The following is an 87,729-nucleotide window of genomic DNA, read 5'->3' as shown; positions in this document are numbered from 1 at the left end:
TTCTCCGCAAGGCGGAGGAGGAAGCGATACCGGCGGTATCGCGCCCGACGTCGTCGCCGCGAAGCCGGCGCCCCCCCCGTCTGGAGAGGGCTGATCGTGCGTCGCGGCGTTCTCCGCAAGGCGGAGGAGGAAGCGATACCGGCGGTATCGCGCCCGACGTCGTCGCCGCGAAGTCGGCGCCCCGCTCCCGTTCAGAGAGGGCTGATCGTGCGTCGCGGCGTTCTCCGCAAGGCGGAGGAGGAAGCGATACCGGCGGTATCGCGCCCGACGACAACGCCGCGGAGAGCGCCGCGACGTGCGATCAGTGGCCGGACCAGGTCTCGACGTTGGCGACGCGGACCTCGATCTCCCGCCCGTTGGGGGCCGTGAAGCGGGCGGTGTCGCCGACGTTCAGGCCCATGATCGCCGATCCGAGGGGGCTCTGGGGGCTGTAGACGTCGAGGTCGCTCTCGCCCGCCATCTCGCGGTTGCCGAGGAGGAAGCGGGACTCGTCGCCGGCGATCTCGGCGGTGATGATCGTGCCGGCCTCGACGACTCCGTGGCTCTCGGGGGGCGTGCCGATCTCGGCTTCGCGGAGGAGGGAGGTCAGCTGGCGGATGCGGGCCTCGATCTTGCCCTGCTCGTCCTTCGCGGCGTGGTAGCCGCCGTTCTCCTTCAGGTCGCCCTCCTCGCGGGCGACCTCGATGCGCTTGGCGATCTCCTCGCGTCCGTTGGTGGACAGCTCGGTGAGCTCCGCCTCGAGGCGGTCGTACGACTCCTGGGTCATCCAGGTCACCTGTGACTGGTCGGCCATGGTGGGCTCCTGCTCTGCGGGCCGCGCTCGCGGCGCCCGGCAGCACCGTGCGGAGGTGTCCGCGTCCGGCGGTGGGGACTGCCGGCGTCAGGCGGCGGTGGGAATGGCGAGGCCCCGACGAGTCCGTCAGGGCTTCGGGCAAGCCTACGGGAGCCAGCAGGAGGAGATCAAACCTGTGTTCGCGAGCTCGGTGGTGCGGACGGTCTCCGTGTAGGAGCGGAAGCGCTCCGTCGTGGCGGGGTACTCCACGACCAGCCAGCCGACCACGGCGGACTGCTCGTTGAGGGCCTGGACCGCGCAGGCGACCTCGCGGCCGACGGGCGCGGTGAGGTCGAAGGAGACGGTGACGGTGCGGTCGTCGACGACCTGGTGCGCGGTGTCCTGGACGTCCACTCCTCCGCGTGCTCCGTCGAGTCCGGCCCAGACGACCCAGGCGGCGAAGACGGCGACGAAGGCGAGCGCGACGCCGCCGAAGAGCCAGCGGTTGCCGCGGCGGGTGCGCGTCGTGCGGCCGTAGCGGGTGGCGAGGGGTCCGGCGGCGCGGACGGCGTCCGGATCGAGCGCGGGCGCGGCGGCTCCCTCGACGCTCTCGGACGTGCGGGCGGCCACGGAACTCCCTGGGTGATGCGTCTACTCTGAAGGGGTGGCGCGCGTCCTTCGCGGACGGGAGCGCCGATCCCATTAAACCCCGAGGAATCGAGCGATCGTGTCCCAGGCCGTCGAGGTCTCCGTCGATTCGGAGGTGCGGGACACTCCGCGCCTCCTCGCCGTGCACGCCCATCCTGACGACGAGTCGAGCAAGGGCGCGGCGACGCTGGCCGCCTACGCCTCGCGGGGCGCCGAGGTCATGGTGGTCTCCTGCACCGGAGGCGAGGCCGGCTCCGTGCTGAACGAGGGCCTCGAGGCCCGCGCGCACGCCGAGCGCGACATCGGCGGCCTCCGCCGGTACGAGATGGCGGCCGCTCGCGAGGCGCTCGGCGTCGAGCACGCCTGGCTCGGCTTCGTCGACTCCGGCATGCCCGAGGACGGGAAGGTCGACGCCGCGTCGTTCGCGGGTCTGCCGCTCGCCACGGCCGCCGCTCCGCTCGTGCGCCTGGTCCGCCGGTTCCGGCCGCACGTGATCATCAGCTACGACGAGAACGGCGGCTACCCGCACCCCGACCACATCCGCGCCCACCAGGTCGCCGTCGAGGCGTACCGCGCGGCGGGCCTCGCCGAGGAGTACCGGGGCACGGGCGCTCCGTGGTCGATCTCGAAGCTGTACTACGACCGCGTCTTCAGCGGCCAGAAGCTGCGGGCGATCGCCGAGCACCTGCGCTCGATCGACCCGGAGGACCCGCGCCTGTCGGTCTTCGAGGAGATGAAGCGCTGGAACGAGGACACCCCGTATCTCGCGACCACGCGGGTCGTGATCTCCGGCTTCCACGATCGGCGCGATGCGGCCCTGCTGGCCCACGCCAGCCAGGTCGCTCCGGACAACACCTTCTTCTTCCTCCCGCACGAGGCGATCGACGCCGCCTGGCCGACCGACGACTTCCAGCTCGTCGAGAGCCGGGTCGACGCGCCGACGCCCGAGACGGATCTCTTCGCCGGTCTCGACCTGGCCGAGCTCGCCCCGGGCCCGACCGCGGTCGTCCCGCCGATCGCTCCCGACCCCGAGCCCTCGGGGGACGCCCCGGTGTCCCCGGAGCCCGACGGCTCCGGCGTCGTCGTCGCCGACGAGGTGCGCGCGTGATCGCCGCGCTGCTCGAGGGCGCCCAGCGCGCCGTCGTCCTCGCCTCCACGACGGTGCCGACCCCCGGCCCCGAGTTCAACGAGGACACGGTCACGCCGGGCCTCTTCGGATTCATCACGATGCTCGTGATCGCTCTGGCCGCCGTCCTCCTCGCGCTCGACATGGTCCGGCGCGTGCGGCGGACCACCTACACCGCCCAGGTGAAGGAGCGGCTCGACGCCGAGGAGGCGGAGCGCAGCGAGGGCTGAGCCCGGCCCGCAGCGGTGGGCCCCGGCCCCGCTAGGCGTTGTACGCGGGGTGGAGCGAGACGATCAGCGCCGCCGTCCAGTGGCAGAGGAACGCTACGGCAGTGAGCGCGTGGAAGATCTCGTGGAAGCCGAAGACGCCCGGGACCGGGTTGGGCTTCTTGATCCCGTAGATGACGGCGCCCGCGGAGTAGCAGAGCCCGCCGACGAGGACGAGCACCATCATCGTCGCGCTGGCCTCGAAGAGCGGACCGAGGTACATCACGGCCGCCCAGCCCAGCAGCAGGTAGAGCGGCACGTAGAGCCAGCGCGGCGCGCCGATCCAGAAGACGCGGAAGCCGATCCCGAGCAGCGCCCCCGCCCAGACCAGGACCAGCAGGAGCGTGCCCTGCGCGGGCGGCAGGGCGAGCACGGCCAGCGGCGTGTAGGTGCCGGCGATCAGCAGGAAGATGTTGGCGTGGTCGATCCGCTTGAGGATCATCTTCGTCCGCGGCTTCCAGTCGAAGCGGTGGTACAGAGCGGAGTTGCCGAAGAGCAGGAGCGACGTGGTCGCGAACACCGCGGCCGCCCACTTCGCCGCGGTCCCCTCCGCGACCACGATCAGCACCACTCCGGCGACGATCGCGAGCGGGAAGAGGCCGGCGTGGATCCAGCCGCGCCAGGTCGGCCGGACCTCCGCCGAGGAGTCGTGCTCGATCGCGTCCTCGACGAGGGGGAGGGCGGGCAGGTCCGGGCGGTCCGCTCCGACGGCGTCTCCGCCGCGGTCGGTGCGGGCGCGGGGATCGGACGGGGGAGGCGTCGGCCGCTGGCTCATGCCGGACAGACTACGACGCCGTCCCGGGCCGACGCCGAGCGCCGCCGGGCTTCGAGGAGCGCCCCGGGTCGACTACCGTGTCACTGTGCCGAAGCCGAGACTGCCTGTGGGAAGGGACCTCCTCTACGGCGTCTACAAGAAGCGCCTCCGCTCGAGCCTTCCCCCCGACTCCTTGCCGAACCACGTCGCGATGATCATCGACGGCAACCGGCGCTGGGCGCGGCAGCGGGCCCTCGAGACCGCCGCGCACGGCCACCGGGCCGGAGCCGCCAAGGTGCACGAGTTCCTGCAGTGGTGCGACGAGCTCGGTGTGCGCCACGTCACCCTCTACCTGCTCTCGCAGGACAACCTCGTCGGCCGCGACAGCAGCGAGCTGACCGAGCTGATCGCGATCATCGCCGACCTCGCCGAGGAGGTCTCCCAGCAGCCCGACTGGCGCGTGCAGCACGTCGGCTCCGACGAGGGCCTCCCGCCCTCGCTCGTGGCCGCGCTCGACACGGCGGAGGCGCGCACCGCCTCCCACACGGGCCTGCACGTCAACCTCGCGGTCGGCTACGGCGGGCGGCACGAGATCGCCCAGGCCGTGCGGAGCATCCTGGAGGAGCACGGCAAGCGCGGCTCCTCCATCGAGGACGTCGCGGGCCTGCTGACCCCGGAGCTCATCGGCGAGCACCTGTACACCAGCGGGCAGCCCGACCCCGATCTGGTCATCCGCACCTCGGGGGAGCAGCGCCTCTCCGACTTCATGCTCTGGCAGAGCGCGCACAGCGAGTTCTACTTCATGGAGGCGCTCGGCCCCGACATCCGCGAGGTCGACTTCCTCCGCGCGCTCCGCGACTACGCCGGACGGCACCGCCGCTTCGGCAGCTGACCTCGCGGCTCCTGCCGCACCACCGACCGGAAGGGCCGGCATGAGCTCGAACGAGGCCACCTCCACCACGACCGAGGACTACCTCGCCGGCTTCGGCGAGGAGACCGGGTACCTCGACTTCGGCCGGGTGGGCCCGCTCTCGGCGACCGTCGCCGCCGAGCAGGAGGCGGCCGTCGAGCTGCTGGTGCGCGCGCGCAGCGGCACCCTCGACGAGCTGTTCCGGCAGGACGAGCGCGTCCGGGAGGCGGCGGCGGCGCTCGTGCGCGTCCCCAGCGACCGCGTCGTCTTCCAGCCCAACACCTCGACCGGCCTCCTGCACGCGCTGTTCGGCGCCTCGGGCGCGGTGCTGCTGTCGGCCGCGGAGTTCCCGAGCCTGCCGTTCGCGGCGGTGCGCTCGGCGCAGGCTCTCGGCTCGGTGGAGCCCCGCTGGCTGCGGACCGAGCAGGGACGGGTGACGCCGGAGGCGGTCCGCGAGCAGCTCACGGACGACGTGACGACCGTCGCGGTGAGCCTGGTCGACTCCCGCACCGGCTACCTCGCGGACGTCGCGGCGATCCGCGACGTGATCGGCGACCGGATGCTCGTCCTCGACGCGATCCAGGGCTTCGGCGTCGTCGACGCGCCCTACGAGCTGGCGGACGTGGTCGTCACCGGCGGCCAGAAGTGGCTCCGCGCCGGCTGGGGGACGGGCTTCCTCGCGCTCAGCGAGCGGGCGCTGTCGCGGCTGACCCCGGTGCTCTCGGGCTGGACGGGATCGGAGCAGGCGGAGCCGTGGGACGAGGTGGCTCCGCCGCGCGGCGACGCCCGCGCCTTCAGCATCAGCAACCCGGACCCGATCGCCCAGGCCCGGCTCGCGTCGGCGCTGGAGGAGGTCGCCGCGGTCGGGCAGTCGACGATCGCCGCGCTCGTGGCGGAGCGGGTCAGCGCGATCGTCGACCTCGCGGACGAGTTCGGACTGGCGGTCGTGGGTTCCCGCGGCGAGCACGAGCGCGCCGGCATCGTGGTCGTCGAGCCGGAGCCGGAGGAGCTGGCCCCGCTGGCAGCCTCCCTCGCCGCGCACGGCGTCACCGCGCGCCTGCGTCCGAGCACCGTCCGCTTCAGCGCGCACGCCGGCACCACCGACGCGACCCTCGCGCTGCTCCGCGCCGCCCTGATCTCGTCGGCCACGAGCATCGACTACTAGGCCGGATTCCGCGCGTTCACACACTGGTTACACATTCGTAGCGGTGAGAAGCACACGGATGTCATTCGCCGGGTTAGGTTCGAGTCATCAGGTACAGCGCCTGGTCGAGACGGCCACAGAAGTACGGCTCGACATCGCGCAGACGCCGAAGGGACACTGCGCGGTGCACGACACGCACCGATGAGGCCGGCTCGAGGACATGAGCCGGGGGCTCCGGCCCCCGGAGTGTGGAGAGTCGTCGTGACAGTTCCCCAGGGCATGGATCCGCAGACCGGGACGCAGGGCGGCGTCCACCGCCGTGTCCAGCACGGCTCCTCGGATCCGGCCGATCAGCTCCTCCGCACCTACGTCCTGGACACCTCGGTACTGCTGTCGGATCCGTCCTCGATGTTCCGGTTCGCGGAGCACGCCGTCGTGCTGCCGATCGTCGTCATCAGCGAGCTCGAGGGGAAGCGCAACGATCCCGAGATCGGCTACTTCGCCCGGCAGGCCCTGCGCCGCCTCGACGAGCTGCGCGTGCAGCACGAGCGCCTCGACTTCCCCATCGCCGTCGGCCGGGGCGGCACGCTCCGCGTCGAGCTCAACCACTCGAACATGTCGGTGCTGCCGAGCGGGCTCCAGATGGGCGACAACGACGCGAGGATCCTCGCCGTCGCGCTCAACCTGCAGAGCGAGGGCGCCGCGGTGACCGTCGTGTCCAAGGACATGCCGATGCGCGTGAAGGCCGCCTCCATCGGCCTCGCCGCGGAGGAGTACCTGGCCGAGCAGGCCCCCGAGTCCGGTTGGACCGGCATGGACGACGTGACGCTCGGCGGCGACGCGATGAGCGAGCTCTACGACCGCGAGCGGCTCTTCACGGACGTCGTGGCCGACATCCCGGTCAACACCGGACTCGTCGTCCACTCCGACCGCGGCTCCGCTCTCGCGAGGGTCACCGGCAAGCGGCAGATCACGCTGGTCCGCGGCGACAAGGACGTGTTCGGCCTGCACGGGCGGTCGGCGGAGCAGCGGCTCGCGATCGACCTGCTGCTCGACCCGGAGGTCGGCATCGTCTCGCTCGGCGGCAGGGCCGGCACCGGCAAGTCGGCGCTGGCGCTCTGCGCGGGCCTGGAGGCGGTGCTGGAGAAGCGCCAGCACAAGAAGATCATGGTCTTCCGGCCGCTCTACGCGGTGGGCGGCCAGGACCTCGGCTTCCTGCCCGGCGACGCGGCCGAGAAGATGAACCCCTGGGCGCAGGCGGTCTTCGACACGCTCGGGGCGCTGGTGTCGCAGAACGTGCTCGACGAGGTGATCGAGCGCGGGATGCTCGAGGTGCTGCCGCTCACGCACATCCGCGGGCGCTCGCTGCACGACGCGTTCGTGATCGTCGACGAGGCGCAGTCGCTGGAGCGGAACGTCCTGCTCACGGTGCTCTCGCGGGTCGGGCAGAACTCCCGGGTGGTGCTGACCCACGACGTGGCGCAGCGCGACAACCTCCGGGTCGGCCGGCACGACGGGGTCGCCTCCGTGATCGAGACGCTGAAAGGCCACCCGCTGTTCGCGCACGTCACGCTGACCCGCTCCGAGCGCTCGGCGATCGCCGCTCTGGTCACCGAGATGCTGGAGTCGAACGAGCTCGCCTGACGGGCTCGCCGTGCGTCCGGCCCGTGGGATCCGAGGATCCCCTGGCCGGGCGCGTCCCTGCAGGGCACCGGGGCGTAGCGTGGACGGGTGAGCATCCTCGACGATGCGCTCCTCGAGCGCTTCCGCACCCGCGCGGCCGACTACGACGAGCGCAACGCGTTCTGCGCGGACGACCTGGAGGAGCTGCGCTCGATCGGGTACCTGGCGCTGCTCGTCCCCGAGGAGCTCGGCGGTGCCGGCCTCGGCCTGGAGCAGGCGGCCGCCGAGCAGACGCGCCTCGCGACCGCCGCGCCCGCGACCGCGCTCGCCGTCAACATGCACCTGGTCTGGACCGGGATCGCGCGACTCCTGCTCGAGCGGGGCGACGACTCCCTCCGCTCGGTCCTCGTCGACGCCGCGGCGGGTCACGTCTTCGCCTTCGGCAACAGCGAGGCGGGCAACGACCTGGTGCTCTCGGACTCGCTGACGCGGGCGGAGCCGCTCGGGGACGGCGGCTACCGCTTCACCGGCACGAAGGTCTTCACCTCCCTCGCGCCCGCTTGGACGCGGCTCGGCGTGTTCGGCCGCGACGACAGCGGGTCGGAGCCGCGGCTCGTGCACGGCTTCGTGCACCGTGAGCGCCCGGACTCGCCGGTCGCCGGGCTCGAGGTCCGCGACGACTGGGACACGCTCGGCATGCGGGCGACCCAGAGCCGCACGACGGTGCTCGACGGCGTCGTCGTCCCGGCCGAGCGGATGATCCGCTCGCTGCCCGTCGGACCGACCGCCGACCCCTTCGTCTTCGCCGTCTTCGCGGCCTTCGAGCTGCTGATCTCCTCGGTCTACCTCGGTGTCGCGCAGCGCGCGCTCGAGCTCGCCGTCGCCTCCGTCCGCCGACGGGCCTCCCTCCGGGCGGGAGGGCGGCCACTGGCGGAGGACCCCGAGGTGCGGCACCGGGTGGCTGAGACCGGGATGCTGCTCGACGGGCTCGAGGCGCCCCTGCGCTCGGCGGCGGCCGACGTGGACGCGCTCGTCGACCGCGGCGCGCGCTGGTTCCCCTCGCTGGTCGGGGTGAAGATCCGCACCACGGAAGGAGCGCTCCGCGTGGTCGAGAGCGCCGTCCGGATCGCGGGCGGCGCGGCGTACCAGCGCCGGTCGGAGCTCGGTCGCCTCTACCGAGACGTGCTCGCCGGGCAGTTCCACCCCTCCGACGACGCGTCGGCTCACGGCGCCTGGGCGTCGCTCCTGCTGGGACCGCTGCCTCCGCGCGACTGAGGCCGGGGAGGGACCCGCCGCCGCCCGAGCACACCTGCGGGCCGCCCTGTGGAGAACTCCGACGCCCCGAGGGCGGTGCCCCCTAGTCTCGGCGGATGCTCCGCGGATCTCTACTCGACCGGGCCGCCCTGCTCCTCGGCGCCCTGGTGCTCCTCCTGATCGGGGCCCCGCACCTGGGTCGGGCGCCCGGCCTCGTCCCGGTGGCGCTCGCGAGCGTGCCGTTGGTGCTGGCGGACGTGCGCGGGCACCGGCTCCCGAACGCGGTCACGCTCCCGCTGCTGGTGGTCGGAGCCGTCCTCGCGCCCACGGCGGGGACGCTTCTCGCCGTCCTCGCGACGGTGCTGTGCCTGGGCGTGCTGCATGCGGCGGGCGGGCTGGGCCTCGGCGACGTGAAGCTCCAGGCGGCCCTCTCACCGCCGCTCGCGGCTCTCGGACCCGAGCAGGTCGTCGCCGCGCCCGCTGTCGGCTTCGCGGTGGCGGGGCTGTGGGTGCTCGTGCTGCGCGTCCGCGGACGGGTCGCGTTCGGACCGTTCCTGCTCGCGGGGTTCTGGCTGGTGCTCTGACGGCCCGCCTCCGCGCCGAGCGCAGGGACGGGCCGTCGGAGGGCCGGGCTCAGCCGGGGTGGGTCATCGACATGACGTCGAGGGCGCTGTCGAGCTGCTCCTCCGTCACCTCGCCGCGCTCGACGAAGCCGAGGTCGACGACCGACTCTCGGACGGTGATCCCCTTGGCGACCGAGTTCTTCGCGACCTTGGCGGCGGCCTCGTAGCCGATCACCTTGTTGAGCGGCGTGACGATCGAGGGGGAGGACTCGGCGAGGGCGCGGGCGTGCTCGACGTCGGCCTCGAGGCCGTCGACGGTCTTGTCGGCGAGCAGCACGGCGGAGTTCGCGAGCAGGCGGATCGACTCCAGCAGCGCCGTCCCCATGACGGGGATCGCGACGTTGAGCTCGAAGGCGCCCGAGGCGCCCGCCCAGGCGATGGTGGCGTCGTTGCCGATCACGCGCGCGCAGACCATGAGGACGGCCTCCGGGATCACCGGGTTCACCTTGCCGGGCATGATCGAGGATCCGGGCTGGAGGTCGGGGATCCGCAGCTCTCCGAGGCCGGTGTTGGGGCCGGAGCCCATCCAGCGGAGGTCGTTGTTGATCTTGGTCAGGCTCACCGCGAGCACGCGCAGCGCTCCGGAGGCCTCGACCAGCGAGTCCCGCGCGCCCTGGGCCTCGAAGTGGTTGCGGGCCTCGGTGACGGGCAGGCCCGTCTCCTCCGCGAGGCGCGCGATGACCTTCTGCGGGAATCCGGCGGGGGTGTTGATCCCGGTGCCGACCGCGGTGCCGCCGAGCGGGACCTCGGCGACGCGGGGGAGCGCCGACTGCACGCGCTCGATGCCGAGGCGGATCTGCGCGGCGTAGCCGCCGAACTCCTGGCCGAGCGTGACCGGGGTGGCGTCCATCAGGTGGGTGCGGCCGGCCTTGACGACCTCGGCCCACTGCTCCGCCTTGACCTCGAGCGACTCGGCGAGCTGCTCGAGCGAGGGGATCAGCGACTCGATGAGCGCGCCGGTGACGGCGACGTGGACCGAGGTGGGGAACACGTCGTTGGAGGACTGCGAGGCGTTGACGTGGTCGTTCGGGTGCACGGTGCGGCCGAGGGCCGTGGTCGCCAGCGAGCCCAGCACCTCGTTCATGTTCATGTTCGAGGACGTGCCCGAGCCGGTCTGGTAGACGTCGATCGGGAAGTGCGCGTCGTAGCCGCCCTCGACGACGAGGTCGGCCGCGTCGGCGATCGCCCTGGCGATGTCGGCGTCGAGCACGCCCAGCTCGGCGTTGGCCAGCGCCGCCGCCTTCTTGATGCGGGCGAGGGCCGCGATCTGGGCAGGCTCGAGGCCCGCACCGGAGATCGGGAAGTTCTCGACCGCCCGCTGGGTCTGCGCGGCGTAGAGGGCGTCGCGGGGGACCCGCACCTCGCCCATCGTGTCGTGCTCGATGCGGAAGTCGCCTGAGTCGTCGGTCGGGGAGTGATCCACCACGCTGTGTTCGTCCTTGTCTGATCGGTTGGTGCTGTGCTGTCCGGAGCCGCTCACGCGGGATCCGATCCCACCGCGCTCGGAGCGGCGGCGGAGGAGGCCGAGCCGGAGTCGCGCTCCAGCTCGGAGACGTAGGGGCTGAGCTCGAGCGGATCGATGCCGAGCACGACATCGGACATCACGGTGCCGTCCGAGAGCCGGTAGTTGGCGCCGACGAGGGCGAGCCGCCCGGTCGCGACAGCGTCGGCGATCAGCGGGGAGCGCTGGAGCAGCTCGGCGACCGTGTCGCGCAGGTGCTCGCGGCCGACGGCCAGCGCGTCGGTCGCCGACGGGTCGACGAGCACGCGGCCGTCCGGCTGAGCACCCACGAGGCGGCGCACCGCGGGGATGATCGGCTCGATCAGGTGCTCGATGTGCGGGGGGAGCCGCTCGGCGCCGGGCGCCTGCGACTGGATCGCTGCCCGGACCGCTCCGCACTCGTCGTGGCCGAGCACGAGCAGCACCTTCACGCCGAGAACGGCGACGCCGTACTCCAGCGAGCCGATGATGGAGTCGGCGATCACCTGGCCGGCGTTGCGGACGACGAAGAGGTCGCCGAGCCCCAGGTCGAAGATGATCTCGGCCGCGAGGCGGGAGTCGCTGCAGCCGAAGAGCGCGGCGAGCGGGGCCTGAGCGGCGGCGAGCTCGGCGCGGCGCTCGACGTCCTGGCGGGGATGGCGGGGCTCGCCGGCGACGAAGCGCTGGTTGCCGCGGAGCATCTCCTTCCAGACCCACGCCGGCGGGCGGGACTCGCGGGGGACGGTGCTGCTGGTTCCGAGGCTCATCGGGACTCCTCCTGGCCGATCTGCGGGGTGATGGCGTCCACGACCAGGCGGATCTCGTCCGTCGGGGCCGTGCCGTAGACGAGGTAGGTGCTGGAGCCCTCCGTCGTCTCGAGTGCGTAGGGCGTGTTGCCGGTGTCGTCGCCGGAGTCGCGGTGGTCGTAGACGGTCCAGTCGCGGCCGTCGATCGTCTCGACGCCGGTCGCCGCCCGGCGGTCGAGCTGCGTCGCGACCCAGGCCGCGTCCGCGTCGAGCCCCTGGCTCAGGCCGATGTAGCCCGCCTTCGGGGTGATCAGGCCGACGTACCAGTAGTCGGTGCCGTTCTCGCGGCGGAGCTCGGCCGCGTTGGCCTTCCAGCCGTCGGGCAGGGAGGGCACGGCGAGCGTCTGCTCCTCGCCCAGCTGGACCTGTGCGGCGACGCGGGGGACGTCGACCGAGGAGAGCTCCACGGTGTCGCCGCGGGGGACGAGCAGGACGATGAGCGCTACGGCGCCGACGGTCGCGAGCAGCGAGAAGACGAGGTTGTTGACCGTCTTGCGCTGACGGTAGAGCCGGGAGTTCTCGGCCTTGCGTGCGGCCGTTTCGGCCGCCGTCTCCGGGCGCCCGAGCTCGGCGACGACCCGCGCGGGCTTCGCGCGGCTCATCCGGCGGCCGCCCCTCCGGAGCGGGCCGCGTCCAGCCGGGCGCGTGCTCCGATCAGCCACTCCTCGCAGCGGGCGGCGAGGGCCTCGCCGCGCTCCCACAGGGCGAGCGAGCGCTCGAGGGTGGAGCTGCCCTGCTCGAGCTCGGACACGACGCGGACGAGCTCGTCGCGCGCCTGCTCGTAGGAGAATCCCGAGACGTCGGAGTCGGTCGCCGGGGCGTCGGGGGAGTCGGGCATGGGTCTGATCCTATCGATCGGGGCTGAGGGGGACGGGTGGCGCGGCGGGCTCAGGACCGGCCGGCGGGATCGCCGGTAGGCCCCTCGGAGCGGGCGCCGACGGCCCCCTCCGCGAGCGTGAGGACGAGTGCGCCGCCGGCCGGCGCGTCACCGGGCGCCCGGACGACGTGCCCGGCCGCGTTCTGGACGATCGCGTAGCCGCGGTCGAGGGTGTGCTGGGGGGAGAGGGCGCGCAGGTGGCCGTGCAGGCGCTCGACCTCGAGGTGCGCGCGCTCGAGGCGGCGGTCCACCAGCTCGGCGCCGCGCGCGACCCAGCGGGTCAGCTCCTCGGAGTGCCGGTCGACCAGCACGTGCGGCTGGGCGAGCACCGGCCGCGAGCGCAGCTGCGAGAGCCGGTCGATCTCGTGCGAGACGAGCCCGCTCACGCGGCCGGTCATCCGCAGCCGGGCCTGCTGCACGCGCAGCAGCTCGTCGGAGACGTCGGGCACGACCCTCTTCGCGGCGTCGGTGGGAGTGGAGGCGCGCAGGTCGGCGACGTCGTCGAGCAGCGGGCGGTCGGCCTCGTGGCCGATCGCGCTGACGACCGGAGTGGAGCAGGCGGCGACGGCGCGCACGAGCGCCTCGTCGCTGAAGCCGAGCAGGTTCTGGAAGTCGCCGCCTCCGCGGGCGATCACGATCACGTCGATGCTGTCGTCGGCCTCGAGGGTCCGCAGGGCCGAGAGCACCTCCGGGACCGTCCGGTCGCCCTGCACGGCCGAGTGGACCACCCGGAAGCGCACCGCCGGCCAGCGCAGCTGCGCGTTCCGCAGCACGTCCTTCTCGGCGTCCGAGTCCTTGCCGGTGATGAGGCCCACGCCGTGCGGGAGGAACGGCAGCGGCTTCTTGCGGGAGGCGTCGAACAGCCCCTCCGACGCGAGCTGCCGGCGGAGCCGCTCGAGCTTCTCCAGCAGATCGCCCAGGCCGACGTGGCGCATCTCGAAGACCTGCATCGAGAGCGTGCCGCCCTTGACCCAGTAGTTGGGCTTCACCAGCGCGATGACCCGATCGCCCTGCTTGAGGTCGGCCGGGAGGCGGCTCCGCACCGACGACCAGACGGTGAAGCCGACCGTCGCGTCTCCGGACAGGTCCTTCAGCTTCCCGTAGACGTTGCCGCCGGACGCGCCCCACTGGGTGATCTCGCCCTCGACCCACGCGGTCCCGAGGCGCTCGATCCAGCCCTTGATCTTGCTGGCGAGCAGGCCGACCGGCCAGGGTGCGTCGGCGGTGGGTGGGGCGTCGGTCATCGCTGCCTCTGCTCGGAGGGACGGGGGGAGCGGGAGTGCCCTCCCGCGACGACAACGGTACGGGACGGGTCCGACACCGGGACGGCCCGGGCACAGGATGCACCACGTAGAATCAGGGGGTGAGCCAAGTCCCGATCAGCCTGCCCATGCCGCGCATGCCCCGCGCCACAGGGCGTCTGCGCGACGTCCCCGTCGAGGGCCGCAAGCGCGTCCTCCTCGCCGCGCCCCGCGGCTACTGCGCCGGAGTCGACCGCGCGGTCGTCGCCGTCGAGAAGGCCATCGAGCACTACGGTGCCCCGGTCTACGTGCGCAAGCAGATCGTGCACAACGTGCACGTCGTCTCCACGCTCGAGAGCCAGGGCGCCATCTTCGTCGACGAGGTCGACGAGGTGCCCGAGGGATCGCACATCGTCTTCAGCGCGCACGGCGTCTCACCGGCGGTCGTCCAGGGCGCGGCCGACCGCAGTCTCCAGGCGATCGACGCGACCTGCCCCCTGGTGACGAAGGTGCACCGCGAGGCCGTCCGTTTCGCGCGCGACGACTTCGAGATCCTCCTCATCGGCCACGAGGGCCACGAAGAGGTCGAGGGCACCGCGGGCGAGGCTCCCGATCACGTCACCCTCGTCGGCAGCCCCGACGACGTGCCGAACATCGTCGTGAAGGACCCGGACAAGGTCGTCTGGCTCTCGCAGACGACGCTCTCGGTCGACGAGACGATGGAGACGGTGCGCCGTCTCCGCGAGCGCTTCCCCAACCTGCAGGACCCGCCGAGCGACGACATCTGCTACGCCACGCAGAACCGCCAGGTCGCGATCAAGAAGGTCGCCGCGGGCGCCGAGCTGGTCATCGTCGTCGGCTCCGCGAACTCCTCCAACTCCGTGCGCCTCGTCGAGGTCGCCCTCGAGTACGGCGCGAAGGCCGCCTACCGGGTCGACTACGCGAGCGAGATCAAGCAGGAGTGGCTCGAGGGCATCCGCACCGTCGGCGTCACCAGCGGCGCCTCGGTGCCCGAGGTGCTCGTCCAGGAGGTCCTCGACGACCTCGCCGCCGCCGGGTACGGCGACGTCGAGGAGGTCAAGACGGCGGAGGAGGACCTGATGTTCTCGCTCCCCAAGGAGCTTCGCAAGGACGTCGCCGGCAAGCGCGACGCCCGTGGCGTCGGTGGACGCATCAGCGCGGGAGCGGGCGCCTAGAGCGTTCCGGCCCAGACACGGAAGAGGCCGCCCTCCCTCGGGAGCGGCGGCCTCTTCCGTGTGCGGTGGAACGGGGATCGACGCTAGACGTCGGTGCCCGCGCCGCCCTGCGAGCCCGACATGCGCGTGACGTACTCCGCGAACGTCGGGTCGCCCAGGATGGCGATCGCCGCGACGATCAGGGAGAGCAGCACGGTCGCCGCGATCCCGAGGATCGGGACGAGCACGGCGCGCTTGCCGGCGCGGAGCCGCCGGATCGAGATCCACACCGCGAAGGCGACGATCAGCGACTGCGCGAGCGCCACCACGACGCCGAGGATCCGTGCGAGCTCCGGAGACGCGTAGGTGCCGATGCCCTGGGAGCGGTAGAGCTCCTGGAGGGTCGTCGCGAAGCTCGAGGGATCGAGCAGCGTCGGCACGGCGAAGAACACGCCGAGCGCGAGCAGCACGATCGTGAGCAGGCGGTCGACGGGATGCGCGACCGGCTTCGCGGCCGGAGCGGTCGCGGGCCTCGGATCGGTCTCCGACCCCCGCGGGTCGGGGACGACCACGGCGTCCTCCGGCGGCTGCCACGACCAGCCGGGCGGCGCGTACTCGCCGTACTGCGGCTCCGGACGCCTGTCGCCCGGCTGATCGTGTGCGTTCGTCACGGAGCGGTGCCCTACTTCCCGGAGTTCCCGGCCGAGCCGAGCTGACGGGTCGCCTCGGCGACGCGCGCGGCCATCGCGGTCTCGGCGATCTTGCCCCACGAGCGCGGGTCGTAGACCTTCTTGTTGCCGACCTCGCCGTCGACCTTGAGGAAGCCGTCGTAGTTCTTCAGCACGGTGTCCGCGACGGAGCGGCTGAACGCGTACTGCGTGTCGGTGTCGATGTTCATCTTGACGACGCCGTTGCGGACCGCCTCGGCGATCTCCTCGTCGGTCGAGCCCGAGCCGCCGTGGAAGACGAGATCGAGGGGGAGCGCGCCGGTGCCGTACTTCGCCTGCAGGCCGTCCTGGATCTCGCGGAGCAGCTCCGGGCGCAGTCGGACGTTGCCCGGCTTGTAGACGCCGTGGACGTTGCCGAAGGTGAGGGCGGCCATGTAGCGGCCCTGCTCGCCGAAGCCGAGGGCCTCGACGGTCGCGATCGCGTCGTCGAGCGTGGTGTAGAGGTGCTCGTTGATGTCGTGCGAGACGCCGTCCTCCTCGCCGCCGACGACGCCGATCTCGACCTCGAGGATGGCGTTGATGTTCTTGACGCGCGGGAGGATCTCCTTCGCGATGGCGAGGTTCTCGTCGAGCGGGATCGCGGAGCCGTCCCACATGTGCGACTGGAAGAGCGGCTCGCGACCGGCCTTGACCTCCTCCTCGGAGGCGGCGATCAGCGGGTAGACGAAGCCCTCGAGCGCGTTCTGCGGGCAGTGGTCGGTGTGGAGCGCGACCGTGACCGGGTAGTTCTTGGCGACCTCGGTCGCGAACCTCGCGAAGGCGATCGCGCCTGCCGCGCGGTTCTTCACGGTGTGGCCGGCGAAGTAGTCCGCGCCTCCGGTGGTGACCTGGATGATGCCGTCCGAGCCCGCCTCGGTGAGGCCCTGGAGGACCGCGTTGATCGTCTGCGACGACGAGACGTTGAACGCCGGGTAGGCGAAGCCGCCCGCCTTCGCCTTGTCGAGCATCTCTGCGTACTGGTCCGGGGTAGCGACGGGCATGGCATCTCCTTTGACGGATGAACGAAGGGGGGTCGGGCGAGGCCCGCGTCGCGAACGAGTCTAGCGAGGCGCCCCTCCGCGGTCCCTCCGCCCGTGGAGGGCCCTGGACTAGGCTTCGGGCAGGGATGGGGATCCGCTCCGCGGGTCCTGCGACGACGTGCACGAACTCGACGACGAAGGACTCCGCTCTGTGATCGACAACGACTCGCTCTACCTCCACCCCGACCGCAACCTCGGCATGGAGCTCGTCCGCGCCACCGAGGCCGCCGCGATCCGCGCCGTGCCCTTCATCGGCAAGGGCGACAAGAACGCCGCCGACGGCGCAGCGGTCGACGCCATGCGCACCTTCCTCGGGACCGTGAACTTCGACGGAGTCGTCGTGATCGGCGAGGGCGAGAAGGACAACGCGCCCATGCTCTTCAACGGCGAGCACGTCGGCAACGGCTCGGGGCCCGCCGCCGACATCGCCGTCGACCCGATCGACGGCACCTCGCTGACCGCGGCCGGGCGCCAGAACGCGCTCTCGATGATCGCCGTCGCCGACCGCGGCGCGATGTTCGACCCCTCCGCCGTGTTCTACATGGAGAAGATCGTCACCGGGCCCGAGGGCGTCGGGATCATCGACATCCAGCGCCCGATCGGCGAGAACATCCGCGCCCTGGCCCGCGCCAAGCGCAAGCCCGTCGAGGAGATGCGCATCGCGGTGCTCGACCGCCCGCGCCACGCTCAGCTGATCGAGGACATCCGTGCGGCCGGAGCCGGCACGCGCCTCCTGCTCGACGGCGACGTCGCGGGCGGCATCAACGCCGCTCGCCACGACTCCCGACTCGACATGTGCGTCGGCACCGGAGGCACGCCCGAGGGCATCATCACCGCCTGCGCCATCCGCGCGCTCGGGGGAGTGATCCAGGGCATCCTCCGCCCGAAGGACGACGACGAGCGCCAGCGCGCCATCGACGCCGGGCACGACCTCGATCGCGTCCTCCACGCCAACGACCTCGTCCGCAGCGACAACACCTACTTCGTCGCGACCGGAGTGACGAACGGCGGGCTCGTGAAGGGCGTGCGCAAGGAGGGCCACGTCATCACGACGGAGTCCATCGTGCTGCGCTCCCGCTCGGGCACCATCCGCCGCGTGACCGCCCAGCACCTCGCGGAGAAGTGGGTATAGGCCGTCACCGTCTGTCCGAGACGCCGCCCCGCCGCTGAGGCGCCGCCCCGCTGACGGCGCCTCGGCGAGAGCGGTGGCGTCTCGGCGTGTGATGCGCGATAGAACGTCGGCCTCGATCATCACCAGGTGAGCGGGCGGAGCCGCGGCGGGTCTCGATGCGCGTCGCGGGCGCTCCTCCGGCGAGCCGCGGAGGCGGAGTGCCGTCGTGAGCTGCGGTCGTCCGGGTGTCGAGCCGGATGGACGGCGCCGCTCGCGCCCGGCCTGCACGCCCGGTGCTCGCTCAGCGAGAACCCGGGACCCTACGCGCTCCGCTCGGACTCGTCGTCCGCGGCGAGCAGCTCGACGGCGGTGAGGCGGCGCGGCGAGGAGGCGACTCCTCCGACCGGGGCGATGACGCGCGACTCGTCGAGGGAGTCGAACTGGCGCGCGGTGACCAGCACGCGGCTCTCGAGCGAGCCGGCGAAGGCGTTGTAGGAGTCGACCGTCTTCTCGAGCGAGCGGCGCAGGCCCTCGGCGTGGTCGGCGAGGGTGCCGAGACGGGCGTAGAGCGTCTTGCCGAGGTCGAGCAGGCGCTTGGCGTCGTCGGTGAGCACGTCCTGCTGCCAGGTGTAGGCGACGGTCTTCAGCACCGACCACAGGGTCACGGGCGAGGCGAGGGCGACGCGCTTGCGGAACGCGTACTCGAGCAGGCTCGGGTCGGCGTCGAGCGCGCTCGCGAGCAGCGGCTCGCTCGGCACGAACGCGATGACGAACTCGGGGCTCGCCGGGAGACCGGTCCAGTAGGAGCGGGCGGCCAGCGCGTCCACATGGCCGCGGAGGGCGCGGACGTGCGCGCGCAGGAGCCCCGCGCGCCGCGCCTCCTCCTCTCCGCCGGCGCCCGCGGGGATCGCGCTCGCCTCCAGGTACGCGTCGAACGGCACCTTGGCGTCCACCGCGATCGCCTTGCCGCCGGGCAGGCGGACCACCATGTCGGCGCGGCCGCGGCCCGCCTCGCCCTCGAGCCCGAACTGCACGTCGAAGTCGACCCGCTGGGTGAGCCCGGCGGCCTCGACGACGTTCCGCAGCTGCGTCTCGCCCCAGGCGCCGCGGCTCGTGGTGGAGCGGAGCGCGGACGCGAGGGTCTCGGTCGTCGAGCGCAGCTGCTCGCCCGCCGCCCGCTGTCCCTCGAGCTGCTCGGTGATCGCCCCGAACTGGGCGGCGCGCTCGCGCTCGAGCCGGCCGACCGCCTCCTGCATGCCGCGCAGGCTCTCGGCGACGGGGGAGAGGGTCTGCAGGATGCGCGCGTCGTGCCGCTCGCGCTCGGCGACGACGCGCAGCTGCTCCTGGAGCTCGCGGATCTGGTCGCGGGCGGAGCCGAGGTGCTCGCGGTGCTGCTCGACGACGGCCTCGTGGCGCTCCTCCAGGCCCTCCGCGCGTGCGCGGGCCGTCGCGAGGTCGAGGGCGAGGGCGGCGTCGGGCGTGCGGGAGCGGGCGAGGAGGACGGCGACGACTCCCGCGAGGAGCGCGCCGACCACCAGGCCGAGGACGAAGGAGAGATCCATGCCGCCGATGACACCACGCACCTCCGACATCGAGCGATCGACGCGCCACGCCCACCGAACGAGGGCCAGGACGCCCTGCGACCGCCTCGTAGACTTCGCGATCATGGGGAATCACCACCGCTCATCGCGCCTGCTCACGGCCGCGCTCGCTCTCGCCGTCGGGCTCGGCACCGCCCTCGTCCCGATCACCTCCGCCTCCGCCGCCGATGACGCGCCGTCGACCGTCTCGGTCGAGACCGGCGCTCTCGACGCGTCCCTCGACCGCGCCGACCTCGGCGTCCCGGACCAGTCGACGCAGTACAGCGCCGAGGAGACGAAGAGCTTCCGCGCCGGCTTCATCGTCAGCGACGCCCAGTTCTTCGACGGGGACGCGCTGAGCACCGGTCAGGTGCAGTCGCTCCTGAACGAGAAGGGCAGCCCGTGCTCCACCGCAGGCACCGCCCCCTGCCTCAAGAACTTCTCGCAGGCGACGCCGTCCAAGGCGGCGGACGCGATGTGCAGCGCCTACCAGGGCTCCGGCAGCGAGTCGTCGGCCTCGATCTTCACGCGCGTCGGCCTGGCCTGCGGCATCAACCCGCTCGCCCTGGTCGTGCTCGTGCAGAAGGAGCGGAGCCTCGTCACCGACGCGACGCCCAGCCCCGAGGACTACGCCAAGGCGACCGGCTACAACTGCCCGGACACCGCGGCGTGCGACCCCGGCTCGGCGGGCTTCTTCACGCAGGTCTACAGCGCGGCCCGCCAGTTCAAGCGCTACGCCAACCCGCCCGGCTCCGGCTCGAACTTCACCACCTACGCTCCGGGCACGACGCCGAACGTCGCCTACTACCCGAGCACCGCGTGCGGCTCCTCGCCGGTCACCATCCGCAACCAGGCCACGGCCGACCTCTACTACTACACGCCGTACCAGCCCAACGACTACGCGCTCACCGGCTCCGGCAACGCGGCCTGCGCGACCTACGGCAACATCAACTTCTGGTACCTTTTCAGCGACTGGAACCCGAACGGCACCCTGGCCAACGCCGGGATCGCCCCCGCGGGACGCGTCGACGCCCCGCGCATCTCGGGCAGCACCCTGAGCGTGTCCGGCTGGGCCGTCGATCCGACGACGCAGCAGGCCGCGCTGACCACGACGGTCACGGTGACCGGCCCCGACGGCACCCGCACGGTCCGCACGCAGACCGCGAACGGCGACCGCGGTGACATCCCGGGCGAGTACTCCGTCGCCGGCCGCGCCCACGGCTTCGGCGCCACCACGCCCGTCTCGGCACCCGGCACCTACCAGGTCTGCGTCTCCGCCGACTCCGTCGACTGGAACCGCTGGGTCGGCACGGGCGACTCCCGGGGCCCCGGCCGGAAGGATCTCGGCTGCTCGTCCGTGAGCACGTCGGCCGGGATCGACGTCTCGCGCCTGGCCGGCACGGACCGCCAGGGCACCGCCGTCGCGATCTCGAAGGCCGTCTTCCGCACGAACGTCCCGGTCGTCTACATCGCGACCGGCGCCAACTTCCCCGACGCCCTGAGCGCCGCCCCTGCCGCGGCCAAGCAGGGCGGTCCGCTGCTCCTGGTCGACCGGGACTCGATGTCGCAGCCCGTTCGCGACGAGCTCAGCCGGCTCAAGCCGGCGAGGATCGTCGTGGTCGGCTCCGCACTGAGCGTCGGCGACGGCCTGCTGAACCAGCTGAGGTCCTACTCGCCGACGGTGGACCGCATCGGAGGGAAGGACCGCTACGACACGTCCAGGCTCATCATCCAGAGCGCGTTCTCGGGCGGCTCGACGCGGGCCTGGCTCGCCACGGGCGAGAAGTTCCCCGACGCGCTCGGCGCGAGCGCCGCGGCCGGCTCCGTCGACGCGCCCGTCGTCCTCGTGAACGGCACCGGCAGCACGGCCGACGCCGTGACGAAGGGCATCCTCTCGAAGCTCAAGGTGCAGAACCTCACCATCGCGGGCAGCCCCCTGTCGGTGAGCGAGGGGATCAAGAACTCGCTTCCGGTGCCGACGATCACCCGCATCGGCGGAGTCGACCGCTACGACACCTCGGAGCAGCTGAACCGGGCAGCCTTCTCGAGGGCCGAGACCGTGTTCCTGGCGACGGGCGAGAATTTCCCCGACGCCCTCGCCGGAGCCACGGCGGCGGGCTACTCGAACAGCCCGCTGTTCGCCGTGCCGACGAACTGCGTGCCCCGCGCCGTCCTGACCGACATCGCGAAGTCGGGAGCTCAGCGGGTCGTCCTCCTCGGCGGTCCCACCACCCTCTCGGAGGACGTCGCGCGGCTCACCCCCTGCGGCTGATCGCCCGCGACCCCGCCACTAGCGTGGAGGGATGACCCCGACCGCACCGTCCCCGACCGGCCTCCGACGCCGGCGGGGCGGTGCGGTCGTCGTCGTCGCGGCGCTGGTGGCACTCCTGCTGGGAGACTCCGTCGACGGCACGCGCCTCGCAGCGGTGCCGTCCGAGCCGCAGACCGTCCGGCTGTGGACCTTCCTCCAGCCGGGCCCCGTCGCGGCCGACTTCGACCCGGGCGACCTGATCTCCGACGAGGTCTTCTTCGCCGGCGACGCGCTCGGACCGCTCACGGTGCAGGCGTTCCTCGACGCCCGCGTCCCCGACTGCGCGGGCGGGCCGGTGCCGTGCCTGCGCGACTACGCCGAGGACACCGCGGCGATCACGGCCGACGAGCAGTGCGATGCGCTGCCCGCCGGACGCGACGTCCCGGCAGCGGAGATCATCACCTCGGTCGCCGGCGCGTGCGGCGTGAATCCGGCCGTCCTCCTGGTGCTGCTGCAGAAGGAGCAGTCGCTCGTGACCGATCCGGAGCCGAGCGAGCGGCAGTTCCGCAGCGCCACGGGCTACGGCTGCCCGGACACCGCCGACTGCGACACGGACTCCTACGGCTTCGCGGCGCAGGTGTACGGAGCGGCGTGGCAGTTCCAGCGCTACCGGAATCCGGACTCGAGCTTCGACTGGTACCCGGTCGGCGCGGCCAGCGACGTCCGCTACTCCCCGGACGAGTCCTGCGGCACCGCCCCGGTGACGATCGCCAACGCGGCCACGGCGGGTCTCTACTACTACACGCCGTACCAGCCGAATGCGGCGGCGCTCGCGAACCTCTACGGCGAGGGCGACGACTGCTCGGCCTACGGGAACCGGAACTTCTGGCGCATCTTCAGCACCTGGTTCGGCGACCCCCGCGGCTGAGCCGATCGTCTCGAGCCGGCTCGGCATGACGGACGTCAGGCGGCGACGGGGGCCTTCGGGCGCAGGCGCTTCACGGAGACGCCGGCCAGCTCGCCGAGCTCGGCCATGCTCGCGGCGCCGTGCCGCCGGGCCGCGTGCACGACGATCGCGGCGCACGCCTCGGCGTCGGCCGACGCGTCGTGGTGGCGGAAGTCCTCGAAGCCCGCGGCCATGGCGACGACGGGGAGGCGGTAGGAGTCGAGCTCGTACGTCTTGCGGGCGAGCTGCAGCGAGCAGAGGTAGTCGTACTCGGGGTGCTCGAGGGAGGTCGCCGCGCAGGCTGCGCGGATGACGCCCATGTCGAAGCCGGCGTTGTGCGCGACGAACACGTCCTCGCCGGCGAAGGCCGCCAGGTCGGCGAACTGGTCGACCCAGGAGGCGGCGGCGTGCACGTCGTGCTTGCGGATGCCGTGGATCCGCGTGTTCCACTCGAGGAAGTCGTCGTACCCCAGCGGCGGGCGGATGAGCCAGCCGGCGCGGTCGACGACGCGGCCGTCGCGGACCTTGACGAGCCCGACGGAGCAGGCGGAGGCCCCGTGCGAGTTGGCGGTCTCGAAGTCGATGGCGGTGAAGTCGATGGGCACGCTCCAGCCTCTCACGCACCTCCGACGCCGCCGGGAGCGTCGCGCGCGCGTCGCCACGAGCGGGCGGGAGCACCCGCCGGCCGCGGGCGGGCGCCTCCCGTTCCTCCGCGCCCCGCCCGCCCGGCCCTTCCGCCGCCACGCCGTAGGATGGATGCCCGTGGCTCTCACTATCGCAATCGTCGGTCTCCCCAACGTCGGCAAGTCGACGCTCTTCAACGCACTGACCAAGAACACGGTGCTCGCGGCGAACTACCCGTTCGCGACGATCGAGCCGAACGTGGGTGTGGTGAACCTGCCCGACTCCCGCCTCGAGGTGCTCGCCGGGATCTTCGGCTCCGAGCGCATCCTCCCGGCGCCCGTCTCCTTCGTCGACATCGCCGGCATCGTGCGCGGCGCGTCCGAGGGCGAGGGCCTGGGCAACAAGTTCCTCGCGAACATCCGCGAGGCCGACGCCATCGCGCAGGTCATCCGCGGCTTCGAGGACTCCGACGTCGTCCACGTCGACGGCAAGGTCGACGCCGCCAGCGACATGGAGACGATCAACACCGAGCTGGTCCTCGCCGATCTCCAGACCCTCGAGAAGGCCGAGGCCCGCTACGAGAAGGAGCTCAAGGGCAGGAAGATCGAGCCGATCGTGGTCGAGACCGCGAAGAAGGCGCGCGAGTTCCTCGACCAGGGCAAGCCGCTGTCGGCCTCCTCGATCGACCTGGAGCCGATCCGCGAGCTGGGCCTGCTGACCGCCAAGCCCTTCATCTACGTCTTCAACGTCGACGAGGCCGTGCTGACCGATGACGCCCGGAAGGCCGAGCTCGCGGCCCTGGTCGCGCCGGCGAAGGCGATCTTCCTCGACGCGAAGATCGAGTCCGAGCTGATCGACCTCGACGAGGCCGACGCCGCCGAGATGCTCGAGTCGACCGGCCAGACGGAGTCGGGCCTCAACCAGCTCGCGACCATCGGCTTCGACACCCTGGGCCTCCAGACGTACCTCACGGCAGGCCCGAAGGAGACGCGCGCCTGGACCATCGGGAAGGGCTGGACCGCGCCCCAGGCCGCCGGTGTCATCCACACCGACTTCCAGAAGGGCTTCATCAAGGCCGAGATCATCTCGTTCGACGACCTCGTCGAGACCGGCTCGATCGGCGAGGCCCGCGCGAAGGGCAAGGCCCGCATCGAGGGCAAGGACTACGTCATGCAGGACGGCGACGTCGTGGAATTCCGCTTCAACGTGTAGGAAGACCGCGCTCGGCTCGAGGCGCCCGGTTCGCTCGGATCCCCGGATCCGCGAGCCGGGCGCTTCTGCACGGAGGTGCGGGATCGCCGACCCCGGGAGTCCGACACGAGGCCGGTCACGTCCCCGGACGTCCGCTCCGCCCGTCAGTTCAGCACGTCGCCGATCAGCCAGCTCGACAGCCCGACGAGGGTGCAGACGCCGACGACTACCCAGGCGACGGTCCGGCGGACCGAGCGGGAGACCGCCTCCGAGCTGCGGGGAGTGGGACGCAGCGGCGGCGTGTACGCGGGCGGTACGGAGTAGGTCCGAGCCGGCGGGAGGAGTCGGGGGAGGGTGACCGGACGGCCGTCGACCCACTCGGCGGGCAGCTCAGCGGCCTTCGCTGCCTGCAGCGTGAGCTCGACCTTCAGCGGGGATCCGCGGAGGGAGGCGTAGGCGGCGGCGGTGAGGCCGAGGCTCGCGAGGTGGCGGAGGGTCGGGGCAAAATCCGCCGAGAGGGTCGGGGAGAGCTCGCCCACCCGCTCGCCGTCGAGACGGAGCTCGACGAGGTCGCCCGCCGGGTGCAGGGTCACCAGCAGCAGGCCGCGGCCGCTCGCCGGAACGACCGACGAGAGGCGGGCGAAGTGCTCGTCCTCGCGCAGGACCGGCAGGCCCCGCGACCAGGGGAGGATCGAGTGGCGCTCGACGGGCGGCTCGTTGAGCGGCACGAGCAGCTCGGGGGCGACGAGGGCGACGCGGAGGACGGCCCGCAGGCCCTCCTCGCCGCGCTCGACCCGGAGGCGCGCGGTCGTGACCGGGACGGCTCCGCTCGCCACGACCCGGTCGAGAGCGGCCCGGTGGGCGGAGGCGTTCGGCAGGTAGCCGAGGACGCGGCCGCCGACCCGGACCGAGACGGCGTCGAGGCCGGTGGGGTGGTCGGCCTCGGGGATCAGGTCGACCTCGAGGGTCCGCTCGTCGATCTCGCCCTGCTCGAGCGTGCGGCCGATCAGATCGGCGATCTCCTCGATCCGCTCGGCCTCGGCGAGGGCGTCGACGCTCGGGGCGCCGTCGGCGTTCGGGAGGCGGTAGACGACGCGCTCCGTGACGGGGGTGACGGGTGCGTCCCGCACCACCGCGTCACTGTCCTGCGCGGAGCGGCGCGCCCCGGTGAACCGCCTGCCGTCCCACCAGCGCATCTCGGCCGCATCGGCCTCGTCGCGGTACCAGCCCGCCGGCGCACCCTCGTCCATCGACCCCCCGTTCCTCCGGCGAACGAGTCTACGAGGAGGGCGGGAGCGTCAGAGACCCGGGTCCGTGGCGGCGGGATCCTCGGGGGCGAGCGCGGCCGCGGGCTCTCCCGAAGCGGGGCCGCTCCACGCACCGGACTCGTGCGCTCGAGGGCCGGCGATCCACTCCAGAGCCTCGCGGACGAGCATCCGGACGTGACGCGCGTGGCCGATGGTGACGGGGGCGGGATCCTCGAGAACCTCGAGCAGGCGGTGCAGCACGGCACGGCTCTGCAGTCGTGTCATGGGCCTCACGGTAGGGGCCCGGTCGCTCGTACGGTAGTGCCGATCCGCGACAGCGCACCCGTCTAGGCTCGCCACATGACTCGTCTCGACGGTGCCGTCGTCCTCGTCCTCGGAGCCTCGGGCGGCCTCGGCCGCCTCCTGGCCGATTCGCTGGAGGCGCGCGGTGCCGTCGCGGTGCGCTCGGGGCGCGACTCCGCGGCGCTCGGCGAGGCACCCCTGGTCGCCGACCTGCGCGGGGAGGACGAGCCCCGGCGCGTGGTCGCCGAGGTGCTCGAGCGGCACGGGCGCCTCGACGGCGTCGTCGTGGCCGCGGGCGTCGTGGCCTTCGGGCCGTCCGCCGAGCTCGATCCGGCCGTTCTGGAGGAGCTCGTCGAGGTGAACGCGCTGGCGCCGATCCGGGTGCTGACCGCCGCGCTGCCGTCGCTCGTCGCGTCGGCGGGCGAGGGGCGCGAGCCGTTCGCGCTGACCATCAGCGGCGTGGTGGCGGAGGCTCCGACCGCGGGCCTCGCCGCGTACTCCGCCTCGAAGGCGGCACTGCACTCCTTCGTGAAGGCCTCGGCCCGCGAGTACAAGCGGGCGGGCGTCCTCCTGCTCGACGCGCGCCCCGGCCACACCGAGACCGAGCTGTCCCGGCACCCTCTCGCGGGAGACGCGCCCCGCTTCGGCGCGGGTCTGGCGCCGCAGGACGTGGTCGACCGGCTGCTCGACGCGGTCGAGGGCGGCGAGACCGACCTGCCTCCTGCGGCGTTCACCGGCTGACGCCGTCCCGAGACGAGGCGGAGCCGGTCGATCCTCGCGGGAACGCACCGGATCGAACACTGCAGCCTCGGTCGCGTACAGCCGTCGTGGTCAGCCTGCGCGTCCGGCGGCCGGGTCCGCGATCGGCGCGGCAGCCTGTCCGACCGTCCTCCCCGCAGACGCGGGGATACCCGCCGTTCACCGGAGCGTCGCACGGGCGCACTAGCGTCCCTCCGTGCCCGACAACGCCGATGACGCCCTCCGTCCCACTCCCGAGCTGCTCCGCACGCTCACGCCCGCCGACGCGCGGGACCTCGTCGTGCTGGACGAGGACGACGACGATCCGGTGCTCCTGCGCCGCGACGGCACGCAGGTCGACACCTGGCGCGAGGGCTACCCCTACGACGAGCGGATGTCGCGCGAGGAGTACGAGGCGGGCAAGCGCCTCCTCCAGATCGAGCTGCTGAAGCTGCAGAACTGGATCAAGAAGCACGGGCGCCGACTCGTGGTCGTGTTCGAGGGGCGCGACGCCGCGGGCAAGGGCGGCACCATCAAGCGCTTCACCGAGCACCTCAACCCGCGCGGAGCCCGCGTGGTCGCGCTCGAGAAGCCGACCGAGCGCGAGGCCGGTCAGTGGTACTTCCAGCGCTACGTCTCGCACCTGCCGGCCGCCGGCGAGATCGTCCTCTTCGACCGCTCCTGGTACAACCGGGCCGGCGTGGAGCGCGTGATGGGCTTCTGCACGCCGGCGCAGTACGACGAGTTCATCCGCCAGACGCCGCTGTTCGAGCGGATGCTCGTCGGCGACGGCATCGACCTGGTGAAGCTGTGGTTCTCGGTCTCGGCGGAGGAGCAGCGCACCCGGTTCACGATCCGCATGATCGACCCCGTGCGCCAGTGGAAGCTCTCGCCGATGGACCTCGCCTCGCTCGACAAGTGGGGCGACTACACCGCGGCCAAGGAGGCGATGATGGCGGCGACCGACACCGCCGACGCTCCCTGGACCATCGTGAAGAGCAACGACAAGAAGCGCGCCCGGCTCGAGGCCATGCGCTACGTCCTGAGCCTCTACGACTACGACGGACGCGACGAGGAGGTCGTGGGCCCGCTGGGTCCGGACCCGCTGATCGTCGGATCGGCCGCGGACGTGTACGAGCGCGGCGAGCACGCCGCGACGAGCTGACCGGGGGGACGGACATGGGGGAGTCGGGGATCGGCGCGGAGCTGCCGGGGGTGCACCTGCGCTGGCTGGCGCTCGACGAGCAGACGCTGGACGCCGAGCGGCTGCTGCCGCTGCTGAGCGACGAGGAGCGCGAGCGCTACGCCGGCACGGTCGCCGCGTCGGCGGCCGAGCGCTTCGTCTACGGGCGGGTGCTCCTGCGGATGCTCGCGGCCGAGCTCACGGGGACGCGCGCGTCGGAGGTCCGGGTCGTCGCGTGCTGCCCGCGCTGCGGGGGCGCGCACGGCCGGCCGCGGCTGGAGGGACGCGGGATCGCGCTCGAGCTGCTGTCGGTGAGCATCGCGCACTGCGCGGGCGCCGTCGTGGTCGCGGCGAGCAGCGCCGGTGCGGTCGGCGTCGATGTGGAGCCGACGCTGGGCACGCCCGAGCGCGGGGAGCGGATCACGCGCATCGCCGGGGCGCCCTTCGCCACGGGCGGGATGCGCCCCGCCGACCCCGTCCTGCACTGGACCCGGATCGAGGCCGCACTGAAGGCGGACGGTCGCGGGCTCGAGCTCGACCCGCGCCGGGTGCACGTGCACGAGTCGCACCACGCGGCGGAGGCGCGGATCGACGGCGTCCGCTTCCGGCTGGCCGAGCCGCAGCTGGACCCCGCGCTGCGGGTCAGCGTCGCCCTCGGGCCGATGTGGGACGCGGGCGCCGGGCCCATCATCGGCTGGCGGCGCGAGCACGGCGACGCGCTCGCGGACTCGCTGGTGTCAGCGCCGGGACGGTAGCGGCGGCAGCTCCTCGTCGAGGAGCCAGGCGTCGAGCAGGTCGTCCACGCCCTCGCCGAGGACCTCGGTGCAGAGCTCGCGGAACTCCTCGTCGGTGACGGCGGCGGAGGCGTAGCGGGACGTCCACTCCCGCAGCAGCCGGAGGAAGGGCCCGTCGCCGACGGTGAGCCGCAGCGCGTGCAGGGTGAGCGCGCCGCGCTTGTAGACGCGGTCGTCGAAGAGCGCGACCGGCCCCGGATCGGCGAGCACGAGATCCTGCGCCGCAGCCCGCAGCACCGCGTGGTGGCGGCGGGCGCAGGCGTCGGCGGTGGCGCGGCTCGACTCCTCCGACCACAGCCACTCCGCGTAGCAGGCGAACCCCTCGTTGAGCCAGATGTGGCGCCACCGGGCGATGCCCACGCTGTTGCCGAACCACTGGTGCGCGAGCTCGTGCGCGATGAGGCGCTCCGAGCCGCCGCGGCCGTCGGCGTGGTTGGCGCCGAACACCGCCATCGCCTGCGCCTCGAGCGGGATCTCCAGCTCGTCCGCCGTGACGACGACGCAGTAGCGGGCGAAGGGGTAGGGGCCGAACAGCCGCGTGAACAGGGCGAGCATGCGCTCGAGCGGAGCGAAGTCGTGCGCGACCCGAGCGGCCAGGGCGGCGGGGCGGGCGAGGGTCACCGCGACGCCGGCGAGCACGCGCTCCTCGATCGCGTAGCGGCCGATCTGCACCGAGGCGAGGTACGCGGCGCTGGGCTCGCGCTGCTCGTAGAGCCAGGTGCGGCGGCCGGAGCGGGCGCTCGAGTCGATGAGCACCCCGTTCGCGAGCACGGCGTAGCCCTCCTCGGCGGTGACGCGCAGGCGGTAGGGAGCCTTCTCGGCGACGTCGTCGTTGCAGGGGAACCAGGTGGAGGAGCCGGAGGGCTGCGAGGCGACGAGCACCCCGTCCTCCAGCTCCTCCCAGCCGAGCTCGCCCCAGTGGCTGGCGCGGGGGGCGGGGTGGCCGCTGTACTCGATCTCGACGTCGACGCTCTCGCCGGCGGCCAGCGGCTCGGCGGGGGACACCCGCAGCTTGTGCGGCGCCTGCTCGTGGCGGGCGCGGCGTCCGTCGATCCGGACGCGGGCCACGCGGAGCCGGGAGAGGTCGAGGGAGAACCGCCGGAGCGGCTGCAGCGCGACGATCCGCAGCACGGCCCGGCCGGCCAGGCGGTTCGAGGCGACGCGGTAGTCGAGGTCGAGGTCGTAGGACTCGACGCGGTAGCCGGTGTTCCCGATGCCGGGGACGTAGGGGTCGCCGGCGGTCTCGAGCCCGGTCAGCGCGGGGCTCACGCGACGGGCGCGTGGTAGTCGGCGACGCGCACCTCGCGCCACGGGCCGATCGGGTTGCCGCTCCAGCGGCTGCCCGCGGGCACGAGCTCCCCCCGCATGACGAGCGAGGCCGGGCCGACCGTGCCGTGCTCGGCGATCCGCGCGGCGGGGAGGATCACGCTGTGCGGGCCCAGGGTGGCGCCGGCGTCGAGGCTCACGAGATCCATGCTCATGATTCGATCATGGAACAGGTGCGTCTGCACGACGCAGCCCCGGTTCACGGTCGCTCCGTCGCCGAGCGAGATCAGATCGGCCTCGGGGAGCCAGTAGCTCTCGCACCAGACGCCGCGTCCGATCCGGGCGCCGAGGCTCCGCAGCCACCAGACCAGCGCCGGAGTGCCCGCGGCGGCGTGGGCGAACCAGGGCGCGGCGACCATCTCGGTGAAGGCGTCGGCCAGCTCGCTCCGCCAGACGAACGAGGACCACAGCGGCTGCTCGCTCGGCTCGACCCGCTGGATCAGGATCCACTTCGCGGCGGTGGAGACGGCCGCGGCGACCGCTCCGGCGGCCAGCAGCACGACGCCTCCCACGAGCGCGGCGAGCACCGCCCCGAGCGTCTGGATCAGCGCGAGCAGTCCGGCTACCACGCCGAGGCCGATCGCGACCGAGACGACCACCGGGACGAAGCGGCCGAGCTCCCACGCGATGCGGGCCGCGCGGAGTCGGCGGGCCGGGCGGAAGGTGCGCGCCGACTCCGCCTCGACGACGGTGCGCCGCAGCCGCACGGGCGGTGAGCCCAGCCACGACGAGCCCGCCTTCGACTTGCGGGGCGCGGAGGAGAGGACGGCGACGAGTCCGCCGGCGGGCACGGTGTGGCCGGGCGCGGCCATGCCGGAGTTGCCGAGGAACGCGCGCTCGCCGATCTCGGCGCGGGCGAGCCGCATCCAGCCGCCGCCGAGCGCGTAGGAGGCGACGAGCGTGTCGTCGGCGAGGAACGCGCCGTCGCGGATGGTCGTCATCGCGGGCAGGAGCAGCACCGTCGAGGCCTCGACGTCGCGTCCGACCTTCGCGCCGAGGAGCCGCAGCCAGACCGGGGTGAACAGGCCCGAGTAGAGCGGGAAGAGCAGGACCCGCGCGGAGTCGAGCAGCCGCTCCGTCGACCAGACCTGCCAGCCGATCCGACCGCGCACAGGGTGGGTGCCCGGCTCGACGCCCCGGCCGAGCAGGCGCACCAGGACGACGACGAGGGCGGCGAGGACGACTCCGGAGACGGCGACGGCGGGCACGAGGGCGGCGAGAGCGGGCCCGAGCGCGGCGCCGAGGCCGGCCGAGCCGCGCACGGCGGCGGCCACGACGGCGAGCCCGGCCGCGAGGGCGAGGACCGGGACCGCTGCGAGGCCGACCGCGGACGCTCCGTACGCCCAGACCCAGCCCGGGCGGCGCGCCGGGCGCTCCGAGGGGAACCCGGCGTTCGCCCTGCCGAGCCGCTGGGCGGGGGATCCTCCCCAGCGCTGCCCGGCCGGCACCCGCCCGAAGACGGCCGATCCCGGCTCGATCTGCGCGTGCTTGCCGATCCGGGCGCCGGGGAGGAGCGTGCTGCGCGCGCCCACCGTGCTGCCGGCGCCGACCCGGACGGCACCGACGCGCAGGACGTCGCCGTCGATCCAGTAGCCGGAGAGGTCGACCTCGGGCTCGATCGCGGCGCCGCGCCCGAGCGTGAGCATCCCGGTCAGCGGAGGGAGGGAGTGCAGGTCGACGTCGTCGGCGATGCGGGCGCCGAGCGCGCGGGCGTAGTAGGCGACCCAGGGCGCGCCCGCCAGGCTCACGGCCTTGAGCTGGAACGCGATCTGCTCCGCCAGCCAGAGCCGGAGGTGCACGCTCCCGCCGCGCGGGTGGTCTCCGGCTCGGATCCCGCGCAGCAGGGTGCGCGCGGCGAGGACGGTGAGCCCCATCCGCCCGAACGGCGTGAGGAAGAGCGCGAACGCGGGGATCAGCGCGGCGAGCGGAGCGGTGGGCAGCCAGCCGAACCCCGGCACCAGGTCGAGCACCGCGGTGACGCTGAGGATCGCAGTGATCCAGCGGGCGCTGCCGAGCACGAGCAGTGGTGCGCCGAGGAGGGTCTGCAGCACGCGCATCCTGAGGGGGACCGGCGCGATGCGGTGAGCGGACACCTCCGCAGTGCCGGTCGAGCGGCTCTGGATCTCGGCGGCCATCGCCGCGAGACGCGGGTGGGCGTAGACGTCGGCGACCGTGAACTCGGGGTCGCGCTCGCGGATCCGCGCGACCAGCTGGGCGGCGGCGAGGGAGCCGCCGCCGAGGTCGAAGAAGTTCGCCCGCTCGTCGACCGGCACGCCGAGCACGTCGCGCCAGAGGGCGGCGAGCCACGCCTCCTCGGGGTCGAGGGAGGCGTCCTCGGTCGTGCCCACGGCGAGCGGCCAGGGGAGTGCGGCGCGGTCGACCTTGCCGGAGACGCGGGTCGGCAGCTCCTCGACCACGGCCAGCAGCGGCACGAGGGATGCGGGCAGCTCCTCGCGCAGGCGGGCGAGCGCCGCGTCGCGGTCGAGCTCCCGGCCGCCGGCGAGGGCCAGGTAGCCGACGAGGACCTGGTTGCCGGCCGCCGTGGTGCGGACCGCGGCCGCCGCCCCCGAGACTCCGGGGAGCGCCTGCAGCGCCGCCTCGACCTCGCCGAGCTCGATCCGCCGACCGCCGAGCTTCACCTGGTCGTCCGCGCGCCCCTGGAAGACCAGGCCGGCGCTCTCGAAGCGCACCAGGTCGCCGGAGCGGTAGGCCCGCTCCCAGCCCAGGAGCGGTGCCGGCGCGTACTTCTCGGCGTCCTTGACCGGGTCGAGGTAGCGCGCGAGCCCGACCCCGCCGATGACCAGCTCGCCGACGTCGCCCTCGCCGACCCGCTGCCCGTCCGCATCCACGACGGCGAGCCGCCAGCCGTCCAGCGGCAGCCCGATGCGCACCGGGGGAGGCCCGCCGAGGGGCGCGGCGCAGGCGACGACGGTGGCCTCGGTCGGCCCGTAGGTGTTCCAGACCTCGCGGCCCTCGACGGCCAGGCGCTCGCCGAGCTCCGGCGGGCACGCCTCGCCGCCGAAGATCAGCAGGCGGACGTTCTCGAGCGACTCCGCGGGCCAGAGCGCCGCGAGGGTCGGCACGGTCGAGACCACGGTGATGCCGTGCGTGGTCAGCCAGGGGCCGAGGTCCATGCCGCTGCGGACCAGCGAGCGGGGAGCGGGGACGAGGCAGGCGCCGTGCCGCCAGGCGAGCCACATCTCCTCGCAGGACGCGTCGAACGCGACGGAGAGACCGGCCAGCACGCGGTCCCCGGGGCCGAGCGGCTCCGCCTGGAGGAACAGGCGCGCCTCGGCGTCGACGAAGGCGGCGGCGGAGCGGTGGCTGACCGCCACTCCCTTGGGGGTTCCGGTGGAGCCGGAGGTGAAGATGATCCAGGCGTCGTCCTCGAGCGAGGGCGGCTGCAGCAGCGGGATCGACGCCGTGCTCGGGTGCGGCGCGCTCGCGGTGAACAGGCGCGCGGCCGGCTCGTCGGCGCCGGTGCGCTCGAAGCGGCCGGAGCCGGTGATCACGCCGCGGACGGCGGCCTCGCCGAAGACGAGGCGCGCCCGCTCCTCGGGGTCGTCCGCGTCCACCGGGACGTACGCGGCTCCCGCGGCGAGGACGGCCAGGATCGCGAGGTAGAGCTCGCGGGAGCCGCTGGGCATGCGGATCCCGACGCGGTCGCCGCGTCGGACCCCGGCGGCGGTGAGCTCGCCCGCGAGCTGCACCGTACGGGCCAGCAGCTCCCGGTAGCTGAGCGCTCCGGCCGGGTCCTCCAGCGCGGAGGCGTCCGGGTGGCGCTCCGCGGTGTCGCGGAGGACGTCGACCAGCGTGCGGGGAGGAGGGGTGGCCGCTCCGGCGTCGAGCACGTCCTGGGGGCCGGCCGTCTCGGTCACGTCTCGTCTCCGTCCCGGCCGCGCGATCGGGAGCGCGGCGGCCGGGGCGACACCGTAGGGAGGCGGGGTGACGCGGAGGTGAACAGGCGGGGTCGGCCCGCCCGGCTCAGTGCGCCATCGGGAGCGGCGCGTCCGACTCCGCCGGGCGGCGGACGAAGAACGCGGCCACGATCGCGACCGTCGCGATCGACGCGCCCCACAGGAACGCGGAGTGGATGCCGCCGGCGTAGGAGGCGGCCTGGTCGGCTCCGCCCTGCGCGAGCTCCGCCGACCGGATCGAGAGGACGGTGACGAACAGCGCCGTGCCCGACGCGCCGCCCAGCTGCTGCACGGTGCCGATGATCGCGCTGCCGTGCGAGTAGAGCGAGGGGCGCACCGAGCCGAGGCCGGCGGTGAACAGCGGCGTGAAGACGAAGGCGAGGCCCAGGCTGAGGGTCACGTGCAGCGAGAGGACGAACCAGGGCGACGAGTCCGCCGCGAGCAGGGTGTACCCCCACAGTGCGCCGGCGACGACGATCGAGCCGGGCACGAGCAGCACGCGCGGGCCGAAGCGGTCATAGCCGCGGCCGACGAACGGCGCGAGCAGGCCCATCAGCAGGCCGCCGGGGAGCAGGAGCAACCCGGTCTCCAGCGGAGTGAGGCCCAGCACGTTCTGCGTGTAGAGGGGCAGCAGGATCAGCGTGCCGAAGAGCGCCGACATGCTGACCGCCATCATCGCGATGACGATGGTGAAGTTCGCGGAGGAGAAGGTCCGGAGGTCCAGCAGGGCCCGGTCGGTGCGCTGCAGCAGGAGCTGGCGCGCGATGAAGCCCGCGAGGCCGAGGCCCGCGACGACGAACGGGATCCACGGCGCGACGACCGCGGCTCCGCCCTCGCCGAGGCTCGACAGGCCGTAGACGAGGCCGCCGAAGCCGAAGACCGAGAGGACGACCGAGAGCGAGTCGATCGGGATGGAGCGGGGCTCGGTGACGTTCTCGACCTTGCGCAGGCCCAGGAGCAGCGCGCCGATCGCGATCGGCAGCACGATCCAGAACATCCAGCGCCAGCCGAGGAAGTTGAGGATGACGCCCGAGATCGTCGGTCCGACGGCCGGAGCCACCGAGATGACGATCGAGATGTTGCCCATCATCCGGCCGCGGATCGCCGGGGGCACCAGCGTCATCACGGTCGTCATCAGCAGCGGCATCATGATGGCCGTGCCGCCGGCCTGCACCACGCGGGCCGCCAGGAGGACCGCGAAGGTCGGGGCGAGCGCGGCGGTGAGCGTGCCGAGGCTGAAGAGGATCATCGCGGCGGCGAAGAGCATGCGGGTGTGCAGCCGCTGGATCAGGTAGCCCGTGATCGGGATGACGACGGCCATCGTGAGCATGAAGGCGGTCGAGAGCCACTGGCCCACGTGCGCCTCGACGTCGAAGTCGCGCATGAGGTCGGGCAACGCCACGCTCATGATCGTCTCGTTGAGGATCACGACGAACGCCGACACCAGCAGAAGGCTGATGACCAGGCGGCTGCGCGGCTCGAGGGTCGTGGCGGCGGCGGGTGCGGCGGGCCGCGCGGCGGGAAGGGTGCTGCGCTCGGTCACAGGTGTTCTCCGGTCGTGAGGGGGATCGGTGTGAGGGGCGCACCGACGGCTCGACTCGCGGGCGCGGATGCGGGGTACGGAGGGAGAACAGCGGCGGACGCCCCGGACATTCCCGATCGACGGGGATCCGCTGCGAGAGGTCTCAGGTGAGGACCGCGCAGAGCGCGGAGGACGCGGCCTCGGCCTCCTCGAGCGTGGCGCCCTCGCCGAAGCTGAACCGCACGGCGGTCCGGGCGACGTCGGGGTCGAGGCCGAGGGCCAGCAGCGCGGGCGAGGGCTCGTCGCGCCCGGCGGCGCACGCCGAGCCGCTCGAGACGACGACGCCGCGCTCCTCCAGCTCGAGGAGCGTCGACTCGCCGCTGCGCCCGGGGACGGCGTACGCGGCGATCGAGGGGAGCCGGTGCGCCGCGGAGCCCAGCGGCACGGCCCGGGGCGCCAGGGCCGCGACCCGCTCGGCGAACGCGTCCCGGACCGCTCCGACCCGCGCCGCGCGGTCCGGATCGAGCAGGCGCACCGCGGTGCCGAGCGCGACCGCGAAGGCCACGTTCTCGGTGCCCGAGCGCCGCTCCCGCTCCTGGCCGCCGCCGTGCAGCAGGGGCTCGAACGGGAGCCGGCTGCGCAGCAGCAGCGCCCCCACGCCCTTCGGGGCCCCGAGCTTGTGCCCGGAGACCGAGACCGCGTCGGCGCCCCAGCCCGCGACGTCCAGCCAGCCGGCGGCCTGGACGGCGTCCACGTGCAGCGGCACGCCCCGCGATCGGCAGAGCGCCGCGATCGCCGGCACGTCCTGCACCGTCCCGATCTCGTTGCTCGCCGCGAGCACCGAGACCAGCGCGGTGTCCGGCCGGACCAGCGCGGCGAGCGCGTCGAGGTCGAGCAGGCCGGTCGCGTCGACGGGGGCCGTCGACACCTCGAAGCCGTGCAGGCGCCGGAGGTGGTCGGCCGACTCGACGGTCGCCTCGTGCTCGAGCGCCGAGATCACCAGGTGCCGTCCGCGCGGCGACCCCAGCGCGAGGCCCTTGATCGCCGTGTTGATCGACTCCGTGCCGCCGGAGGTGAAGAGCGTCTCAGAGGTGCGGCCGCCGAGGAAGCGGGCCACGTGAGCGCGCGCCGCCTCGAGCGCGCGCGCCGCGGCGTCGCCGAGCGAGTGGCTGCTCGACGGGTTGCCGTACTCCGCGGTGAGGAACGGCCACATGGCCTCCAGCACCTCGCGGCGCACGGGCGAGGTCGCGGCGTGGTCGAGGTAGATCACTCGACCGCGATGTCCAGGCCGAGGTCGAGCGAGCGGACGCTGTGGGTGAGCGCGCCGACGGAGATCACGTCGACCCCCGCCTCCGCGATCGCGCGCACGGTCGTGAGGTCGACGCCGCCGCTCGCCTCGACCACGGCCCGCCCGCCGATGAGGGCGACGCCCCGGCGGAGCAGCTCGGGGGTGAAGTTGTCGAGCATGATCGTGTCCGCGCCTCCCGCCAGCGCGGGCTCGATCTGGTCGAGCCGGTCGACCTCGACCTCGAGGTGCGCCGTGTGCGGGATCGAGGCGCGCGCCGCCCGCAGGGCCGCGGTCAGGTCGATCCCGCGCGCGGCGAGCACCGCGAGGTGGTTGTCCTTCGCCAGCACCGCGTCCGAGAGCGAGAAGCGGTGGTTGCGGCCGCCGCCGCTGCGGACGGCGTGCCTCTCGAGCGCGCGCAGGCCCGGCGTGGTCTTGCGGGTGTCGACGATGCGGGCGCGCGTCCCCTCCACCGCGGCGACGTACTGCGCCGTCAGGGTGGCGATGCCGCTCATCCGCTGCACGAGGTTGAGCGCGACGCGCTCGCCGCGGAGCACGCCGCCCGCGGGGCCCTCGATCCGGGCGAGGGTCTGCCCGGCCTCGAAGACCGCGCCGTCCTCCACGAGCACCGAGCAGCGGATCCGGGAGTCGACCTGCCGCATCGTGCCGACGAGGACGGCGCCGCCGCTGAAGACGCCGGGCTCGCGGGCCACGAGGGCGGCGCTCGCGGTGGCGTCCGCGGGGAGGAGAGTGTCGGAGGTCAGGTCGCCCCAGGGCGCGTCCTCCTCGAGGGCGAGGGTGACGACGCGGTCGATGCTCTGGCGGGTCAGCACGGAAGGGCCGCCTCTCTGGTGGGGGCGGCGGCGCTCGCCGTCGCGGGGTCGGGGGAGTCGGTGCGGTGGTGGGCGCCCACGGAGTGCGTGCGCGCGAGCGCGGCGTCGATCAGAGCGAGGGCGCAGGTCAGCAGGTTCGCGTCCTCGAGCGTCCTCAGTCCGAGCGGAGCGGGCGAGGCGGAGGCGACGAGCGCGTCGCGCGCCGCCGTGAGCCCCGCCGCGTCCCGGGAGAGGCCGGCTCCCGCCCACATCGCGTCCTGGAGAGCGGTGCGGTCGAGCGTCATCGGGACGACGGCGCGGGGAGGGGCGACCGGGCCGCCGCTCCAGGAGAGGGAGTCGAGGGCGAGCGCCGCGCGGCGCGCGAACACGACGCCCTCGAGCAGGCTGTTGGAGGCGAGGCGGTTCGCGCCGTGGACGCCGGTGCGGGCGACCTCGCCCACTGCGAGCAGCCCGGGGAGGCTGGTGCGCCCGTCCAGGTCGGTCGCGATCCCGCCCATCCAGTAGTGCGCGGCCGGAGTCACGGGCAGCAGGTCGTCGGCGAGCGAGAGCCCGTTCTCGCGGCAGGCCGCCGAGATCGTCGGGAACCTCTTCGCCAGCACCTCGGGGTCGATCGCCCGGGCGTCCAGGTGCACGGGCAGTCCGCCCTGCATCCGCATCCGCTCCGCGATCGCGCGCGCCACGACGTCGCGCGGCGCCAGCTCGGCCTCGGGGTGCACCCCGGCCAGGAACCGCTCGCCGGCGGCGTCGCGCAGCACCGCGCCCTCGCCGCGCACCGCCTCCGAGACGAGGAAGCCGCCCGGCAGCGCGAGCGTGGTCGGGTGGAACTGGTAGAACTCCAGGTCCGCCGTCTCCGCTCCTGCCCGCAGGGCCGCGGCGAGCCCGTCCCCGGTCGCGACGGACGGATTGGTGGTGTGCCGGTAGAGCTGCCCGGCGCCTCCGGTGGCCAGCACGACCGCGTCGGCCGTCAGGCGCTCGAGCACGCCGTCGTGCAGGACGTCGGCGCCCGTGACCGAGCCGCCCTCCCGCACCACGTCGACCAGGGCGGCGTGCTCGCGCACCTCGACGGACGAGGCCCGCACCGCCGCCACGAGAGCGGCCTCGATCGCGGCGCCCGTCGCGTCGCCGCCGGCGTGCAGGATCCGCGGACGCGAGTGGGCGCCCTCGAGTCCCCGCGCCAGCTCGCCGCCCTCGCGGTCGAAGCCGACGCCCCACTCCTGCAGCACCGCGACCGCCTCCGGCCCCTCAGCGCAGAGCACCTCGACCGCCGAGCGCACGGCGAGGCCCGCACCGGCGGTGAGCGTGTCCTCCACGTGCAGCGCCACGGAGTCGCCCGGCGCCGTGACCGCGGCGATCCCGCCCTGCGCGGCGCGCGTCGACGACTCCGCCAGCGTGCCCTTGGTGACGAGCAGCACCTCGTGGCGGTGCTGCGCCGTCAGCGCGGCGACCAGCCCGGCGATGCCGCTGCCGACGACGACGACCCGCGCCATGTCAGACCGCCGCCGGCCCGGCGGGCGGAACGGTCGCGAGCATCCGCTCGAGGGCGATGCGCGCCTCGGCCTGCACCGATTCCGCGACCTCGATGCGGTTGAGCACCGTCCCCGCGACCAGTCCCTCGAGCACCCAGGCGAGGTAGCCGGGGTGGATGCGGTACATGGTCGAGCAGGGGCAGACCACGTCGTCGAGGCAGAAGATCGTGTGCTGCGGGTACTGGACGGCGAGGCGCTGCACCAGGTTGATCTCGGTGCCGATCGCGAAGGTCGATCCCGCGGGTGCCGCCTGGATCGCCTTCACGATGTAGTCGGTCGAGCCGTACTCGTCGGCCGCATCGACGACCGCCATCGGGCACTCCGGGTGCACGATCACGCGCACGCCCGGGTGCTCGGCGCGCGCCTTCGCGATCTGGGCCGTCGTGAAGCGCTTGTGCACCGAGCAGAAGCCGTGCCAGAGGATCACCTGCGCGTCCAGGAGCGTCGCGGTGTCGGAGCCGCCCTGCGGCTTCCGCGGGTTCCACATCGGCATCCGCTCCAGCGGCACGCCCATCGCCTTGGCGGTGTTGCGGCCGAGGTGCTGGTCGGGGAAGAACAGCACCCGCTGCCCGCGCGCGAACGCGTCCTCGAGCACGGTCGCCGCGTTCGAGGAGGTGCAGACCACGCCTCCGTTTCGGCCGCAGAACGCCTTCAGCGCGGCGGAGGAGTTCATGTACGTGACCGGGACGAGCGGCACGCGGCCGTCGGCGTCCGGCTCGGTGCCGTAGAGCTCGGTGAGCTCGGCCCAGGCGTCCTCGACGGAGTCGATGTCGGCCATGTCCGCCATCGAGCAGCCGGCCGCCAGGTTCGGGAGGATCACGGCCTGTTCCGGTCCGGAGAGGATGTCGGCCGTCTCCGCCATGAAGTGCACGCCGCAGAAGACGATGGCCTCGGCGTCGGGCCGGCTCGTCGCCGCCTTCGCCAGCTGGAACGAGTCGCCCACGTAGTCGGCGTACTGCACCACCTCGTCCCGCTGGTAGAAGTGCCCGAGCACGACGACCCGCTCGCCGAGCGTCTCCTTCGCCGCGAGGATGCGGTGGTGCAGCTCGTCGGCGCTCGCCGTCGTGTACTCCTCCGGCAGACGTCCCTGGACCGGGGCGTCGGCCGGGATCGGGTCGGCCTGGGAGGCGCCGGGCCCGTAGGCGGGCAGGCCGAGGTCGAACGACCAGGGGGCCTCCGCGAGCTCGGGCGCGCAGGTGGCGCCGGGCGCGGAGCCGCCCTCGATGAGCCGGATGGTGCTGTCGACGGATGTCACGGTGTTCTCCTCGTGAGGCGGGTGGGGGAGTCGGGCGGCGCGCTCAGACGGGCAGCGGGCCGTTGTCGACGAGCGCCGCCGACTCGTCGTAGCGGTAGAGGCGCGGGGGACGGTGGCGGGTGCCCGTCAGGCGCTCCCCGGTGGGCACCACGGTGCCGGAGCTCTCGATCGTCCGGCGGAAGTTGGCCGGGTCGAGGGGCTTCTGCAGGACGGCCTCGTGGACCTCCCGCAGCTGGGACAGGGTGAAGGCGCCGCCGAGGAAGGCCTGCGCGATGCGGGAGTACTCCATCTTGTTGCGCAGGCGCCAGAGGGCGTAGTCGACGATCAGTCCGTGGTCGAAGGCGAGCTCGAGCGGCAGATCGGTGCAGAGCCAGGCGACGTTCTCTCCCACGATGGCCTCGTCGGCCTCGGCGGAGCGCACGAGCGCCCAGTAGACGATCGACACGACGCGGTCCTCACCGGGGGAGCGGTCGGTGCCGCCGACGGCGTAGAGCTGCTCGAGGTAGCGCGGAGCCAGGCCCGTGGTCTCGCGGAGAGTGCGGCGGGCCGACTCGGCGAGGTCCTCGTCCGGATGCAGCGGTCCGCCGGGCAGTGCCCAGAGTCCCTCGAACGGCTCGCGGATGCGCCGGACGACGGGGATCCAGACGGTGCTCGCTCCGGTCTCCGGGTGCGGCCGCAGGGCGAAGATCACCGTCGACACGGCGAGCTGCACGTCCGGCATCCGATGCCCCCTACTAAGAGTCGCACCGACTGTAAGTGCTGGGATCACCTTAGTGTCACCAACACCTGAACACCTAGCGGGAGAAGCGACACGCCGCTACGGGCCCGCCCCGCCCGCTAGGCTGACCGCACAACCGAATACCGGGCCGCAATACGCGACGCGGGAGAGCCGACTCCGGTCGGCACCGAAGGAGCAAGCCTCCCCGCCAATCTCTCAGGTCTTGTACCGCGTCGAACTGGCCACTCTGGAAAGCGATCCGCTCGGATCCGCCCATGGTGAAAGCGCTCGACCCCTCGGGGCGGCGCGAATCTCTCAGGCTCCACGACAGAGGGGGAGTTCCCACGGCACTGCTGTGCTCTGCCGCGAACGCGGCGCGAGTCCAGCACTGCGACGAAATGGAGAACTCATGTCCGAGACCCCGACGACCAGCCCCGAAGCCCGCTACTCGCCCCTGCACGAGGTGCACGTCGCCGCCGGCGCGTCCTTCACCGACTTCGCCGGATGGCAGATGCCGGTCCGCTACTCCGGCGACCTCGCCGAGCACCACGCCGTGCGCACCGCCGCCGGCCTCTTCGATCTCTCGCACATGGCCGAGATCCTCGTCGTCGGCCCTGAGGCGGTCGACGCCCTCGACTACGCGCTGGCGAGCGACATCTCGGCCGTCGCCGCCGGCCGCGCGAAGTACACCCTCCTCCTGGAGCGCACGGGCGGCGTGATCGACGACCTCGTCGTCTACCGCACCGGCGAGGACCGCTTCATGGTCGTCGCGAACGCGGCCAACCGGCACATCGTCGTCGAGACGCTCCGCGACCGCACCGCGATGTTCGAGTGCGAGCTGTTCGACGAGAGCGACGACGTCGCCCTCATCGCGCTGCAGGGACCGCACTCGCTCGAGATCCTGCAGAACGTCCAGGGCCTCGCCGTCGAGACCGAGCGGGGAGCGGAGTCCGTGCTCGACACGGACGACGCCGCCCGCCTCCTCGCGGAGCTGCGCTACTACCGCGCCGTGCCCGCGACCTTCGAGGCGCACCCGATCCTGATCGCGCGCACCGGGTACACAGGCGAGGACGGCTTCGAGATCTACGTCTCGCCCGACTCCGCTCCCACGCTCTGGCAGGCTCTCGCCGAGACCGGCGCCGGAGCGGGCCTCGTCCCCGCCGGCCTCGCCGCCCGCGACACCCTCCGCCTCGAGGCGGGCATGCCGCTCTACGGCCACGAACTCTCCCGCGACGTCTTCCCCGCACAGGCCGGCCTCGGCCGCGTCGTCGCCTTCGGGAAGCCGATCGACTTCGTCGGCCGCGCGGCCAGCGAGGAGGGTCCCTCCGGAGACGCTCCCGTGCTCGTCGGGCTCGTCGGCGAGGGCCGCCGCGCCGCCCGCGCCGACTACACCGTCCTCTCCGGCGACGACGAGGTCGGAGTGGTCACCAGCGGAGTCCTCTCGCCGACCCTGGGCGTCCCGATCGCGATGGCCTACGTCGCCCCCGCCTCCGCGCAGCCCGGGACGGCGCTCGCCGTCGACATCCGCGGCACGCGCCTCCCGATGACCGTCACCGAGCTCCCCTTCTACTCGAGAAAGAAGAACTGACATGGCCGTGCCCACCGAGCTGCAGTACACCTCCGACCACGAGTGGATCCGGGTCGACGGAGAGGTCGCGACCGTCGGCATCACCGCCTACGCCGCGGACAAGCTGGGCGACGTCGTCTTCGTCGAGCTCCCCGAGGCGGGAGCCCGCGTCGAGGGCGGCAGCGTCGTCGGCGAGATCGAGTCGACCAAGTCGGTGGGCGAGCTGTTCGCCCCCGTCGACGGCGAGGTCCTCGAGGCCAACACGGCCGTCGTCGACAGCCCCGAGCTCGTCAACTCCGACCCGTTCGGCGAGGGGTGGCTGATCCGGGTCCGCTTCGACGCCCTGCCCGACGGCCTCCTCGACTCCGCCGCCTACATCGAGCTGGTCGGCGAGTAGATGGCGGCCACCAGGACCCCCGGCGCCTTCGAGTCCCGCCACATCGGGACCGACGCCGACGCGCAGCGCACCATGCTCGCGGCTCTCGGCTACGACTCCGTGGAGGAGCTCGTCACCGCCGCCGTCCCCGAGTCGATCCAGGTCCGCGACCTCCCGCGGGTGCTGCCCGCTCCGGCCACCGAGACGGAGGCGCTCGCCGAGCTGCGCGCACTCGCCGCGAAGAACACGGTGCGTCGGCCGATGATCGGCCTCGGCTACTACGGCACGCACACCCCCGCCGTGATCAAGCGCAACGTGCTCGAGAACCCCAGCTGGTACACGGCCTACACGCCGTACCAGCCCGAGATCTCGCAGGGGCGCCTGGAGGCGCTGATCAACTTCCAGACGATGGTCTCCGACCTCACCGGCCTCGACACGGCCGGTGCGTCGATGCTCGACGAGGGCACCGCCGTCGTCGAGGCGATGCTGCTCGCGCGCCGTGCCTCGAAGGCGCGCACCGACGTCTTCGTCGTCGACTCCGACGCTCTCCCGCAGACCCTCGCGCTGCTGCGCGGCCGCGCGGAGGCCGTCGGCATCCGCATCGTCGAGCTCCCGCTCTCGCGCACCGCCGCGGCGGAGGTGCCGGAGTGCTTCGGCGCCCTCGTGCAGTACCCCGGCGCGTCCGGGCACCTCTGGGACCCGTCGGCGGTGCTCGCCGCGGCGAAGGCCCACGGAGGCCTGGCGGTCGTCGCCGCCGACCTGCTCGCGCTGACCCTGGTGCGCTCGCCGGGCGAGCTCGGCGCGGACGTCGCCGTCGGCACCACGCAGCGCTTCGGCGTCCCGCTGGGCTTCGGAGGACCGCACGCCGGCTACCTCGCCGTCCGCAAGGGACTCGAGCGCCAGCTGCCCGGCCGCCTCGTCGGCGTCAGCCAGGATGCGGACGGCCACCCCGCCTACCGCCTGTCCCTCCAGGCCCGCGAGCAGCACATCCGCCGCGAGAAGGCCACCTCGAACATCTGCACCGCGCAGGTCCTCCTGGCGGTCATGGCCGCGATGTACGCGGTCTACCACGGGCCGGACGGGCTCGCCGCGATCGCCGAGCGCGTGCACGGCCGGGCCGCGCTCCTCGCGCGCCTCCTCCTCGACCGGGGCCACTCCCTCCGGCACGCCGACTTCTTCGACACCGTCTCGGTCGTCGTGCCCGGCGGTGCGGAGGCGGCGGTCGCCCGCGCCCGCGAGGCCGGCTTCGACGTGCGCCTGGTCGACGCCGACACGGTCTCGGTGTCGATCGACGAGACGGTCACCGACCTCGAGGTGATCGCCGTCGCGACCGCCGTCGGGCAGCTGGACTCGTCGTTCGGCTTCCTCGGCGGCTCCGCGCGGAGCATCCCCGCCGAGCTCGACCGCCGCACGCCCTTCCTCGTGCACCCGGTCTTCAGCAGCCACCACAGCGAGACCTCGATGATGCGCTACCTCAAGCGCCTCGCCGACTCGGACTACGCGCTGGACCGCGGAATGATCCCGCTCGGCTCCTGCACCATGAAGCTCAACGCCGCCACCGAGATGGAGGCGGTCAGCTGGCCCGAGTTCGCGGACCTGCACCCGTTCGCCCCCGAGGCGGACGTGCAGGGCTCCCTGGCGCTGATCGACCAGCTGGAGGGGTGGCTCGCCCACCTCACCGGCTACGACTCCGTGTCGCTCCAGCCCAACGCCGGCTCGCAGGGCGAGCTCGCGGGCCTGCTGGCTATCCGCGGCTGGCACCGGTCGAACGGCGACGAGGACCGCACGGTCTGCCTGATCCCCTCGAGCGCTCACGGCACCAACGCCGCGAGCGCGGTCCTCGCCGGCATGCGCGTCGTCGTCGTGGCCTGCGACGAGCTCGGCAACGTCGACCTGGACGACCTCCGGGCGAAGATCGCCGAGCACGCGGGCTCCCTCGCCGCGCTGATGATCACCTACCCGTCGACCCACGGCGTCTACGAGCACGAGGTCGCCGAGATCTGCCGCCTCGTCCACGAGACCGGCGGACAGGTGTACGTGGACGGCGCGAACCTCAACGCGCTCCTGGGCTTCGCCCGCTTCGGAGACTTCGGCGGCGACGTCTCGCACCTCAACCTGCACAAGACGTTCTGCATCCCGCACGGCGGAGGCGGTCCCGGCGTCGGTCCCGTCGCCGCGAAGGCGCACCTCGCGCCGTTCCTGCCCGGCCACCCGCTCGCGCAGCGGCTCGAGCACGGCGTGGGCACGCAGGGCGAGCGGATCGTCCACGGCGGCGCACCGGTGTCGGCAGCGCCCTACGGCAGCCCCGGCATCCTGCCGATCTCGTGGGCGTACGCCCGGATGATGGGCGAGGAGGGCCTGCGGGCCGCGACCGGGGCGGCCGTCCTCTCGGCCAACTACGTCGCCGCGCGCCTCCGCGAGCACTACCCGGTGCTCTACACGGGGGACAACGGGCTCGTCGCCCACGAGTGCATCCTCGACATCCGTCCGCTGACGGCGGCGACCGGAGTGACCGTGGACGACGTCGCCAAGCGCCTCGTCGACTACGGCTTCCACGCCCCGACCATGAGCTTCCCCGTCGCCGGGACCCTGATGGTCGAGCCGACGGAGAGCGAGGACCTCGCCGAGATCGACCGCTTCATCGACGCGATGATCGGGATCCGGGCGGAGGCCGACCGCGTCGGCGCGGGGGAGTGGCCGGTGGACGACAACCCGCTGCGCGGCGCCCCGCACACCGCCGAGTGCCTGACGGCCGAGGAGTGGACGCACCCGTACAGCCGCGAGGAGGCCGTCTACCCGGTCCGCTCGCTGGTGCGCGGCAAGTACTGGCCGCCGGTCCGCCGGATCGACCAGGCCTACGGCGACCGCAACCTCGTCTGCGCCTGCCCGCCCATCGAGGCCTTCGCCTGATCCGCCCGCACGCGCTCGTCCGCAACCGAGGGTGAGAGAGCAGGAACGGAGCCCCGAGCCCGTCCTCGGCTCTTCGACCCTCGGTTGCAGACACGGTCGGTCCCTCACAGGCGCGGAGTGGGTCGCAGTCCTCCCGATCCGGGGGGAACGGCGCACGGCGACCCCGATGCACGAGGGAGCCCGACCGTGGGGAACGCGTGGTGGAGGTGCCGGCAGGGCTCGACGGAGTAGCGACGAGCGAGCAGCTCCACCGTGCGGGCGTCACGCCGCGGCAGTGGAGAGCCGCGGCGCGGTCCTGCGGCTCCTCGGATGCGATCGGTCCGACGTCACGTCCGCGGAGCCGGCGGCGCGAACAGCTCGGGCCAGAGGGCGACGGCCAACGGGTACCCGACGAACGAGACGATGTCGATGATCGAGTGGGCGATCACCAGGGGCAGGGTGCGGCCGAAGCGCTGGTAGAACAGTCCGAACACCAGGCCCATGACCACGTTCCCGATGAAGGGCCCGATGCCCTGGTACAGGTGGTAGCTGCCCCGGAGCAGCGCACTGGTCACCAGGATCCGCCACCGCCCCCAGCCCAGATCGCCCAGGCGGGCGAAGAGGTACCCGATCACGACGACCTCCTCCTGCACTCCCGCCCGGATCGCGGAGAGCACGAGCACCGGCACCGTCCACCAGTACGCGTCCAGCGGCGAGGCCACCACCGCCACGGTGATGCCCAGCGCGCGTCCGACGGCGTACAGCGCGATGCCCGGCGCGCCGATCGCCACCGCGAGGACGGTCCCGGTCCCCAGGTCCGCGAACGGCCGGCGCAGGTCGAGCCCCAGGCGCCCGAGCGGACGGCCCGAGCTCTGCCAGAGCAGGAACGCGCAGAGGGCCACCGGCACCAGGTCGAAGAAGAGCGCGAGCAGCTGGTAGACGAGGTCGAAGCCCGGGCGGTCGCTGAGGGCGCCGTTGATCGTCGCGGTCTGGTCGGCCAGTGCGGTCGAGCGGGTGAGCCGGTTGGCGATGGAGACCACCGAGTAGACCGCGGAGGCGCCCAGCGAGAGCCCGAGGACCAGCAGGATCTCGATGCGGATCCGGCGCCGTCCGGGCGCGGATCCTGACAGGTCGGTGGACACTCCGTGCGTCTCCTCTGAAGTCGATGTGTTGCGCGACGGCCGCCCGGTACGCACGTTTCGTGCAGAACAGCGCAAGGATTCCACCTCCCGGTTACCGCTGTGTAACGGTTGCCACATGCTTTTGTGCAGATAGCGGGCGAATACATAGTCTCGTTGAAGGCATCCGCGCGACGGCCACCAGTCTCGTGCGCCGCCGCCGTCGCCACGCGCACGGCACTCCACGCGTCAGGGAAACCACTTCTCGCGCGCCCCCACATCACTGGAGGAATAGTGAACATCAGACGTTACGGATTCGGGGCTCTGGCGCTCGTCGCCGCGAGCACGCTGGTCCTGGCCGGCTGCAGCAGCTCGAACGACTCGGGCGGAGGTGCATCGGGAGGCGACGCCGCCGCGATCATCTCCACGAACGGCTCCGAGCCGCAGAACCCGCTGATCCCGACGAACACCAACGAGGTGGGCGGCGGCAAGATCCTCGACGAGATCTTCGCGGGCCTGGTCTACTACGACGCCAAGGGCGCCCCCGAGAACGACGTCGCCGAGTCCATCGAGTCGGACGACGCGCAGAACTACACGATCAAGATCAAGTCGGGCCTGACCTTCACGAACGGCGACCCGGTCACCTCCAGCTCGTTCATCGACGCCTGGAACTACGGCGCCAAGCTGTCGAACAACCAGCTCAGCGCGTCGTTCTTCTCGAACTTCGAGGGCTTCAGCGACACCGAGGACAGCGAGCTCACCGGCCTCAAGGCCGTGGACGACACCACCTTCACCGTCGCGCTCAAGTCCCCGCAGTCGGACTTCCCGATCAGCCTCGGCTACTCGGCGTACTACCCGCTGCCCGCCGCCGCGTTCGACGACATGGCCGCCTTCGGTGAGAACCCGATCGGCAACGGCCCGTACAAGCTCGACGGCGACGACGCGTGGCAGCACGACGTCCAGATCGAGCTCGTCAAGAACGACGAGTACACCGGCCCCCGCGAGGCCCAGAACGGCGGCCTGAAGATCGTCTTCTACGCCACCCAGGACGCCTCCTACGCCGACCTCCTCGGCGGCAACGTCGACGTGATCGACCAGATCCCGGACTCCGCCTTCGGCACCTTCGAGAGCGACCTCGGCGACCGCGCCGTGAACCAGCCCTCGGCCGTGTTCCAGTCCTTCACCATCCCGGGCCGTCTCCCGCACTTCGACGGCGAGGAGGGCCAGCTCCGCCGCCAGGCGATCTCGATGTCCTTCGACCGCAAGGAGATCACCGACGTGATCTTCGAGGGCACCCGCACCCCGGCCTCCGACTTCACCTCCCCGGTGATCGACGGCTACAGCGACGCCCTCTCCGGCGCCGACGTGCTCGAGTACAACCCCGACGAGGCCAAGGCGCTGTGGGCTCAGGCCGACGCGATCAGCCCCTGGGACGGCACCTTCAAGATCGCCTACAACGCCGACGGCGGCCACCAGGGCTGGGTCGACGCGGTGACCAACTCGATCAAGAACACGCTGGGCATCGACGCCGAGGGCGACGCGTACCCGACCTTCGCCGAGGCGCGCACCAAGATCGTCGACCGCTCGATCGAGACCGCGTTCCGGACCGGATGGCAGGCCGACTACCCGAGCCTCTACAACTTCCTCGGACCGCTCTACGTGACCGGCGCCTCGTCCAACGACGGCGACTACTCGAACCCCGAGTTCGACACCCTGCTCCAGCAGGGCCTGTCGGACGCCGACGCCGATGCTGCGAACAAGACGTTCCAGCAGGCCCAGGAGATCCTCCTGAAGGACCTCCCGTCGCTGCCCCTGTGGTACGCGAACGTGACCGGCGGCTACGGCGAGGGCGTGTCGAACGTCGAGTTCGGCTGGAACTCGGTGCCGCTCTACTACGAGATCACCAAGAACTAAGCTCGAACCACTGGGGCGCTTCGCCCGTGCCGTCGGCCACCAGGTCACGGCACGGGCGGAGCGCCCTGTTTCGGTCACAATCGAATGAGGTCCCCATCCATGCGACTCCGGAACCGGCTGGGCTGACATGCTCGCCTACATCGTCCGACGCATCCTGCAAGCCGTCCCCGTGCTCATCGGCACCACGTTCCTCATCTACTTCATGGTCTTCTCCATGCCGGGGAACCCGCTCCTGTCGCTCTTCGGCGACAAGACGCCGAGCCCCGCACTCCTCGCCCGCCTCGAGGAGCAGTACCACCTGAACGAGCCCTTCTTCGTCCAGTACCTGTACTACCTGGGAGGCGTCGTCCGCGGCGACTTCGGCATCTCGTTCTCCGGCCAGTCCGTCAACGAGATCCTCGCCCGCACCTTCCCGGTCACCCTGACGCTCGCCATGATGGCGATCGTCATCGAGATCGTCGTCGCGCTGACCATCGGTCTCATCAGCGGTCTGCGCAAGGGCAGCTTCTTCGACGCGAGCGCGCTGGTCGTCAGCCTCCTGCTCGTGTCGGTGCCGATCTTCGTGCTCTGCTTCATCGCGCAGTCCTTCTTCGCGATCCAGCTGGGATGGTTCCCTCCGACCGTCGGAGCCGACGCGTCGTTCCAGAGGCTGCTGCTGCCCGCGATCGTGCTCGCCCTCTTCGTGGTCGCCTCGGCCATCCGCCTCACGCGCGGCTCGGTCATCGAGACGGCCGGCTCGGACTTCGTCCGCACCGCGTACAGCAAGGGGCTCTCGCGACGCCGCGTCATCCCCGTGCACGTCCTGCGCAACTCGCTCATCCCGGTCACGACGCAGTTCGGAGCCGACTTCGGCCTCCTGATCGTCGGCGCGACCGTGACCGAGGGCATCTTCAACGTTCCCGGAGTCGGGAACACGCTCTATCAGGCGATCATCCGAGGTGAGCGGCCGACCGTCGTCTCCTTCGTCACGGTCATGGTGCTGTTCTACCTCGTGGTGAACATCCTCGTCGACCTGCTCTACGCCGTACTCGACCCGAGGATCCGCTATGCCAAATGAGTCCACCGGCGGCGCGCAGAAGGCCCGCCGCATCGACCACTTCGTGGCCCCGCTCGAGGAGACGCCGATCGCGTCGGTCGACGCCGTCAGCCTCGACGAGAAGCCCAGCAACCTCTGGACCGACGCGTGGCGCGACCTGCGCAAGCGGCCCATGTTCTGGATCTCGGGCGTCCTGATCCTCGTCATCATCGCCGTCGCGCTGTTCCCGGGCCTGTTCACCTCGGTGGACCCCCGCCAGTGCGCGCTCTCGTTCAGCAACCAGGGCCCCGGCGACGGCAGCCTGCTCGGCTACACCAAGCAGGGGTGCGACGTCTTCTCGCGGATCATCCACGGCACGTCCACGTCGCTGACCGTCGGCCTCATCGTGATCGTGATCACGACGGTCTCCGGCGTCATCGGCGGCGCTCTGGCCGGCTTCTTCGGCGGCTGGGTCGACACCGTGATCATGCGCCTCGGCGACATCTTCTTCTCGATCCCCTACATCCTCGCCGCGGTCGTCATCATGTCCGTCTTCTCGGCCTACCGGAACGTGTTCGTCATCGCCCTGGCGATCGGCGCGTTCGCCTGGCCGACGACGGCGCGCGTCCTGCGCTCCGAGGTCCTCCGCGTGAAGCAGGCCGACTTCGTCGGCGCCGCCACCGCGACCGGCCTCTCCCGCATGGCGATCCTGTTCCGGCACGTGCTGCCGAACTCGATCGCTCCCGTCATCGTCGTCACGACGATCTCGCTCGGCGCGGCCATCACCGCGGAGGCGACGCTGTCGTTCCTCGGCGTCGGCCTTCCCGGCTCGGTCATGTCGTGGGGCAACGACATCAGCCAGGCCCAGCGCGATCTGCGCACCAACCCGCAGACGCTGATCTACCCGTCGATCGCCCTGACGGTCACGGTGCTGAGCTTCATCCTCCTCGGCGAATCGCTCCGCGACGCGCTCGACCCGAAGGCGAGGGCCCTCCGATGACCGCCACGACACCGAACGCACCGCACGGCCCGCTGCTCGAGGTCACCGACCTCGAGGTCGGCTTCCAGACCGGCAGCGGACTGGTCCCCGCCCTCCGCGGCGTGAGCCTCACGATCGAGCACGGCCAGACCGTCGCGATCGTGGGGGAGTCGGGCTCCGGCAAGTCGACGACCGCCGCCGCGATCATCGGCCTGCTCCCCGGCACCGGCCAGGTCACCGCCGGCTCCGTGCTGTTCGACGGCAAGGACCTCGCGAAGGCGACGAGGACCGAGCTCGAGGACATCCGCGGCCGCCGGATCGGCTACGTCCCGCAGGACCCGATGTCGAACCTGAACCCCGTGTGGTCGGTCGGCTTCCAGGTCGAGGAGACCATCAAGGCCAACGGCCTCGCGACCGGTCGCAAGGAGGTGCGCGCCAAGGCGATCGAGGTCCTGCAGAACGCGGGCCTCGCCGACGCGGAGAAGCGCCTCAAGCAGTTCCCGCACCAGTTCTCGGGCGGCATGCGCCAGCGCGTGCTGATCGGCATCGGCCTGGCCGCGGCTCCCCAGCTGCTGATCGCCGACGAGCCCACCTCGGCGCTCGATGTCACGGTCCAGCGCCGGATCCTCGACCACCTCGAGACGCTGACGAAGACCGACGGCACCGCGCTGCTCTTCATCACGCACGACCTGGGCCTCGCCGCCGAGCGCGCCGAGAAGCTCATCGTCATGTACAAGGGCCGCATCGTCGAGTCCGGCGCCTCGGTGGAGGTGCTGCAGAACCCGCAGCACCCCTACACGCAGCGCCTGATCGCGGCGGCGCCCAGCCTCGCGTCGCGCCGCATCCAGTCGACGGCCGGCCGTGCCGTGGAGTCGGTCCCCGGCGAGTCGGAGGCCGTCCGCGAGGTCGACCTGGTCGGCGCGGGCGCCGCGCACCACGCCGGCGCGGTCGCCTCGGGCGCCCCGATGATCGAGGTCGACGGCCTCACCAAGGTCTTCAAGATCCGCCGCGGCGGCCTGAAGGCCGAGGACTTCACCGCCGTCGACAACGTGTCGTTCTCGATCCCGAAGGGCACCACCACGGCGCTCGTGGGCGAGTCCGGATCGGGCAAGTCGACGATCGCCCGCCTGGTGCTGGGCCTCGAGACGGCGACGTCCGGAGCGATCTCGATCGCCGGCCGACGGACCGAGAAGCTCAAGGGCCGCGACATGCTGGCGCTCCGGCGCTCCATGCAGCCGGTGTTCCAGGACCCGTACGGCTCGCTCGACCCGCTGCACAACATCGGCAACACCATCTCGGAGCCGCTGCGGGTGCACAAGGTCGGCGACCGGACGTCGCAGCGCGAGCGCGTCCTCGAGCTGCTCGACCAGGTGTCCCTCCCGCGCGTGATCGCGAGCCGGTACCCGAACGAGCTCTCCGGCGGCCAGCGCCAGCGCGTGGCGATCGCCCGCGCGCTCGCGCTGAAGCCGGAGATCGTGGTGCTCGACGAGGCCGTGTCGGCTCTGGACGTCCTCGTCCAGGCGCAGATCCTCCGCCTCCTCGCCGACCTGCAGGCCGAGCTCGGGCTGACCTACCTGTTCATCACGCACGACCTGGCGGTGGTCCGCGTGATCGCCGACGACGTCTGCGTGATGCAGAAGGGCAGGATCGTCGAGCACGCCCCGACGGACACCGTGTTCGACTCGCCGCAGCAGGAGTACACCCGCGAGCTGCTCGACGCCATCCCCGGCGCCGGCATCGAATTCGCGGTCTGACCGACCGTCACCAGGGCCCCGGCCCCGCCTGGAGCGCTCCTCGGAGCCCTCCGGAGCGGGGATCCGGGGCCCTTCGCCGTGCGGACGCCTCGCTGCGGTACGATGGATGGTCCCCCTTTTGCACGAGAACACGAGACGAGTCCGTATCCATGGCAAGTGCCACCCGCTCCGACCTGCGCAACGTCGCGATCGTCGCCCACGTCGACCATGGCAAGACCACGCTGGTCGACGCCATGCTCAAGCAGACGAACTCCTTCGACGCGCACGCCCACGTGGACGAGCGCGCGATGGACTCCAACGAGCTCGAGCGCGAGAAGGGCATCACGATCCTCGCGAAGAACACCGCTGTCTCGTACAGCGGCAAGCACGCGAGCGACGGTCCCATCACCATCAACGTCATCGACACCCCGGGCCACGCCGACTTCGGCGGCGAGGTCGAGCGCGGCCTGTCGATGGTCGACGGCGTCTGCCTCCTCGTCGACGCGTCCGAGGGCCCGCTGCCCCAGACCCGCTTCGTGCTGCGCAAGGCGCTCGAGGCGAAGCTCCCCGTCATCCTCCTGGTCAACAAGACCGACCGCCCCGACGCGCGCATCGACGAGGTCGTCGCCGAGAGCCAGGACCTGCTCCTCGGCCTCGCCTCCGACATGGCCGACGACGTGCCGGACCTCGACCTCGACGCGATCCTCGACGTCCCCGTGGTCTACGCCTCCGGCAAGGCCGGCCGCGCCTCGGCGAACAAGCCCGAGGACGGCACGCTGCCGGACGCCGAGGACCTGGAGCCGCTGTTCGAGGCGATCCTCAAGCACATCCCCGCGCCGACCTACGACGACGACGCGCCCCTCCAGGCCCACGTCACCAACCTCGACGCGTCGCCGTTCCTCGGCCGCCTCGCCCTCCTCCGCGTCTTCAACGGCACGATCAAGAAGGGGCAGACGGTCGCCTGGGTCCACCACGACGGCACCCACACCAACGCGCGCATCACCGAGCTGCTGATCACCAAGGCGCTCGACCGCTACCCGGCCGAGTCCGCGGGCCCCGGCGACATCGTCGCGATCGCGGGCTTCCCCGAGATCACCATCGGCGAGACCATCGCCGACCCCGAGGACATCCGCCCGCTGCCGGCCATCACGGTCGACGACCCGGCGATCTCGATGACGATCGGCACCAACACCTCGCCGCTCGTCGGCAAGGTCAAGGGCCACAAGCTCACGGCGCGCATGGTCAAGGACCGCCTCGACCGCGAGCTCATCGGAAACGTGTCGCTCAAGATCGTCGACATCGGACGTCCCGACTCGTGGGAGGTCCAAGGCCGCGGCGAGCTCGCGCTGGCCATCCTCGTCGAGCAGATGCGCCGCGAGGGCTACGAGCTGACCGTCGGCAAGCCCCAGGTGGTCACCCGCCAGGTCGACGGCAAGACGCACGAGCCCTTCGAGCACCTGACGATCGACGCTCCGGAGGAGTACCTCGGCGCGATCACGCAGCTCCTCGCCGCCCGCAAGGGCCGCATGGACGGCATGTCGAACCACGGCACCGGCTGGGTCCGCATGGAGTTCATCGTCCCGTCGCGCGGCCTGATCGGCTTCCGCACCGAGTTCCTCACCACCACCCGCGGCACCGGCATCGCGAACGCGATCCTGCACGGCTACGAGCCGTGGGCCGGCGCGATCGTCACCCGCAACAACGGGTCGATCGTCGCGGACCGCAACGGCGTCGTGACCCCGTTCGCCATCATCGCGCTCCAGGAGCGGATGACCTTCTTCGTGAACCCCACCGAGGAGGTCTACGAGGGCATGGTGATCGGCGAGAACTCGCGCAACGACGACATGGACGTCAACATCACCAAGGAGAAGAAGCTGACCAACATGCGTCAGTCCACCTCCGACACCTTCGAGTCGATGACGCCGTCGCGTCAGCTGACGCTCGAGGAGTGCCTCGAGTTCGCCCGCGAGGACGAGTGCGTCGAGGTCACCCCCGAGGTCGTCCGCATCCGCAAGGTGGAGCTCGATGCGAACGCCCGCGCGCGCATGACGAGCCGCCTCAAGAAGCAGGGCTGAGCCCCGGGCGCCTCGGCGCCCGCCCACGACGAGACCGGCCGGAGCGATGCTCCGGCCGGTCTCGTCGTCTCCGCCCGGTGCTGCAGTGTGCAGCGCCGATCCCGTCCCTCGCGGTCCGGATCAGCCCGCCGGACTCGGAGAGGGAGAGGGGGTCGAGGACTCCGCCTCGAGCGTCGAGGTGACGAAGGAGACGAACGCCGCCGCGTCGTCCGGCTTCCCCGTGTACTGCTCGCCGTTCACCAGCACGGTGGGCGTCGACTCGAGCTTCGGCAGCGAGGAGTTAGCGAGGGGGAGCGAGGTGGCCCGCTCGGTCGCGGCCTTCACCCAGGGCCGGAACTCGCCCCCGGTCATGCAGGCGAGGACGTCGTCGTCGGTGACGCCCGCTCCGGTCACCAGCGCCCGCAGAGCGTCGTCGTCGAGGCCCGTCGTCCCCTCCGCCGGCTGCTGCGCGAAGAGCGCCGCGTTCACGGCGAGGAAGCGGTCCGGATCCTCGTCGGCGACGCACGCCGCGGCGTTCGCGGCCCGGCTGGAGTACTCGGAGCCGGCCGAGGAGGAGTCGAGGATCGCCACCGGATGGATCTCGAGCGTGATCGCCCCCTTCGTCAGCCACGACTGCAGCTGCTCGGCGTTCGCCTTCTCGAACTGCCCGCAGTACGGGCAGAGGTAGTCGACGTAGAGGTCGACGGCGACGACTCCGCCTGCTTGTGTGGCGCTCTCGTCGGTCGGGACGGGGGAGGCTCCCGGAGCGAGTGCCGCGGTCGTCGTCGCCGACACGGCCGAGCCGTCGCCCGCGAGGACGATGCCGTCGCTGAGCATGTTCGCCGGGCCGGCGCTCGCGACCTCCTGCTGCGACCAGACGTTCCAGCAGACCAGGGCCACGACCGCGAGGAGCCCGACGACCGCTCCGCCCTGCCCGAGCAGCCGGTTCCGGCGCCGCCGGCGCCTCTCCGCTTCGCGGCGCTCCCGCGCCTGCGCTCGGGCGAGCTCCTGGCGCTCGCGCTTGGTCAGGCCGCTTCTCGCACTGTTCCCGGACATCGCCGACGACGCTACGGGCGCAGGCTTCGGCGCGCAGTGGAGTGCGCCCGCCGGATCCTGGGACGGAGTGCGGGTCCTCTCAGGGATCAGGCGAAGAGGCCGGAGCCGAGGAAGTCGGTCTCGTCGCGGGCACCGGGCGGCACCGCGAACACGGCCGAGCCGACGTGCTTCACGTACTCGTTCAGCGCGTCCGTCGCGAGGTTCCGCTGCACGGTGACGAACTGCTCCGGGGAGCGCTGGAACGAGAGGAAGAACAGCCCCGCGTTCAGGCGTCCGAGCTCGTCGTTTCCGTCGACGAAGTTGTAGCCGCGCCGCAGGAGCCGCACTCCGTTGTTCACGCTCGGATGCGCGAGGCGCACGTGCGACTCCTGATCGATCAGCGGGGCACCGGTGGCGCCGGCCGCTGCGAAGTCCGGCTCGGTGGACTCCGTGCCGCCCGAGAGCGGCGCTCCGGACCCCTTGCTGCGGCCGATGACCCGCTCCTGCTCGCCCAGCTGGCTGCGGTCCCACGTCTCGATGATCATCCGGATCTTCCGCGCGACCAGGTAGCTGCCGCCGACCATCCACGCGGGGCCGTCGGAGGAGGGGACCCAGACGTGCTCCTGGACGGCGTCGGCCTCCTCGGACTTCACGTTCGCCGTGCCGTCCTTGAAGCCGAAGAGGTTGCGCGGAGTCGCCTGGGCGGTGGACGTCGAGGAGGTGCGGCCGAAGCCGAGCTGAGACCAGCGGAGCGAGGCCCGGCCGAACGCGATCCGGCTCAGGTTGCGGATGGCGTGCACGGCGACCTGCGGATCGTCGGCGCAGGCCTGGATGCACAGGTCGCCGCCGCCGGCCGAGGGGACGAGCGCGTCGCCGCGGAAGCGGGGCAGGGCCTGCAGCTCAGGAGGCCGGCGGTCGGCGAGGCCGAAGCGGTCGGCGCCGGACTCGTCCGTGAAGAGGGTGGGTCCGAAGCCGACCGTGACGGTGAGCGACGCGGCGTCGAGCCCGAGCGCCTCCCCGGTGTCCTCCGGAGGAGCCGTGTCCGGCCCGTCCACCGCGCCGTTCTCGCCGACCTCGAAGCCCTGGGTCATCCGGGAGGCGGCGAGCGTCCAGTCCTTCAGGAGCTCGACGAGGTCCTCGCGCGTGGTGCCCGCGGCGAGGTCGAACGCGGCGAAGTGCAGCCGGTCCTGCGCGGCGGTGGTGATGCCCGCCTGGTTCGCGCCGAAGAACGGCACGGTGCGCGGGGCGGAGGAGGCCGTCGCGCTCGCGGACGATGTGACGGCCACCGTGCCGCCCACTCCGGCGGCCAGCCCGGCCGTCCCCGCCGAGACGAGGCCGAGCAGCCCGCGCCGCGAGAGGCGGCGGGGTTCGTCGGCGTGCTGCTCGGACTCCGTCGGCCGGGCTCCCTCGTGCTGCTCGGCGTCCACTATGCGGTCGGCTCCTCGACGCCCAGCACCGTGTGGGTCAGCTGCGAGAGCGGCTCGGAGAGAGCGTTGACCGCGTCCGAGAGCTCCTTCTTCTGCTCCGCGGTGACGGTGGAGTACGCGGCGAAGCCGGAGTCGATCGAGCCGTACTGCGCGAGCAGAGCGTCGAGCTCGGAGAACCGCTGCGTGATCCGTCCGGTGAGGTCGGCGCCCTCGTCGCCGCTGGCGGTCGCGATCGGCTCGACGTTGCCGAACGCCACCTCCGCGCCCTGGACGTTCGCGGCGAAGTCGGTGAGGTCGGTGCTCGACCACCAGTCCTCCTCGCCCGTGATCTTGCCGGCCGCGACCTCGTCGAGCAGGCCGATGGCGCCGTTGGAGATGTCGCCCACCGAGACGGTGAAGCCGGGTGCGTTCACGAGGTCGGCCAGGCTCTGCACGTCGTCGACGAGGCCCTGGCCGAACTGCGCGCGCTGCTCGGGGGTGGAGGGCGCCCAGTCGAGGAGCGCGCTCGTGCCGTCGGAGTTGAGCGCACCCTCCGCGGGGGCCCACAGGTCCTTCTCGATGCGGTGGAAGCCGGTCCAGTCCAGGCCCTCGGCGACGGCGTCGACCTCGCGGTAGTCGATGCGCGGGTCGAGGTCGCCGAACGCCTCCGCGGTCGGCTCGATCCGCTCGTAGAAGACGCGGGTCGACGCGAAGAGGCCGCGCGCCTTCTCGTCGTCGCCGGCCTCGTAGGCCTGCGCGAACTCGGCGACCGCGGGGAGCAGCTCGCCCACCTGCGACTTCACGTACGCCACGTAGTTGGTGACCGCCGCCTCCGTCGCCGCCTTCTCGTCCGCCGACTGCGCGGTGGCCTCACCGGTCACGGTGAACTCGCTCAGCCCCACCGGGGCGCCGACCTGCTGGAACTTGCAGGCGGTGTAGTAGGTGCCCGGCTCGAGCTGAGCGACGTAGGAGACGCTCTGGCCCGGGGTCACGTTCTCCTTCTCGCCCACGATCCGCAGCTTGTCCTCGGCCAGGATCTCGAACTCGTTGACGTCCGAGCCGCCGTTGGTCAGTGAGAACGTCACCGCTCCCGCCTCGGCGGTCGCCGTCGACACCTCGCAGGCGTCGTCCCTGATCGCGACGTCGAGCGCGACGGAGGAGGAGGACGCGGGGGTGTTCGGCACGCAGCCCGTGAGGATCAGCGCCAGGGCGCCGGCGCCGGCGAGGCCGAGGGTGACGCGGGGGAGGGTGGGACGAGCGCGCGAGGACATGCTTCTCCTGGATCGGGGCGAGTGCGCCGGCGGTGCCGGAGCGGGTCAGACGGAGGTGGGAGCGGGAGCGGCGACCGGGGCCGCGCTGCCTCGTCGCGGGCCGCGCAGGCGGACCTGGCGGACGAACAGGGCGCCGACGACGACGAGGTAGAGCAGCCAGGCGGCGAACTGCAGAGCGGTCGGCTCGGGCGTGTAGTTGAAGAGGCCGCCGACCACCGCGGTCACGGGCGGCGGGAGGATCGGGCCGAGCGAGAACAGCGGGGTGCCCCAGCCGGGCAGGAGCGACGCCTCCTGCAGGTCGCCGACGCCGTAGGAGAGGACGCCGGCCGCGACGAGGATGAGGAAGCCGCCCGTCCAGGTGAAGAAGCGCCCGAGGTCGATCCGGACGAAGCCCCGGAAGATCAGGTACGCGATGACGACCGAGCTGAGGATGCCCAGCAGCGCGCCGACCGTGCCGACCCACGCGCTGGATCCGGACCCCGCACTGCTCGAGGACACGCTCGCCCAGACGAAGAGCGCCGTCTCGATGCCCTCGCGGCCGACGCTGATGAAGCCGAGGACCACGATGCCGAGGGCCGAACCCGCGACGGCGCCGTCGAGCCGGGACTCGAGGTCGCCCTTGAGGCTGCGGGCGTTCGCGCCCATCCAGAAGATCATCCAGGTGACCAGGCCGACCGCGAGGATCGAGAGGCCGCCGCCGATGAGCTCCTGGGCCTGGAACGACAGGGTCGAGGGGCCCCAGGTGAGGATCGCACCGGTGACGAGCGAGATCGCGATCGCCGCGGCGATGCCGGTCCAGAGCCGCGGCAGCACGTCGCGCCGGCCGAGCTTGGTCAGGTAGGCCACGAGGATCCCGACCACGAGGCCGGCTTCGAGGCCTTCGCGGAGGCCGATGAGGTAGTTTGCGAGCACGCGTGTTCTCTTGGTCGATGGTGGACGAGGAGGGGGCGACTCCCGCCCCGAGTCGATCCGGTCGGCGGGCCTCCGTTGTTCGGTAAGCCTTGCCTAACCCGGGTCGACTGTAGTCCGCTGCTCGGTCGCTGTCCAGAAGCGCCCGCAGCGGAGGCCGCGCAGGACGAGAGGCGGAGAGTGGACGCGGGCCGGGACGCAGCAGCGGAGCGGGTGGTGGCGGTGCACGCCCACCCCGACGACGAGACGATCACCATGGGCGGGACCCTGGCGCGGCTGGTGGCGCAGGGCGCCTCCGTCACCGTCGTCACCGCCACGCGGGGGGAGTGCGGCGAGGTCATCCCCGAGGACCTCGCTCCGCTCGAGGGCTCGGCCGAGCTGGCCGCGCACCGGACGACCGAGCTCGTCGTCGCCCTGACGGCCCTCGGCGTCGCCGACCACCGCTTCCTCGGCGAGGCGGGTGCCCGCGCACCCGGCCTCGCTCCGCGGGTCTACCGGGACTCCGGCATGCAGTGGGGCCCCGGCCGCGTCCCGGTGCCGCTCGAGCCGGTGCATCCCGCGTCCTTCACCGCCGCGCCCGAGGACGAGGAGGTGGCTGATCTCGTCGCCGTCCTCCGGCAGGTCGACGCGGGCGTCGTGCTGTCCTACGACGCGGGCGGCGGCTACGGCCACCCGGACCACGTCCGCACCGCCCGGGTCGCCGAGCGCGCCGCCGAGCTGCTGGGCCTGCGCTTCCTCGCCGTCCTCCCCGACGCGGCCCCGCCCCTCCCCGGGGACGTCGTGATCGAGCTGTCCGCCGAGGACCACGCCCGCAAGCGCGCGGCCCTCGAGGCGCACGCGACGCAGCTGGTGGTCGAGGGCGACGATGCCCGCCTCTCGAGCGGTCCGCCGTTCCCCATCGGCCGCATCGAGCGCTTCCGCCCGGTCGCGCAGGCGGGGCGTCCGGCGCCGCTGCCGGAGGAGCGTCCGACGCTGGGATCGCGCGTGCTCTCGGGCGTCGCCGGAGTCCTGGTCGGCGCGGTGGTCGGAGCGATCACGACCGTCGCCCATCAGAGCACCGTGTCGGTCGGCGGTGTCGTCCTCCCGGTCGGCCTCGCCGCCTCCCTCGCCGGCGTGCTGCTGCTCCTGCTCGGGCTGCGCCTCGTGCTCATCGACCGGTTCGTCGCGTTCTGCACCGCGATGGGCCTGCTCGGGATGATCGGGCTGCTCGCCCTGCGCAGCACCGGCGGATCCGTCCTCGTCCCGGCGAACGGCCTCGGCGTGGCCTGGACCTTCCTCCCCGCCCTCATCGCCCTCGTCGTGATCGCCTGGCCGCGGCTGCGGGCGGCCGCTCCCGCCGCCGCCCCGCGGCCAGCGGACGCCGACGCCCCGTCGGCCCCCGTACGATAGAGACACTGTTCGAAGGGACCTGGAGCACCGTGACCTACGTGATCGCACTTCCGTGCGTCGATGTCAAAGACCGCGCCTGCATCGACGAGTGCCCGGTCGACTGCATCTACGAAGGCGAGCGCTCGCTCTACATCCACCCGGACGAGTGCGTGGACTGCGGTGCCTGCGAGCCGGTCTGCCCCGTCGAGGCGATCTACTACGAGGACGACCTCCCCGAGGAGTGGTCCGACTACTACAAGGCCAACGTCGAGTTCTTCGACGAGATCGGCTCCCCGGGCGGAGCCGCCAAGGTCGGCGTGATCGCCAAGGACCACCCGGTCATCGCGGCGCTGCCTCCGCAGAGCCACTGAGGCCGCTCCCGTGGCCCTCTGCGCGCTGCCCGACTACCCCTGGGACCTGATGGCGCCCTTCGCCCGCACGGCGGCGGAGCACCCCGGCGGGATCGTCGACCTGTCGATCGGCTCGCCGGTGGACCCGACGCCCGCCCCGATCCGCGACGCGCTCGCCCGCGCGACGGACTCGCACGCGTACCCCACGACCGTGGGCACCCCCGCTCTGCGCGAGGCGATCGCCGCCTGGTACGCGCGGCGGCGCGGAGTCGAGGGCCTCGGGATCGACGAGGTCCTGCCGACGATCGGCTCCAAGGAGCTCGTCGCCTGGCTGCCCTTCCTCCTCGGACTCGGGGAGGGGGACGTGGTCGTGCATCCGCGCGCCGCCTACCCGACGTACGCGATGGGCGCGGCGATCGCCGGCGCCGAGGCGCTCGCCTCCGACGACCCCGCCGAGTGGCCCGCGACGACACGCCTGGTCTGGCTCAACTCTCCCGGCAACCCCGACGGCGCCGTGCTCGACGTGCCCGCCCTGCGGCGCGCCGTCGCGCGTGCCCGTGAGCTGGGCGCCGTGATCGCGGGGGACGAGTGCTACGCCGAGCTCGGCTGGGACGGCCGCTGGGCCGACGAGCCGATCCCGAGCGTCCTCGACCCGCGCGTGGTGGGGGAGGACCGCACCGGGGTCCTCGGCGTCTACTCGCTGAGCAAGCAGTCGAACCTCGCCGGGTACCGCGCCGCCTTCGTCGCCGGGGACGCGGCCCTGATCGCGCGCCTGGTGACCGTCCGCAAGCACGCGGGCATGATCGTGCCCGGTCCGCTGCAGGAGGCGATGATCGTCGCCCTCGCCGACGACGAGCACGTCGCCGCGCAGAAGGAGCGCTACCGCTCCCGCCGCGACCGCCTCCGGCCCGCCCTCGAGTCCGCGGGCTTCCGGATCGACCGCAGCGAGGCCGGCCTCTACCTGTGGGCGACCGAGGGCCGCCCGGCCTGGGAGTCCATCGACCGGCTCGCCCGCCTCGGCGTCCTCGCGGGCCCCGGCGTCTTCTACGGGGACGGCTTCCCCGAGCACGTGCGCCTCTCGCTGACGGCCTCCGACGAGCGGATCGACGCGGCCGTCGAGCGCCTGTCCGGCGGCCTCTGAGGCGCTCGACCCGGCCGATCCTGGCGGGTTCCGACAAGGCCCCGGCCCCAGCGCTGGGCGATGTCACAGTGCCCCCGCTTTGCCCATAGGCTGTATGTGGTTCGGTCGACGGCGCCTCGCGAGGCCCCGGCTGCACCACGATCCAGACCCGGCGCCGCCCGCTCCGCGCGAGCGCTTCCGGGGTGCGACCGCGACGACCTGGGAGGCGTTGTGACCGAATCCGGCACGCAGAGCGACGGAACCGCGACGGTGGGCTCCACGGAGCCCGCGACCGGGAGCGCCACGACGCCGCCTCCCGCGCCGGCGGAGCAGGAGCTCCCCGAGAAGGTCACGCTCACCTTCGGCGACCGCACCGCGGACTTCCCGGTCCTGCGCAGCGTCGACGGCTCCTCGAGCATCGACTTCTCGACCCTGTCGAAGCAGACCGGCTTCATGTCGCTCGACTACGGCTTCGTGAACACGGCGGCGACCAAGTCGCAGATCACCTACATCGACGGCGACCAGGGGATCCTCCGCTACCGCGGCTACCCGATCGAGGAGGTGGCCACCAACGCGACCTACCTCGAGGTGGCCTGGCTCCTCATCTACGGCGAGCTGCCGACGGCCGACGAGCTCGCGGGCTTCGACGAGCGCATCCGCCGCCACACGCTCCTCCACGAGGACCTCAAGCGCTTCTTCGACGCGCTCCCGCACAGCGCGCACCCCATGTCGGTGCTCTCGGCCGGGGTCTCGGCCCTGTCGACGTACTACGAGGACAGCTCCAACCCGAAGGATCCGGAGGCGGTGGAGCTCACCACGATCCGCCTCCTGGCGAAGCTGCCCGTGATGGCGGCGTACGCCCACAAGAAGGCGATCGGCCAGGCGTTCCTCTACCCGGACAACTCGCTGAGCTTCGTCGACAACTTCCTCCGCCTCAACTTCGGAACGATGGCCGAGCAGTACCAGGTCGACCCGGTGCTCTCGAAGGCGCTCGACCGCCTCCTGATCCTCCACGAGGACCACGAGCAGAACGCGTCGACGTCGACCGTCCGCCTCGTCGGCTCGACCGAGGCGAACCTCTACGCCTCCGTCTCGGCAGGCATCAACGCCCTGTTCGGCCCCCTGCACGGCGGAGCGAACGAGGCGGTGCTCACCATGCTCGGCCGGATCCGCGAGTCGGGCGAGAGCGTGTCGACGTTCGTCGAGCGGGTGAAGAACAAGGAGGAGGGCGTGCGCCTGATGGGCTTCGGCCACCGGGTGTACAAGAACTACGACCCGCGCGCGAAGCTGGTCAAGGAGAGCGCCTCCGAGGTCCTGCAGGCCCTCGGCGTGAAGGACCCGCTGCTCGACATAGCGATGGAGCTCGAGGCCCTCGCTCTCGAGGACGACTACTTCAAGGAGCGGCGCCTCTACCCGAACGTCGACTTCTACACGGGCGTCATCTACAAGGCGATGGGCTTCCCGACCCGGATGTTCACCGTGCTCTTCGCGATCGGCCGCCTGCCCGGCTGGATCGCCCACTGGCGCGAGATGAACACCGACAAGCAGACCAAGATCGGCCGCCCGCAGCAGCTCTACATGGGCTCGCCCGAGCGCCACTGGCCGACCGACCGCTGACCGGTCCCCGAGAGCCCGTCCCCGCCGGGGAGGCGGGCTCTCGCCGTGCGGCGCACCCGCCTCTCGTCGGCCGTCCGAGGCTCGAACCTCTCCTTCGAGGCGGGACGCAGAGCGGCGTGGTCGCCGCGGACTCGATCAGCACGGTTCGTCCCAGGGTGCCGCCTGCTGGGCCCGGCGGCGCCGGACGCCCGCCCTCAGGCGTGCAGGGCGGCGTTCAGCTCGATGCCGGCGCCGGTGCGGGGGAGGACCTCGACGGCACCGGTGAGGGAGTTGCGGCGGAAGAGCAGGTTCGGCACGCCCGAGAGCTGCACGGCCTTCACGGTCTGCGGGGCGCCGTCGGCGCGCGGCGCTCCGCCGACCACGACGACCTTGGTGCCGGCGGTCACGTAGAGGCCGGCCTCGACGACGGTGTCGTCGCCGAGGGAGATGCCGATGCCCGAGTTCGCACCCAGCAGCGCCCGCGCGCCGATCGAGACGCGCTGCACTCCTCCGCCCGAGAGGGTGCCCATGATGGACGCGCCGCCGCCGATGTCCGAGCCGTCGCCGACCACGACGCCCTGCGAGATGCGCCCCTCGACCATCGAGCTGCCGAGGGTCCCGGCGTTGAAGTTGACGAAGCCCTCGTGCATCACCGTCGTGCCGGGTGCCAGATGCGCCCCGAGGCGGACGCGCGAGGTGTCCGCGATGCGCACCTTCGCCGGGGTGACGTAGTCGGTCAGCCGCGGGAACTTGTCGATGCCGGTGGCCTGGATGCCGTGGCGCCGGAGCGAGGGGCGCAGGCGAGTGAACGACTCCGGCGAGACCGGACCGGCGTTCGTCCACACCACGTTCGGCAGGTGGGCGAAGACGCCGTCGAGGTTCACCTCGTTCGGGCGGACCAGGAGGTGCGAGAGCAGGTGCAGCCGCAGGTAGGCGTCGGACGTGGAGGCGGGCGGCGCCTGCACGTCGATCTGCAGCGTGACCACGTCGATGCGGACCTCGCGGCGCGGATCCTCGCCGGCCTGCTCCTCGAACTCCGCCGGCACGATCCAGGGGTCGCGGCCGGCCGGGATGGTGCCGAGGCGGGGCTCCGGGAACCAGGTGTCGAGGACGGTGCCGTCGGCGGCCACGGTGGCGAGCCCGTAGCCCCAGGCGGAGGCGGGCGCGGAGGAGTCTGCGGAGTGCTCGAGGGTCATGCCGATCAGGGTAGCGCGGAGCGTCCGGCCGCTACCCTGGGGCGCATGGCCGATCCGACCACCGCCCCTCCGCTCGATCTGCGCACCGATCCGGTCGCCCTGACGCGGATCCTCTGCGACATCCCGTCCGTCTCGGGCGACGAGCTCGAGATCGCGGACGCGGTGCAGTGGGCGCTCGAGCAGTACGACCACCTCGAGGTCATCCGCGACGGCCACACGGTCGTGGCGCGGACGAACCTCGGCCTCGCCCAGCGCGTCGTGATCGCCGGGCACCTCGACACGGTGCCGGTCAACGGCAACCTGCCCGTCGTCGCCGAGACGATCGACGGCGTCGAGCACCTCATCGGCCGCGGGACCGTCGACATGAAGGCCGGAGTGGCGGTGCAGCTCGTCCTCGCCGCCGAGCTCTCCGATCCGGCCGTCGACATCACCTGGATGTGGTACGACAACGAGGAGGTCGCAGCGGACCTCAACGGCCTCGGCCGTCTCTCCCGGCACCGCCCCGACCTCTTCTCCGCCGACTTCGCCGTGCTCGGCGAGCCGACCAGCGGAGCAGTGGAGGGCGGCTGCAACGGGACGCTCCGGGTCGACGTGGTCACCCGCGGCGTCCGCGCCCACTCCGCCCGCAGCTGGGTCGGCGAGAACGCGATCCACGCGGCGGCGCCGATCCTCGACCGCCTCGCCGCCTACGTGCCGCGCGAGGTCGAGGTCGAGGGCCTCGTGTACCGCGAGGGCGTCAACGCCGTGCGCGTCACCGGCGGGGTCGCGGGCAACGTGATCCCGGACCTCTGCACTGTGCAGGTCAACTACCGCTTCGCCCCCGACCGGTCCGGGGAGGAGGCGCTCGCCCACCTCGAGGAGCTCTTCGAGGGGTTCGAGGTGACGGTGGACGATCTGGCCGAGGGCGCCCGCCCGGGGCTGGACGCACCTCTGGCCCAGGCCTTCCTCTCGGCCGTCGGAGCCGAGGCGAAGCCCAAGTACGGCTGGACCGACGTCGCGCGGTTCTCCGCCATGGGCATCCCGGCTGTCAACTACGGACCGGGCGACCCGCTCCGGGCCCACGCCGACGACGAGCGCGTGGCGGTGCACGAGATCACCGAGTGCACCGAGGGCCTCCGCCGCTGGCTGACCGCGTCCTCGTGAGCGCGAGCGCCACGGCCGTCCCCGTCCGCCTCCGCCTGCGCCTCGTCCCGTGGTGGGCGCGGGTCCTCCTGGTGTACATCGCGACCCGCGTGGTCACGACGGTGATCCTGCTGCAGTTCGCCGCGCACCAGCTCGCGAACCCGTGGACCGGACCCTCCCCGTCCTACTCGGCCTTCGCGTCGATGTGGGACGGCCGCTGGTACGAGATCATCGCGGCCACCGGGTACCCCGGCTTCCTGCCGATCACGCAGGACGGCCACGTGGGGGAGAACGCCTGGGCCTTCATGCCGCTCTACCCGGGCGTCGTGAAGGCGCTGATGGCGCTCACCGGCTTCACCTGGGCTCCGGCCGCCGTGACCGTCTCCGTCCTGTGCGGAGCCGGAGCCTGCCTCGTCCTGTACCGCCTCTTCCGGCACTCCCTCGGCGAGTCGCAGTCGCTGACGGCGGTGCTGCTGTTCTGCGTGGCGCCGACCTCGCCGCTGATGCAGCTCGCCTACGCGGAGTCGATGGCGATGCTGCTGACCGCGGTCACGCTCCTCCTCCTGGTGCGGCGGCGCTGGCTCGCGGTCGTGCCCGTCGTGCTGCTGCTGGGCCTGACGCGGCCGAGCGGGCTCGCCTTCGCCGCCGCGCTCGGCCTGTACGTCGTCTACCGGTTCGTCCGGCGCCGCACGGAGCCGTTCCCGCGGTCGGAGTGGCTGCCGGCCGTGGGCCTGACGGCGTGGGGGCTCGTGGTCGGCTTCCTCTGGCCCGCCGTGGCGTGGGCCGTCACCGGGTCGATGACCGCGTACACCGACACCGAGCTGGCGTGGCGTGCGGTCTACATCGGCTACCAGGAGCTGCTCCCGCTGACCCCGTGGTTCCAGGGCGGCGCCTGGTGGGGCTCGTGGTGGTTCGGTGCTCCGGCCGTCGGCGTCGTGCTGGTGGTGCTCCTGCTGGCGGCGTTCGTCGGGATCCTCGCCGCACCGTGGACACGGCGGCTCGATCTCTTCAGCCGGGCCTGGGTCGCCGGGTACGGCGTCTACCTGCTGGCGTTCTTCTTCCCGCAGTCGAGCACCTTCCGGCTGCTGGGCCCGATGTTCCCGCTCGTCGGAGCGCTGGCGGTGCCGCGCTCGCCGGTCTTCCGCGTCGCGCTGGTCCTGCTCGGGATCGGCGGCCAGATCGTCTGGATCTCGATCTGCTGGGCCGTCGCCGGATCGGACTGGACCCCGCCGTGATCGTGCCGAGCGCCCGCCCGGCGCGGTGCTCCTCCGGGGACTCCCGACTCCCGCACGGGTATGCTCGTCGGAATGTCTCCCCTCACGCCAGCCGGTGAGCCGCGACACGCGTCGCCCCTCCTCCGGCCGACCCGCCGGCGAGCCGCGGCGACACCCGCCCGCTCCTCGCTGACGACCCCCTCCTCGACGGACCGCGGGCTGCTCGCGTGAGCGCCACCGCGATCGCGCCGGAGACGGAGGACGCCTCTCCGTCCCGCTCCCGCTGGGGTCTGCTCCGGAGGATCCCGTGGTGGATCCAGGTGCTCCTGGTCTTCGCCGTGTCCCGGGTCGTCACGACCGTGATCATGCTCCGTGTCGGCGCCGTGCGTCAGGGCGTCGAGTGGACGGGACTCCGCGACACCTACGTCCGATTCGCGACGACGTGGGACGGCGGCTGGTACGAGCGGATCGGGATGACGGGGTACCCGTCGGTCCTGCCGCTCTCGCCGTCCGGAGCCGTGGAGCAGAACCCCTGGGCGTTCATGCCCGTCTACCCGTTCACCGTCCGCGGCCTGATGAACATCACCGGGCTCGACTGGGCGAACGCGGCGGTGCTCGTCGCCCTGGTCTGCAGTGCAGCGGCGTGCCTGGTGATCTACCGGCTGTTCCGCGTCTCGCTCAGCGAGGGCCAGGCGCTGATGGGGATCGTCTTCTTCTGCGTCGCTCCGACGTCCCCGATCCTGCAGATAGGCTACGCGGAGTCCGGCGGCATCCTCCTGACGGCCGTGCTGCTCCTCCTGCTGGTGCGTCGCAAGTGGATCTGGACGTTCCCCGTCGTGCTGGTCGTGGGGCTCCTGCGCCCGAGCGGCCTCGCCATCGCGGCGATGACGGGCCTCTACTTCCTCTACCGCGTCTGGCGCCACGTGCGCGGCTCCGAGCCGTTCGCCCGCCGGGAGTTCGCCTTCACGGTCTCCCTCACGGTCTGGTCCCTCGCGGTGGGCTTCGCCTGGCTGCTCATCGCCTGGGCCGTGACCGGCTCCTTCACCGCCTACACCGACACCGAGCTCGCCTGGCGCAGCGTCTTCATCGGCGAGGGCGAGCTCATCCCCTTCACCTCCTGGTTCGCCGGCGGGGGCTGGTGGGGAGGCCTCTGGTTCGGCTCGCCGATCACGGGCATGGGCATCACCGTCGTGGTGGTGCTCGGATTCCTGGCGATCCTGTTCTCGCGGGCCACGCGCAGCCTCGACGTCTTCTCGCGGCTCTGGGTCGGCGGCTACGCGATCTACCTCTTCGCGTTCTTCTACCCGCAATCGAGCACGTTCCGCATCCTGATGCCGATGTTCCCGCTGGCCGGGGCGCTCGCGGTGCCGCGGTCGACCCTCCTGAGGGTGTTCGTGGTGGCCGCATCGATCGTCGGGCAGATCGTCTGGGTGCTGCTGTGCTGGGTGTTCACCCCGGGCGACTGGTCCCCGCCGTGATCGGCTGACGCCCGACTTCCGGGCGCGGTTCGGAACACCCCCGCGGATGCACGATAATAGGGGGATACGTCACGAAAGGGGAACTCTATGGCGGCCATGAAGCCGAGGACCGGAGACGGACCGATGGAGGCTGTTAAGGAGGGCCGACTCATCGTCGTGCGCGTTCCGCTCGAAGGAGGCGGACGCCTCGTCGTCTCGGTCAACGATGCAGAGGCGAAAGAGCTGCACGACGCGCTCGCGTCGGTGGTGTCTCCCGCCTGATCCGCACCGTCGTGAACGCCCGTCGCACACCGTGTGGCGGGCGTTCCGTCTGTCCCCGGTCGGCCGCGCTCGTCAGGCGCGGCGCTTGTTGGCCTGCAGCAGGCCGTCGCCGATCGGCGAGAGCACGCTGACCACGGCGGGGGAGGCGCAGACCTCGGCCACCAGCGTGCGGAACGCCGTCGCGATCTCGTCGCGCTGCGCGGGGTTGGCCACGCGTCCGCGCCAGAGCGCGTGGGGGACGAGGACCGTCCCGCCCGGACGGACGAGCCGCAGCGCGTGCTCGACGTTCTCGATGACCTGCAGCGGATCGCCGTCGACGAAGACGATGTCGTAGGAGTTCTCGTTCATGCGGGGCAGCACCTCGAGGGCGCGGCCCGGGATGAGCCGGAGCCGGTTGGGCGAGATGCCCGCCTCGTGGAATTGGGCGCGCGCGTGCTGCTGGTGCACCGCCTCGGAGTCGATCGAGGTGAGCATGGCCTCGGGGGCGCCGTCGAGCAGCCACAGGCCGCTCACTCCGGTGCCGGTGCCGATCTCGATGATGGAGGTCGCGCGCGCCGCGGCGGCGACCAGCGCGGCCTGCGCGCCGATCGAGGGGGAGACGGCGTCGATGCCCAGCTCGACCGAGAGCCGGCGGGCCGAGGCGATGGCCTCCGACTCGACGACCGCGTCCTCGGCGTACTTCCAGTTGGCATCCTTGTCGGACACGGGGGCGCTCCTCTGATCGGTGCACCGGGCGGATCGCGCCCGGGCATCGTCAGGGTACGGTGGCGCGCGGGCTCCGCGAGGGAGGCGCGGCGGGTTAGTGTTGTCCTCGTGTTCGGTCTGACGTTCGACAAGCTCCTCATCATCGGGGTCATCGCCGTCTTCGTGCTGGGTCCCGACCGCCTCCCGCACTACGCCGCCCAGCTCGGGCAGCTCGTGCGCAAGGTGCGCGGATTCGCCACGCAGGCCCGGGAGCGCGTCAAGGACGAGATGGGCGACGAGTTCAACGACGTCGACTGGAAGAAGCTCGACCCGCGCCAGTACGATCCCCGCCGCATCATCCGCGACGCCCTGCTCGAGGACGATCCGGCCCCCACCGTGAAGCCGCCCACCGCTGTCGCTGCTCCGGTCGTGCCGGGCGGCACCGGCTCCGCGCAGGACAGCTACTACACGACGATGCAGCGCTCCGTCTCGTCCGGCACGCTCTCGAGCGTCGCGCCGCCGCCGATCGACTCCGAGGCCACCTGAGCCCTGCTCCGCGAGGAGCGCCGGGCGGGCGTCCCGACCGACGCCGTCCGCACCAAGCCGCGCGGAGGCGTCAGCCGACGGCGAGCGGAAGCCGACGGCCGGTCAGTCCCCGCGGCCGCGCGGCGAGCGTCGCCGCCAGGGCGTCGATCGCCCGGGCGGCAGGATCCTCCGGATCGCCGACGACGACGGGTACGCCCTCGTCGCCCCCCGCCCGCAGCGCGACGGAGATCGGCAGCGACGCGAGCAGCGGCACCTCGTCGCCCGTCGCAGTGAGCCGACGCGCGACCTCGGCCCCGCCTCCGCTGCCGAAGAGCTCCAGCACCGAGCCGTCGGGCTGCGGAAGCCCCGACATGTTCTCGACCACTCCGACGATGCGCTGACCCGACTGGCGGGCGAGCGCGCCGCTGCGCTCGGCCACGTCGGCGGCCGCCGGCTGCGGGGTGGTGACGATGAGGACCTCCGCATGCGGGAGCAGCTGCCCGATGGAGATCGCCACATCCCCCGTGCCGGGAGGCAGGTCGAGCAGGAGCACGTCGAGGTCGCCGAAGTACACGTCGGTGAGGAACTGGGAGATGGTGCGGTGCAGCATGGGTCCGCGCCAGGAGACGGCCGCCCCCCGGGTGTCGCCTTCGAGGAACATCCCGATCGAGATGACCTTCACGCCGTGCGCCACCGGCGGCAGCATCAGCTCGCCGACGCGGGTGGGCCCCGCGACGCGCCCGTCGTGCATCAGGCCGAGCAGGCCGGGGATGGAGAAGCCGTGCACGTCGGCGTCCACGAGGCCGACCGCGAGCCCCCGCTGAGCGAGGGCGACCGCGAGGTTGGCGGTGACGGTCGACTTGCCGACACCGCCCTTGCCGCTGGTGACCGCGTACACGCGGGTGAGCGAGTCCGGGCCGAAGGGCATGCTCCGGCGGCCGCCCTGGAGGCGTTCGGTGAGGGCGGTGCGCTGCGCCGGCGTCATGACTCCGACCACGACGTCGACCGCCGTGACTCCGGGAGCCGAGGCCGCGGCCTCGCGTACGTCGCGCTCGATCGCGGAGGCGGCCGGGCAGCCGACGATGGTCAGCCGGATCGCGACGCGGACCGCTCCGTCGACGGCCGCCTCGACCGACTCGAGCATGTCGAGCTCGGTGATGGGCTTCCGGATCTCCGGATCGACGACCCGGGCCAGCGCCGTCCTGACGGCGGTCTCGATGGCGGCGACGTCAGGCATCGCGCCGCTCGGGCTCCTGCGCCCGATCCTTCTCGAGCTCCTCGAGCAGGCCGCGCAGCTCCGAGCGGATGAAGTCCTTGCTCGCCATGTCGCGGATCGCCAGGCGCAGGGCCACGACCTCGCGCGCGAGGTACTCGGTGTCCGCGAGGTTGCGCTCGGCCCGCTGCCGGTCCTGCTCGATCTGCACGCGGTCGCGGTCGTCCTGTCGGTTCTGCGCGAGCAGCAGGAGCGGCGCGGCGTAGGAGGCCTGCAGCGAGAGGATCAGCGTCAGCACCGTGAAGCCGAGGGCCTGAGAGTCGAAGCGCGCGTCCGCGGGCCCGTAGGTGTTGAACATCAGCCAGAAGACGCAGAAGATCGTCATCCCGACCAGGAACCACGGCGTGCCCATGCCGCGGGCGAACGACTCGGTCAGGCGGCCGAAGCGGTCGCTGCTCGGGCGGTTCCGCCGCGAGAGGACGCGGGTGCGCAAGCCCTTGGGAGCGTCGAGGCGCCGGTCCTGCTTGGTGTCCCTAGCCACGCGCACCCCTCCGTCCCCGTCGTGTCCTGCCTGTCGCCGCGGGTGCCGGCGGCACGAGCGGGACGCCCTGCGTCGCCGTCGTCACCGGCTTCCTCGGTTCGTCGTCGTCGCCGTGGCTGCGCCAGTCGTCGGGGAGGAGGTAGTCGAGGACGTCGTCGATGGTCACGACGCCGACGAGGCGGTGGGACGCGTCGACGACGGGCACCGAGACGAGGTTGTAGCTGGCCAGTATCCGGGCGACCTCGGCCGCCGAGGTCTCGGGCGTGATCGGGTCCATGCTCTGGTCGAGCAGGGTGCCGAGGCGCTCGTGCGGCGGGTAGCGGAGCATCCGCTGGAAGTGCACCATGCCGAGGAAGCGGCCGGTCGGCGGCTCGTAGGGCGGCAGTGTGACGCAGACGGCGGCGCCGAGTGCCGGGGCGAGCTCGTGGCGGCGGATGAGGGCGAGACCCTCGGCGACGGTCGCCTCGGAGGAGACGATGATCGGCTCCGTGGTCATCAGACCGCCGGCGGACTCCGGAGCGTAGGTGAGGAGCATGCGGACGTCGTCCGCCTCCTCGGGCTCCATCAGCTCCAGGAGCGCCTCGCCGCGCTCCTCCGAGAGCTGGGCGATCAGGTCGGCCGCGTCGTCCGGCTGCATCTGGTCGAGGACGTCGGCGGCGCGGTCGTCGTCGAGCCGGCCGAGGATCTCGACCTGCTCGCTCTCGGGCATCTCCTCGAGCACGTCCGCGAGGCGGTCGTCCGAGAGCTCGCCGGCGACCTCGAGCATCCGCTGCTGCGGCAGGTCGAGGAGCGTGCTGGCGAGGTCGGCGGGCTTGAGCTCGGAGAGGCTCGCGACGTACTGCTCGGCGGACTGCGCCTCGGTCGAGACGCTCTCGCGGACCTCGCGCCAGCCGGCGAAGGCGGTCGCGCCCTTGGCGAAGGGGGAGGGGCTGGTCTTGGGCCGGCGGACGAAGAGCTGCGCGAGCTCCCACTCGCCGGGAGCGGCCTCCTCGATCGCGACGTCCTCGACGACCGCGTCACCGGAGCCGTCCACGAAGCTCACCCGGCGGCCGAGGAGCTCGGCGATGACGCGGACCTCGCCGCCCCGCTGCTCGAAGCGGCGCACGTTGATCAGCCCGGTGGTGATGATCTGGCCGCTGCCGATGCTGGTGACCCGGCCGATCGACACGAAGACGCGACGGCGCCCGGGGATCTCGACCACCAGGCCGACCACCCGCGGGGCGTCGTTCTGCCGGTAGACCAGGAGCACGTCGCGGACCTTGCCGACGCGATCGCCGGCCGGGTCGAAGACACTGCATCCGGCCAAGCGCGCGACGAAGACTCTGGCGGAACTCACGGCTACAAACCTAGTCCCGTGCAGCCGGGCGGACGCCGAGCGTTCCCGGCTCACCCTCGGCCGGTTCTCCGAATCCGTTCAGAGACCTTCAAGTGGCCTGTGCGATTCTGTCCGGGTGACTCAGCAGACGCCGTTCAGCGGCCGAGGGCCGGCCTTCCCCACGATCCCGCGCGGGGAGATCCTCGCCACGTTCGACACGTACCAGGAGGCGCAGGCCGCCGTCGACGTGCTCGCCCGCGCCGACTTCCCGGTGCGCCAGCTCGCCATCATCGGCAACGAGCTCAAGAGCGTCGAGCGGGTGACCGGCAAGCTCACCTGGGGCCGCGTCGCCCTCGCCGGAGCGGCCTCCGGCGCCTGGCTCGGTGTCTTCCTGGGCCTCCTGCTCATCATCTTCTCGCCGACGACGGAGTTCTCCTTCCTCATCGCGGCGGTCCTCCTCGGCGCCGGCTTCGGGATGCTCTTCGGGCTCGCCTCCTACGCCGTGAACCGCCGCCGTCGCGACTTCACCTCGACCATGCAGGTGATCGCGACCAGCTACTCCGTGCTCGTGGACCCCGAGGTGGTCAACCGCGCGCGCAACCTGCTCGACGGCGGCACCTCCCCGGCGGAGGCGCCGCAGACGGCCTGGGCTCCGCCGCCCGCTGCGATCGGCGACCCGCAGCCGCAGCCCGTCCGCCCCGAGGACGACCCGCGCTGACGATCCTCCACGAAGGCCCCCGGTCCGCCGGGGGCCTTCGTCGTTCCCGGGGCGGGGCGGCTCAGGCGGAGCCGACGGGCGGGAGGACGATGTCGACCGCGAGACCCCGGGGGGAGCGGTTGACCAGGGCGACCGTCCCGCCGGCCGAGAGCACGGTGGTGTGCACCAGGGCCAGTCCGAGACCGCTGCCGCCGGAGGCGAGGGTCCGGGAGTCGTCCGGGCGGGAGAAGCGGTCGAAGGCGACCGGGATGAAGGCGTCGGGCATCCCCGGTCCGTCGTCCGAGACGCTGAGCATCAGGCGCCCGTCCGACTGCGAGAGGGAGGCGACGATCATGCCGCCGCCGTTCATCGCCTGGATCGCGTTCCTCACGAGGTTGTCGATCACCCGGCCGAAGTCCTGGGACGCGACCGCGTAGAGCCGGGCCGGCTCGCGCTCGTCGATCTCGTAGTCGATCTCCACCCCCGACTCCGAGGCGAGCAGGCGGGTGCGGTCGACGGCGCCCACCAGCTCGTCGACGAGCTCGGCGAAGGGAGCGGTCGGGCGGACGGTGCGGCTCTCGATGCGCGAGATGTCGAGCAGGGCGGACGCGAGGCGCACGAGCCGGTCGACGCTCTTCTGCGCGTCGAGGATGACCCGGTCGACCGCGACCGGATCGTCGACGCGGTGGTGGGCGATCTCGAGCTGCGCGGAGAGCGCGGCGAGGGGAGTGCGGAGCTCGTGGCTCGCATCCGACACCATCTGCTTCTCCCGGGCCAGCGACGCGGTCTGCTTGGTCAGGAACGCGTTCAGCGTCACCGCGAGCTCGTCGATCTCGTCGCGCGTGCCGACGACCGGGAGCTGGTCGCCCTGCCCGGGCTCGGCGGCGATCTGATCCGCGCGCGCCCGCATCCGGCGCACCGGGGCGAGGGCCGCGCCCGTCAGGATCCACGAGGCGAGCCCGAACGTGACGACGAGGAAGATCGCGGCGTAGACGAGCACGTGGGCGAAGTCGTCGAGGACGAGCTGCGACGCGGCCTGATCGCGGGCGGAGGCGACCTGCCAGACGCCGCGATCGCTCTCGATGGCCGTGAAGCGGACCAGGTAGCTGCCGTTCGCCGTCGTCACGTCGGCGTACCGGGGCGAGGTGTCGGCCGGCTCCTCCGCCAGAGCGCTGAACACCTCGCCGCTCAGGCGCGAGGGCATGGTCGAGGTGCTGACGCTCCCGTCGGGCGCGAGGGCGAGGAACAGCTGACCCGTCGACGAGCCCTGCGTGCGCGGGACGTTGCCCGCCGAGATGTCGCGGCGGACCTCGTCCTCGATCGACATCAGGATCGTCCGCTCACTGCGGTCGACGATGCCGGTGACCACCTGGTAGAAGAGCAGCGCCGCGAGCGCGAAGAGGGCGGTCGCCACAGCGACCGTTCCCACGGTGATCCTCGCGCGGATCGAGAGCGCGCCGACCCGGCGGCGTGCCGTGCTCATCCGCGACACGGGCTACTCGACCGGGCGGAGGAAGTAGCCCTTGCCGCGGACGGTCACGATGCTGACGCCCGTGTCCTCGGTCGGGAGCTTCTTGCGCAGGTAGCTGACGTACTGGTCGACGATGTTGTTGTCGACGATCTCGCCGCCGCCCCAGATCTCGGAGAGGATCCGCTGGCGGGTCACCACGGAGCCGACGGGAGTGATGAGGAGCTTGAGGAGCTCGAGCTCCTTCGGGCTGACGTGGATGCGCGAGCCGTCGGCGGTGCGCCGGATGCTCGATCCGTCCACGGTGATGCGTCCGACGTCGATCGAGGTGGACATCAGCGACGGGCTGCGGCGCAGGAGGGCCCGGAGGCGCGCGTTGAGCTCGGTGAACGCGAACGGCTTGGTCAGGTAGTCGTCCGCTCCGGCATCGAGGCCGAAGACGCGGTCCTCGATCGCGTCCCGCGCGGTCAGCAGCATGATCGGCGTGGGCCGGCCGAGCTCGCGGATCCGGCGGCAGATCTCGAAGCCCGACATCGCCGGCAGCATGACGTCCACGATGGCGGCCGAGAACTCGGCGTTGCTGAACGCGACGAGCGCGTCGATGCCGTTCGTGGTGAGCACGGCGTCGTAGCCGGCGTCTTCGAGGCCGCCGACGAGCGCCTCACCCATGGCTGGATCGTCTTCGACGACAAGGATCTTCACGCGCTCACCCTACGGCCCGGCTCCCAGGAGGACGCACTGGGCGGGCCGTGTGTCGATCGGATGCGGGATCGACCCATCCGATCGGCGCTGGGCGACGAATGAGGAGTGACAGACCGCTCGGGGGCGTGGCGGGAGAGGCGCGATCAGTGGCGCAATTCTACTCTTCTCCCCCCGTCGGCCCGATGATACTGTTCGCGAAGTTCACCTCTACCGTCACCCGAAGGCGGCACAAACATGCTCAATATTCTTTCCATCTGGGCGCGTCTCGCGCTGTCGGTCCTCCTGTGGATCGTCCTTCTCCCCGTCATGCTCGTCCTGCTGCCGTTCCGCACGGGCAGGAGCGCCTCGCTCCCCGCCCTGCGACCGGCGCCGGTTCCCGCACAGACGGTGGCGATCGACACCCGGAGCACCAGCGGCGCGTACTAGGCCCACTTCCCGGTCGTTCCGGGCCCGACGCCCCGCTCCCATGAGCTCCGGCGTCGTCCGCCCACCGATCCCCGACACCCGAACAGCCGTGCCTCTCTCCGCCAGGAGGGGGCGCGGCTGCTCGTCGTTCCCCGGGTCGATCCCGGCTGACCGACAGATGTCGATTTCGGCTACTCTCGATCGCGAGCCGCGTCAAGCCCTTCGCAGAATCTCAGGGACTGGCAATGCAGTGCTCGCACATGGTTCACCGATCGGAAGGAACACGGATGCTTCGCGCCACGCTCGACATCGCTGGGATCCAGCTCGATTCGACCACGGGAGCCCCCGTGCGCCCCGACACCCCGGTCTCGGTGGTCGCGTCGGCGCCTCAGAGCCTGATCTCGCGGATGCTCGGATGCCGCCGCTGCGAAGCCTGCGGAGCGGCCTCGGCCCGTCGCCGCGACGGCTTCTGCTCGGCCGACTGCGCCGGCACCTTCCACCTCTACGAGTGAGCCCGACCGGCCGAGTGCCGGTGGTGAACGTCCCGAAGGCCCGTGATCGACGATCGCGGGCCTTCGTGCTGTCCGGGGAGGGTCGGAGCGCCGGGTGAGGAGCGCCACGGTCGGACTCGGTCGCCCACCGGGTGACGCCGCTCGGTCCGTGGTGGAGGGGTGCGCCTCGAGGGGCGTCGAGCACCGGAGCTGAGCGCCCATGTGCGAGGGAGGAGAGCGGAGGACCGCGGATGTGCCCCCAGTAGGATTCGAACCTACGCCCCTGCCTCCGGAGGGCAGTGCTCTATCCCCTGAGCTATGGGGGCCAGGAGTGCCTGACCACATTAGCACCCGGGCGGGGCGGGCCCCGACGCCGGGAGCCGTCCTCGCGCATGCCACGATGGAGCCATGCTGCGCACTGTCTCCGCCTCGCTGGATCTGCGTCTGAACGGCCCGACCGACCTGATCTTCCTGGTGGCGGCGACGCCCACGGGCGACTCGTTCGAGGACTCCTTCACCGTCCGGCTCGACGGGCAGGACGTGCCGGTGCGGGAGTTCCCGGCGCGGCACGGCGCCCGCGTGCACCGCGTCGCGGGGAACGAGGGCGACCTGCGGGTCGAGTACCGGGCGCGGGTCGCCGGCCACGGCGCTCCGGACGAGCCGAGCGAGCTCGAGCTCGTCGAGTACCTGCGGCCGAGCCGGTACGCCGAGGCGGACGTGCTCGGAGGGATCGCCCGGCGCGAGTTCGGGCGGGCCCGGGGCTTCGAGGCGCTGACGGCCGTCGAGGAATGGGTGCACGGCCACCTGTCGTACGTCTACGGCTCGACGGTCGGCACCGGGGGAGCGGCGCAGGTCATCGAGAGCGGCCAGGGCGTGTGCCGGGACTTCGCGCACACGGTCGCCGGGCTCCTCCGTGCTCTCGACATCCCCGCTCGGGTGACAGCGGTCTACGCGCCGGGCCTCGAGCCGCGGGACTTCCACGCGGTCACGGAGGCCTGGGTCGGCGGCGCCTGGCACGTCGTGGACGCGACCCGGCTGGCTCCGCGCGGGTCGATGCTGCGCATCTCGTCCGGCCGGGACACGGCCGACACCGCGTTCCTCAGCAGCTACCTGACGGACCTGCGCCTGACCGGGATGAGCGTGGAGGCCGACTGCGACGCGGCGCTCGTCGACGACCACGTCTCGCCGGTGCGCCTGGGCTGACGCCGGGGCTCAGTCGGCGAGGACGCCGATCGCCGACCGCACGAGCGGCTCGGGGTCGCCCGGCTCGACGAAGGAGGCGCTGGACGCCTCGATCCAGTACTCGCCGACGAAGGCGTCCGCGACGCCCCGCCCCTCGGCCACCTGGTAGTAGCCCTCGATCTCCGGCGGCTTGCCGTAGGTGGGGACGGCCTTGCTGTTGGTGAAGAACTCGTTCTTGAGCGCCTCGATCACCGCGGGGTCGAGGTGGGCCACGGCCAGCTGCAGCTCCGCGCCCGAATCGTCGGACCATCCGCAGACCACGCCGTCGTACTGGGCGATCTCCTCGGAGACGGCGGTGGTCCCGATGCCGTCGTCCGGGGAGAATCCGCCCCACAGGCCCGCGAGCGCCGAGGCCGGGACCAGCTGCTCGCAGGCGAGGGGGATCGGCGTGCCGCTGACGGCGCCGCTCGCGCTCGGCTCCGGGTCGGCCGCGGGGGAGCAGCCGGAGGGGCCCGCCGCGGCGAGGGCGACGAGGAGGAGGGCGGCGGGACGGCGCATGCGTCGCACCCTAGCAACGCCGCCCTGCCGAGCGGCCCCACGGTGCAGGAGGGACGGGGGGCGCGGGCGCGGCGGCCGGTAGAATCGCTCCCCGTGACTCCCGAACAGCTCGCCGCCTCCCTGCACGCCCTCGTCCTCGACGCCGTGCAGCGACGGGGGAGCGATGCGGGTGTCGAGCTCTCGGACGTCGTGCTGGAGCGCCCGAAGAACCGCGACCACGGGGACTGGGCCTCGAACATCGCGATGAAGCTCGCGAAGCGGGTCGGCGCGAACCCGCGCGAGCTCGCCGCCGAGCTGGCCGAGGGGCTGGGCGCGGTCGAGGGCGTCGCCACGGTCGAGGTCGCCGGTCCCGGCTTCCTCAACGTCCGGCTCGAGGCCGCGGCCGCGGGTGCCCTGGCCGGCGCGATCGTCGAGGCGGGCGAGGCCTACGGCACCGGGTCCGCCTACGCCGGCGTCCGGATGAACCTCGAGTTCGTCTCCGCCAACCCCACCGGCCCCATCCACATCGGCGGGACGCGCTGGGCGGCGGTCGGCGACAGCCTGGCACGGATGCTCCTCTCGCAGGGCGCCGAGGTGACCCGCGAGTACTACTTCAACGACCACGGCGCGCAGATCGACCGCTTCACGCGGAGCCTCCTCGCCGCCCACCGCGGCGAGCCGACCCCGGAGGACGGCTACGGCGGCGCCTACATCGGCGACATCGCCGAGCGCGTCGCCGCCGCCTACCCGGGCGACCTCGCCGTCCTGCCCGAGGAGGAGCTCGCCGAGACCTTCCGCTCCATCGGCGTCGAGCTGATGTTCGGCGAGATCAAGCAGAGCCTGCACGAGTTCGGCGTCGACTTCGACGTGTACTTCCACGAGAACTCCCTGCACGAGTCGCGTGCCGTCGACCGCGCGATCGAGCGCCTCCGCGAGCTCGGGCACATCTTCGAGGCGGACGGCGCCACCTGGCTGCGGACCACCTCGTTCGGCGACGACCGCGACCGCGTCATCATCAAGAGCGACGGGGAGGCGGCCTACATCGCGGGCGACCTCGCCTACTACCTCGACAAGCGCGAGCGCGGCTTCGATCGGGCGATCATCATGCTCGGCGCCGACCACCACGGCTACATCGGCCGGATGATGGCGATGTGCGCGGCGTTCGGCGACACCCCGGGCGTGAACCTCGAGATCCTGATCGGCCAGCTGGTCAACCTGCTCCGCGACGGCGAGGCGGTCCGGATGTCCAAGCGGGCGGGGACCGTCGTCACGATGGAGGACCTCACGGAGGCCGTCGGCGTGGACGCCGCGCGCTACTCGCTGGTGCGCTCCTCGGCCGACTCGACCCTCGACATCGACCTCGACCTGCTGACCAAGCGGAGCAACGACAACCCCGTCTACTACGTGCAGTACGCCCACGCGCGCACCCGCCAGGTCGCGGCGAAGGCCGCGGCGTCGGGCGTCCCCGTCGAGCCGTTCGCGCCCGAGACGCTGGTGCATCCGACCGAGTCGGCGCTGCTCGGCGGCCTGCAGGAGTTCCCGCGCATCGTGGCGCACGCCGCGGAGCTGCGCGAGCCGCACCGCGTCGCGCGGTACCTCGAGGAGGTCGCCGGCCTCTACCACCGCTGGTACGACAACTGCCGGGTCGTGCCGCAGGGCGAGGACCCGGTCGAGGCCGTGCACTCGACCCGGCTGCGCCTGAACGAGGCGACCGGGCAGGTGCTCCGCAACGGGCTCTCCCTGCTGGGCGTCACGGCCCCGGACCGGATGTGAGCGCGTCGGGGGCGGCGCCGCGGCGGCGGCGCGGGGGACGCGCGGCCGTGGTGGTCGTCGTCGTGCTGGTGCTGCTCGTGGTCGCGGCGGTGGTGGGCGACTCGCTCGCCCGCCGCGCCGTCGCGGACCGCGCCGCCGCGAGCCTCCGCGAGGCGCTCGCACTGCCCGCGGACCGGGCGGTGGACGTCGACGTCGCCGGCTGGGCCGTTCTCCCGCAGCTCGTCTCGGGGCGGCTGGACCGGCTCGACCTGCGCAGCTCGGACGTGACGTTCGGCGAGCTCGACGGCGACGTCGCCGCGACCCTGATCGGGGTGCCGGTGAGCGGCGTCGGAGCGGTCGAGTCCGGCAGCACGACGGTCGCGATCGACGCGGCCTCGGTCTCGCGGCTCGTCACCGAGCGCAGCACCGTTCCTGTCGACGAGGTGACGCTGGACGCTCCGCTCGTGCGCGTGACCGCCTCCGTCGAGGTGCTGGGCCTCCGGCTCGGCGCGGGCGTGGGGATGGAGCTCGCCGCCGTGGACGGCGCCATCCGGCTGACCCCGGCCGAGATCTCCGCCGCCGGTGCGACCTTCTCGGCGACCGACTTCCGCGACCGCTTCGGCGCCGTCTCCGGCGACCTGCTCGCTCCGTCGTCCGTGTGCATCGCGGACTCGGTGCCGCGCGGACTGACGCTGACCGGGGTCGAGGTCGCCGACGAGTCGCTGAACGCGAGCTTCGCGCTCTCTCCGACGTTCCTCAGCGACCCCGCGGAGCAGGAACCGGGCACCTGCGCCTGAGCCCGCGCGGCGCCGCCGCCCCGGACCGGTAGGATCGGAGCCCTGTGCCGGCGTCTTCCGCGGGCCGAACACTGACATCGCTGGCTTCAGGGGTCAATCCGGACCCGCTCGCCCCGCAGTGACGCTCCCACTCTCTCCTGTGAGGTCTCACCCGTGGACACCGTCGACGCCCGCGCCCGCGCCCCCCGGCATCCGCTCGCGCCTGAGTGGCTGCACACGCCCGCCGACCCGAACGCCCTGGCCGACGGCGTGTGGCCGGACAGCGCCGAGCGCGGCGAGGACGGCGGGATCCGGATCGCCGGAGTGCCCGTCGCCGAGCTGGTGCGCGAGCACGGCACTCCTCTCTACGTGGTGGACGAGGCCGACGCCCGCCGCCGGGCCGTCGAGATGCGCGAGGTCTTCGCCCGCGAGCTCGGCCGCATCGGCACCGGCGTCACGGTCTACTACGCGGGCAAGGCGTTCCTCTCGACCGAGGTCGCCCGCTGGATGCGCGACGAGGGCCTGAACCTCGACCTCTCCAGCGGCGGCGAGATGGCAGTGGCCCTCGCCGCAGGGATCGAGCCCGAGCGCTTCGGCCTCCACGGCAACAACAAGTCGCTCCGCGAGATCGACAGGGCCGTCGAGGTGGGCGCGGGCACGATCGTGCTCGACAGCCTCGTCGAGATCGAGCGCGTCGCAGCCGCGGCCGAGCGGCACGGCCGCGTGCAGGCGGTGCGCCTCCGGGTCAACAGCGGAGTGCACGCGCACACCCACGAGTTCCTCGCCACGGCGCACGAGGACCAGAAGTTCGGCCTCGCACTCGCCGACTGCCCGGCCGCGGTCGCCGGCGTACGCTCCTTCTCCTCCCTGCGGTTCCTCGGGCTGCACTGCCACATCGGATCCCAGATCTTCGGCTCCGCCGGGTTCGCGGAGTCGGCGTCGCGCCTGCTCGACGTCCACGCGGCACTGCTCGCGGACGGCCCCGTGCCGGAGCTCAACCTCGGGGGCGGCTTCGGCATCGCGTACACCAGCGCCGACGACCCGACCCCGATCGCCGAGATAGCGGCCGCCGTCGCCGACGCGGTCGCCGAGCAGTGCGCCGCCCGCGGCATCCCGGTGCCTCACATCGCGATCGAGCCCGGCCGCTCGCTGATCGGGCCCGCCGGCGTCACCCTCTACGAGGTGGGCACCGTGAAGGACGTGACGGTCGGCTCCGAGAGCTCGACCGCGGTCCGCCGCTACGTCAGCGTCGACGGCGGCATGAGCGACAACGCCCGTCCGGCGCTCTACGGCGCCGACTACACGGCGCGGATCGCCGACCGCTCCTCCTCGGCCGAGCCCGCCCTCGTGCGGGTGGCCGGGAAGCACTGCGAGTCGGGCGACATCGTCGTCCACGACGACTTCCTGCCCGCGGACGTGCGGCCGGGCGACCTGCTCGCCGTCGCCGCGACCGGCGCCTACTGCTGGTCGCTCGCCAGCAACTACAACTACCTCGGGCGCCCCCCGGTGGTCGCCGTCCGCGACGGGCGCTCGCGCGTCCTCGTGCGCGGCGAGACCGAGGAGGACCTCCTCCGCCGCGACGCCGGCATCGAACGAAAGGCCACCTCCCGATGATCGAGTACCGCAGCCTCCGCGTCGCCCTGCTGGGTGCCGGGTCCGTCGGTGCCCAGGTGGCGCGCCTCCTGCTCGACCACGGCGACGAGCTCGCCCAGCGCGTGGGGGCGCCGCTGGAGCTCGTGGGCGTGGCCGTCAGGGACGTGGACGCGCCCCGCACCGCCGACATCCCGAAGCACCTCCTGACCACCGACGCCGAGTCGCTGATCCTGGGCGCCGACATCGTGGTCGAGCTGATCGGCGGGCTCGAGCCCGCCCGCAGCCACATCCTCACGGCGATCTCGTCGGGCGCGGACGTGATCACGGCCAACAAGGCGCTGCTCGCCGCCCACGGCAACGAGCTCTTCGAGGCCGCCGACCAGGTGGGCGCCCAGCTCAACTACGAGGCGGCCGTCGCCGGCGCGATCCCGATCATCCGGCCGCTGCGCGACAGCCTCGCCGGCGACCGGGTCCACCGCATCCTCGGCATCGTCAACGGCACGACCAACTACATCCTCGACCGGATGGACACCGAGCACGCGAGCCTCGAGGACGCGCTCGCCCGCGCGACCGAGCTCGGCTACGCCGAGTCCGACCCGACCGCCGACATCGAGGGCTACGACGCGGCGCAGAAGGCGGCGATCCTCGCCCGCCTCGCGTTCCACACCGACGTCCCGGTCGCCCTGGTGCACCGCGAGGGCATCACCGGCATCACGAAGGCGCAGGTCGACCAGGCCCGCGACTCCGGCTACGTGATCAAGCTGCTCGCGATCTGCGAGCGGCTGACCGACGCCAAGACCGGCGTGGAGGGCGTGTCCGCGCGGGTCTACCCCGCGCTCGTGCACCGCTCCCACCCGCTCGCGGCCGTGCACGGGGCCAACAACGCGGTCTTCGTCGAGGCGGAGGCGGCCGGCGACCTGATGTTCTACGGCGCCGGCGCCGGCGGGATCGAGACGGCCTCCGCCGTCCTCGGCGACGTCGTCTCGGCCGCCCGCCGCCACGTCGTCGGCGGCCCCGGCCTGGTGACCAGCGCGAGCTCCGGGCTCGCGGTCCTCCCGATCGGCCACGTCACGACCCGGTACCAGGTCACCCTCGAGGTGCTCGACCGCCCCGGCGTGCTCGCGCAGATCGCGGGCGTCTTCGCCGATCACGGCGTCTCGGTCGAGACCCTGGTGCAGACCCCGCCCGGCGCCGACCCGCTGGAGGAGCAGGGCGGTGCGGAGGGGCGCGAGCCGACCGCTACCCTGGTCATCGGCACGCACGCCGCGGCGGAATCCGATCTGGCGGCCACCGTCACCGCCCTCCATTCGCATGGTTTCGTCGGCGCCGTGACGTCCGTTCTACGAGTTGAAGGAGCCTGAGATGGCCAAGCAGTGGCGCGGAGTCCTGCACGAGTACGCGGACCGCCTCGATGTCACCGAGGCGACCCCGGTCATCACTCTCGGCGAGGGCGGCACGCCGCTCATCCCCGCGGCGGCCCTCTCGGCACGCACGGGCGCGAAGGTGTGGGTCAAGTACGAGGGCATGAACCCGACCGGCTCCTTCAAGGACCGCGGCATGACCATGGCGATCTCGAAGGCCGTCGAGCACGGCGCGAAGGCCGTCATCTGCGCTTCGACCGGCAACACCTCCGCGTCGGCCGCCGCCTACGCGACGCACGCCGGCATCACCGCGGCCGTCCTGGTGCCGGAGGGCAAGATCGCCCTGGGCAAGCTCAGCCAGGCAATCGCGCACAACGCGCAGCTGCTGCAGGTGCAGGGCAACTTCGACGACTGCCTCGACATCGCCCGCGACCTCGCGAAGAACTACCCGGTCCACCTGGTCAACTCGGTGAACCCGGACCGCATCGCCGGCCAGAAGACCGCGGCCTTCGAGGTCGTCGAGGTGCTGGGCGATGCTCCGGACTTCCACATCGTCCCGGTCGGCAACGCGGGCAACTACACCGCCTACTTCCGCGGCTACTCGGAGGAGCTGGAGCGCGGCGAGTCGACCCGCCTCCCGCGCATGTTCGGCTTCCAGGCCGAGGGCTCCGCTCCGATCGTGCACGGCGCCCCGGTCCGCCACCCCGAGACGATCGCCAGCGCGATCCGGATCGGCAACCCGGCCTCGTGGGAGCTCGCCCTCAACGCGCGCACCGTCAGCGACGGCTACTTCGGCGCGATCAGCGACGAGAAGATCCTCGAGGCGTACCGCATCCTCGCGGGCGAGGTCGGCGTCTTCGTCGAGCCGGCGTCGGCGATCAGCGTCGCGGGGCTCCTCGAGCGCGCCGAGGCCGGAGCGATCCCGAAGGACGCGACCGTCGTCCTGACGGTCACCGGCCACGGGCTCAAGGACCCGCAGTGGGCGCTCCGCACGGCCGACGGCGCGGACATCACGCCGACCGTCGTCCCGGTCGACACCGCCGCGATCGCGGACGTGCTGGGGCTGGCCGGCGCATGACCTCGGCGGTTCCCGTCGGCCGCACCGTCCACGTCAAGGTCCCCGCCACCTCGGCGAACCTGGGCCCCGGCTTCGACACGCTCGGCCTGGCGCTCTCGTTCTACGACGAGCTCGACGTGACGGCCGTCGCGGCCACGGGTGCGCGGGTCACCGTGCACGGGGTCGGCGAGGGCGAGGTGGCGACCGACGAGACGAACCTCGTCGTGCAGGCCATCGCGTACACGTTCGCCGACCAGCGGCAGGAGATGCCCGGCATCGAGGTGATCGCGCGCAACATCATCCCGCACGGCCGCGGGATGGGCTCGTCCGGCGCCGCGATCGTCTCCGGCATCATGGCCGCGAAGGGCCTGCTCGAGGGCGTCGTCGAGCTCGACTCGGACGACCTCCTCCGCATCGCCACCGAGATGGAGGGGCACCCCGACAACGTGGCGCCCGCACTGTTCGGCGGCCTCACCATCGCCTGGGTCGAGCCGCACGCCTCCGGCGCCGACGACTCGCCGCTGCGCCCGCGCTCCAAGAAGCTCATGGTCCACCGCGGCGTGTCCCCGGTCGTCTTCGTGCCCGAGCACACCATGTCGACGCGGCTGGCCCGCTCGCTGCAGCCGCAGAGCGTGCCGCACGAGGACGCGGTGTTCAACGTCTCGCGCTCCTCGCTCCTGATCGCCGCCCTCATCCAGAGCCCGGAGCTGCTGTTCGCGGCGACCGAGGACAAGCTGCACCAGAACTACCGCGCGGCTGCCATGCCCGAGACCTCAGCGCTGATCGCGCTGCTGCGCTCGAACGGCTACGCCGCCGTCGTCTCGGGTGCCGGACCGAGCGTCCTGGTGCTCTGCAGCGACCCCGCGCAGCGCCTCGCCGCCGCGGATCTGGTGGAGCGGGAGGCCCCCACGCCGTGGCGCGCGCACATGCTGGCCGTCGACTTCAAGGGTGCTACAGTGGGGACCGCATCCCGAGGAACCGCGTAACGAGCGGAATCTGTCCGACGGATCGTCCCGACAACCACGGCCATCACATCGTGTGAAGGGCGCCCCTGCTCCTCTTGCAGACCGGCGCCTGGTCTCCGGGCCCTCTCCTCGCTCTCTGCGGCAGTCGGTCCCGGCGGCCGAGAGCATCGCGTGGATCAGAACACGCGATGGCACCGCACGGTCGATGAGCTCTCCCGGTGAGCACTCGTTCCCGGGGGGAAGGAACCCTCTCCAGTGACAGACGTCAACACCTACGGCTCGACCGTGGACCTCACCGCCGACCTCTCCGGTCTGCGCGTCGCCGAGCTCCAGGCTCTCGCGACGCGGCTCGGCCTCGGCGGCGCCTCCAAGCTCCGCAAGGGCGAGCTGGTCCAGGCCATCTCGGACCTGCGCGCCGCCTCCGCCGAGGACGCGCCCGCCGCGATCGCCGACGCGGTCGCTCCGGACGACGCAGCGGTCGCCCCGGACGTCGACGCCACCGGCGTCGAGGCCGAGCCGGCCGATGTGGCCGAGCAGTCCGCTCCGCAGCCCGAGGCGCCGGCGGAGCTGCCGACGCCCGTCGAGAGCACCGAGGCCGACACGGCCGACGTCCTCGAGCAGGCCGCGCCCACCGTCGACGAGCCCTCCGCGACGGCCGCCGAGTCGGCCCCCGTCGAGCTCGAGCTCCCCGCGGCGGCCGAGCCGGTCGCCGAGCCCGCCGAGCGCGCGCCCCGCCGACGCAGCTCGCGCCGCGCCTCCAGCGGCACCGTCGCCGCCGGCGAGCACCTCAACATCCCCGGCGGGACCGGCGTCGAGTCGCTGATCCCCGACCTCCCCGTCATCGAGCAGGACCGCGACGCCGACCAGGCCGCGAAGCCCGTCATCGACATCGAGCTGCCCAACGGGCCGGAGTCGGACGACTCCTCCCGCGAGGGCGGCCAGCGCGAGCGCCGCGGACGCCGCCGCAGCCGCGGGGGCGCCTCCGAGCAGAGCGAGCAGGCCGAGCAGGCGCCCGCCGAGAACGACGCCGACTCCTCCGACTCCGGCGACCAGCAGGAGCAGCAGGGCGGAGACCAGCAGCAGAACGGCGACCAGCAGGGCACCGGCCGCGGCCGCAACCGACGCAACCGGAACCGCAACCGCGGGGACGACCGCCAGAACGACGCTCAGCAGAGCCCCGCCGCGCAGTCCCAGCCGCAGAACGGCCAAGGCGCGCGCGGCGCCGCGCAGTCCGAGGGCCAGCAGGCTCCTCAGCAGAACGGCTCCGGACAGCCCCAGAACGGCCAGCAGGCCGAGGGCGAGGACGGCCGCCGCAGCCGCTACCGCGACCGCAAGCGCCGCGGCGGAGCGATCGGCGACGACTTCGAGCCCGAGATCGGCGAGGACGACGTCCTCATCCCGGTCGCCGGCATCCTCGACGTCCTCGACAACTACGCCTTCGTGCGCACCACCGGGTACCTGCCCGGCGTCAGCGACGTCTACGTCTCCCTCGGCCAGGTCAAGAAGTACAACCTGCGCAAGGGCGACGCGGTCGTCGGCGCCATCCGCCAGCCCCGCGAGGGCGAGGGCGGCGGCCGCCAGAAGTACAACGCGATCGTCCGCGTCGACTCGATCAACGGCCAGACCGTCGAGGAGGCCGCTGCGCGCGTCGAGTTCCAGAAGCTCACGCCGCTCTACCCGACCGAGCGCCTGCGCCTC

At 72.5% G+C, this 87,729-nt stretch carries 78 protein-coding genes, 1 tRNA gene and 1 riboswitch (1 of these 80 cut by a window edge); of the genes, 43 read left to right on the top strand and 36 right to left on the bottom strand.

All coding sequences use genetic code 11. The features are described 5' to 3' along the window. Window positions 1-301: 301 nt before the first annotated feature. Together greA and C5C55_RS02285 are read right to left on the bottom strand one after the other, a co-directional pair. Window positions 302-793 carry a transcription elongation factor GreA gene (gene greA / locus C5C55_RS02290; protein WP_104225519.1) on the bottom strand — a complete coding sequence of 164 codons (492 nt, stop codon included), beginning with the start codon at window positions 791-793 and terminating at the stop codon, window positions 302-304. A gap of 144 nt (window positions 794-937) precedes the next feature. Further along, complete coding sequence (locus C5C55_RS02285; protein ID WP_104232767.1) at window positions 938-1,402, bottom strand: DUF4307 domain-containing protein; 465 nt, start codon at window positions 1,400-1,402, stop codon at window positions 938-940. Window positions 1,403-1,499: 97 nt separating this feature from the next. Here C5C55_RS02285 and mca point away from each other — a divergent pair, with 97 nt between their 5' ends. Both mca and C5C55_RS02275 read left to right on the top strand, forming a co-directional pair. After that, window positions 1,500-2,528: a mycothiol conjugate amidase Mca gene (gene mca, locus C5C55_RS02280; protein ID WP_258065155.1), complete on the top strand. Its 1,029-nt coding sequence runs from the start codon at window positions 1,500-1,502 to the stop codon at window positions 2,526-2,528. Beyond that, complete coding sequence (locus tag C5C55_RS02275; protein ID WP_104224426.1) at window positions 2,525-2,776, top strand: hypothetical protein; 252 nt, start codon at window positions 2,525-2,527, stop codon at window positions 2,774-2,776. Before mca ends, C5C55_RS02275 begins: the two co-directional genes overlap by 4 nt. Window positions 2,777-2,807: 31 nt before the next feature. On the opposite strand, the gene C5C55_RS02270 is transcribed toward C5C55_RS02275, so the two are convergent. Continuing rightward, window positions 2,808-3,587 (bottom strand): hemolysin III family protein, encoded by a 780-nt coding sequence (locus C5C55_RS02270; RefSeq protein WP_104232766.1) that lies wholly within the window; start codon window positions 3,585-3,587, stop codon window positions 2,808-2,810. 106 nt (window positions 3,588-3,693) lie between these two features. On the opposite strand from C5C55_RS02270, the gene C5C55_RS02265 reads away from it, so the two are divergent. The 5 genes from C5C55_RS02265 to C5C55_RS02245 all read left to right on the top strand — a co-directional run bounded on the left by C5C55_RS02265 (window position 3,694) and on the right by C5C55_RS02245 (window position 9,081). Beyond that, a complete protein-coding gene (locus C5C55_RS02265) occupies window positions 3,694-4,458 on the top strand; it encodes an isoprenyl transferase (RefSeq protein ID WP_279630826.1) in 765 nt (254 codons plus the stop codon). A 40-nt stretch (window positions 4,459-4,498) separates the two neighbouring features. Beyond that, a complete protein-coding gene (locus tag C5C55_RS02260) occupies window positions 4,499-5,641 on the top strand; it encodes an aminotransferase class V-fold PLP-dependent enzyme (protein ID WP_104232765.1) in 1,143 nt (380 codons plus the stop codon). 258 nt (window positions 5,642-5,899) lie between these two features. After that, window positions 5,900-7,264 carry a PhoH family protein gene (locus C5C55_RS02255; protein ID WP_104224423.1) on the top strand — a complete coding sequence of 455 codons (1,365 nt, stop codon included), beginning with the start codon at window positions 5,900-5,902 and terminating at the stop codon, window positions 7,262-7,264. A gap of 87 nt (window positions 7,265-7,351) precedes the next feature. After that, window positions 7,352-8,518, top strand: a complete 1,167-nt coding sequence (locus C5C55_RS02250; RefSeq protein WP_104232764.1) for an acyl-CoA dehydrogenase family protein — start codon at window positions 7,352-7,354, stop codon at window positions 8,516-8,518. A gap of 95 nt (window positions 8,519-8,613) precedes the next feature. Next, window positions 8,614-9,081 carry a prepilin peptidase gene (locus C5C55_RS02245; RefSeq protein ID WP_104232763.1) on the top strand — a complete coding sequence of 156 codons (468 nt, stop codon included), beginning with the start codon at window positions 8,614-8,616 and terminating at the stop codon, window positions 9,079-9,081. A gap of 49 nt (window positions 9,082-9,130) precedes the next feature. Here C5C55_RS02245 and C5C55_RS02240 read toward each other — a convergent pair whose 3' ends face one another. The 5 genes from C5C55_RS02240 to xseA are packed head-to-tail and all read right to left on the bottom strand — an operon-like array spanning window position 9,131 to window position 13,527. Continuing rightward, window positions 9,131-10,546, bottom strand: coding sequence for an aspartate ammonia-lyase (locus C5C55_RS02240; protein ID WP_104232762.1), 1,416 nt, complete (start codon window positions 10,544-10,546; stop codon window positions 9,131-9,133). A gap of 50 nt (window positions 10,547-10,596) precedes the next feature. Then, window positions 10,597-11,367 (bottom strand): carbonic anhydrase, encoded by a 771-nt coding sequence (locus C5C55_RS02235; RefSeq protein ID WP_219812325.1) that lies wholly within the window; start codon window positions 11,365-11,367, stop codon window positions 10,597-10,599. Further along, a complete protein-coding gene (locus C5C55_RS02230; RefSeq protein WP_104232761.1) occupies window positions 11,364-12,008 on the bottom strand; it encodes a DUF4245 domain-containing protein in 645 nt (214 codons plus the stop codon). Before C5C55_RS02230 ends, C5C55_RS02235 begins: the two co-directional genes overlap by 4 nt. Continuing rightward, window positions 12,005-12,244, bottom strand: coding sequence for an exodeoxyribonuclease VII small subunit (locus C5C55_RS02225; RefSeq protein WP_104224418.1), 240 nt, complete (start codon window positions 12,242-12,244; stop codon window positions 12,005-12,007). The genes C5C55_RS02230 and C5C55_RS02225 overlap by 4 nt, the downstream gene beginning before the upstream one ends. Before the next feature lie 50 nt (window positions 12,245-12,294). Next, the gene (gene xseA / locus C5C55_RS02220) at window positions 12,295-13,527 is read right to left on the bottom strand and encodes an exodeoxyribonuclease VII large subunit (protein WP_104224417.1); all 1,233 of its coding nucleotides are present in this window, start codon (window positions 13,525-13,527) and stop codon (window positions 12,295-12,297) included. 146 nt (window positions 13,528-13,673) lie between these two features. On the opposite strand from xseA, the gene C5C55_RS02215 reads away from it, so the two are divergent. Beyond that, the gene (locus C5C55_RS02215; RefSeq protein ID WP_104232760.1) at window positions 13,674-14,720 is read left to right on the top strand and encodes a 4-hydroxy-3-methylbut-2-enyl diphosphate reductase; all 1,047 of its coding nucleotides are present in this window, start codon (window positions 13,674-13,676) and stop codon (window positions 14,718-14,720) included. Between the two features lie 83 nt (window positions 14,721-14,803). Here C5C55_RS02215 and C5C55_RS02210 read toward each other — a convergent pair whose 3' ends face one another. Beyond that, window positions 14,804-15,370: a DUF6264 family protein gene (locus C5C55_RS02210; RefSeq protein WP_104224415.1), complete on the bottom strand. Its 567-nt coding sequence runs from the start codon at window positions 15,368-15,370 to the stop codon at window positions 14,804-14,806. An 11-nt stretch (window positions 15,371-15,381) separates the two neighbouring features. Continuing rightward, on the bottom strand, window positions 15,382-16,407 hold the full coding sequence (gene fbaA, locus C5C55_RS02205) for a class II fructose-bisphosphate aldolase (protein ID WP_104224414.1): 1,026 nt from the start codon (window positions 16,405-16,407) through the stop codon (window positions 15,382-15,384). A 238-nt stretch (window positions 16,408-16,645) separates the two neighbouring features. Between fbaA and glpX the strand changes: the two genes are divergently transcribed. Beyond that, on the top strand, window positions 16,646-17,578 hold the full coding sequence (glpX, locus tag C5C55_RS02200; RefSeq protein WP_097165697.1) for a class II fructose-bisphosphatase: 933 nt from the start codon (window positions 16,646-16,648) through the stop codon (window positions 17,576-17,578). A gap of 299 nt (window positions 17,579-17,877) precedes the next feature. On the opposite strand, the gene C5C55_RS02195 is transcribed toward glpX, so the two are convergent. Continuing rightward, on the bottom strand, window positions 17,878-19,119 hold the full coding sequence (locus tag C5C55_RS02195; RefSeq protein ID WP_219812324.1) for a DNA recombination protein RmuC: 1,242 nt from the start codon (window positions 19,117-19,119) through the stop codon (window positions 17,878-17,880). 103 nt (window positions 19,120-19,222) lie between these two features. Here C5C55_RS02195 and C5C55_RS02190 point away from each other — a divergent pair, with 103 nt between their 5' ends. Next, window positions 19,223-21,409: a cell wall-binding repeat-containing protein gene (locus tag C5C55_RS02190; RefSeq protein WP_104232758.1), complete on the top strand. Its 2,187-nt coding sequence runs from the start codon at window positions 19,223-19,225 to the stop codon at window positions 21,407-21,409. Between the two features lie 31 nt (window positions 21,410-21,440). Then, window positions 21,441-22,316 (top strand): hemagglutinin, encoded by an 876-nt coding sequence (locus C5C55_RS02185; RefSeq protein ID WP_104232757.1) that lies wholly within the window; start codon window positions 21,441-21,443, stop codon window positions 22,314-22,316. A 35-nt stretch (window positions 22,317-22,351) separates the two neighbouring features. Here the strand turns inward: C5C55_RS02185 and C5C55_RS02180 are convergent, their stop codons facing one another. After that, window positions 22,352-22,939: an exonuclease domain-containing protein gene (locus tag C5C55_RS02180; protein WP_104224410.1), complete on the bottom strand. Its 588-nt coding sequence runs from the start codon at window positions 22,937-22,939 to the stop codon at window positions 22,352-22,354. Between the two features lie 157 nt (window positions 22,940-23,096). Between C5C55_RS02180 and ychF the strand changes: the two genes are divergently transcribed. Next, on the top strand, window positions 23,097-24,170 hold the full coding sequence (gene ychF / locus C5C55_RS02175; protein WP_104232879.1) for a redox-regulated ATPase YchF: 1,074 nt from the start codon (window positions 23,097-23,099) through the stop codon (window positions 24,168-24,170). Between the two features lie 143 nt (window positions 24,171-24,313). Here ychF and C5C55_RS02170 read toward each other — a convergent pair whose 3' ends face one another. Continuing rightward, entirely contained in the window at window positions 24,314-25,399 is a 1,086-nt protein-coding gene (locus tag C5C55_RS02170; protein WP_104232756.1) for a DUF2510 domain-containing protein, read from the bottom strand. A 48-nt stretch (window positions 25,400-25,447) separates the two neighbouring features. Continuing rightward, entirely contained in the window at window positions 25,448-25,681 is a 234-nt protein-coding gene (locus C5C55_RS02165) for a hypothetical protein (protein WP_104222960.1), read from the bottom strand. Window positions 25,682-25,756: 75 nt separating this feature from the next. On the opposite strand from C5C55_RS02165, the gene C5C55_RS02160 reads away from it, so the two are divergent. From C5C55_RS02160 to C5C55_RS02150, 3 genes are all read left to right on the top strand, one after another. Then, on the top strand, window positions 25,757-26,440 hold the full coding sequence (locus tag C5C55_RS02160) for an SDR family oxidoreductase (protein WP_104222961.1): 684 nt from the start codon (window positions 25,757-25,759) through the stop codon (window positions 26,438-26,440). Between the two features lie 301 nt (window positions 26,441-26,741). Beyond that, on the top strand, window positions 26,742-27,602 hold the full coding sequence (gene ppk2 / locus C5C55_RS02155) for a polyphosphate kinase 2 (RefSeq protein ID WP_244230712.1): 861 nt from the start codon (window positions 26,742-26,744) through the stop codon (window positions 27,600-27,602). Between the two features lie 14 nt (window positions 27,603-27,616). Continuing rightward, window positions 27,617-28,375 (top strand): 4'-phosphopantetheinyl transferase superfamily protein, encoded by a 759-nt coding sequence (locus C5C55_RS02150; RefSeq protein WP_104232755.1) that lies wholly within the window; start codon window positions 27,617-27,619, stop codon window positions 28,373-28,375. Here the strand turns inward: C5C55_RS02150 and C5C55_RS02145 are convergent. The 8 genes from C5C55_RS02145 to C5C55_RS02110 form a co-directional block, all read right to left on the bottom strand. After that, a complete protein-coding gene (locus C5C55_RS02145) occupies window positions 28,358-29,683 on the bottom strand; it encodes a M1 family metallopeptidase (RefSeq protein WP_258065153.1) in 1,326 nt (441 codons plus the stop codon). The two genes, C5C55_RS02150 and C5C55_RS02145, sit on opposite strands and share 18 nt — an antisense overlap. Further along, window positions 29,680-33,618, bottom strand: a complete 3,939-nt coding sequence (locus C5C55_RS02140; RefSeq protein ID WP_181067733.1) for a Pls/PosA family non-ribosomal peptide synthetase — start codon at window positions 33,616-33,618, stop codon at window positions 29,680-29,682. The genes C5C55_RS02145 and C5C55_RS02140 overlap by 4 nt, the downstream gene beginning before the upstream one ends. A gap of 106 nt (window positions 33,619-33,724) precedes the next feature. Then, window positions 33,725-35,200: a DHA2 family efflux MFS transporter permease subunit gene (locus C5C55_RS02135; RefSeq protein ID WP_104232753.1), complete on the bottom strand. Its 1,476-nt coding sequence runs from the start codon at window positions 35,198-35,200 to the stop codon at window positions 33,725-33,727. 142 nt (window positions 35,201-35,342) lie between these two features. Then, window positions 35,343-36,449, bottom strand: a complete 1,107-nt coding sequence (locus C5C55_RS02130; protein ID WP_104232752.1) for a cysteine desulfurase family protein — start codon at window positions 36,447-36,449, stop codon at window positions 35,343-35,345. Next, window positions 36,446-37,297, bottom strand: coding sequence for a carboxylating nicotinate-nucleotide diphosphorylase (gene nadC, locus C5C55_RS02125; protein ID WP_104232751.1), 852 nt, complete (start codon window positions 37,295-37,297; stop codon window positions 36,446-36,448). The genes C5C55_RS02130 and nadC overlap by 4 nt, the downstream gene beginning before the upstream one ends. Next, window positions 37,291-38,784, bottom strand: coding sequence for an L-aspartate oxidase (gene nadB / locus C5C55_RS02120; RefSeq protein ID WP_104232750.1), 1,494 nt, complete (start codon window positions 38,782-38,784; stop codon window positions 37,291-37,293). Before nadB ends, nadC begins: the two co-directional genes overlap by 7 nt. A 1-nt stretch (window position 38,785) precedes the next feature. Continuing rightward, window positions 38,786-40,078 (bottom strand): quinolinate synthase NadA, encoded by a 1,293-nt coding sequence (gene nadA / locus C5C55_RS02115; RefSeq protein WP_104232749.1) that lies wholly within the window; start codon window positions 40,076-40,078, stop codon window positions 38,786-38,788. A 43-nt stretch (window positions 40,079-40,121) separates the two neighbouring features. Continuing rightward, the gene (locus tag C5C55_RS02110) at window positions 40,122-40,799 is read right to left on the bottom strand and encodes an NUDIX domain-containing protein (protein ID WP_104222969.1); all 678 of its coding nucleotides are present in this window, start codon (window positions 40,797-40,799) and stop codon (window positions 40,122-40,124) included. A gap of 150 nt (window positions 40,800-40,949) precedes the next feature. Next, window positions 40,950-41,037: riboswitch (glycine riboswitch) on the top strand. A gap of 168 nt (window positions 41,038-41,205) precedes the next feature. Here C5C55_RS02110 and gcvT point away from each other — a divergent pair. From gcvT to gcvP, 3 genes are read left to right on the top strand one after another with little or no spacing between them, the layout of a single operon-like run. After that, on the top strand, window positions 41,206-42,384 hold the full coding sequence (gcvT, locus tag C5C55_RS02105; protein ID WP_104232748.1) for a glycine cleavage system aminomethyltransferase GcvT: 1,179 nt from the start codon (window positions 41,206-41,208) through the stop codon (window positions 42,382-42,384). 1 nt (window position 42,385) lies between these two features. Beyond that, complete coding sequence (gcvH, locus tag C5C55_RS02100; protein ID WP_104232747.1) at window positions 42,386-42,760, top strand: glycine cleavage system protein GcvH; 375 nt, start codon at window positions 42,386-42,388, stop codon at window positions 42,758-42,760. Then, window positions 42,761-45,649: an aminomethyl-transferring glycine dehydrogenase gene (gcvP, locus tag C5C55_RS02095; RefSeq protein WP_104232746.1), complete on the top strand. Its 2,889-nt coding sequence runs from the start codon at window positions 42,761-42,763 to the stop codon at window positions 45,647-45,649. Between the two features lie 326 nt (window positions 45,650-45,975). Here gcvP and C5C55_RS02090 read toward each other — a convergent pair whose 3' ends face one another. Beyond that, window positions 45,976-46,770: a CPBP family intramembrane glutamic endopeptidase gene (locus C5C55_RS02090; RefSeq protein ID WP_258059269.1), complete on the bottom strand. Its 795-nt coding sequence runs from the start codon at window positions 46,768-46,770 to the stop codon at window positions 45,976-45,978. Between the two features lie 270 nt (window positions 46,771-47,040). Here C5C55_RS02090 and C5C55_RS02085 point away from each other — a divergent pair, with 270 nt between their 5' ends. The 5 genes from C5C55_RS02085 to typA all read left to right on the top strand — a co-directional run bounded on the left by C5C55_RS02085 (window position 47,041) and on the right by typA (window position 54,462). Then, window positions 47,041-48,660: an ABC transporter substrate-binding protein gene (locus tag C5C55_RS02085; RefSeq protein WP_104232745.1), complete on the top strand. Its 1,620-nt coding sequence runs from the start codon at window positions 47,041-47,043 to the stop codon at window positions 48,658-48,660. Between the two features lie 127 nt (window positions 48,661-48,787). Beyond that, a complete protein-coding gene (locus C5C55_RS02080; protein ID WP_104222975.1) occupies window positions 48,788-49,717 on the top strand; it encodes an ABC transporter permease in 930 nt (309 codons plus the stop codon). Further along, on the top strand, window positions 49,707-50,675 hold the full coding sequence (locus C5C55_RS02075; RefSeq protein WP_104222976.1) for an ABC transporter permease: 969 nt from the start codon (window positions 49,707-49,709) through the stop codon (window positions 50,673-50,675). Before C5C55_RS02080 ends, C5C55_RS02075 begins: the two co-directional genes overlap by 11 nt. Beyond that, window positions 50,672-52,408: an ABC transporter ATP-binding protein gene (locus tag C5C55_RS02070; protein WP_104225543.1), complete on the top strand. Its 1,737-nt coding sequence runs from the start codon at window positions 50,672-50,674 to the stop codon at window positions 52,406-52,408. Before C5C55_RS02075 ends, C5C55_RS02070 begins: the two co-directional genes overlap by 4 nt. Before the next feature lie 149 nt (window positions 52,409-52,557). Continuing rightward, complete coding sequence (gene typA, locus C5C55_RS02065) at window positions 52,558-54,462, top strand: translational GTPase TypA (protein ID WP_104222978.1); 1,905 nt, start codon at window positions 52,558-52,560, stop codon at window positions 54,460-54,462. Window positions 54,463-54,582: 120 nt separating this feature from the next. Here the strand turns inward: typA and C5C55_RS02060 are convergent, their stop codons facing one another. From C5C55_RS02060 to efeU, 4 genes are all read right to left on the bottom strand, one after another. Next, complete coding sequence (locus tag C5C55_RS02060; RefSeq protein WP_104232744.1) at window positions 54,583-55,497, bottom strand: thioredoxin domain-containing protein; 915 nt, start codon at window positions 55,495-55,497, stop codon at window positions 54,583-54,585. Window positions 55,498-55,583: 86 nt separating this feature from the next. Beyond that, complete coding sequence (gene efeB / locus C5C55_RS02055) at window positions 55,584-56,903, bottom strand: iron uptake transporter deferrochelatase/peroxidase subunit (protein ID WP_104232743.1); 1,320 nt, start codon at window positions 56,901-56,903, stop codon at window positions 55,584-55,586. Continuing rightward, window positions 56,903-58,153: an iron uptake system protein EfeO gene (gene efeO / locus C5C55_RS02050; RefSeq protein WP_104232742.1), complete on the bottom strand. Its 1,251-nt coding sequence runs from the start codon at window positions 58,151-58,153 to the stop codon at window positions 56,903-56,905. The genes efeB and efeO overlap by 1 nt, the downstream gene beginning before the upstream one ends. A gap of 45 nt (window positions 58,154-58,198) precedes the next feature. Further along, window positions 58,199-59,065, bottom strand: a complete 867-nt coding sequence (efeU, locus tag C5C55_RS02045; protein ID WP_104232741.1) for an iron uptake transporter permease EfeU — start codon at window positions 59,063-59,065, stop codon at window positions 58,199-58,201. Between the two features lie 177 nt (window positions 59,066-59,242). On the opposite strand from efeU, the gene C5C55_RS02040 reads away from it, so the two are divergent. The 4 genes from C5C55_RS02040 to C5C55_RS02025 all read left to right on the top strand — a co-directional run bounded on the left by C5C55_RS02040 (window position 59,243) and on the right by C5C55_RS02025 (window position 63,517). Next, complete coding sequence (locus C5C55_RS02040) at window positions 59,243-60,451, top strand: PIG-L family deacetylase (protein ID WP_104257079.1); 1,209 nt, start codon at window positions 59,243-59,245, stop codon at window positions 60,449-60,451. A 29-nt stretch (window positions 60,452-60,480) separates the two neighbouring features. Next, window positions 60,481-60,801: a ferredoxin gene (gene fdxA, locus C5C55_RS02035; RefSeq protein ID WP_104222984.1), complete on the top strand. Its 321-nt coding sequence runs from the start codon at window positions 60,481-60,483 to the stop codon at window positions 60,799-60,801. A 10-nt stretch (window positions 60,802-60,811) separates the two neighbouring features. After that, the gene (gene dapC, locus C5C55_RS02030) at window positions 60,812-61,921 is read left to right on the top strand and encodes a succinyldiaminopimelate transaminase (protein WP_104232739.1); all 1,110 of its coding nucleotides are present in this window, start codon (window positions 60,812-60,814) and stop codon (window positions 61,919-61,921) included. Between the two features lie 210 nt (window positions 61,922-62,131). Further along, window positions 62,132-63,517 (top strand): citrate synthase, encoded by a 1,386-nt coding sequence (locus C5C55_RS02025; RefSeq protein ID WP_258059270.1) that lies wholly within the window; start codon window positions 62,132-62,134, stop codon window positions 63,515-63,517. Window positions 63,518-63,711: 194 nt separating this feature from the next. Here C5C55_RS02025 and dapD read toward each other — a convergent pair whose 3' ends face one another. Beyond that, window positions 63,712-64,692 (bottom strand): 2,3,4,5-tetrahydropyridine-2,6-dicarboxylate N-succinyltransferase, encoded by a 981-nt coding sequence (gene dapD, locus C5C55_RS02020; RefSeq protein WP_104232738.1) that lies wholly within the window; start codon window positions 64,690-64,692, stop codon window positions 63,712-63,714. A gap of 45 nt (window positions 64,693-64,737) precedes the next feature. Here dapD and dapE point away from each other — a divergent pair, with 45 nt between their 5' ends. From dapE to C5C55_RS02000, 4 genes are all read left to right on the top strand, one after another. Continuing rightward, window positions 64,738-65,835, top strand: coding sequence for a succinyl-diaminopimelate desuccinylase (gene dapE / locus C5C55_RS02015; protein WP_104232737.1), 1,098 nt, complete (start codon window positions 64,738-64,740; stop codon window positions 65,833-65,835). Beyond that, window positions 65,832-67,049 carry a hypothetical protein gene (locus C5C55_RS02010; RefSeq protein ID WP_258065206.1) on the top strand — a complete coding sequence of 406 codons (1,218 nt, stop codon included), beginning with the start codon at window positions 65,832-65,834 and terminating at the stop codon, window positions 67,047-67,049. Before dapE ends, C5C55_RS02010 begins: the two co-directional genes overlap by 4 nt. A 206-nt stretch (window positions 67,050-67,255) precedes the next feature. Next, a complete protein-coding gene (locus C5C55_RS02005; RefSeq protein WP_104232736.1) occupies window positions 67,256-68,506 on the top strand; it encodes a hypothetical protein in 1,251 nt (416 codons plus the stop codon). 87 nt (window positions 68,507-68,593) lie between these two features. Further along, window positions 68,594-68,767, top strand: a complete 174-nt coding sequence (locus C5C55_RS02000) for a DUF3117 domain-containing protein (RefSeq protein ID WP_068208299.1) — start codon at window positions 68,594-68,596, stop codon at window positions 68,765-68,767. 72 nt (window positions 68,768-68,839) lie between these two features. On the opposite strand, the gene C5C55_RS01995 is transcribed toward C5C55_RS02000, so the two are convergent. Continuing rightward, entirely contained in the window at window positions 68,840-69,472 is a 633-nt protein-coding gene (locus tag C5C55_RS01995) for an O-methyltransferase (protein WP_104222989.1), read from the bottom strand. A gap of 108 nt (window positions 69,473-69,580) precedes the next feature. Here C5C55_RS01995 and C5C55_RS01990 point away from each other — a divergent pair, with 108 nt between their 5' ends. Next, window positions 69,581-69,997 (top strand): twin-arginine translocase TatA/TatE family subunit, encoded by a 417-nt coding sequence (locus tag C5C55_RS01990; protein ID WP_146076468.1) that lies wholly within the window; start codon window positions 69,581-69,583, stop codon window positions 69,995-69,997. Window positions 69,998-70,067: 70 nt separating this feature from the next. Here C5C55_RS01990 and C5C55_RS01985 read toward each other — a convergent pair whose 3' ends face one another. The 3 genes from C5C55_RS01985 to C5C55_RS01975 are packed head-to-tail and all read right to left on the bottom strand — an operon-like array spanning window position 70,068 to window position 73,066. Then, a complete protein-coding gene (locus C5C55_RS01985) occupies window positions 70,068-71,213 on the bottom strand; it encodes an Mrp/NBP35 family ATP-binding protein (protein WP_104232735.1) in 1,146 nt (381 codons plus the stop codon). After that, complete coding sequence (locus tag C5C55_RS01980; RefSeq protein ID WP_104222991.1) at window positions 71,206-71,730, bottom strand: DUF1003 domain-containing protein; 525 nt, start codon at window positions 71,728-71,730, stop codon at window positions 71,206-71,208. The genes C5C55_RS01985 and C5C55_RS01980 overlap by 8 nt, the downstream gene beginning before the upstream one ends. After that, window positions 71,723-73,066 (bottom strand): magnesium transporter MgtE N-terminal domain-containing protein, encoded by a 1,344-nt coding sequence (locus C5C55_RS01975; RefSeq protein ID WP_104225554.1) that lies wholly within the window; start codon window positions 73,064-73,066, stop codon window positions 71,723-71,725. Before C5C55_RS01975 ends, C5C55_RS01980 begins: the two co-directional genes overlap by 8 nt. A gap of 115 nt (window positions 73,067-73,181) precedes the next feature. Here C5C55_RS01975 and C5C55_RS01970 point away from each other — a divergent pair, with 115 nt between their 5' ends. Further along, the gene (locus tag C5C55_RS01970; RefSeq protein ID WP_244230618.1) at window positions 73,182-73,763 is read left to right on the top strand and encodes a general stress protein; all 582 of its coding nucleotides are present in this window, start codon (window positions 73,182-73,184) and stop codon (window positions 73,761-73,763) included. Between the two features lie 61 nt (window positions 73,764-73,824). Here C5C55_RS01970 and C5C55_RS01965 read toward each other — a convergent pair whose 3' ends face one another. Beyond that, the gene (locus tag C5C55_RS01965) at window positions 73,825-75,225 is read right to left on the bottom strand and encodes a cell wall metabolism sensor histidine kinase WalK (protein WP_146080874.1); all 1,401 of its coding nucleotides are present in this window, start codon (window positions 75,223-75,225) and stop codon (window positions 73,825-73,827) included. 12 nt (window positions 75,226-75,237) lie between these two features. Next, entirely contained in the window at window positions 75,238-75,912 is a 675-nt protein-coding gene (locus C5C55_RS01960; RefSeq protein ID WP_258062636.1) for a response regulator transcription factor, read from the bottom strand. A gap of 234 nt (window positions 75,913-76,146) precedes the next feature. Between C5C55_RS01960 and C5C55_RS01955 the strand changes: the two genes are divergently transcribed. Together C5C55_RS01955 and C5C55_RS01950 are read left to right on the top strand one after the other, a co-directional pair. Beyond that, complete coding sequence (locus tag C5C55_RS01955) at window positions 76,147-76,338, top strand: hypothetical protein (RefSeq protein WP_104232732.1); 192 nt, start codon at window positions 76,147-76,149, stop codon at window positions 76,336-76,338. A 266-nt stretch (window positions 76,339-76,604) separates the two neighbouring features. Then, window positions 76,605-76,829 carry a hypothetical protein gene (locus C5C55_RS01950; RefSeq protein WP_104232731.1) on the top strand — a complete coding sequence of 75 codons (225 nt, stop codon included), beginning with the start codon at window positions 76,605-76,607 and terminating at the stop codon, window positions 76,827-76,829. 233 nt (window positions 76,830-77,062) lie between these two features. Here the strand turns inward: C5C55_RS01950 and C5C55_RS01945 are convergent. Further along, window positions 77,063-77,134, bottom strand: a tRNA-Arg gene (locus C5C55_RS01945). Between the two features lie 82 nt (window positions 77,135-77,216). Between C5C55_RS01945 and C5C55_RS01940 the strand changes: the two genes are divergently transcribed. Beyond that, window positions 77,217-78,011, top strand: coding sequence for a transglutaminase family protein (locus C5C55_RS01940; protein ID WP_104232730.1), 795 nt, complete (start codon window positions 77,217-77,219; stop codon window positions 78,009-78,011). 9 nt (window positions 78,012-78,020) lie between these two features. Here C5C55_RS01940 and C5C55_RS01935 read toward each other — a convergent pair whose 3' ends face one another. After that, complete coding sequence (locus C5C55_RS01935; RefSeq protein WP_104232729.1) at window positions 78,021-78,548, bottom strand: hypothetical protein; 528 nt, start codon at window positions 78,546-78,548, stop codon at window positions 78,021-78,023. Between the two features lie 93 nt (window positions 78,549-78,641). Here C5C55_RS01935 and argS point away from each other — a divergent pair, with 93 nt between their 5' ends. From argS to rho, 7 genes are all read left to right on the top strand, one after another. Then, a complete protein-coding gene (gene argS / locus C5C55_RS01930) occupies window positions 78,642-80,300 on the top strand; it encodes an arginine--tRNA ligase (RefSeq protein ID WP_104222999.1) in 1,659 nt (552 codons plus the stop codon). A 47-nt stretch (window positions 80,301-80,347) separates the two neighbouring features. Further along, window positions 80,348-81,076, top strand: coding sequence for an LmeA family phospholipid-binding protein (locus C5C55_RS01925; protein ID WP_181067731.1), 729 nt, complete (start codon window positions 80,348-80,350; stop codon window positions 81,074-81,076). Between the two features lie 153 nt (window positions 81,077-81,229). Then, window positions 81,230-82,669, top strand: coding sequence for a diaminopimelate decarboxylase (gene lysA, locus C5C55_RS01920; protein WP_104232727.1), 1,440 nt, complete (start codon window positions 81,230-81,232; stop codon window positions 82,667-82,669). After that, complete coding sequence (locus C5C55_RS01915; protein ID WP_104232726.1) at window positions 82,666-84,009, top strand: homoserine dehydrogenase; 1,344 nt, start codon at window positions 82,666-82,668, stop codon at window positions 84,007-84,009. Before lysA ends, C5C55_RS01915 begins: the two co-directional genes overlap by 4 nt. Before the next feature lies 1 nt (window position 84,010). Beyond that, window positions 84,011-85,087 carry a threonine synthase gene (thrC, locus tag C5C55_RS01910; protein WP_104223003.1) on the top strand — a complete coding sequence of 359 codons (1,077 nt, stop codon included), beginning with the start codon at window positions 84,011-84,013 and terminating at the stop codon, window positions 85,085-85,087. Then, on the top strand, window positions 85,084-86,052 hold the full coding sequence (gene thrB / locus C5C55_RS01905; protein ID WP_104225562.1) for a homoserine kinase: 969 nt from the start codon (window positions 85,084-85,086) through the stop codon (window positions 86,050-86,052). Before thrC ends, thrB begins: the two co-directional genes overlap by 4 nt. Window positions 86,053-86,286: 234 nt before the next feature. After that, on the top strand, window positions 86,287-87,729 hold the 5' portion of the coding sequence (rho, locus tag C5C55_RS01900) for a transcription termination factor Rho (RefSeq protein ID WP_104232725.1). Its footprint extends 852 nt past the window's final position; only the first 1,443 of its 2,295 coding nucleotides appear in the window; it begins with the start codon at window positions 86,287-86,289; the stop codon falls past the right edge of the window.

This window comes from Rathayibacter sp. AY1C2, from assembly GCF_002931195.1.
Classification (GTDB): domain Bacteria; phylum Actinomycetota; class Actinomycetes; order Actinomycetales; family Microbacteriaceae; genus Rathayibacter.
This window is presented reverse-complemented; position numbering and strand designations above follow the sequence as displayed.

Excerpts from the sequence above, each read along its gene's own strand:
- greA (WP_104225519.1), bottom strand. The coding sequence starts at position 793 with ATGGCCGACCAGTCACAGGTGACCTGGATGACCCAGGAGTCGTACGAC.
- C5C55_RS02270 (WP_104232766.1), bottom strand. The coding sequence starts at position 3,587 with ATGAGCCAGCGGCCGACGCCTCCCCCGTCCGATCCCCGCGCCCGCACC.
- C5C55_RS02260 (WP_104232765.1), top strand. The coding sequence starts at position 4,499 with ATGAGCTCGAACGAGGCCACCTCCACCACGACCGAGGACTACCTCGCC.
- C5C55_RS02255 (WP_104224423.1), top strand. The coding sequence starts at position 5,900 with ATGGATCCGCAGACCGGGACGCAGGGCGGCGTCCACCGCCGTGTCCAG.
- C5C55_RS02245 (WP_104232763.1), top strand. The coding sequence starts at position 8,614 with ATGCTCCGCGGATCTCTACTCGACCGGGCCGCCCTGCTCCTCGGCGCC.
- C5C55_RS02235 (WP_219812325.1), bottom strand. The coding sequence starts at position 11,367 with ATGAGCCTCGGAACCAGCAGCACCGTCCCCCGCGAGTCCCGCCCGCCG.
- C5C55_RS02230 (WP_104232761.1), bottom strand. The coding sequence starts at position 12,008 with ATGAGCCGCGCGAAGCCCGCGCGGGTCGTCGCCGAGCTCGGGCGCCCG.
- C5C55_RS02225 (WP_104224418.1), bottom strand. The coding sequence starts at position 12,244 with ATGCCCGACTCCCCCGACGCCCCGGCGACCGACTCCGACGTCTCGGGA.
- xseA (WP_104224417.1), bottom strand. The coding sequence starts at position 13,527 with ATGACCGACGCCCCACCCACCGCCGACGCACCCTGGCCGGTCGGCCTG.
- C5C55_RS02215 (WP_104232760.1), top strand. The coding sequence starts at position 13,674 with ATGCCGCGCATGCCCCGCGCCACAGGGCGTCTGCGCGACGTCCCCGTC.
- fbaA (WP_104224414.1), bottom strand. The coding sequence starts at position 16,407 with ATGCCCGTCGCTACCCCGGACCAGTACGCAGAGATGCTCGACAAGGCG.
- glpX (WP_097165697.1), top strand. The coding sequence starts at position 16,646 with ATGGAGCTCGTCCGCGCCACCGAGGCCGCCGCGATCCGCGCCGTGCCC.
- C5C55_RS02195 (WP_219812324.1), bottom strand. The coding sequence starts at position 19,119 with ATGGATCTCTCCTTCGTCCTCGGCCTGGTGGTCGGCGCGCTCCTCGCG.
- C5C55_RS02190 (WP_104232758.1), top strand. The coding sequence starts at position 19,223 with ATGGGGAATCACCACCGCTCATCGCGCCTGCTCACGGCCGCGCTCGCT.
- C5C55_RS02185 (WP_104232757.1), top strand. The coding sequence starts at position 21,441 with ATGACCCCGACCGCACCGTCCCCGACCGGCCTCCGACGCCGGCGGGGC.
- C5C55_RS02170 (WP_104232756.1), bottom strand. The coding sequence starts at position 25,399 with ATGGACGAGGGTGCGCCGGCGGGCTGGTACCGCGACGAGGCCGATGCG.
- C5C55_RS02165 (WP_104222960.1), bottom strand. The coding sequence starts at position 25,681 with ATGACACGACTGCAGAGCCGTGCCGTGCTGCACCGCCTGCTCGAGGTT.
- C5C55_RS02160 (WP_104222961.1), top strand. The coding sequence starts at position 25,757 with ATGACTCGTCTCGACGGTGCCGTCGTCCTCGTCCTCGGAGCCTCGGGC.
- C5C55_RS02150 (WP_104232755.1), top strand. The coding sequence starts at position 27,617 with ATGGGGGAGTCGGGGATCGGCGCGGAGCTGCCGGGGGTGCACCTGCGC.
- nadB (WP_104232750.1), bottom strand. The coding sequence starts at position 38,784 with ATGGCGCGGGTCGTCGTCGTCGGCAGCGGCATCGCCGGGCTGGTCGCC.
- C5C55_RS02110 (WP_104222969.1), bottom strand. The coding sequence starts at position 40,799 with ATGCCGGACGTGCAGCTCGCCGTGTCGACGGTGATCTTCGCCCTGCGG.
- gcvT (WP_104232748.1), top strand. The coding sequence starts at position 41,206 with ATGTCCGAGACCCCGACGACCAGCCCCGAAGCCCGCTACTCGCCCCTG.
- gcvH (WP_104232747.1), top strand. The coding sequence starts at position 42,386 with ATGGCCGTGCCCACCGAGCTGCAGTACACCTCCGACCACGAGTGGATC.
- gcvP (WP_104232746.1), top strand. The coding sequence starts at position 42,761 with ATGGCGGCCACCAGGACCCCCGGCGCCTTCGAGTCCCGCCACATCGGG.
- C5C55_RS02080 (WP_104222975.1), top strand. The coding sequence starts at position 48,788 with ATGCTCGCCTACATCGTCCGACGCATCCTGCAAGCCGTCCCCGTGCTC.
- C5C55_RS02075 (WP_104222976.1), top strand. The coding sequence starts at position 49,707 with ATGCCAAATGAGTCCACCGGCGGCGCGCAGAAGGCCCGCCGCATCGAC.
- C5C55_RS02070 (WP_104225543.1), top strand. The coding sequence starts at position 50,672 with ATGACCGCCACGACACCGAACGCACCGCACGGCCCGCTGCTCGAGGTC.
- typA (WP_104222978.1), top strand. The coding sequence starts at position 52,558 with ATGGCAAGTGCCACCCGCTCCGACCTGCGCAACGTCGCGATCGTCGCC.
- C5C55_RS02060 (WP_104232744.1), bottom strand. The coding sequence starts at position 55,497 with ATGTCCGGGAACAGTGCGAGAAGCGGCCTGACCAAGCGCGAGCGCCAG.
- efeO (WP_104232742.1), bottom strand. The coding sequence starts at position 58,153 with ATGTCCTCGCGCGCTCGTCCCACCCTCCCCCGCGTCACCCTCGGCCTC.
- dapD (WP_104232738.1), bottom strand. The coding sequence starts at position 64,692 with ATGACCCTCGAGCACTCCGCAGACTCCTCCGCGCCCGCCTCCGCCTGG.
- dapE (WP_104232737.1), top strand. The coding sequence starts at position 64,738 with ATGGCCGATCCGACCACCGCCCCTCCGCTCGATCTGCGCACCGATCCG.
- C5C55_RS02000 (WP_068208299.1), top strand. The coding sequence starts at position 68,594 with ATGGCGGCCATGAAGCCGAGGACCGGAGACGGACCGATGGAGGCTGTT.
- C5C55_RS01985 (WP_104232735.1), bottom strand. The coding sequence starts at position 71,213 with ATGCCTGACGTCGCCGCCATCGAGACCGCCGTCAGGACGGCGCTGGCC.
- C5C55_RS01965 (WP_146080874.1), bottom strand. The coding sequence starts at position 75,225 with ATGAGCACGGCACGCCGCCGGGTCGGCGCGCTCTCGATCCGCGCGAGG.
- C5C55_RS01955 (WP_104232732.1), top strand. The coding sequence starts at position 76,147 with ATGCTCAATATTCTTTCCATCTGGGCGCGTCTCGCGCTGTCGGTCCTC.
- C5C55_RS01950 (WP_104232731.1), top strand. The coding sequence starts at position 76,605 with ATGCTTCGCGCCACGCTCGACATCGCTGGGATCCAGCTCGATTCGACC.
- C5C55_RS01940 (WP_104232730.1), top strand. The coding sequence starts at position 77,217 with ATGCTGCGCACTGTCTCCGCCTCGCTGGATCTGCGTCTGAACGGCCCG.
- C5C55_RS01935 (WP_104232729.1), bottom strand. The coding sequence starts at position 78,548 with ATGCGCCGTCCCGCCGCCCTCCTCCTCGTCGCCCTCGCCGCGGCGGGC.
- C5C55_RS01915 (WP_104232726.1), top strand. The coding sequence starts at position 82,666 with ATGATCGAGTACCGCAGCCTCCGCGTCGCCCTGCTGGGTGCCGGGTCC.
- thrC (WP_104223003.1), top strand. The coding sequence starts at position 84,011 with ATGGCCAAGCAGTGGCGCGGAGTCCTGCACGAGTACGCGGACCGCCTC.
- thrB (WP_104225562.1), top strand. The coding sequence starts at position 85,084 with ATGACCTCGGCGGTTCCCGTCGGCCGCACCGTCCACGTCAAGGTCCCC.